The organism is Streptomyces sp. NPDC001373, assembly GCF_042895815.1.
Taxonomy (GTDB): Bacteria; Actinomycetota; Actinomycetes; order Streptomycetales; family Streptomycetaceae; genus Streptomyces.
The window spans coordinates 114,902-228,099 of the sequence record NZ_JBIAWQ010000006.1 but is presented as its reverse complement, the minus strand read 5'-3'; the positions used below and the strand labels follow the sequence as shown (position 1 = coordinate 228,099).

Sequence of the window (113,198 nt, the reverse complement as noted above, 5' to 3'; positions counted from 1 at the left end):
GGCGTGGAGGCGCGAAGGGGTCCGGGTGCGCATACCTCCGGGTGGTGGCGCCGCGGCGGGCTTCGCCTACGGAGTCCCGGTGCACACCTCCAATCGCCTGTACGGGATCGTGCGGCCGTGCCCCGCGCTGCTCCCTCTCGCACCTCAGCTGACCTACCACCAGGTCTTCGCGCTCAATGCACAGGAGGCCGAGGCCTTGGAGGCCAACGGGCTCCGGGCCGACCGGATCACTCGTCTTGATCTCGCCGCGCGCTGAGCGAGGCGACCGCTCCTGTGCGGCATCGGAACTCCGGGACGGCGTCCCCGGCAGCATGGCCCATCGCTGAAGGCGGCTCGGGGAGCGGTTCCCCTGGCCCTTGAGCACTGGGCCGGCCAGATGAAGATCCGTATCGTGGCCATATGGTGGATGAGGGCGAGCCGAGACTCTTCGTGAACCGGTGGGGCGACACATCAGCCCCGGCAGGAGGACGCGCGCCCTCCCGGGAGGAGTGCGTGTGCTTCGACCAGGCCAAGCCGCATCCACGAGCCCGTGTCGGTTTCCATGCCGAATGCCAGGACACCTCGACTGCCGGGTGGCACCGTCTGCTGGAGTTGATCGACGAGGCGGCGGCAGACGGGCGGGAGGAGTTCCGGCCTCTGGTCGACCTCAGTGCCGAGGAGCGCCGGCAGGTCGTCACTCTGCCGCCGAGCATCGCCACACTGACGGCGGTCAGGCACCTCGTGCTCTACGGCAGCAACCTGGTCCGAGTACCGCCTGAGCGGCCGACCAGCTCCGGTTGGCCTTCGGGCTGCTGGACCTCCTGGACGAGTACTGGGTCACGTGTGAGATCCGGTTCGCGAACGGGGTCGACCGGTTGGATCTGCCGGCGACCACCCGGCACCTTGCCGAACTGCGCCACGTACTCGCCGCGGGGCACAAGAACCACTACCGCAGTCCCGGTGTCTGGGACGACGCGGTCCGCTCCTGCTCCTGAGCCGTGGGCCTGGCAGACCGAAGAAGGACGGACGCAGGGCGCGTCCCCGGCCTGTCCGGGGGCGAGGGCGAAAGCCGGAGAACGGCATCGATCGTCTGCCGCGAGGCGGATCGCGGCGGTGCCCAGCCCGACGCGGGATCACCCCATGGTGAACACCCACCCCGCGTGCCGTCTGCGAGCCGCATCCGCAGCTGCGTCTTCTGCCGGTGCCCGGACGGTGGTCTGGCCCGAACCTGCCGCTCAAGAGCGGGCAATGGCGGTAGGGTTGACGAGCAGTTGAACTTTCAGCCGAATCGAGCGGGGGTGCCGAGCTGGTGAGCGGACCATTACCGGCCTCCTCGCAGGGCCCGCCGGGGCCTGACGGGCAGGGCGATGTTCTCGGCGTCTACCTGGAGGCGCTGGCGGCCCGGTGCGGGCGGACGGGTTTCGAAGCGGTCGTCGCCGCGGCCCGTGACACCTGCGCCATGCTCGCCGAGGGCCATCCGGCGGTGCTGGCCGGCCCGGACGGCGAAGCCTTCGGTCCCGCGCTGCAGCGTGAGTACCTGGCCCTCCTCGCCGTCCTGATGACCGGCCGCTGCGACTTGGAGGTCATCGCCGTTCCCACTGCGGGCGGTCGGCCGGGCTGGGCGGTCGTCGAGCCCGGCGTCGCCGCCGACCCGGCCAGCGCGGCCGAGGTCCGCGCGCGCGTGGCGGCGGGCGAGGCGGATCGCGTGTACGCGCTGGGCCTGCTGGAAGCGCTCCACGACGGAGACTGACACCGCCGCCCCGAGCCCGTCGTGACACGCGCCCACTGCCGAAGCCGGGGGCCGTCGTTCCGGCCCGTCCGCCGAGCAGGCCCTCGCGGGTCCCCACCGGTCCTTTCGAGGTCCGGGGCCGACCGGACGAACCGGGTGCGGACCCATGTGTCCCACCCGGCCGGGCCGCGCGAAGGGCCCTGCCCGGGGCGGCAGGCGGGCGGCCGGTGTGTCCCGGCGGGCGACGTTGCGCGGACTACTTGGCCGGGTCGTCGAAGCGTACGGAGCGGACCTCGAGGGTGTCCTTGGTGGGATTGCCGTGGGCCTTCAGCCGCCAGGTGGCGCCCTTGCAGCCCGCGCCGAGGTAGACGGTCACAGGGGTGTCGGTCTCGTTGTGCGGGCCGTAGCCCGGCAGCTCGTCGTCGTCGCCGACGGCGTGGAGGTTGATGCAGCGACCGCTGTGCGGGTTGTGCAGGGTGACGACGCGTTCCTGGCCGTAGCCGTCGACGTACTTGTAGTGGAAGTCGCCCTCGGCCGCCTGGGCCGAGCCGGCCAGCGACAGGACCAGGGTGAGGGCGCCGAGGCAGGCGCCCAGGGTGGTGCGCGGCTTCATGGGGATCCCTTCTGGAGATGATCAAGGAGGGTGCGGGCCCGACCCTAGGAGGGGCGGGCGACGCAGAATCGATCCTCCTGGCCGCGCGCCCCCGCGAGTCCCTCGCCGCCACCCGTTCGGACCCGCTGCATCGGCGGCAGTGTGGTGCGCCAGTGGCCGTCCCGACGGGGTGGAGGGAAGGAGGCCCGCCCGCGCGCTGCACCGCCGGGCCCGTGCAGATCACCCCGGACCGCACGACGCGGGTCAGGGCCTGGGCGGGGCAGTGAGGGCGGCCGAGCTGGAGCGGTCGCGGTCGGCGGCCGCAAGAAGCCGCCGTACGCGGACCGTTGCATAGGCTGGCCGTCTCATCCGACGCACCGTGACGAGGTCATCCCATGCGCAGCAGCACCAGGATCCGCCTGATCGAGCCACAGGACGCCGTCCCCATAGCAGCGCATCGGGCGCGTGACGTCGAGGCCTTTCGGCCCTGGGAACCGGCCCAGCCGGACGACTTCTTCACCCCGGAGGGCCAGGCCGAACGGATCGAACGGCTGCTGGCCGGATACCGGGCCGGCACGGTCTGGCCGGGCGTGGTGCTTGCCGACGGCCGGGTGATCGGGCAGGTCACCGTCGGAGGCGTCCTGTCGCAGCCGCACCTGCGCCGCGGCTCCGTCGGATACTGGATCGCCAGTGTCGCCCAGAACCAGGGCCACGCCGGACGCGCCGTCGGTCTCGTACTGCACGTCATGGCCGACGAACTCGGGTTGCACCGTGCCGAGGCGTCCACCCGCCTGGAGAACCTGCCCTCGCAGCAGGTGCTGCGGCGCAACGGGTTCAGCCCGTACGGCGTCGCGCACTCCTCGATCCTTCTCGACGGGCGCTGGCGCGACGGGCTGCTGTGGGAACGGCTCCTCGGCGGCTGACGCCGGACTCGGCCTCTCCGGGCACGACCCGGTGGGGACGCGGGGCGGCCGAAGAAGCCCGCGTTCGGTCTACCTTGGCAACCCACCCGCCAGCAGGGTGCCGAGGGCCGTGCGCTCGTGGGTGACCGAGCGGCCTGTGCGGGTCGTCGTCGCCATGCCCGCCGATCTGAGCACCGCCGCATGGGACGAGGCGGTCGCGTTGCTGACGCGGAGGGCGCGGGCCAGGGACGTCGTGGTGTGGGGTTCGGCGAGGATGCGCAGGGCTTCGAGCCGGGTGCGGCCCAGGACGCCGGCCAGGGCCTCGGAGGCAACGGCCGCGCCGTCCGCGGCCGGGGGGAGCCCGGGGCCGGCCGGGTAGGTCAGGACTGCGGGGCGGCCCGGGGCGTCCTGGAGCAGCGGGCCCGACGGGTGGTGGAAGGTCGGGAGCAGAACCAGGCCTCGCCCGTCGAGGCGGACGTCTCGGGCCGGCGCCGCGCCGGGCCATTCCCACACGCCCTCGTGGAGCCGGCTGCCCGGGGCCAGGCCGGTCAGCGTGGCGGCGACGCCGTGCTCGGCGACGGCCAGGGCGTAGCGGGTGAACTCCTCGCGGTGCAGATCCTGTACGACGGACCAGACCGGGGCGAGGACCGTCTCGTACGCGGCCTGCTGGGCGCGGCGCAGGGTGCGCCAGGCCGTCTCGTCGCCCGCGTGCAGGCCGCGTATCCAGCCGGGCGCGGGCGCCGCCCCGTAGACCCGTTCGAGCTCGGAGCGGACGAGGCCGGGGCCGGCGGCGCGGATCAGACCGAACCCGTCGGCCAGGGTGTCGCCGAGAACGTCGAGGAAGGACGGCGGGCAGCCACCCGGAACCAGATCGGCCAGGGGGCCGGTGGCAGCCGGAAGGGACCGCAGGACACGGCTGCGCCACGGTGCGAACAGGGGCCCGGTCCGCGGTGCCACGGCCGTCGTCAGAGCGGAGTGCAGCTCCTGGAGCGGAGCCGGGCGGGGTGCGAACCGGATCCGGGCGAAGTCCTCCGCGGTGAAATGGATTCGCAGCACTCTCACAGCTCACAACTCCCCGTCCTGGGCCGGCCTTTCGGTCAGGGCCTGAACCTTCGCACCACGACGATCCCCGCCCCCAGGATGCCCGTATGACGTCTCGACGCACTCTTCTGAAGGGCACCCTGTTCGGGAGCGCCGCCGCCCTGCTGCCCACGGCCGCATCCGCCTCCGGCCGTGGCCCGGTCCTCCGGCTGCCCGCACCCGCCGGCCCGTACCCCGTAGGCCTGCGGACGGTCCACCTGACGGACCCGGCTCGTACCGACCCGTGGGTGGGCGGCGCACGGGAGCTGATGCTGACCGTCCTGTACCCGGCCCGAACGGTCCGCGGCTTCTCCCGGGCCCCGCAGCTCACCCCGGCCGAGGCCGGGGCGTTCGCCGAGTACGCGCCGCACGTCCACCAGGGGCTGCCGGAGCGGGGAGCGGTGGACTGGGGCGCGGTCCTCACCCACGGGTACGCGGGCGCGCCGCCGTTGCCCGGGCGGTGGCCGGTGCTGGTGTACTCACCGGGCGGCGGCGACTCCCGCACGCTCGGCACGAGCCTCGCCGAGGACCTGGCGAGCCACGGCCGGGTGGTCGTCCTCGTCGACCATCCCGGTGACGCCTCTCAGGTGGAGCTGCCGACCGGGATGCGGAGGACCGTGCTGATCGGGCCGCCGGACCCGGCGACCTTCCGCACGATGACGGACACCCGGATCGCGGACCTCCGATGCGTCCTGGACCGGCTCGGCGGCCTCTCGCTCGCCCCGGTCATGGACCCGGACCGGATCGGGCTGTACGGGCACTCCGCGGGCGGCACGGCAGCGGTGTACGCGGCCCGCGGCAACCGCCGGGTCGGAGCGGTGGCGAACCTGGAGGGCTATCTCGACCTGTACCCGATGCCCGCCGGCTTCGACCGACCGCTGCTCCTGCTGCGCACCGACGGATTCGAGGGCGCCGCCCGTATCGAGTCCTCCTGGGCAGGCCTGCCCGGCCGCCGCGCGCTGCTCACCGACGCGAACCACTGGGCGTTCACCGACTACGGCCCGCTCGTCCCGCAGCTCCAGGCGACCGGCCTCGTGACGGCGACGGCCCGGGCCGCCCTCGTCGGCACCGGCGACCCGGCGGTGACACTCGCCGGGGTGCGGCGCCGGGTGGGGGCCTTCTTCGCCCGCCATCTGCCGTAGCGGGGCTGGGGGCGGCCGGACAGACCCGACGGCGAGCATGGCAAGGCGGGCGTTGCCGTCCGGGAAGGGGAGGAAGAAGGCCACGTCCCGGTAGGCCCGGGCCGCCCGGGAGGCCAGGGGGACTCTCGGGCCGGCGCCGTCACCCGGACGGTGCCCGGAGTCCCGCCGGGTGTGTGGCGTGAGCGCGCAGCGTTCCCGGCCGCCCTTGCCGAAGGCATCGCCCTGCCGGAACGCAACCTCGGGCATGTCGAGGCCCGGTCGCGGGCGGAGCAGGACCAGTGGCAGCCGGGGCGTCACACGGGGGCTCGACTGCACGATCAGGGATGACCACCGCGCCAAGGGGGTTCTCCGCGAGTACGTGTATGAGATTCCGGTTCCGGCTGAGTCAGCGGAGGGCGCGGACCCAGCGGAACTGCGCTGCTGAGGTTGACGGCCGAGCCGAGCCCGTCCTGGGGTGGCGTTCAGGCGAGCGATGCTCACGCGGCTATGACGGCGCGAAAAAGATCAACGGACGCAAGCGCCACATGGTCGTGGACACCAAGGGCCTGCCCCTGTTCGTGATGGTCACCCCGGCCGACATGACCGACCGGGACGCCGCCAAGGAAGTCCTGTTCCGGCTCCGCCTCATGCACCCCGAGATCACCATCGTCTGGGCCGACTCCGGCTATGCCGGACAGCTCGTGACCTGGGCGAAGAAGTACCTGAACCTCACCCTCAAGACCGTCAGCCGGCCCAAGGACGCCAAGGGATTCGTCCTGCTGCCCCGGCGCTGGGTGGTCGAGAGGTCCATCGCCTGGGTCATGCACGCCCGTCGGCATGCCCGCGACTACGAACGTCTGATCCAGCATTCCGAATCGCTGATCACGTGGGCCGCGATCACCCTCATGACCAGGCGCATCACCCGCCGAAGCTCCCGCAGAAGCGGACAGCCAGCCTCCCGCGAAGCCCAACGGGACTGATCAGTCCGGGGAAAACCGGCGCTGCAGGCTGTACGAGTATCGTCATTCCAGCCTCACCCACCTTGGCGAGCGAAATGGCTCACTGCTGATGCCGATTGCCGAATCGAGACACAAGAAGCCGGAGAGTATCCTCCGCTACTTCAATCCTGTGGCGCCGTCAGGTCGCCGCGATCACGCTGATGGCCTGGCGCATCACCCGCAAGTTGTCCACACGTTCTGGGTACGCTGCATGATTCCGAACAGCCGTAACGGTCCGCCGGAAGGACCGGCGGACCGTTACGGACGGCGAGTAGTCAGAAAGTCAGACGGTTGGCCAGGGAACGGACCGGTGTGAGAAGCAGGGACTGTGTCCCGGTTCCCAGGATGTTGTCTAGGGTGATGGTGCCGACGCCCTGGTAGTTGTACGTGTTGTGGTTGTTGATATTGCTGATGCTGGTGTACCCGCCCTCATCGCCGCGGCTGTCGGCATAGGCGATGGGTGCACTCATCGTGGTGATGATGGCACCGCCTACGATCAGCGCACGAAGCGATAGCCTCGCTGGATTCCTCATGTACTCGCCTCCAGGGGTGAATCGAATTGAGATTAGATGAACTGTCGCACGGACCGCGATGATCTATGCGAATTTCATTGTGCCGTCGGCCACCGTGGGTCTCACTGCCGTATGCGCTGATCACGGTGGCCGGGTGGTACCCACAGTGCGGGGCGGAGCGCCATCCGGGGGAAGCCGCAGTCAGGCGGCTCTGATCTCGCCGAGCGGCCGGTAGCCGGCCCAGCAGGGCGTGTCCAGGCGCAGGACGCCGGTGCCGCCGCTGCCGCCGTCGCAGTAGCTGGAGGGGACGACCGAGTCGAGGAAGGCCCCGCTGGGGTCGATGTCCGTTCCCTGGTACGGCGCTCCGGGGAAGCTGAAGGCGCCGACGTTGAGGGAGTCGTATCCGCAGCCGGGGTTGGAGGCGAAGCAGGCGGTGTTTTCGCCGATCGGCGGGTTGCCGTAGTGCGTGGTGTTGAACGCCACCGTCCAGATGACCTGTGACGGCAGTGTGGTCCCCACCGGGAAGCTGAAGGTCAGCAGCTGCCCGATGGAGTTGGCGCACAGCCCGGTGTTGGTGTTCAGGAACTTGCCCGCGTCGGTACCCGTGCAGTTGGCCGGATCCGCCGAGGGCCGGTAGGCGATCGTCTGCGTCTGCGTTACCGTCGCCAGGAGAGCGCCCGGCGCGGGGGTGCCCGAGGAGGTGTTCACCGCGTAGATGTTCGCCGTGATCGGGTGGGTGAACGTCGCACCGGGGTTGGTGACGCAGTCACCGGTGTTCCAGTGCCCGCTGACGCTGCAGCCGTAGCTTTGGAACAGCACCCGCAGCTGGGTGAGAGTGCGGCCCACAGGAAGAGGCCCCACTTCGTCCCCGAACTCTCTCGTGCCCGTCGCTTCGTACCCGAGGCTGGGCACCTGGGAGCACTTCAGGATGTCCACCGGCATTGCGGTGTAGACGATGCTGGCGTCCTGGGAGCCGGTGCTGCACGGCTCGGGCGGGGGAGGTTTCGGCCCGCTGGCGGTGATATTTCCGACGCCCTGGAAATTGTACGAATTCCCGTTGTTGATATTCGTGACCACTGTGTGTTTGCCGTGCTTGTGATGCTTTCGGTCGCCTCTGTCATCGGCGTGGGCAAGCGGACTGCCCGCCGCCCCCATGACAGCTACTGCGAAAAGCACTGCACACAGCTTTCGCTTGACTGGCAGCCGCATCGGTCCTCCATAAGCTCGGCCGGGTCCCAAGCTAAGGGGTCGTGCGGCAGAATTTACGGGGGAAACCCACCATGTCATTCCGGTGGCGTAGCGGACGGTAGCCGCGCCAGGCGGTCGGTCTCCACGCCACGGCGAACTCAGAGACAGGAGCCTGCCATCCTGGGCGTCCCTGCAGGAAGGCGGGCCGCTTTCTGCGGCAGCGGCCCGGGAGTCATGACGGCGGTCACGGTCACCACCGCCACCAAGAGCCCGTTAGATTTTGCCTCGGGCCCAATCCTCGCATCACCGCCAGCGGAACCGTCAAGCCGCCGACGAGGATGGCCAAACCGGCCCCCGTTCGAATCCTGAGCTGGGTAAACGCACATCTGAGGATTACAAACAGGCACTCAGCTTGTTCTTTATCTACCAAGATCTTCCCGGTTTGCCGATGGCCTTGAGGGTCTCGGGGCGTTTGACGGTTTTGCCGACGTCGTAGCGGGTGGCGGACCGCCGGTTCTTCGAGCCGAGGGGGCGTCCGGGATCGGTTCCGGTCGGTTGAGGAACACGGGCCGGGCAGAGCAGGTAGGCGCGGATGTTCCTGAACCCCCGGCGGACCCGGGCCGGGGTGAGGCGTTCGGGCCTGGCCGGCTTCTCCCACGGCCGGCGGAGATCGATGGCCAGCGGCCGGGCGAGGCGGAGCTGGGTGTGGGCGACGACCAGGAGCCAGGTCCAGCGGTCCGCAGCCTCGGGAGTACGGACTTTCGGGGTGGTCCAGCCAAGCGTCTGCTTCCCGAAACGGAACGTGTGCTCCAGATCGATTCTCCTGAGGAACACCTGCCACCACAGGTCCACGTCCGCCGGGGCGGCGCCGGTCTTCGAGGACCACAACCACACCGGCGGGGCCTCTCGTTCCTTCGAGAGGCGCTCGACTTTCAACCGGACCAGGGTGCCTTCGACGATGGGGAGTTCCCCATCGTGCTCCAGCCAGGCCGAGCGGTGGGTCAGCCTCGGATGGACCTGGTCCCACGCCTGGGCCTCGGCCTTCCCGTAGTTCACCGTGTCAGTGGCCGTGGTGATCGCCGGTTCGGGCCAGGTCTCGGGCCTGGCGAAACGGAACTCCGGCCCATGCTTGGGCGGCCGACCGTTGACGCCGCGCATTCTCGGTGATTTCGGCAAACGCATCACCCTGTCGCTGCGGATGCGCCCGACCAGCTCGACGGGGAGATCCCGCAGTACCCAGGCCAGACGGGTGACGTCGTAGCCGGCGTCCATGACGATCGTGATGTCCGGGTCTCCCGGCGTCCACTGGCCGGCCGCGATGAGCCGCTCGGCCACGGCCCTTAGCTGGGCAGCGGTGACCGCGGTCGCATCGTCCTCGGGCCCGAGCCGGACCACGTCCAGGATCCCGGTCCACGACGTGGCTCCGGGCTCCAGGACGGCGACGAAGGAGTAGGGCCAGCCCGGGATGAACTGTGACGCGGACTTCGCCCGCCCGTAGACGTGGCAGAACAGCCGGTCCGCCGAGCACGGCGCGTCCGACCGCAGCCACGGCGACACATCGACCGCCAGCACCAGACGACCACCATCGAAACGCGGCAGGGGCATGTCGGCCAGCAAGGCCCGCAACCTGTCGACGTCGATCCGGCCATGGTTGAGGGCTCCGTACAAAGCCCCGTGCCCACGACGGTGCTCAGGCACCAGCGTCAGGTCCACCGGCGAGACCACCGGCCCATCGACGCACAGCAGCGCGTCCGTCAGCTCGAACAACTCGTCACGCCGGGCGGTCAGACACTCATAGAACTCAGCCCGGAAGCGTGACGCTTCCGCGAACGCTTCCCTCCGGACAGCATCAGGCAGCAGACTCACCCTCACGGTCTTCGTCTTGGTCACATGCACCTTGGTCGGAGCACATGATCAGACGAAGGCCACCCCCACGTCCGGCGAATCCCCAGGTGAGCGACCCAGTTCGAGACGTCGTTCGAGACCGGATGTCACATCGACCCAGACATGCCGAAGCGAGTACGACCGACCGGACTCAACAGCGCGTCCCTCTGCTCACCAATCGATCTCTCCGTCCTCGTCTACGGAGGGATGGGCGACGGAGTCGAGCCGGCCGGTCCGATCGTGGTGTTCCATGGCCTCGGCCACCTCGTGGAGCCAGGTTCCAAGGCTCGGCCACCCCAGGAAGTAGGCGTGGTCGGCGTGCGGGGCGCGACCGAGATGGTCAAGCCACAAGCCCGGGCCCGCGTCGATGAAGTGCTCATCGCCATGGCCGCCGGCGAAGGGGATCCACTGCGTTCCCCACCACGGAGTCTCCTGCTCGTCTGGGTCGTCCTCGCCCTCCCAGATCTGCATGCGCCGCTGTCTCACGTCGGCGATTGCATCCGTGGAGTACAGCGGGCCGCACGGCAGGATGCCGAGATAGGACGAATCCCCGTCGTGGCATAGCAGTGATGCGCGCAGGTCGGTTGGAAGACCTACGCCCAAAGCGACTTCGAGCTGGGCGATGGCATGTGGCGACGCCGGAGGAGCAAGCTCTGCGAGTCGAGCGGGCGCATGCCGGGCCAACCATGTGTCGATGCGCTGCCAGGATGTGGCAACGGGCGGAATCACCGGCGTGATGCCGATAAGAGGCGGCTCGATCATGAGCCGAAGCATCTCACCCGAGGCCAGCCCCAGGCTGAGAGGTGCGGGTTAAGGGGCGCTTCTCATGTGCCTGGGCGGGCTGATAGATAAAGAACAAGCTCAGGCAGTGCGGGAGGTGCGGCAGGCGAAGCCGAACAGCAGCCGGCCGCGGGCGAGGGCGGCGTCGAGGTAGGCGTCGACGCGGGGTGCGTCGGCCCACTGGGCGAGCGGGTCGAGCCCGAGGACCAGGGCGGCCCTGCCGTTGTCGTGGACGAGTCGGGTCCACTGCGGGTGGGCGGGCAGTTTCAGGCCCCAGCGGGCGCCGGGGAACCTCAGCAGGACGTGTGAGCCGACGGTCGCCAGGGTTCCGAGGGTCTCGGGGGCTGGGTCCTCGGCCCAGGCGAGACCGCCCAGGGTCTCGGCGAGGTGCCGCATGCGGGCCTCGACTGCGGCGGGGGTGTCGTGGCTGGTGCGGCCGAGGCGGTGGGCCAGCAGGAGGTGGGCGACCTGCTGTCCGTCGGCGGCGATGCCGGGCCAGGTCCAGGCGCCCAGCGAGGCCAGCAGCCCGGTGTCCGGGCCGGTCGCGGGGGCGGTGCGGGTCAGCACGTCCGGGCTCCCTGAACGGCTCGGGCGGTCGTGGCCGACGGGGCGGTGGGGAAGTGAGACCAGACGATCTTCCCGAACGGCCGGCGGGGATCGATCCCCCAGCGGGCGGCGAGGGCGGTGACGATCACCAGGCCCCGGCCGGTCTCGTCCGCCGCCGGGTCCGGGAAGGCGGGCCCGGTCAGGGGCTGGTGCAAGTCGCGGCTGTCGTGGACTTCCAGGCGGATCCCGCCGTCGTCGGGCTCCAGGCGGACGAGGAAGCCGTGCTCGGCGTCGCTGCCGTGGGCGAGCGCGTTGGTGGCGAGTTCCGAGACGACCAGGCGGATGTCGCCGGTTTCGTCCAGGCCCCAGGCCCTCAGAGTCCGGGTGGTGAAGTCACGTGCCGCTTTGACCGACTCGGGCCGGTGGTCGAAGAACCTCTGCGTCGCTTCAGGCATGGGGGCCTCACGTGTCGTGGTCCAAGGCGGGGGCGGGACTGCGGCGGCGGGCTCGTTCGGGCCTGGCCCCGACGGGGCCGGAGGTGTCCGAGCGGGGGCCGCGGACCAGCAGCAGCCGGGCGCCGGAGGTGGTGATCCGGGCTTGGCGGGGGGCGGCTATCGCCTTCGGCCCGAGGTGCGAGAGGGCGGGCAGGACGACGCCGTGGGTGCCGTGCAGTTCCAGGACGTCCAGCAGGCCGGTGAACGTGGCCGACCGCTCGGTGCCCGCCGTCCGTTCGGTGAAGACCCCGTGCAGGGTGAGCTCGTGTCGGCGGCAGTACTCGGCCAGAGCGCCGTGCAGAGCGTCCTGACGGGCCCGGGAGACCCGCACCAGCCTCAGGAAGCCATAGACGACCGGGCCGCTGACGCCGCGATGCTCGGTGAGGGGCTCCATCGTTCGCAACCATCCAAGAAGTCCGGTAACTGGTGTCACTGGTCAGCCTGGCCCCGGCCCCAACCACCCGGGAATGACCGCCTGTTGCACTTCCGTGGCACTTGCGTCCCCCCGCCCCGGCTCGACGTGCTTCGATGACGACGGGAAGGGAGCGACGTGTGGCGACCGTGCACCACTGGACCGGCCTGGAGGCCAAGGCCCTCCGGCTCGCGCTGCGGCTGAGCGTCCGAGCTTTCGCCGAACACCTCGGTGTCGGCGTGCGGACCGTCTCCAAGTGGGAGAAGCTCCAGGTGTTAACCGAGCCCCGCCCGGACACCCAGGCGATCCTCGACACGGCCCTGGCCCGCGCGGACGCCGCCGCCCATCTGCGGTTCGAGACGTTCCTGTCCGAGACCGGCCGGCCCGGGACCGAGACCGCAGGCCGAAGGGTGACGCCCGCAGGGCCGCTGACCTGGGAGTACGAGTCGTGGACCGACGACCTCGACCGGGCCGTGGTCGCCCTGTCCCGGCAGGACTTCACCTTCGCCGAGAGCCTGATCAGCCGGTGGACCAGCCGCTTCACCCCGCTCAGGCTCGATGACCGGGGCCTGTATCTGTTCGCCCGCTCGACCGCCCTCCTCGGCGACCTCCAGCGCGACCAGGGCAGCGTGGTCGGACCGCTGTCCGCCCAGCGTTCCTATGTCACCGCCAAGTCGCTGTTCACCCAGCTCGACATCCCCCGCCGCATCGCCCAGCTCGACCTGTCCCTCGCAGTGGTCGCCGAGATGTCCGGCCGCCTCGACACCGCCGCCCACCAGTACGAGCACCTCGCGGTCGATGACCGGCTCTCCCGCCGCGACCGGGCCCGGTCACGGCTGTGGGTGGGGACCGCGCTGAGCAAGGACGGCCAGCACGACTATGCGACCCGCGTGATGCTGGCCGCGACCCGCGACTTCGAGGACCTCGCCGAGCCGGAAGACTGGTCGGTGGCCCACCAGAAAATCGCCCTGGCCCACCGCGGCTCCGGCGACCTCTCCTCCGCCCTGCACTTCATCACCGTCGCCCGCGGCACCGCCACCACCGACGCCCCCATGCAGAAGGTCCGCCTGGACACCGCCCACGGACACATCCTGCTGAGCGACCCCGCGACCCGCGATGATGGCCTTCACATCCTCGACAAGGCCGCGACCATGGCCGCCCGCTTCGGGCTGTCCCACCAGCTGGCCAGCATCGAGGGCATCAAGGCCATGAGCACGGGGCCGTCCGGCCCCGCCAGCCGGTGACCAGGGAGAGATCAGGCGTGGGCGACAACCAGCAGACCATCACCGAAGGCCAGTGGCGCCAGACCAAGCGGATCTGGGACTACCACCAGATGCAGCACCAGGTCCGGCCCGTCGACGTGGCGATCGGCCTGGGCAGTCACGACCTCGGCGTCGCCGCGGCCGCCGCTGACCTCTATCACCGCGGCCTGTTCCCGACGCTGGTGTTCACCGGCGGCAACAGCCCCACCACGAAGGCCCGCTTCCCCCGCGGCGAGGCCGTCCACTTCCGCGAGCACGCTCTCGAACTCGGCGTCCCCGACTCCGCGATCCTCGTCGAGCCGAACGCCGCGAACACCGGCCAGAACATCACCCTCACCCGCGACCTGCTGGCCGCGGCCGGCATCGCCCCGGAGACGGTGATGCTGGTCTCCAAGCCCTATATGGAGAGGCGATCCTTCACCACCGCCCGCAAGCTGTGGCCCGACGTCGAAATCGTGTGCGCGTCGGAACCGCTCGAACTGGACGACTACTTCAAGTCCATCGGCGACGAGAAGCTCGTGGTGGACATGCTCGTCGGCGACCTCCAGCGGGTCATCGAGTATCCGAAGCAGGGCTTCGCCATCGCCCAGGACGTCCCGGAGGACGTGCATGCCGCATACGAGTCCCTCATCCATGACGGCTTCACCAGCCGCCTCATCTCCTGACCGACTGGGGGGCGGGCTGTGTGCCGTGCATCAGCCCAACCTGTTCCCGAGGCTGACCACCCTGGCCAAGCTCTTCGCGGCGGACACCTGGATCGTCCTCGACGCCGTCCAGTTCACCCGCCGCGACTACCAGCACCGCACCCGCCTCGCGGCCCTGGACGCCCCTGATCGAGTTCGGTGGCTGTCCATCCCCACCCACCTGCCCCAGGGCCGCCAGACCCTCATCCAGGACGCTTTGATCGCCGACCCCACCTCGGCCCGACGCCGGACCGCTGCGATGATCCGCCATGAATACCGGGCCAGCCCCCACTGGGCCACTCTCCAGTCGGCGCTGGAACCTGTCTGGGAGGCGTTCGACACCGGCCGGATCGCCGCCGTCGCCGAGACATCCACCCGCGTCCTGCTGGACCTTCTCGGCTGGAACGGAAGCATCCTGACCGCGAGCGGGCTGCCCGCCCGGCCCGAGCGATCCGAGCGGCTCGCCGACCTCACCACCGCAGCCGGCGCCGACACGTATCTGTGCGGGACCGGCGGGATGACGTATCTCGACCCCGACCCGTTCACCGCCCGCAGCATCACCGTCGCCCCGTTCCTGCCCCCGGCCGACGGGATCTGGGCCTCCGCCCGGCGCGTCACCGCCCTGTGGGCCCTGACCCACCTCGGCCCCGCCGGCCTCGCCGCCCGGCTCCGAGCCCTCACCCGAACCCCGGACTCTCTCGAAGCCGCGGCCTGAGCACGTATCGGAGTACTTCCCCCCCCATGGAGACGCTCCTTCGGTGGGGTGCCGGACGGCGGGGCATGTGTCCTGCGGGCGTCATACGAGGGGTGGGCGTCCGGCGGCGGTCAGGCGCAGGACGGTGCGCCACTTCATCGGCCGGCGCTCCTGCCGACGGCGACCCGCCCACCCTTCGCGGAAGCCGCGCAGGGACTCCTGTGCGCCGCCCCCGCGCACCGCCCGCAGGGCGGTGGCCGTGGTCCAGACGAACAGGTACGCGGGGATGAGCGGGGCCGGAAGATTCCGGTAGGCGACCCAGACGCGGTTGCGGGCGGCGAGCCGGCGGAAGAGGGCGTGCCGGGTGGGCTGGGTGAGGGGGTGGTGCATGCGGATCCCGGCGGCGTACCAGCCCGTGTGCCCCTGGTCCCAAAGGCGTTGGGCGAGGTCGAGGCCCTCGTGGTAGAGGAAGAAGGCGTCCGCCCAGCCCCCGGCTGCGTCGAAGGCGGTGCGGCGGATGAGGACGACGCCCTCGGTCATGGTGGTGATGGTTCCGGGCCGCTCCGGGTGGCCGGAGCGCAGTCGTGGGATCCAGCGGCGTGGGGTGGTGGTGTCGTCGGGCCCGGTCAGGCGGGGCTGGACGTAGGCGGCCCGTGGGTGTTGCTCGGCCTCGGCGACCAGGCGGGCGAGGATGTCCGGTCGGGGGAAGGTGGCGTCGTTGTCGAGGAAGAAGAGGTACTCCGCCGGTCGCCCGTCCTGGGCGAGGGCATGCGCGCCGACGTTGCGGCCGGCGGGGATGCCGAGGTTCTCCGGGAGGGTGAGGGCCCTGGCCGCGGTGGGCACGATGGCCGGGGTGCAGCCGTTGCCGACGACACAGATCCGCAGGTCGACGCCTGTTTGCGCGAGGAGAGTGGCCTGTGCCGCGGCCTCCTCCGCCGGGCGGTCGTTCAAGGTCAGCAGGACGACATCGACGCAGGGCAGGGGCACGGTGTCCTTCTCGGGAGCGGTACCCGTGCGCGCGGCCGGTTTCGGCCGGGCCCGGGCGTTCGTGAGGTCGGGGTGGGCACGGGGTGCCGGTCGGCTGTTCGGCCGCCGGGCGAGACGCGGTGAGAGTACGGGACGGCCGCCGCGGTGGCGGCGGGACCTTCACCCTACGTCTTCGCGATCCGGACGCGGCACGGATCTCCGGAGCCGGCGCGGGGGTGGTGCCCCGGATGTTCCGTAGGTCGGCGAACTCCGTGGGCGGCTCGGGCCCGGGGCGCCGGAGGCGTTCCTGGGAGGCGGCCGCGGCTCGCCCGGGTGCCGGGCGAGCGCTCGGGCGAGGGTGGTCTTGCCCCTCGCCGGCGGGCCGCTGACCACGGCCGGAGTGGGGCGGATGCGCACGGGTGGACTCCGAGGGCGTTGAGGCGGATGGGGCGGCCCCTGTTCTTCAGGGTGCCGCCCCGGGGCCGGACGGCCATGAGGCTTCTTCGACCGCGCCATGGCCCGCGTGCAGGAACTGGGCGGGACGGTCACCGCCTGCGCGGAGGGCTGCGAGGACTCCCTCAAGGTCTACGCCGAGTACAGCAACCCGCCGGCCTGAGTCGAGGCCATCGCGCATGGTCACCGCATGGTCGACCCCACGCAACAGCGCCGGCTGCACTTCACCGCATTTCACCCGGATGGCGTACAAGCTTTCGCGTCGAAGGTGTGACCGGATCAGCCTGGCCTCACTGAGGTCTCCACCGCCGTGTCCCGTGATCACCGACCTTCCGGGAGGCGCCATGGTCGTGACAGCCCTGCTCCTGTCGCTCATGGTCCTGCTGATGCCGTTCGGACTGGACGCCTTCGAGAACTTCCTGTTCCCCCGGCCCTCTGCCTCCGATCCGACGGAGGCCCCCCAAGGACCCCTGCCCGAAGCTCCCGAACACGAAGGGCAAGGTGTCCGGTACGACCTGCCCGGAACCATCTGATGCCTTCGGGGCGTCCGGAGCGGAGAGCCATCCGGAACCGGGTGATCGAACCGGCACGGGTGTAGATCGCCTCCAGCGTCTGGTTCTCCACGATGGTGGATCTTCAGTGACGATCCGACTGGACCTCGGTCAGTCGATGCCTTCGACGATGCGAAAGTCGCGCTCGACAGCGTCGGAGAGGGCGACCAGCGCCTCCTGGTAGGCCGCACTCTCGCGCGCCGCGACGGCCTGTTCGAAGCTGTCGAACTCGATCAGGATGGTGCGCCCGGCGATGCCGGCGTCATGCGCCACGACCCGACCGTCACGGGCGAGGACCCGACCGCCCCCGGCCTTGACGGCCGGACCGGCCAGCTTGTCGTAGGCAGCCAGCTTCTCGGGGTCGAAAATGGTGCGGTAGACGCTGACCCAGTAGCCCTTGGGCATGGAACCTCCAGTGTGGGGATGAGTGCATCTGACGTAGGGGTTGGTCTCGGACGGGCGTCGGCGGGCGCCGCGGTGGTGCAGGCGCTGTCGTCGGGGGAGAGGTGGCCGGGGCCGTGCCCGCGGCGAGGATCAGGCCGGCTCCGGATCGCGGTGCGGTACGCGGAACGGTGCGAGTGGCTCGTGCGGCACACCCGGCGGCATCCATCGGCGGAGCGCCCGGTCGACGTCGGCGGAGTGGGGCGGGGTGAGCGGTTCGGCGCGTGGCATCTCGGCACCTCCTGCTTCGATTTTCGAATCACTATGATGCTTCGAGAACCGAAGCGCAAGGAGTGGGTATGGAAGCCGGAGCGCCACGTCCGGGTGTGCCAGTGCGGGGGTCCGCATCGGGTCGTCCAGTGATGGCCGCACTCGACCTGCTCGGACGGCGGTGGACGATGCGGATCCTGTGGGAGCTGAGTCAGGCTCCGGCCGGCTTCCGTGAATTGCAGCGCCGATGCGAGCGCATGTCCTCCAGCGTGCTCAGCACCCGGATCGAGGAGCTGTCCGGCGCCCGCCTGCTCGCCCTGGACGGCGACGGCTACCGCCTCACCCAGCTCGGCCGGGATCTTGTCGAGGCGCTGAACCCGCTGGATGCCTGGAGTCGGCGTTGGGCCGAGGAAATGGGTCTCCAGTCGGGGCAGCCGGTGCTCCGGGTTGGTCAAGGTGCCCGTCCAGGCGGTGATGCGGACGACGGCCGTCGGTGACGACGGCGAGCGCACCGGTCAGGGCATGGCCGTCGGCCGCTTCTCGACGGCCCGGGTGTCGGTGTCGGTGTGGCAGGGGCCGCGCAGGACCAGGAAGACCAGCCCGTCCGCGTCCAGCCGCTGCGCTGTCTCCCAGCCCGCGCAGGCCAGGGCGATCTCGTCCTCGTCCAGGGCGATGCCACGCCTCTCCTCCGGCGTGTTCTGCGCCAGCGGGGTGATGACGACGAGCGCGCCGCCGTCCCGCAGTCGCTCGCCCAGCCCGTGCACAATCCGACCCCGGTCCCTCAGGAAGGGGTACACCAGCCGCATCACGATCAGGTCGTATCCCTCCGCGTGCAGTGGCGCCGGGTCGTCGTGCTCGATGTCCAGCTGCAGCCAGCGCACCCCTGCGATGTCGGCATGCTCCTCGCGGGCCCGGGCGACCGCACTGCCGGCGAAGTCGCACGCGTCCACGGCGTATCCGAGATCGGCCAGGCAGACGGCCAGCTCGCCGGTACCGCAGCCCACCTCCAGGGCCCGGCCGCCGCCGTCCGGGGCAGGGGCGTGTTCGGTGAGGAGTTCCCGTTCGCGCCCACCGAGCTGCCGGAACCCCTTCCCGTCGGCGTAGTGCTGCTCCCACTGGTCGCGGGCGACGTACGTCAACGTGCTGCTCCTCGTGTTCGGCGGTGCGGTCGTCAGGGGCGTTGTGCGGTGCCCAGCCGGGCCAGGGTGCGCAGGCGGCGCTCCGCCATGGGCCTCCGTCAATGCGTTCCCCCCTCGTGGACGGGGTGATGGCATCGGCCTGTTGGTACGTGGTCAGGTAGTCCGCCCGGGCGGGCACGATCCCCCAGCCCCGGCAGGGGCCCTGACCGTTCGGCCGACGCGTTGTGCGGATCGGTCGAATCCGTGGCCGTGCCGGGGTCCGGCCTGCTCGTGGCCGCCGGGCTATGGGGTGCCGGCCGCCGGGGGCGGGCAGGGCAGGGGGCAGGTGAGGGGACAGGTGAGGGGATGGACGCGTTCGGTGAGTTGCCCGGTGAGGTGGGTGTCGGTGAGCGCGGCGTCGGTGAGCCAGTCGGCCGCGGTCAGCTGGTCGACGTGGTGCTGCAACTCGGTGGAGTCGAACGGCACCCATGCCGCGAGGGCGTTCAGAGCGATGCCCCCGCCATCGGGACCGAGACGTCCCGAGGTGTCGGTCTGGGTGGCCAGGGTCAGGGCGAGCAGGCGGGTACCGGCGGTGGCCTTGGTCTTGCGGAGTCTCTTGTCCGAGATCGCCTTCTGGGCCCAGCCGGAGAGCTTGGGGCGCGTCTTCCTGCCGAACGTGAACGGGGCCGTCCCGTCCTCGCCGGGTGCCAGGGAGGGGACGGTGATCGGAGTGGCGTTCTCCGGACGGGAGGCGAGCAGGTCCCCGGCAGTGCCGGGAAGTCGCAGCCAGCCGCAGCCTGTCAGCTTTTCGACCAGGTCCACCGGGTCGGTCAGGCCCAGCGCGGTGAGGTCCTGGCCGACGAGGTTGCCGGAGCCGGTGTTTGCGGTGCGCAGGGTCAGCATCAGTACCAGCAGTCGTCCTTCCGGGCCGCGCAGCGGGGTGTGGCCGGCCACGTGCGCGAGGACGGACCGCGCGTGTTCCCACTGCTCCGGGACGGTCAGGTGCCGGGCCACGGCCGGGCCGTCGGTGGTGGCGATGCTGCCGGTGCGCTGTTGGTGCTGGAGGCGGGTGGCGACGGCGGCCTGTTCGGCGCGCCGGGCCTCCCATCGCAAGGCCCCTTCGCTGGTGACGTCGGCCCAGGTGGTGAAGGCACGGGCCTTGCGTTCCTGGAGGTCGGCGAGCAGCGCCAGGTCGGGCTGGTCGCGCTGTTGGTAGGCCCGGAAGAGGTCGCCCAGTTCGATGAGTTCGTCGCGCAGGGCGACGGGCCGCAGATCGTGGGGGATGACCCGCCGGGCGATCTTTGCCTGCGGTGGGCGGTGCCGCACGGGTGTCGAGCGCGGCGCGGGGACCGAGTCGGTGACGACCTGCTGCCCGGAGAACTGCGGCGTGCCTGCGCCGGTGGCCTGAGGGGCGGGGCAGTTGGCGGGCCTGGGGGGTTGGGAAGTGACGGTGGTCCTCGCTCCGGGGGTGGCGGCCGCGCACCGGGAACAGCACTCCATCGCCTGCCACCAGCGCCCTTCCCGGTCGGTGATCACGGCCAGGACGACGGCGCCGCCGCACCGCCAGGGTTCGGCACGTGCGCGCCCGGTGTCGGGCAGATGGGTGTGGCAGCCCGCGGCCCGGCATGCGCAGTAGGCCTCGGCTCTTGGGGCGGGGGCGGCGTGCAGGTGGGCCTTGAGGTGGGCGACGGCGGCGGCACGGCCGGCGGCCGCGGAGGGATGGCGCTGCTCGGTGCAGGCGGGGCGGCTGCACGTGATGCGTACCGCCGCGCTACCCCGGCCGGCGGCGTCCAGCCGCACTGTCCAACGGCGCCCCGGCACCCGTTCGTCCAGTTCGCTCACCGCTGCCTGCGTCATCTCGGCCTTCCTCCCGTCCTGTGGACTTCGATGCTCGCCACCGTAGGGGGCGTGGGGGCTCTGGCGGGTGAAGTCGCCCCTGTGGCGCAGCAGTCCGTCAGGATGTCTGCGGGGTCGGGGTGCTTGCTGGGTTCGCGTCGGCCGGGGTGAGCAGCCGGCCGCGGATCACGAGCGCGTCGGAGGCTGTGTGGAGCCGGTCGGCGGCGAGCGCGGCCAGGCGCGGGTGCTACCGACCGACTCGTTCGCCATCGGCCGCCGGTCTCCTCTTCGGTCTCCGGAGGCCGCGCCGCGGAACCTGCGTCGTGGACAGGGACGGCACGGCGCGACCGGAGAGCCCTGCTGGTGCTACGTCCGTGGTGTGACGATCATGGGAACGCGGTCTGCGTGCGCCACGGCGGACGCGACCTCCTTCGGCGTGTGACCGGGCACGGGGGTGAACTTCCAGCGAGCGAGCCAGGTGGCCAGGGCGATGGTCGCCTCCGTGTAGACGAAGGTGTCGCCTATGCACTTGCGGTTCCCGGCCCCGAACGGCAGGTAGGTGTCCCGGCCGATGCCCGCGGCGGCCTGACGTTCCGGCAGCCAGCGGTCCGGGTCGAACCGGTCGGGGTGCTCGTACACGTCGGGGTCGCGGTGGACGGCGTAGAGGCTGAACGCCACCTCGGTGCCCTCCGGCAACTCGACGCCGGCCAGCCTGACAGGAGCGATGGTGCGGCGCATCAACATGGTCACGCCGTGCATGCGGACCACCTCGTCCAGGACCCGGCGGATGGCGGGCAGGCGCGGAACGTCCTCGATCGTCACCGGCCGGTCGCCGACGACCTCCTGAATCTCCGTGACCACCAGCTTCTCGACCTCGGGATGGGTGGCCAGCTTGTGGAAGGCCCACGCGAGGGTCGCGGCCGTGGTCTCCGCCCCGGCGAACAGAATGGTGCTGAGCTCGTCCCTGACCTCGACGTCCGTGAGCCGGGCGCCGCTGTCGGGGTCCTGGGCGGAGAGCAGCAGGGACAGCAGGTCACCGTGGTCGGTGTGTCCGCTCCGGCGGGCTGTCGTGACGACCTCGTCGATCACCCGGCGCAGCGCGGTCGCAGCGGTGTCGAAGTCGCGGTTGGCCCGGATCGGCAGGCGGTCCAGGATCCTGGGCGAAGCGGCGCGGATCAGCAGGTTCTTCAACAGCACGGGCAGGTGTTCCCGCACCGCCTTCACAGCCGGCAGGCCGATGTCCGTGGAGAACAGCGTCGAGGCGAGCGTCTCGATGGCGTACTCGGCCATCGCCTGCTCCATCTCGACCTCGTCGCCCGGCTGCCAGGAGTCCGCCAGGACGAGGGCGTTGCGGCTCATGGTCCGGGAGTACCCGACGATCCGGTCGCGGGCGAACATCGGCGCCATGAGGCGCCGGTGCTTGCGGTGGAGTTCCCCGTCCGAGGTCGATATCCCCTCGCCCGCGAGGGGCTTCAGCCGCTGGAAGAAGCGGCCCTTCTCGAACGACCGTGCATGGGTGGTGGTGATTTCGTGGACGAGCCGAGCGGTCGTCGCCACGTACATCGGCATGGTGCCCACATCCACCCGGACCAGGTCTCCCTGAGGCCTCAACGAGCAGAAGAAGCGGAGTGGATCACGCCACAGGTGCATGGCGTGCCCGAGGAGGGGCAGGCCGCCACGCGCCCGCGGAACTGACTGAAGTGCGTCGACAGTCGACATGACAAGTCCTTCACTGGGGACGGCTGTTGCACGGTTCGTGCCCGGCCGTCAAGGGATCCGGGGGAGGCGCACCGCCCCTCCGATCGCTCGGCATGCTCGATGAGCTGGCCTTACTCTGCCGGATCCCGCCAGGAGCGCCAGAAGGCAGAATCGGGGTTTCCGGTGCGCTGAACGGTTTGAGGTGACCGGCGGACGCCGCCCCACCTGCGGTTTTGTGTCACCGCGGACGGTGATCGCGGGGTTGCGTTGCAATGATCAGGTTCGCTGAGAACGCAAGACGAGGTGGCCTGGATCGAGAAGCGCGGCGACATCCACGGCCGTGCCCGTTCTCCTCGCCGTGCGCCCGGCCGTGCGCCGGTCGTGCGCCGGGTTCGAGGACCCTGCCGAGCCCTCGCGCAAGGAGCCTTCAGCCTCTGCTCACAGGACAGTTGGAAGCGCGCGAGGGAGACGGCCGCGCCGGTCGGCCGTTTCCGGGCCACGGATATGCTGCGATCGCTGTTACCCGTATGCGTCGGCCTGACCAGCCCCATCGATGCATCGCCTTGGTCAGTGCCGGCACCGCCCCGGAGGCTTTTTTGAGCACATCACCGCACCACATAGGACTTCCGCATGCCTCTGTGCCGCCGCCGGAGTGTCCCGCCCACGCGTTCGGCAGTGGACGTACGCGACTGATGGAGTCCGACGTTCCGCCGCAGGAGCTGCACGAGCAGCTACGCGAGGCGCACGGCCCCGTCGTCCCGGTGCTCCTGCCCGGGGACTTGGAGGCGTGGCTGGTGGTGGGGTACCAGGAGATCCAGTACGTGCTCCGGAACACCAACCAGTTCTCATGCGACTCACGGCACTGGAACGCCGTCAGGGAAGGGCGGCTCGGGCCCACCAACCCCCTGCGCCCGGTCACCGAGTACCAGCCGCTGATCGCCTTCACGGACGGCCAGGAACACGCCCGGCTCCGGAGTGCCGTCACCGACGGCCTCGAACGCTTCAACCGGCAGGGCATCCGCCGCTACGTCACGCGCTACACCCACCAGCTGGTCGGAAACTTCGCCGCCACCGGCAGGGCCGATCTCGTGGCCGACTTCGCCGAGCCACTGCCCGCCCTGGTCCTCGGCAAGCAGTTCGGTGTTCCGTCCAAGCAGGCCATTCCACTGGGATGGGCCGTACGCGACATGGTGCGGGGCACCGACAGCGCGCTGGAGAGCAACCGGTTCATCACACAGATCATGCGCGAACTGGTGCGTGAGAAGCGGGCGAAGCCCGGGAGCGACTTCGCCAGCTGGCTCCTCGCCCACCCGTCCGGCCTCAGCGACGTGGAGGCCGAGGAGCACCTGCGTCACGCCATGGTGGCCGCGGTGGAGAACACGGTGAACCTCACCGCCAACGTGTTGCGCGTGGTCCTGACGGACAGGCGCTTCCGTGGCAACCTCGCCGGCGGGCAGATGACGCTGCCCGACGCCCTGGACCACGTCATGTGGGAAGCACCCCCGCTGACCCTGATCCCGAACCGCTGGGCCACCGAACCCGTGTTCCTCGGGGGTCAGCACATCCAGTCCGGAGACATGGTCATGGTCGCCCTGGCCGCGGGAAACCGGGATCCGCAGGTCCGGCCCGACCTGTCCGTCCCCATGCACGGCAACCGTGCCCACCTGGCATTCGGCGCCGGCCCGCACCAGTGTCCGGGTCAGGACATCGGGCGCACCATCGCCGACACCGGCATCGACACCCTTCTGGCCAGCCTGCCGGACATCGAGCTCGCCGTGCCGGAGGCGGAGCTGCCCATCGAGTTGTCCTTCATCTCCAGCCCCCTCGGAGCCCTGCCCACCACGTTCCGGCCCCGCCCCTCCGCACAGGCCCAGGCGAACGGCCTGCGTTCCTCTGTGCCCGCCCCTCGGGCGCCCGAGCACACGGCCTCGTCCGCACCGCGCCGCCGCACGTGGTGGGCGAACCTGTGGGGCCGGCAGAGCTGACTCCCGTCGCGCCACGGGGGGTCGGACCGCCGACGGTCCGACCCCTGTAGCCACGAGTCGCTCACGGGGGCTGCCCAGGCAGGCACGGGGAGGCCGATGACGATCTACGCGGACCGCGCCCCGACCGCCGGCTGACGGATCACCAGGTGGGCGAGGACGGCCTGCGGTCCATGGATCGGGATCGAGGGGATGCCCTCGGGCCGGGCGGCCAGCGACACGTCGAAGCGCTCGAACAACCGCTCCAGCGCGATGGTGGCCTCCTCCCGCGCCAGTGCCGAGCCGAGGCAGTGGTGCACCCCGTGCCCGAAGGCCAGGTGGGTTCCAGCGGTCGGGCGGGAGGGGTCGAACTCGTCGGGACGTTCGTGCTGCCCGGGGTCCCGCCCCACGGCGTAGGTCGCCACGAGAACCGGGTCCCCCTTCTCGATCGTCACCCCGCCGATCTCGAGCCGCCGGGTGGCGTACCGCATCAGCGCATGGCGCACGGGCGGATCGTGCCGCAGGGTCTCCTCCACCACCGCGTCCCAGCCCACCTCTCCGGTCCGCACCGCCTCCACCACGGCAGGGCGCTCCGCCAGGCGGTGGATGGCGCTGGCCAGAAGGTTGATCGTCGTCTCGTGTCCGGCAACCATGAGGAGGAAGAGCGTCTGGACGAGCTCGTCCTCAGTGAGGCGGTCTCCCTCCTCGCTGGCCTCGATGAGCTGCGTGGTCAGGTCCGGTCCGGGATTCTCCCGCTTGTCGGCGATCAACCGGGCGAGGACCCGGTCGATCTCGGCCTTGGCGGTCGGGATGTCGTCAGGGTGCTCGGGAGGCGTGACCATCTGCTCGAACGCCGACCGCAGCCCGGCCACGATGTCCGTGGGCACACCCAGGACGGTGCAGATGACGCGAATCGGCAGCGGTGCCGCGAACGCCGCACGCAGATCGATCGCCGTCCCGGGGCCGGCAGACAGCAGATCCGCGAGCAGCTCGTCGGCGATCCGCTGGATCTCAGGCCTGAGCTCGGCGACGGACAACCGCTTGAAGGCCGCGCTGACCAGGCCGCGGTGACGCCGGTGCGCCTCACCGTCCTCGTGAAGGAATCCGCCGCCGGCGACCACGGGCAGCAGAGGCCAGCTCATCGGTATGGACCCCTCGGCGAACGCCGGCCAGTTCAGCGGGTCCTTGGTCAAGTCCTCGTGACGCCGGAACACCTCACGAGCCGCCGCATGCTCGACTGCCGCCCATGCGGCCACCGCGGGCTCGCCCGGCAGCTGCACGGGGACGACGGGGCAACCGCGAGTGCGCAGCTTCCGTGCCTCCTCGGCAGGGTCGGCGTGCGGGTCCAGACTGAGGACGGGCTGAGACAGGTCCAACGGAAACCCTCCAACGGGTAACGGTTCGGATGACGGGCCGCTCTGCTCCGAACGGCAGTGACAGTCTGCCAACTGATCGCCACCTCACCGAGCCTTGAACAGGTGCTGAAGGGAACAAAGTTCAGGACGCGCTCCGGCTTGGCAGGTATGGAAGCGGGCGAGGGTGAATCACCTGGCCACGCCGCTCGAACGTGGCCGTCCGGGTCCGGCCACCCGTCTCCGGCGGTCGGACCGGGCGGCCGCTCGCTACCGTCGTCGTGGCGCCGGTGGCCGGGAAGGCCGACCATGGAGTCATGACCTCCGCACGCCGCACGCCGCACGCCGATGGCCGACCGGACCCGTTGGACGGGACTGCCGCGCTCGGGGCAGAGTCCCCTCCCGCCCGCGGGTACCTGCTGGACAACGCGCGCGCCGAGGCGGGCGAGCGGTTCGTCTGGCTGGCCGAGCTGTTCGACGGTGTGACGCGCGGGCACTTCGACCGACTGGGGATCGGGGCCGGCTCGCGGTGCTGGGAAGTGGGCGCCGGTGGGCCCGGTATCCCGGAGGCGCTCGCGGCGGCCGTCGGTCCGACCGGGCACGTGCTGGCCACGGACATCGATCCGTCGTGGCTCAGGGCAGGCGACGGGTACGAGGTGCGCCGGCACGACGTCGCCGCTGATCCGCCCCCGGAGCCGGGGACGTTCGATCTGGTGCACGCCCGGCTCGTGCTGGTCCATGTACCCGACCGGGCCCGCGCGTTGGCCACGATGGCGGCGGCGCTGCGGCCCGGCGGCTGGCTGCTGATCGAGGACGCCGACACCGCCCTGCAGCCGCTGGCCTGCCTGGACGACAGCGGCCCCGCCCAGCGACGGGCCAACCGGCTGCGCGACGCGGTCCGGGAGTTGCTGGCGCGCCGCGGCGCGGACCTGCGCTACGGCCGGACCCTGCCGAGGGCCTTGCGTGAGGCCGGCCTGGTGGATGTGGCTGCGGCGGGCTCCTTCCCGGTCGGCGGGCCGGCCTGCGACCGGCTGGAGGCGGCGACCATCCGGCACGTACGCGGCGAGCTGCTCGCAGCCGGCCTGGCCGACGACGCCGAGATCGATGCACACCTGGCCGCCGTCCACGCGGGCGAACTCGATCTGACGCTCGCGCCGCTGATCTCGGCCTGGGGACGCCGGCCAGCCGATGTGTGATCGGATCGAGCCGCCGATGCCGGCCGGTCCGGTCCGGTCCGTGCAGGGCGGCGGAAAAGCGCCGGACGGCCGGCCGGCGGAGGGCGCGGCCCCCACGTGGGAGTCGCCGACGGCGAGCCGCCGGACACGGTCCGTGTCCGCGTCGTGGCCGACGACGCGGTGCCCGGCCTCTGCGGCGCATACCGCCGGGGGAGCCTTGAGCGGCCCTGACCAGCGACAACGACCTGCGTGGCAGCTCCTCCTCGATTGCGGTGCTTGAATGGACCGTCGTTACTGGTCTGACAAGGAGAAGTGCTGTGCCCCTGGTGTCTGTCGTGATGCCCGTCTACAACTCGGCAGCGACCCTCGGTGCGGCCGTCCGGTCGGTGCTCACCCAGACCCACAGTGATCTGGAGCTGCTGGTCACCGACGACCAGTCCTCCGACGGCTCCATGGACCTGCTCCGCGAGTTCGCCGAGCGGGACGAACGCGTCCGGCCGGAGCGGGCCCCCGAACAGGGCGGTGCAGGCCGGGCGCGCAACCTCGCGATCGAGCGGGCCCGCGGGGACTACATCGCCTTCCTCGACAGCGACGACATGTGGCTTCCGGAGAAGACCGAGAAGCAGCTCGCCTTCGCCGCGGAGGCCACCGCGCCGCTGACGTTCACCTCGTACTTCAAGATGGACGCCGACCACGCCGGCGAGAGCACCGAATGGGTCCCGAACGGCCGGGTGGTCCGTGCGCGGGAGCACGTGGACTACCGCGCGATGCTGGTCCGCGACCACATCGGAGCCCTCACCGCCATGTACGACCGCAAGGCCCTGGGCACGAGGCTGATGCCGGAGATGCGCAAGCGCCAGGACTACGCCCTGTGGCTGTCGATCATGCGGGACGGCGCCGATGCCAGGGGCCTGGCCGAACCGCTCGCTGTGTACAGGGCCCACCAGGCGGGATCGTTGTCCTCCAACAAGATCTCGCTCGTCCGGTACAACTGGGCGCTGTACCGCGAGCACGAGCATCTCTCGGTCCCGCGGGCGACGCGGGCGCTGACCGGCGCCGTGTGGCAGTCGCTGCGCAACTCGCGCATCTAGTCCCGTACTCCGCGGGTGGTCTGGTGCCGCGTCAGGCGGCGCCTGCCCAGTCCTCGGCCGGCGTCCTCACGGACCTCCATCGCTTTGTGGATGTGCCCGGGGCGGGCGCGGCAGTACGTGTCCTTCGGCGCGGTCGGAGTGGCCCGCAGGGGACGCGCGCCGAGCCGGCGTTCACGGGGTCCGTACGAAGGCGCCTGCGCGGGCCGCCGCGACCGCGGCCCCGGCCGCCCGTCGGGCCGCGGCCTCGTCCAGCGGGGCGCCGGTGGTCAGCAGTCGGTAGTACAGCGGGGCGGAGACGGCCCGTACCACCTCGGCGGCGTCGGTGTCCTCGGGCAGCTCCCCCCGTGCGACGGCCTCCTGGACGCAGGGCGCCCATTCGGCGACCCGGGCCTCGTAGAAGCGGTGCAGGGCCTCGGCCGTCCGGGCGTCGCCCGTGGCGGCCGCGAGGACGGCCTTGAACAGGGGGCCCTGGCGCGGGTCGGTCAGGGTGCGCAGGACGAGGCGGGCGTTGCCCAGCAGGTCCTCCTCCAGCGAGCCGGTGTCGGTGCGGGGGAGCGACTGCTCGGCCATGTCCGTCAGCAGGTCGGCGACCAGGCCGGCCACGGTGCCCCAGCGCCGGTACACGGTGGTCTTGCCGGCCTCGGCCCGCCGCGCGACCTCGGCGAGGTCCAGGCCGTGGAAGCCCTGCTCGGCCAGCATGTCCCCGGCCGCCTCCAGTACGGCGGCCCGCACCCGGGCCGTCCGGCCCCCGGGGCGCACGGTCCCCGGCTCGGCGGCCCCGCCCCCCGCGGCCCCTGCGGCCCCTGCGTTCTCGACGTCGCGCGAGTCGTCGGCAGGCGTCGGGGCATCACTCGGCAGCGTCATAACGGGTCCCTGGTTCCATTAATCGCGATCGGCTGTTACGTTGGGGCCATCTTAATGGGTCCGCGATCCCATTACCGATCGGGAGGAGTCCGTCATGGAATACAGGCAGCTCGGTGCATCCGGCCTCAAGGTCCCCGCCCTCGGCTTCGGCGCCGGAACCTTCGGCGGCCAGGGCCCCGTCTTCGGTGCCTGGGGCACCACCGACGCCCAGGAAGCCCGCCGGCTCGTCGACATCTGCCTCGAGGCCGGCATCACCCTCTTCGACACCGCCGACGTCTACTCGGCGGGCGCCTCGGAGGAGGTCCTCGGCCGGGCCGTCAAGGGACGACGCGACCAGGTGCTCATCTCCACCAAGGCGGGGCTGCCCACCGGCGACGGCCCCGGCGACCACGGCACCTCCCGCTCCCGCCTCGTCACAGCGGTCGAGGACGCCCTGCGGCGGCTCGGCACCGACCGCATCGACCTGTTCCAGCTCCACGGCTTCGACGCCGCCACCCCGGTGGAGGAGGTCCTCTCCACCCTCGACCAGCTCGTCCGCTCCGGCAAGGTCCGCTACACCGGCGTCTCCAACTTCGCCGGCTGGCAGCTCATGAAGTCCCTCTCGGCCGCCGACCGGCACGGCTTCCCCCGCTACGCGGCCCACCAGGTCTACTACTCCCTCATCGGCCGCGACTACGAGTGGGAGCTGATGCCCCTCGGCCACGACCAGGGCGTCGGCGCCATGGTGTGGAGCCCCCTGGGCTGGGGCCGCCTCACCGGCAGACTCCGCCGCGGCCGCCCGCTGCCCGCCGGAAGCCGCCTGCACGCCACCGCCGACTACGGCCCGCCCGTGGACGACGCCCACCTCTACGACGTGATCGACGCCCTCGACGAGATCGCACAGGAAACGGGCCGGAGCATCCCCCAGGTGGCCATCAACTGGCTGCTGCGCCGCCCGACCGTCTCCACGGTCCTCATCGGTGCCCGCGACGAGCGGCAACTGCGGCAGAACATCGGCGCCGCCGGCTGGGAGCTGACCGCCGAACAGACCGCCCGCCTCGACACCGTCAGCCACCGCCCCGCGCCGTACCCGTACTTCCCGTACGAGCGCCAGGAGGGCTTCGCCCGCCTCAACCCCCCGATGACCGCCCGCGACTGACGCACGGGACGGCCGCCTTCGGCCGTCGCAGGGTCCTGCCCGCCACCCGGCCGCCGACCTGATCGGTGCCTTCGCGCCGGCCACTGCTGCCCGCTCGACGGGTCGACTGGGATCTCGTGGACGGTCTTGCGTGCGACAGTCGGCACGTGTCACTCGTCTGGAGTCCTCGGGCTGTGCAGACACCACGTTCGGCATGACGCTGGAAGCCAAGCGCATGGGGCGGCCGGAGCGACGACCCGGTGCGCCGGGTCCGCCCGTCGAGCCGAGGAGCGGCCGGGCTCCGGCGCAGCGCGCCTCGCAGGTGCCGACTGCCTGCCGCACGTCCTCGCCCCGGGGCAGGCCCGTGACCGGGGTGCCTCCATGCTGCCCTTCCTCCAGGAGCGTGACCATGGCCCGGAACCGCCGTCTCATCCTCAGCTCGCCGTCCGAAGTCTGGGACCTGCTGTCCGATGGCCACCGCTACGGGGAGTGGGTGACGGGAACCCGGCAGGTCCTGGCCGTGGACCCGCATTGGCCGGACGTCGGCGCACGGCTGAAGGTCCGCGTCGGCGCCCTCCGCCTCACCCTTGACGACACCTGCGTCGTCCGCATCTCCGAACCCCTGCACCGCCTGCAACTGGAAGCGAAGGCAGGACCCTTCGGCGCGGCTCGCATCGCCATGCAGCTGCTCCCGTGGGGCGAGCACACCCTTTTCACCCTCGACTGGCACCCCCTCCGCGGCCCCGGTACACGGATGCACGGCCTCCCCGTGGACTACGTCGTCGCAGTCCGCAACGGCATGATGCTCACGAAGCTGGCTCGGATCGCGGTGCGCGAGCACGCTGCGCGCGGCCCGGGCGGCCCGACGTCAGGAATGGCCAGAACGTCTTCGCCCCGAACGTGACGGCGCCGGGAACAGCCGGTCGGCTCGGTGAGTGGTCCGGCGCCGACGACGTCACCGTCGAAGCTCGTCCTCGCCTCCGGTGCTCTGACCGGGAAGGTACGCCGGGCGGGGCTCCGCCTCGGTAGTCTGCACGGCATGATCGACTCATGTGCGAGTTCCGACGATGCCGCAGTCGCGATAGCCGGGGCGCGGGCCGGCGCGGACGTGGTCCGCACCATGTACGGCCGGCGACTCGACCGCATCGACAAGGGTGCCGGGGACTTTGCCACCGCCGCCGATGTGGAGGCCGAGCAGGCGATCCTCGGCATCATCCGTGCCGCGCGGCCCGATGACGCGGTGCTCGGCGAGGAAGGCGGCCGGCAGGGCGCCGCCGACGCTGTGCGCCAGTGGTTGGTGGATCCCCTGTGCGGCACGCTGAACTACGCCGTCGGCAACATGCTGGTGGCCGTCAACGTGGCGCTGCGCGACGGAGCGGCGGCCGTGGCCGATCCGTTCAGCGGCGAGGTCTTCTTCACCGACGGGGAATCCGCCTGGGTGCGGCATGACGGGGCCGACGACGCGGTGCTGGCGCCCACGCCCGCCACCCGGTTGGTGGACGTCAACCTGGATCCGCCGTTCCCGGGTGCGCCGGAATTCCGGGCCGTGGACCTGCTGGCCCACCCTGATTTCATCGATCGTTTCCGGCCGCGCGTCGTGTCGTCGACGCTGGCGCTGGCCTGGGTGGCTGCCGGCAAGCGCGCCGCGTACGTCACCGATGGCGGCGACCTCTCCGGGAGCGTGCACTTCGCGGCCGGCATCGCTCTGTGCCGGGCCGCCGGCTGCACCGTCACCGGTATCGACGGTGCCCCGTTGGGCGAGGCAGGCCGTGGGCTCGTGGTCGCCGCCGACGATGAGACCCACGGGCTGCTGATGTCGATGATCCGCAGCTGAAGCCAGTGCGCTGACCGCAGGGGTTCCGCCGGGTACATGCCCGGAGTCGGACACCACATGTGGAACGGCCTCGACGACAACAACGACCGGGCCGTCGCCGTCGTCACCGCGTTCCTGCAGGACCAGCCCGCACCCCTGCCGGACTACCCGACCCGCGCCGAGATCCCCGCAGCGGTGCGGTGGCGTACCTGTGCCACCCACCGGCAGCCCTGGCGTGTCGTCAGTCCGGCCGAACGTGGGAGTCGCCCAAGAGGACGCGGCCGGCACCGGACCGCGATGTGATCGAGCTCGGGGCATGGGTGCCACTGCCGGAGCGGCGCTCGATCGGGTCGCGGGGAGTGGCTGAATTCGTGGGCCGGCGCGCACCGCTCTGGCTCAGGAAGATTCTCTGCGGCGGACACCGGCGTGGGACCGAGCCAGCCGAGCGCCGTGGAACAACTACCGCGGCCGCATCGGGGAGCCTGGTGAGGCTCTGACAGCGTGTCCTGGTCCCGGCGCGAGGCGACCGCGGGAGACGCCGAGGAGGCGGCCCGCATCGTCCGGCGGCCGGGATCTCCTCGTGCGGCCGGCCCCGCGCGCCGCTGCGATCCGGCCGCCACCACGGCCTGCTTCGCCGGGGCCGGCTTCACGGAACCTTCTGGGGGCTGCCGGACTGAGCCCCGATCAGGGCCTGCGCACCTCGTACAGGAAGCAGCCGTACTCCACTGCCCGTACGTGTACGAGGGCGACGTCGGGTGAGGCGAAGGCGGTGCGCAGGGCCTGGTCCACGGCCGCCTGTGACTGGGTGGGATCGTCCGGCAGTCGTACGATCGCACCACCGGTGATGTGGCCTTCGCTGCTGTAGCGACGGAATGCGCGCAGTGCTCCGGTCTCGGCGAACGGATGTCCGGAGACCTGATCCGGCCCCTCGCACCGGTCGGTGTGGATGAAGACGGGGCCGGTTTCGTCGTAGGCTCCCGGGTCGCCGCCCACCTCCGCCGCCCACCTGCGCAGCGGAGCGTACGACACCAGCGAGATCCGCTCCCCGGCGCGGCCACGCCGCAGACAGCAGCGCAGAGGTGCCCCTGTCGCGTCGTGCGCGTAAGGGCCGGGAACGACGCCGGCGTCGTCGCGGTCGCGGAGCTCCCGGAGCACGTGGGGAGTGATGGCCGACGGGCGGTGGGTCAGTATGGTCATGCGCTCAGACTGCTGGGCGCAGTCCGCAGATGCTGGCCGAAATCCGACCACACGCTCGATCGGCGGTGACGGGACGGCGACGGCGCACCGCCCTGTCAGAACCAGTGCAGGCAGTGCGGGGAGCGCTCGGTCCGGAACAGGGTGTCGGCGAGGGCGGCCGCGCCCGGGTGGTGGGCCCTGATGTGCCCGGCGCGTACGAGGGTGCTCGGGGCGGTGCCGCCGAGGTAGACCGAGGCCAGGTCGCTCACGTCCAGGGACAGGTCGGGCTCCCGGTCCGTCGGGACACAGTCGGCCTTGCCGTTCCGGACGGTCAGCAGGTGCCGGCCGTGCTCGCCGAGGAACCGGTCCTCCACGTCGAGGACGATCTCGCCGTCCGCGAACCAGCCGCGCGCGGTCAGCGCCCCCGGGACGTCCAGCAGTCGTACCCAGAGCCAGTCGCCGGCTCCCGTCACCTCGCCGCCCCGGAAGTCCTCGAACTGCCAGCGCAGCGGGTGGTCGGTCGGGACGTGCTTGAAGGAGACCTGGTTGACGAGGTCGTGCTCGAGCAGGAACCGGGCCAGGGCCGTGTGGACGGCGTCGTCGGCGGTGATGATCTCGTCGACCTTCATCGTCCTCGACGCTCCGGGCTCGATCGTGTAGCTCGCGTACCCGTCCGGGACGCCGTCGGCGTCCCGGTGGAGGGCGACGTACCGCGGCGCGGGCGAGATCGGGGGCTGTCCCGCGCGCAGGGACCACCAGCGGTGCGGGCGGGACAGCGCGCCGGGCTGTGAGCGGCGGTACCGGTCGTAGACCTCCTCCAGGACCTCGCCGCAGGCGCTGCTCCGCACCACCTCGATCGAACCGCCCGCCGTGCCCGTGACCTGTTCGTCGTTCCCGCCGCGGGCCCGGGGAACGGCGAGGGCCGCCCGGTGGCGCGGCACCGTCAGCCCCGCCGTGTACGTCGCCGGTCCGTAGCCGAACCTGCGGTAGATCAGGGCCTCCGAGGCCAGCAGCACGGAGAGGAACTCCCCGCGGGCGCGCAGCTCGGCGAGCTGATGCCGCATCAGGGCACTGAGGGCGCCCCGGCGCCGATGGGAGGGCAGGACGCCGACGGCGGTCACCCCGGAGACGGGGACGAGGGTCTCACCGGGCAGGGTGAGCTCGAAGGAGTACGCACCGGCGGTGCCGACGGGCTTCCCGTCCGCCGTCACCGCGAACAGGCACCGGTCCATTTCGAGCGCCGACCACCACTGCCCGCCACCGTCGACCGGGGGTTCCGGGTAGAACCCGAACGCGGCGAGCATCGTGTCGACGAAGACGTCGAAGTCCTGGTCGGTCGTATGACGGATCTCCATGTGCGCCGCTGCCCTTCCCCCGGATACCGGCAACGCCGCTCGCGCTGCCCCGCCACAGTGCAACGCCCACCCGCAGCCGGGTCAACCGAATTACGCGCCAGACCGGCATGCACGCGGTTCGTCCGGGTGCACGTGCCTACCGCCGCCGCTCTCAGCCCGTACCGGCGACCAGTGCCTCGCCCAGCGGGGTGCGCCGGTAGAGCACCGACCGACCGGACCGGGCGCGGACGAGCAGCCCTGCGCCCCGCAGGATGGCGAGGTGGTCTCCCACCGCGCCGGGCGCCGTGGCGAGGCTCCGGGCGAGGTGGCTGGCCCAGTGGCTACCGCCCGCGTTCGCGGTGGGTGCGGAAGGCCTGATCGTCGCCTACGCGGGAGGGCGCCACTGCCGTTGCGGACCATGTACGAGATCTTGAGACCACGAACAAAGCTCATGGAAGGTTCATGCCGCATGATCGATGAATACGCGAAGGACAACCTGCGCAGGAGACTGCGGCGGGACCGCGAGTCGCTGCTCTGGAAACTCGACGGCTTGTCCGAGTACGACGCCCGCCGGCCTCTGACGGCGACCGGGACCAACCTCCTCGGCCTGGTCAAGCACGTGGCCACCGTCGAGGCCAGGTACTTCGGCGAGGTCTTCGACCGCCCCTCCCCGGAACCGCTGCCCCGGTGGCAGGACTCCGACGGCAGCGATCAGTGGGCGAGTGAGGACGAGACCCCCGATCAGATCGTCGCGTACTACCGGCGCACGTGGGAACACTCGGACGCGACGATCAACGCGCTTCCCCTCGACGCCCCCGGCCACGTGCCGTGGTGGCCGGAGCCCTGTCCCAACACCAACCTGTTCGCCGTCATGGCCCATGTCCTCGGCGAGACCGTCCGGCATACCGGGCACGCCGACATCCTGCGTGAAGGCCTCGACGGCCGGACGGGGTTGCGCGCCGAACACGAGAAGCCGATCGACGAGGAAGCCCGTGCGGCCCACCGGGCGAAGATCGAGCAGGCCGCCAGGTCGGCCGCTGGCATCAAGGCCTGGAGGTTGCCCCACGTGACGTGATGTCCGCGCGGCATGGCCCCCGTCGCCGCCGTCGCCCGTTGCCCGTCCGCAAGGTGGTGGGACCGCTCGGGGTGCTGGTCAGAGCCGTGTCACCAGCTGCGAACGGCGGTCATGTCGCGAGGGCGTCACCTATGGGTGAGTCCGAGGCTGTTCTGCTGCGGTGGGTGCTTCGGCGGCGGGAACGGTCATGGCCGCGAGCCGCTCGCGGGCGCGGTCGTCGCCCAGGGCAGCCGCGGCGGCGAGCCAGCGCCGCATGCCCTCGGTGCCGCCCTGCGCGGCAAACGCCTCGCCGAGTCTGCGCAGGGCGCCGGCCTCCACTGGGATGTCTGTGGACAGGCACGCGTCATACCAGCGCTGGGCCTTGTCCGGTCGCCCCTGGCCCACCAGCCGGGCTGCGTAGCGGGGCATCGCCGCGGAAACGCCGGCATGTGCCCCGACCGCTGCACGCTGGGCGGGGGTCAGGTGTGCGTCTTGCCACCGCCGCGCGTGTGCCAGCGAGCGGAGAGCCTCCTCGTCCAGGTCGGCCGCGTTGCGGTGGTGCGCGTCGCAGAACCATGTGTCAGCGACGTCCGCTTCGGTGAAGGCTGCTCCGTGCAGCTGGGCGCGTTCGAAGTGCGCGCCTTGCAGGGACGCCTGCTGGAACTGGGCCAGTCGCAGGTCCGCGCCTTTGAACGTGGCCGACACCAGCCTTGCCTGGTGGAAGATCGTCCGTCGGCAGTACGCGGCGTTGAAGCGCGCTTCGTGCAGGTTCGCGCCGGTCAGGCGCGCATCATCCAGAACTGCCCCCCAGCCACGGACGCTGCCAGGTGCGACGACGCGCGCCAGGTTGGCGCGCGTCAGGTTCGCGAAGGCCAGGTCGACGTTCACCCCGGTCAAGTCGACGCCGCTGATGTCGAGTCGCTTCAGCCACGGGGCGCGGGCCAGATCCAGCGTTCGCAGCGGGCGCCGTTGCCGCAGGCACTCGCGCAGCACGAGCGCCAGGTCGTGGACGAGGACGTCACTGACTGCGGGGTCGGACTCGGCTTTCAGGTTGGCGATGACGACGGCGAGTAGGTCCATCTGCAGGTCGGGGCTGTCCGGGCCGAGGTAGGCGGTGAGCGCGGCGGCGGTGTTCAACCGAACCCCGGAGTCCTTCGACCCGAGGTTGACCACCGTACGGGCGAGCTCTTCGTCGTGGCGCTTGCGCCGCTCGGACTGCCGGTCGCGGCGCTGCGACCTCAGTGTGAAGAACACCCCGACCACGGCGACAGCGGCGGTGATGAAGGGCGCCCATTGCAGGAGCTGCGCCGTGGCTGACTGGTCGCGAGCCGTCTTCGCCTGGGTGGCGCGGATATCGGCAGCAAGCTTGGCGCGCTCCAGGTCGTCTCGACCCAATGAGGGCACGGGGCCGACCTGAGGAGACCGGTCCGCCGAGGCCGTGCAGCCGGCCAGCAGCGCGGCGAGGAAGGCAGCCGCCGACAGCACGCCGGCACACCGCCGTACACGGCCCCGGCCCCGTCGTCGACGACTCACCACGCACACCTCCTGAACATTTACATAGTGCGACTTGAAGGTTACTCTATGTTATGGCGGGTCAGGGTGATACGCCTGCTTTCGGTGACCGCGTCCGCTTCGGTGGCCGGCGTTGCGGCGGATTCCCCCTGGCCCGCCCTGCCGCCAACCGCGTATTCGGCCTTCCCCCACCGGCGAGCGGGGTGATCCGGGGTTTGGTTCCCTCCCCCCTGAGCCGGCGGCACTCCTGCGCAGCGTCAGTGGCGCGAGGTGTCCGGCGTGCGGCGCCGTGCCGCACGGGCTCCGGTTCCGCTGGAGAAGGTCGGGTCGGTGACGGTCAGGTCGCAGCTGGCCGCCCACAGGCGTGCTGCTGTCGTGGTGTCGGTCAAATGGTCCCAGAGGGGCTCGGGCCTGGGCGCCCCGCGCAGCCCGAATGCTCGGGGGCCGAGCATCTGGCCGCCGCGCACGCCCGGGTCGAGCACGGCCCGGACAGCGGGCCAGGCGGCGCTGTCCTTGCCCTGGACGACGAGGCGGAGCGGTAGCCGGCTCAGCCGTGTGCCGGTGGTGCGGACGTGGAACGGCGGGCGCGAGGGGGTGAGGGAGTCGAGTGCGCCGCCGGGGTGGACCAGCACGCTCAGCGTCCTGCTGCCGACGGCCCGCAGTCGGCGGTCGAGTTCGAGCGCGAAGAGCATCTGGGCGAGCTTGGACCGCGCGTAGGTGCGTTTGGGCTGGTAGTCGCGCGTGCATTGGAGATCATCCAGGTCCAGGCGTTCGGACTTGGCGGCGAAGCTGCCGGTGGTGACGACGCGGCTTCCCGGGGCCGCCGCGAGCAGGGGCGCCAGGTGGTGGGTCAGCGCGAAGTGCCCCAGGTGGTTGGTCGCGAACATCAGCTCGTGGCCGTCGCGGGTTTCGCGGCGCGGTGGATGGTCGAGCGCCACGCCGGCGTTGTGGACGACCGCGTCGAGGCGGTCGACTCCGAGCGCGTCCACGGACGCCCCGAGCGAAGCGGGATCGGCCAGATCCAGGGGCACGTGTTTCACGTCTGCGCCGGGGACGCGCGAGACGATGGAGGCGATCGCCGCTTCGGCCTTCGCCCCGTTGCGGCTGCCGAGGACGACGGCGGCCCCGGTGCCGGCGAGCTGCTCGGCGACGAAGTACCCGATGCCCGCGTTGCCGCCGGTGACCAGGAAGGTCCTTCCTCGGGCGTGAGGCAGCCGGTGGCCGTCCCACCGCGGGGTCTGGGCTACGGGGGGTGCGGACGGCATGGAGGGCTCCCGGAGGCTCGGAGTGGTCTGGAAGGACGGGCGGGCCCGCACCTTCACGGCCGGCCATGCCCGGTTCCCACGCTCCCGCAGGCCGCCCACAGCGCACCGACAGACCACCGTCCCCGCTGACAGCCGACCGACAGCGCCCGTGCCCTCCGCGAAGACCTCCGAGGCGGCCGGCCGGCAGCAGACCGCCTCCTGAGCCGTACCGTCCCGAGCGGCCCGTGGCCACCACAGGACCGCTGTCTCGCGGCGGGCCTCCTCGCCGTCGCCCTCGCCAGGGTCGCCGGGGTCCGCCGGCCCTGGCCGCAGGCCTGCCGCGGCGCCGTCCTGGCGCTGCGCCGCCATCCGGGCCGGGAGGGGCGGGAGACGGCGTACGGGACGGTCCTGGGCGGCAACTGACCAGCGGCGTCGGGCGGTTCGCGATTGTCACGATCCCGCTACAGAGATCAATTGAATGTGTTCAAAACCCTGGGCGGCGGGCCTACTCTGACCGCTCCGCAACAGGGGAGGGACCCGATGTCCGAGAACGCCGCCGACCACGCCCAGCAGGCGGACCGGGGAGGATCCGCCCAGGCTCCGCCTCCGCCGCCCGCCCCCGGCCTGCCGGGACACGACCCGACGGCCTGGATGCTGTACCAGCACCACCTGCGCCAGCTGCACCAGCAGCAGCTACGGGAGGAGGCCGCCGCGAGGGCGGCGAACTCCATGTGGCGGCGGATCCGCCCGGCCGACGCCGCCCCGATCCGCACCCTCACCCTGGCCGCCGCGCTCGCCGCGGGCCTCGCCACCGCCGTCCTCCTCGGGGACGGGGTGGGCCCCGGGCTGCTCCTCGCCGCGCTGCCCGCCATGGTGGCCGCGTACGCCTCGGCCCGCGCCGCCGGCCGCAAGGCCCGCCCCTGGAGCCTGGTGTGGGCGGCCGGCTGCGCGGCGCTGCTCGCGGTGCCGGCACTGCGCGACTCCGCCTGGCCGTCCACGCTGGCGGTGCTGGCCGCCGTGCCCCTGGCCGCCCTGGCCCTGCACGGCACCCGTAGCTGGCCCGGCGTCGTGCTCGGCCCGCTCGGCTTCCTCGACAGCGCCGTCAACGGGGTCGGCTGGGCCTGGGCGGGCGTCCGGGCGCGCGGCGGCGGAATGGGCCGGGAGCGGTGGCTGCCCGTGGCCAAGGCGGTTGTGGTCGGGGCGGTCCTGCTGGTCCTGTTCGGGGCGCTGTTCGCCTCCGCCGACGCGGCCTTCGCCGACCTGCTGGGCGGCCTGACCCCCGACGTCTCCGTGGGGGACGGGCCGCTGCGGATCCTGCTCTTCCTGGCCGGCACCGTCCTCGCCCTCGCCGCCGCCCGCACCGCCGCGGCCCCGCACCGCTGGGACCGGATGAAGTCCCGCCCGGGCACCCCGCGTTCCCGCGTGGAGTGGAGCCTGCCCCTGATCCTGCTCAACCTGCTCTTCGCCGGCTTCAACGCCGTACAGCTGGCTGTGCTGTTCGGCGGCTACGACAAGGTGCTGGAGAGCACCGGGCTCAGCCATGCCCAGTACGCGCGCCAGGGGTTCTGGCAGCTGCTGTGGGCCACCGTCCTCGTCCTCGCCGTCATCGCGCTCGCCCTGCGCTGGGCACCCCGGGGCACGGCCGCCGACCGCCGCCTGGTCCGGGCGGTGCTGGGCACGCTGTGCCTGCTGACCCTGGTGGTGGTCGCCTCCGCTGTCCGCCGGATGGACCTGTACGTCGCCGCGTACGGACTGACCAGGCTGCGGCTGTCCGTGGTCACGACGGAACTGTGGCTGGGCCTGGTGATCGTGCTGCTGATGGCGGCCGGGGTGGCGGGCCGCCGCTGGCTGGCCCGCGCGGTGGTCGCGAGCGCGGCGGCGACCGTACTGGCCTTCGGCCTGGTCTCGCCCGACGGGATCATCGCGGAGGCGGGCGTCACCCGCTACCAGCGGGACGGCGAGATCGACCTGGTCTACCTGCGCGGGCTCTCGGCGGACGCGGTCCCCGCCCTGGACCGGCTGCCCGAACCCCAGCGCTCCTGCGCCCTGTCGTCCGTCCGCGACGACCTCCGCCGGGCCGGCGAGGCCCCCTGGTACGCCACGAGCCTGGGCGAGTACCGCGCCCGGAGGATCCTGCGCGAACGCCCGCTCGCGGCCGACCGGAGCGAATGCGTCCGCCGCGACGTGCACACCGTCCGCCGCCCATAGAGGCCGGAGGCGGAAACTCCGGTCGAGGGCCGACGGGGGAGTGCCCCTCCCGAAGCCGGTTGGCCCGCGCGCGAACGCACCGGACGGCGCGGCGGCTGTACCGGGGCGTTCGGCGATCCGGCGTTCCCGTCAGCTGACAGCCGGTGTTGCGGCGCTTGCCGGCAGCGGGAGCCGCCGGGCACCGGGCCGGGTTCCAGCCCGGAGTCCGGGCCAGTGCGGCGGCGCGGCCGCGCGGTAGCGGTGGCGGCAGCCGTGCCCCTGGCTGTCGGCGGCGCCGCCTGGACCGCCGTCACGTTCCCGCACCCCTTCGGCGCCGGCGACGGCGCAGGGACGTCCCAGGAGGAGGACCGGTGCGAGGTCGACTGGCGGACACCCGACGGATACGCCGCCGTCCTCGCATGCGAACCCGGCGCCGGCGGTGCCGCGCGCGTCCTCGGCGCCCGATTCGCCCAGGACCTGGCTCCCGGACCGGGCGGCGGAGCACAGAGCAGCCGTCCGAGCAGCCCCGCGCCTGCGGGGGCCGTACGGCAAGGCGTACGCCGACCAGCGCTTGACCCTCACGCGACGTGATGCCGCATAGTCGTCGGCGTGGAAGAACACGAGCACCTGACCGTTGGACGTGTGGCCGAGTTGGCCGCTGTGAGTGTCCGTACCCTGCACCACTATGACGAGATCGGCCTCGTCCGCTCGTCCGCGCGGACGAGCGCGGGGTACCGGGCGTACTCGCCGGGTGACGTGGAGCGCCTGCGGGAGGTACTCGCTTTCCGGCGGCTGGGTTTCGGGCTGCGTGAGATCGCGGATCTGGTGGACGATCCCGCCACCGACGCGACTGCCCGACTGCACCGGCTGCGCGGCCTGCTGGTGGAACAGCGGGACCGCACTGCCGTCATGGTGACGGCCATCGACAAGGAACTGGAGGAGAGGGCCATGGGGGTCAGGACGACGCCGGAGGACCAGTTGAAGGTGTTCGGCGCGCAACTGTACGAAGCGATCGGATCCGCCTACCCCGCGACCCGGCGCACCGAGCCGCGGATCGCGGCGAGGATCTGGGAGGCACTCGGGGACGCACGGACGGTACTGAACGTCGGGGCCGGCACTGGCTCCTACGAGCCGCCGGACCGTGAGGTCACGGCGGTGGAGCCGTCGGCCGTGATGCGGGCGCAGCGCCCGGTGGGCGCGGCTCCGTGCGTGGCCGCCAGTGCGGAGCGCCTGCCGTTCGCCGACCAGTCCTTCGACGCCGCGATGGCGGTCAGCACCGTTCACCACTGGCCGGACCCGATCGCAGGGCTGCGCGAGATGCGGCGGGTGGCCCGGCGCGTGGTGGTGTTCACTTACGACGCCAGCACCACCGGCTGGCTTCAACGGTTCTGGCTCACCCGCGACTACCTGCCCGAATTCGCAGGCCTGCTCGCCGACTGGCCGTCGCTCGCCGACATGACCCGTGCGATCGGGGGCCGCGCGGAGCCGGTGCTCGTACCGTGGGACTGCGCCGACGGCTTCTTCGAGGCCCACTGGCGCCGACCCGAGGAGTACCTGGACGAACAGGTGCGCCGCGCGGTGTCGGTGTGGACCAGGGTCGGCCCGCAGGCCGAGCAGCGGGCGGTGGACACGCTCCGCGCCGACCTCGCCTCGGGCCGCTGGACCGAGCGCAACCGCGACCTCGTGGCGCTCGACGCGGCCGAGCTCGGCCTCCGCCTGCTCGTCGCCTGAGCCGGCGTTTCGCGAGGCTTCGTACCGGGTGTGGGCTGACGGCTGGTCTTCGGGGACCCTGCGCGCGGCGCCGCCGGCCGCGCCGCGCGGTGGCCGGCCCCGCCTCCGTGTTGCGGGTGTGTGCAACCATCTTGGGGCGGTTCGCGTGTTTCCTTCCGTAGCGATCATCAACGGTGAGGAGACGATGTGAAGCGCGCGACAAGCCATCCGTCCCGGCGTACGGTCCTGGCCCTCGGTACCGGCGGCCTGGCCGCCCTCGGTCTCGGCGCCGCCGGCCGGGCGTCCGCGGACAGCCGGCCGGGCGTCGGCCCGGGCACTCTGCGGCGGCTGCGGGACATGGAACAGGAGCACGGCGCCCGCATCGGCGTCTACGCACGCAATCTGGTCACCGGCCGCACGGTGGTCAACCGGGCGGAGGAGCTCTTTCCGGTCTGCTCGGTGTTCAAGCCGCTGGCCGCGGCGGCCGTCCTGCGGGACCTCGACCGCGACGGGGAGTTCCTGGCCCGCCGGATCCACTACACCGAGGCCGAGGTCGAGGCGGCCGAGTGGGCCCCGGTCACCAAGGACCACGTGGCCGACGGGATGACGGTCGAGGCCCTGTGCGCGGCCGCAGTGAGCCAGAGCGACAACCTCGCGGGCAACCTGCTCCTGCGCGAGCTGGGCGGGCCGACCGCGATCACCCGCTTCGCCCGGTCCCTCGGCGACCGCGTCACCCGGCTCGACCGCTGGGAACCGACCCTGAACTCCGCCGAACCCTGGCGTACCGAGGACACCACCAGCCCGCGTGCCATCGGCCAGACCTACGTCCGGCTGCTGCTCGGCGACGCGCTGCCGCGCATGGACAGGGACCGGCTCACCGACTGGCTGCTCGCCAACACCACCAACACCCAGCGGTTCAAGGAGGGCCTGCCCGGCTGGAAGCTGGCCGACAAGACCGGCGGCGGCACCGCCTACGGCGTCGCCAACGACGTGGGTGTGGTCTGGAGCCCGGCCGGTGTGCCGGTGGTGATGGCGGTCCTGACGACCAGGCCGGAGGCACCGCAGGGGCCGAACGACAGCAAGCTCGTCGCCGACACGGCTCGCCTGCTGGGCGAGGCCGTCCTGGGCTGAGCCGCTGCGGCCGCGGGACGGCGGGACGGCGGGCCGCGGGTCGGGGGGCGAGGGACGGGGGCGAGGGCGGCTGGTGCGGGTGCCCATGCCTCACCCGGTCCCCCTCCACGGCTCCGCCCGGCAGACCCTCACCGAGGGCGGCACCCGCGCGGGACGTCGTGTCGGCGCCCGAACTTCTCGATGGCCGCCGGGGTCACGGGGGTGAAGAAGTTGACGAGGTTGCCGTCGGGGTCGCGGAGCAGAAGCGACCGGTTGCCCCAGGGCATCGTGGTGGGCTCCGTCACGAAGTCGGTGACGAAGCCGGTCAGGTCCCGGTGCACGCGGTCCACGTCGTCGACGAGGAACTCGGTGATCACACTGCGGTTGTCCGCCGGGCGGGCGGAGCCCGGGGCGAACAGCGGGACGGTGCGGGTGCCTGCGATCGCGAGGGTGGCGCCCGCGGTCCTGAGCTCCGCGAAGTCCTCGGTGGCCCACACCGCCCGGGCCCCCGTGGCCCGTTCGTAGAACTCGACGAGGCGTGCCACGTCGCCGGTGATGATGCGGAGCGAGACGAAGTGCATGGGGGTCTCCTTGGTCGTACGGGAGGGGTGTGCGTCGCAGACTAGGAGGAATAGCGGACAGAAACGGTCCGCTATGGGCACTAGGCTGCGCACATGTCCCGACCGACCGCCCGCGTCCTGACCCTCCTGGAGCTGCTGCAGTCGGGCGGCACCCGGACGGTGGCCGAACTCGCCGACCGGCTCGGCGTCGAGGGCCGCACCGTGCGCCGGTACGTGGACCAGCTGGTGGCCGACCTCGACGTGCCCGTGGAATCGGTGCGCGGCCGCCACGGCGGATACCGGCTCGCCCCCGGCTACCGTCTGCCCCCGCTCATGCTCAGCGACGACGAGGCGCTGGCCGTGCTGCTGGGGCTGCTCGCCGGCCGCCGGACAGGGCTGACGACGACGGAGCGCACGGCGAGCGAGACGGCGTCGGCGAAGATCCGGCGCGTTCTGCCCCGGCACGTCGCCCGCCGGCTCGACGCCCTCCTCGAAGCCCTCGCCTTCACCGATCGGCCCGGCGACTTCGACACCCCCGACTCCGGGGTCCTGCTCACCCTCGCCGACGCGGTGCGCCACCGCCGACCGGTCTCGATCCGCTACACCGACGGCGACGGGCGGCGCAGCGAACGCACCCTGCACGCGTACGGGGTCGTCGCCCACGCGGGACGCTGGTACGTCACGGGCGAGGACGCCCGGATCGGCGAGGACCGGACCTTCCGGCTCGACCGCATCACGGACGCACGGACCCTGCCGGGCTCCTTCGAAGCGCCCGAGGCCACCGATCCGGCACAGCGCCTGCTGGAAGGGTTCGCCACGGCCGGCCACCGGCACGAGGTGACCCTGCGGATCCACGGGACGGTCGGGCAGATCCGCGCCCACCTCCCCGCCGCCGTCGCGCTCCTGCACGAGCCCGAGCCCGAGCCCGAGCACGAGCCCAAGCACGAGCCCGTCGCGGACGAGGACCGGACGGCCGGGCGCTGGCTGCGCGTCGAGCTGCGGGCGGAACGGCTCGACTGGCTGCCCCCGGTACTCGCCGCCCTCGACCGGCCCTTCGCCATCGAACGCCCCGAGGAACTACGCGCCCTCGTCACCGCGTTCGCCGACCGCCTCACGTCCTACGCCCGCGAAACCCGAGAGGACGCCTCCTGAGCCGGTACCGTTCCCGGACGGGGCCGGGACCGCCCGTCCGGCGCCGGGCGGCCCGTTCCTCGCGGTACTCGTAGGCCGGGCGCAGCCCGTGGGCGTCAATGCCGGCTGGTCGGCCGGACGCGGAGCAGTTCGGTCCGCAGGACGGGTGTGCCGTCCACCGGTGCCGGGTTCTCCGCGGTCGGCTCGATTCCTCCGGCGGCGGTCTTGTCGAGTGTTGCCAGGCCGTCGGGGCCGACCGTGCCGAACACCGTGTAGTTCGGGCGCAGTGCGGAGTCGCCGTAGACGACGAAGAACTGCGAGCCGTTGGTGTTCGGCCCGGCGTTGGCCATCGCCAGCAGGCCGCGCCCGTACAGGCGGCGCGTGCCGGTCGGGTCGGTCGGTGCGGGTGGCAGGTCCACCGGCAGCTCGTCCTTGTACTTGTACCCGGGCCCGCCCTCACCGGTACCGGTCGGGTCGCCGCACTGCAGGACCTTCAGCGTCGGATACGCCGTCAGACGGTGGCACACCGTGCGGTCGTAGAACCCGTGCCGTGCCAGGTGCGCGAAACTCTGGACCGTGCACGGCGCCTTGGCCCGGTCCAAGTGCAGCGGGAGCGGGCCCTGGCTGGTCGGAACAGCCATGTCGACCGTGCCACGACGGGGAGTGTGCCGCGGGTCCGGCGGCAACGGAACAGAGCGGGCCGGCGGCTCGTCCGGGGTCTGCGTGTACTGGCAGGGGCCGTGCGTGGTGCGCGGCGGAGCGCCGTCGGAAGCGGTGGCGACACTCCCCCCGGACACGACCAACGCCACGGCCGCGAATGTGCTGATCAGTGCTCGGTTCATCTCGCACGCCCTCCTGATGATCGCCAGGTTCTGGAGCGGTCGCAGTCTAGGGCGTGGTGTGTCCGGCGGGAATGGTCGACGGTGGGGCTCCGCCGATCAGTGAGGGAGTCGGGACGGGCCGTCCCGAACCGACGACTCGGGTCACGAGGAGCGGAACGGCTGGTCAGCGACCGCCGCCCGGTCGGTGGACGCTGAGTTCGCCGTAGGCCCGCAGGGCGTCGGCCGGGTCGCCCGGTCCGCTCCGCCCGTCCCACCCGTTGCGCAGCACGGCGTCGAGGAAGGCGAGGGTGGCCGCGGCGACGACCCGGGGGCTGCGGGTGCGGCCCAGGGAGCCGACGAGCGCGGGCACGGGCGGCAGGTACAGGGGGCCGTCCGTGAACGCGAGGTGCGCGGCGCCGGGGACGGTGAGCCGGTAGCTTGTCGCGGTGTTGGTGGCGAGCGCCTCGGTGAGGCGGGGCAGGTAGCGCGGATCGCTCCCGGCGGTCACCTCCTGGGTGAGCGCGAGCGCCGGCCGGTCGAGGGCGGGCGAGGCGGGGCCGTGAGGGAAGCCGTCCAGATCGACGACGGCGGCGAACCGGTGGTCCTGCCGGGCCGCCTGGAGCGCGGCGGCACCGCCCATGGAGTGGCCGGCCACCGCGACCCGGCCGGCGTCCAGGCGTCCGGTCAGCGGGTCGGCGGTCCTGTCCGTTCCCCGGCCGCCCTGCGCGACCTGGCCGCTCCGGCCGTCCTGCCCGGTCAGCCGGGTGAGGACGAAGCCGAGGTCGGCGGCCCGGATCGCCGTCCAGCCGGCCGCCGCCTTCGCGTCCTCGTCCCTGTCGCCGGAGGAGTGGGTGGCGGTGGTGACCGTCCGACCGTCGGAGAGGACGACGGCGGCCGAGTCGTACGGGTGGTCGAGGGCCGCGACCACGTAGCCGTGACTGGCCAGTTCCTCGGCCAAGGCGGTGTTCTGGGTGCGCACCCCGCTCGACCCGGGTGAGAACAGCACGACGGGGAACCGCCCGCCCGCATCGGCCACCGGGGCGTCGAAAACCGCACGGCTGCGGGCCCGCGGCAGACCGTCGACCAGGAAGCCCGGCAGCCCGACCCCGCGGGCGAGCGCCTCGGAGACGGTGCGCGCCTCCTGCGCCGTGCGTCCGAGGTACCGGGCCCGCCGCACACCGTCGGGGCTCTTCTGCGCGGGGTACCAGAGCTGGACGACGACCGTGCGCCGGTCGTCCGGATCGGCGGTGAAGGTTTCGGGGCGCTGCGGATCGGTCCACTGCACCACGCGGGTGCCGACCGCGAAGCCGCCCGTCGGTTCGGGGAACACCGGCACCGGGAAGGCCCAGGCGGCCACCGGACCGGCGGCGATCAGCCCCAGGCAGGCCGCCGATCCCGGCAGTGCCAGCCACCAGCGGGCCCGCCACGCCGGCCGGCCGGCCCGGCGTCGCAGCAGCGGGGAACAGGCGAACGGCAGCGCACAGCCGACGCCCGCCAGTACCGGCAGCAGCTGCCAGCGGACGCCCGTCAGGCCCAGTACGAGCGCGGACAGCACGAGCAGCGCCCCCGCCACGACCGTGACGCGTGAGCGGGCGGCCGGGGGAAGCCAGCGCGCCGTCACCAGCGCGACGGCACTCGACAGGACAAGGATTTCGATGAGGGACATGGACGGTCCCGCGATGATCTCGGTCACCCGGCCATCGTCGGCGCCGGGCGCGCGCCGCCACATCGGTCCCGGGTCGCCGTCGCGTGGACGCCTGGGGCGACCCGGGTCGCAGTCCGCGGCGGCCGCCGGTGCCACCGGAGCGGCAACCGGCTACGCCACAGCGGTGTCCGCGTTGCGACCGGGGGAGGGGGCCCGGCTCCTCCTGCGGTCGCATCCCGGCCCGGCGTCGTCAGACGGTGGGCGCATGCGCCGCGCGGGGCACGCGGTCTACCGTGGCAGGGCCGCGGTACCCGCCGGCCGACGCGCGGCGTGCGATCCCCGTGCCCGGCCCGGATCCGGCCGTCCGCGGCGGCGGCCCCGACCGGCGCCGTCACGGCGCCGAATCGACAGGGACGTGGGATGACCGAGGCGGCGACGGAAGCCGGCAGGGCCCACCAGGTGCGCCGGCCGGGACCGGGACGGGCGCGGTGGGCGAGGGTGACCGCAGGCGCGCGCCGGGGCATCCGGCTACCGCCTCCGGTGTGGGACTCGCTGCTGCCGGTGCTTCTCCTCGTCCACGTCCTGACCACCCACGCGCCGCCGGAACTGCCGGTGGCCGTGGCTCTCACCGCCGCCCTCGTACTGCCCCTGCCGTGGCGGCGCCGCGCCCCGCGCGCGGTGTTCGCCGCCGTCACGGCCGCGGCCTTCGTCCAGTGGCTGGCCGGCGTCCAACTCCCGGCGGACGTCGCCCTGCTGATGGCTCTCTACACGTTCGCCGCGAGCTCGGGCCGACGCGGCACGCTCCTGGCCGGCGCCGTCGTGCAGGCCGGCGTCCTGCTGGCCTGCCTGCGCTGGGCGCCGGAGGGTGCGTTCCTGACCCCCTTCGTCGCGGTGACCGCGACGGTCGTCGCCGCTGCCGTCCTCGGTGTGAACGTACGCACCACGCGCGCCTACCTCGCCGCGGTGGAGGAGCGGGCCGAACGCCTGGAGCGGGAACAGGCTCAGCAGGCGCGCCTGGCCGCCGCCGAGGAGCGGGCGCGGATCACCCTGGAGATGCACGACATCGTCACCCACAACCTGTCCGTCATGGTCGCGCTGACCGACGCCGCGGTCTACGCGCAGCACCGGTCGCCCGAGCGGGCCACCGCCGCGATGCTCCAGATCTCCGAGACGGGCCGGCAGGCCCTGACCGACATGCGGCGCTCCTTGGGCATCCTGCGGACCGACGAACCCGACGCGGAGCGCCACCCGCTGCCCGGCATCGCCCAACTGGATTCCCTTGCCGACCAGATGTGCGCCGCCGGCCTGCCGACCCGGCTGGAGGTCCGCGGAAGCCACGAGCACGTCCCCGCCACCACCCAACTCACCGTCTACCGCCTGGTGCAGGAAGCCTTGACCAACACCCTGAAGCACACACCCCCCGGCACGACCGCGCAGGTCCGGGTCCACTGTTCGACCGGGGCCGTCACCGTGGACGCCACCGACAGCGGCCTCTGTCCGCAGCTGCCCGCCGCCGCGCCCCCCGGCCACGGCCTCCCCGGCATGCGCGAGCGCGCGGCCGCCTACGGCGGGGAGCTGCGGGCCGGACCGCTCCCGGGAGGCGGCTGGGGGGTCCGCACCCGCCTCCTCCTCGACAGCGGCGGGGCGGCACCCGCATGACGATCCGCATCCTGGTCGCCGACGACGAAGCACTGCTCCGGATGGCCTTCGCCACCGTCCTGGAGTCCCAGCCCGACATGGCACCGGTCGGCGAGGCCGCGGACGGCGACCAGGCCGTACGCCTCGCGCGCGAGCTGCGCCCCGACGTCGTCCTCATGGACGTGCGGATGCCCGGGACCGACGGGATCGAGGCGACCCGGCAGGTCCTCGGGGCCTCGCCGGGGAGCAGGGTGCTGATCCTCACCACCTTCGACCTGGACGAGTACGCCTTCGCCGGACTCCACGCCGGGGCGTCGGGCTTCCTGCTGAAGAACTCCAGGCCCGAGGAGCTCCTCACCGCGATCCGCAACGTAGCGGCCGGGGACGCGGTGGTTTCCCCGCGGATCACCCGGCTGCTGCTGGAGAACCTCCGCCCGCACCTCCCCGACGGCAGCGGCGGCGCCCGCGCGGTCCGGTCCGAGCACGTCGAGCGGCTGGCCCGGCTCAGCGCGCGGGAACGCGAGGTGCTGGTCCAGGTGGGTCGCGGTCTGTCCAACACCGAGATCGCGGCCACCCTGTACCTCGCGGAGGCGACGGTGAAGTCCCATCTGGGGCGGGTCCTGCAGAAGCTCGGACTCCGCGACCGGATCCAGGCCGTGGTGTTCGCCTACGAGAGCCGCCTGGTCGACCCGGTCTGACCCCGCCGCGAGGCCGCGGTGCACGGCTGATGCCGGAGGAGTGGGAGTGGTCGGACCGGCAGCTCCTGGGCGTCCTTCCCGAGGCAGGCACCCGCACCGCGCATCATGTGCCGTCGTCGTCTGCCCCCGGGCATCTCCGGCGGCGGCCGTCGTCGAAGCCCACGTCGACGTGTTGTTCGGGTCGGCGCTCCTCCTGGCGGGCGATGGCGCTGAGCACCCTCTCGTCGCCCTCGGTCAATGGAGGCTGCAGCAGGCTGCGCGGGAACAGCCGGCGGGCGCGGACCACGTTCGTCTCCGCGGCGTACACGGTGATCTGCGCGGCCAGGAACAGCCAGGACAGCAGGCCGATCACGGTCGCGAAGAAGCCGTAGACCTGCGAGGCGTGACGCAGCTGATGAGCGACCAGGACGGCGCCGAACGCCTGGAGGACGGTGAACAGCGGCCCGGCCACGACCGAGCCGGGCAGCAGGGCGCGCCACTGGATCTGCGGTGGCGTGAGGATCCGGAAGCACGCCAGGCACAGGCCGGTGTTCACGACGGCGGACAGGACCAGTCCCCCGACACGAGCCGGAGCACCGGACAGCGTGGTCGCGACCAGGCTCGCCGCCGCGGTGGCCAGCACCAGACCGCTGCCCAGGACCGCGAACAGGAGCAGGCTGCGGCCCAGGCGCGGCCAGTAGCCGGGGCGCTTGACGCCGGGGACGTTCCAGACCTCGGCCATCGCGTGCTGGAGCACTTGCGCGATGCCGAGCGCGCCGTACAGCAGCCCGAGCGTGCCGATGACCAGGGCCAGCCCGCTGCCCTGGACGGAGTGGATGTTCTGGCGCAGCTGGTCGCCGATGATCGGGAAGTCGGCGAGCGCGGAGTCGACCACGGCCCGCTGCGCCCCGGGATGGCCGTGCAGGACGAAACCGAGAACGGTGGACAGCAGGAGCAGCAGGGGGATCAGCGCAATGAAGCCGTAGTAGGTGATCAGAGCCGCCAGCAGCGACCCACGGTCGTCGCCGTACTTCTTGACCACTCCCACGGCGACGGCGGGCCCTGTGTGGCGCTGCTGGGTGCGGTCCAGCGCCCGCAGCGCGCGTTCGACCGGGTTCATGTGCCCTCCTCCCGGTGGAGACCTCGGATCCGTGCCTGCCGGACGGGCTGCCCATGAGGGTGCCCGCTTTCGCGTCCGCGAACCCGGGCCGACAGTCATTGGTTACCGCGATTGCCTGCGAGCACGCCTGCACCATGCCCAGGGCCAAGACAGCGCGCGGTGCCCGTCAGCCCCGGTCGCGGGTGAGTGTCTCCTTGACCTTGGCGAGTGCGAAGCCGCGGCCCTGGTCGGCTGTGGGCTTGGGGGGTACGGCGATCTCGCGGGGGTTGGTGAGCACGTCGAGGAGGACGGGACCGGGGGTGTCGAGCGCCTGGCGTACGGCATCGTCGAGCGCGGCCGGGTCGGTGACGCGGATGCCGGTCAGGCCGAGGGCGGTGGCGACGGCGGCGAAGTCGGGGTTGTCGAGCTCCGTGCCGAACCCGGGCAGTCCCGCCTGCTCCTGTTCGAGCGTGACCATCCCCAGCTGCCGGTTGTCGAAGACGACGAGTTTGACCGGCAGCCGGTAGGACCTGATCGTCATCAGGTCGCCGAGCAGCATGCTCAGGCCGCCGTCTCCGCAGAAGGCCACCACCTGGCGGTCGGGGGCCCACAGCTGGGCGCCCAGCGCCTGCGGCATCGCGTTCGCCATCGACCCCAGGTTGTAGGAGCCCAGCAGCCGCCGCGTCCCGCGCATGGTGACGAACCGGGAGAGCCAGACGGTGGCCATGCCGGTGTCCGAGGTGAAGACCGCGTCGTCGGCGGAGTGCCGGTCCACGGACAGGGCCAGGGCCTCGGGACGGATGCCGTGGTCCCGGTTGTCCACCAGGGCGCGCAGCCTGCCGGTCCAGCGGCGGTCGTGACCGGGGTCGGCGAGCTTGTGCTGGTCCTCGGTCCAGGACGCGAAGCGGGAGCGCGCGTCGTCGAGGTGGGAGCCGTCGGACGACGCCTCCAGCCGGGGGAGCAGGGCGCGCAGGGTGGCGCCGACGTCTCCGGCCAGGGAGGCGTCCACCGGGACCCGGCGGCCAAGGTGTTCGGCCCGGCTGTCGATCTGGACGACCTTGCAGCCGGAGGGGTACCAGTCGCGGTACGGGAAGTCCGTGCCCAGCATGACCAGGGTGTCGCAGGCGTCGAGGGCACGGGACGCGGCGGGGTTGCCGATCAGCCCGGTCTGACCCACCTGGTAAGGGTTGTCGTGCTCGAAGCCCTCCTTGGCCTTCAGGGTGAGCACCATGGGGGCGTCGAGGAGCTCCGCCAGCCGCAGCACCTCCGCTCGGGCCTCCCGAGCCCCGCGGCCCACCAGCAGGGTGGTCTTCGAGCCGGCGTTGACGAGCCGCGCGGCCTCGGCGAGCGCGGGATCGTCGGGCCGGGTCACCGGCCGGTCCGGGGCCGGGCGCACCGGGCGGTCGTCGTCGATCTCCCGGTCCCCGAGGTCGCCGGGGATGGTCAGGACCGCCACGCCGCCCCGGCCGACGGCCGCGCGGACCGCGGCCTCCAGCATGCGTGGCATCTGCTGCGGCGAGGTCACCGTCGCCCGGTGGACGGCGACGTCTCGGAACAGCTGCTCGTTGTCGACCTCCTGGAAGTAGTCGGTGCCCATCTCCGCGAGGGGAACCTGCCCGCAGATGGCGAGGACGGGGGCGTGGCTCTTGGCCGCGTCGTAGAGGCCGTTGAGGAGGTGGACGGAGCCGGGGCCGACGGTGCCCGTGCAGACGCCGAGCCGCCCGGAGAGCTGGGCCTGCGCGCCGGCCGCGAAGGCGGCCGCCTCCTCGTGGCGGCAGCCGACCCACTCCACCCCGTCGGTGGTGCGGACGGCGTCCGTGAGCGGGTTGAGGGCGTCGCCGACGACGCCGAAGACGTGGCGGACGCCGAGCTCCGCGAGGGTGTCGACGATCGCGCGGGCAACAGTGCGTGTCATGGGGCAGTCCTTCGGGTCGTGGGGTCGTGGGGTCGTGGGGTCGTGGGGCCGTGGAGTCGTGGGGCCGGGGGCGTCGAGCGAGGGCGCCGGCGGTCAGCCGGCGAACCGGTCGGGGTCGGCGGCGGCCCAGTCCTCGGCCCAGGAGGCGGGCGCCCGGTCGAGGAGCTGCCCGGGGGAGAGCCATGCGTGGAGTTCGGCGCTCGAGCGGACGGTGTGCGGGTCGACGCGGTGCAGCAGCAGACCCGGGTGCAGCTGCCGTGGGTGGTCCACGCCCATCGCCGCCATGATCTGCAGGGCGCTCTCGACGGTGGCCCGCTGGTAGCGGTGCACACGGTCCGCCTTGTCCGCGACGTCCAGGGCGGCCGCCCGGCGGGGGTCCTGCGTGGCGACCCCGACGGGACAGGTGTTGGTGTGGCACCTCTGGGCCTGGATGCAGCCCAGGGCGAACATCATGGGCCGGGCGGCGTTGGCGTAGTCGGCGCCCTGCGCGAGGCGTTTGACCAGGTCGCTCCCGGTGGCGACCTTGCCGCTGGCGCCGATCCCGATGTGGTCGCGCAGGCCCGTGCCGACGAGGGCGTTGTGGACGGTGACCAGGCCGTCGGTGAGCGGCAGTCCGACGTGGTCGGCGAACTCCAGGGGCGCGGCGCCTGTCCCGCCCTCGGCGCCGTCGACGACCACGAAGTCCGGGGCCGTGCCCTCGTCCAGCATGGCCTTGCACACGGCGAGGAACTCGCGGCGCGAGCCCACGCAGAGCTTGAAGCCGACCGGCTTGCCCCCCGAGAGTTCGCGCATCCGCGCGAGGAAGCGCACGAGCCCGCGGGGTGTGGAGAAGACGGTGTGGAACGGCGGCGAGACGACGGTGACCCCCTCGGGCACCCCGCGGACCGCCGCGATCTCGGCGTTGACCTTCGCCCCGGGCAGCACCCCGCCGATTCCGGGCTTGGCACCCTGACTCAGCTTCAGCGAGAGGCACTTCACCTGGTCGTGGGCGGCCTTCTCGGCGAACTGCCGCTCGTCGAAGCGGCCGTCCGCGGTGCGGCAGCCGAAATAGCCGGTCCCGATCTCCCAGACCAGGTCGCCGCCCGGCTCCAGGTGGTACTCGGACAGGCCGCCTTCCCCGGTGTCGTGGGCGAAACCGCCCCGCCGGGCGCCGGCGTTGAGTGCCGTGACGGCCCGGGCCGACAGCGAGCCGAAGCTCATCGCCGAGATGTTGAGCAGCGCCATCTCGTAGGGGCGGGTGCAGTGGGGGCCGCCGATCCGGACCCGCGGGGCTTCTTCGGGAACCGGCCGCGGGGCCATGGACGGGACGAGGTACTCGCCGCCCGGCAGATAGAGGTCGCGTTCCGTACCGAACGGCTCCTCGGCGTCGGTGCCCTTGGCACGCTCGTAGACGAGGGTGCGGGTGTCGCGGTCGAAGGGGCGGCCGTCGAAGTTCCGCTCGATGAAGTACTGCTGGACTTCGGGGCGCAGTGCCTCCAGCGCGAACCGGAAGTGGCCGAGGACCGGGTAGTTGCGCAGGACGGAATGCCTTCGCTGGCACGCGTCCCGGACCGCCACGGCCACCAGGAGGGCCATGGGGGCGGCCAGGACCCACCACCAGGCGGAGAGCGCCACGGCCGCGCCGGCAGCGCCGGCCGCCAGGGCGCCGGGCAGCGCGAACGTCATCACCTTGAGCTTCGTCATCACGACGCGCGCATGCCCTGACGGCGTCCGTGCATGCGGCGGGCTGCGGCTTTGCGACGGGCGCCTCCATCGCCCGGGAGCCGGGGATGCCCACCGGTGCGGCCGTGGCGACGACGGGCCGTGCGCCCTTGAGGGCCTGGCCGCTCAGGCGGTGTCCAGGCCGTCGACGAGGCGGTTGAGGAATCGGCTGAAGGTGGCGTCGGGGGTCAGTGGGCGCCCGGGGGCGGAGAGGGCTTCGGCGAGTTCGGGATGGTGGCCGTCCGAGGCCACGGCGGCGAGGTAGCGGGCTTCGGCGGCGGCCTGGTCCGGGGACTGCGCGGCCGCTGCCTGAGCCGTCTCGTGGGCGACGTGTCCGGCGACGAAGGCGGTGAGCTGGGCGAAGATCTCCATTTTCGCGGCGCCGTCGAGCCCGGTGGGCCGCAGTGCGGTGAGCGCGTGTTCCAGGAAGGCCAGGGTGTTGGGTCCCGGGCTGCGGGGTGTGGCCAGGGCGGCCGGGAGCCAGGGGTGGCGCAGCATGTGGGCGCGCTGGAGGTGGCCGATGGTCTTCAGGTCGGCGCGCCAGTCGGCGGTGAGCGCGCCGTGCGCGGGCAGTTCGCCGCTCACGTGGTCGACCATCAGGTGCAGCAGCGTGTCCTTGTCGGGGGCGTAACTGTACAGCGACATGACCCCGGCCCCGACCTCGGCGGCGACCCGCCTCATGGTGACGGCTTCGAGCCCTTCCGCGTCCGCCAGGGCCACGGCCGCCGCGGTGATCGCCTCCCGGCTGTAGGCGGGCCTGCGGCCCCTGCGCGGCCCCTCTGCGCCCAGCCAGAGCTGTCGCGGGTCCATCCCCGACGTGCCGGTCCGCTCTTCGCGGGGCATGGCCCACGCTCCCTCCGTGATCACGCTGGTCGGCCGGTGCCAGTCAAGCATGAGCTATTGTCGTACGTCGTACGAGAATTGTGGAGGGAAGCCATGACGTCACCCGCAGACCGTCCGACACCCACACCGACGCCCAGGGCCCCGTGGTCGCCCCCCGTCGGCAGGCCCCCGCTCTCCTCGCGGATGATGAGGGCGACCTGGCGCCGCCTCCCCCGGAAGCTGCACGAAGTCGGCTGGGAACCCGGACTGGTGGTACCGGCTGCCGACGGCAGCCCCCTGATCGCCGACCACTACTTCCCGCGCGCTGCGGGCGACTTCCCCACCCTCCTGATCCGTTCCCCCTACGGCAGGGGCCTGCCCTGGTCGCCCATGTACGGCATCCTCTTCGCCGAACAGGGCTTCCACGTCGTGCTCCAGAGCTGCCGCGGCACCGGCGGCTCCGGGGGAGCCTTCGACCTCTGGCGCAACGAGAGCGCCGACGCCCGCGCCACGGTCTCCTGGCTGCGGGAGCAGCCCTGGTTCGACGCGACCCTCGGCACAATCGGCCCCAGCTACCTCGGCTATGTCCAATGGGCCCTCGCCCTGGACCCGCCGCCCGAGCTCAAGGCCATGGTGGTCCAGGTAGGACTGCACGACCCCCACGCACTGTTCCACGACGACGGCGCGCTACGCCTGGAGAACGCCCTCGCCGTCGGCCTGGGCATGACGTATCAGCACCGCGGCACGGTGCCGTTCGTGAAGGCCGCACTGCGCCTCCGGCGCCGCCTGCGCCACGTCACCCGCGCGCAGCCGCTCCGAGGGGCCCACACGGCCGCCCTGGGGGCCGAGGCGCCCTGGCTGGACGAAGTGATGTCGCACCCGGACGCCGACGACCCGTACTGGCACGGCGCGTCCCTGGCCCATGTGGCGCAGCGTCTCACGGTCCCCACGAGCCTGATCACCGGCTGGCACGACGTACTGGCCGACCAGACCTTCGCGCAGTACGACCGGCTCCGCGAAGCAGGCTGCGACACCGCCCTCCTCGTCGGCCCCTGGACCCACACCACCGCCCTCCAGCAGGGATGGCCCGAAGTCTTCGCCGAAAGCCTCGCCTGGCTGCGCGCCCACCTGTGCGCCGACCCCTCCGGCCTGCGCCCCACCCGGGTACGAGCGCACGTCGGCGGCCGGAACACCTGGCGCGACCTGGACGACTGGCCCCCGGCCGCCGCCGACACGCCCTGGTACCCCGCCCCCGGCGGACACCTCACACGGCAGCCCTCCACCGGCCCCGCACCCCTGGCGACCTTCCGCTACGACCCGGCCGACCCCACCCCCTCCCTCGGAGGCCGACTCCTCTCCCGCACGGCCGGCCCGCGCGACAACGCCCCCCTGGAGACCCGCGAGGACGTCCTGACGTTCACCAGCGCACCCCTGACCGAGCCCGTGGACGTCCTGGGGCCGGTCTCCGCGCGGCTGACCGTCTCCACCGACACCGGGCACACCGACGTCTTCAGCCGCCTGTGCGACGTTGACGAACAGGGCCGATCCACCAACGTCTGCGACGGGCTGAGCCCGGCCCGGACAGCCGAGGGCCTGCCTTCGCACGTCACCGTGCCGATGGGCTCCACCGCCCACCACTTCCCCGCAGGGCACCGCATACGCTGGCAGATCAGCGCCGGGGCCCACCCGCGCTACGCCCGCAATCCCGGCACCGGCCAGTCCCCGGTGGACGCCACGGACTTCACCCCCGTCCAGATCACGGTCCATGCGGACTCGAGGCTGGTGCTCCCGGCGCACGAGCACGGTGAGCCGAACCGGGCGCCGTCGCCGTGCGCGGACCTGACCTGACCTGCGCCGCCTTCGACGTCCCCGCCTCACCGAGGCCCGGGAGCGTCGTCCTGGGCCTCGGGGTCGACAGAACTGCGTTTGTAGTGACATGGGTAGGGATAGGGGTCTCCCCCGTCCGCGTGGACGGTACCGTCCATCCGCAGTTCGCCGTGCTCCACGTAGAAGTGCAGTATCTGGATGTCGTTGTGGCCTCTAAAACTGAGTACCAGATAGGGCGGAAGGCCGGGATCTTCATTGACGCCATGCCATTTCCCGTCGGATGAACGGCGTGTCACCTGGGAATTCGGCCCGGGGCCGTCCCACTGGACGGGAAAGTCCTTGCTGACAAAGGTGTAATCGTCGCGTAGCCGGACCACCGGCGATCCGCATCGCGGCTCCCCGTCCCACCGGCCCACCAGTTCGGCATGGGTCACGGCCTCTGGAGTGACGACCGGCTTGCCCGCTCCGCAAGAAGAGAGGCCGAGTCCCGTCACGGTGACAGCCGCAAGGCCTGCACCGATGCGAAATATGTGGAAATTCACGCTGTCAGCTTCCGGCCGTCGTCTGAATGGCGCCCAGTATGCCGGACGGTGATCCCTCGAAACGCGACTCGCCCCGCTCGATCAGCCGGCAGGCCAGGGCGAGCCGTTCTCCGGTGAGCCACATCAGGGGTGTCGTTCCCGGCTGGGCCCGGAAGCGGCGGTGCAGCGTCGCCGGGCTGACCGCCGCCCTCGCCGCCAGGTCGGACACCGTGAGCGGTGCGTCCTCGACACCTGAGCGGACAGGACGGCCAATGACCCCGTCGGCGGTTCCGGCGCGGCATTCGCCCTCGCGGGCGGAGCCGTCGTGCTCCGTCGGCGCCGGCGCGCGAGCACCCACTGAGCCCGACCCGGCCCTGGGGAGGTGCCCCGGTGAGGGGGCGGGGGAGGCCCGCCCCCTCGCGGTCACAGCGTGCGGGTCAGGCGGTCGGTGAGCAGCCGGGAGAAGCGGGCCGGGTCGGGCAGGTCGCCCCCTTCGGCGAGCAGTGCGCTGCCGTAGATCAGCTCGGCGATCTCCGCCAGTGCCGGGTCGTCGGCGCCTGCGGCGTGAGCCGTGCGCAGGGCGGTGACCAGCGGGTGCGCCGGGTTGAGTTCCAGGATCCTCCTGACGGTGGGCATCTGCTGGCCCATCGCCCGGTACATCTTCTCCAGGGTGGGTGTCACGTCGTGGGCGTCGCCGACGATGCAGGCCGCCGAGGTGGTCAGGCGTGACGACAGGCGGACCTGCTTGACCTGCTCGGAGAGGGTGGTGGTCAGCCAGGGCAGCAGGGCGGCGAAGTCCTGCTCGCGCCGGGCCTTGTCGGCGTCGGTCTCCTTCTCGCCGTCGGCGGATTCGTCGAGGTCGACCTGGCCCTTGGCGATGGACTGCAGACGGTGGCCGTCGAAGGCGGGGACCTGGTCGACCCACACCTCGTCGACGGGGTCGGTGAGGATCAGGACCTCGTAGCCCTTGGCGGCGAAGGCCTCCATGTGCGGGGAGTTCTCCACCATGGCGCGGCTCTCGCCGGTCAGGTAGTAGATGGTGTCCTGGCCGTCCTTCATGCGCTCGACGTACTCGCGCAGGGTGGTGGGCCTGTCGGGGTCGTGGGTGGAGGCCACCGACACCAGCTGGAGCAGGGCCTCGGTGTTGTCCGTGTCCTCGACCAGGCCTTCCTTCAGCGCACGGCCGAACTGGGCCCACACCTTCGCGTAGCGCTCGGCGTCCTTCAGCTGCATGTCCTTGAGGGCGCCCAGGACCTTCTTGACCAGGCGCCGGCGCACGCCGCGGATCTGGCGGTCGTGCTGGAGGATCTCGCGGGAGACGTTCAGCGACAGGTCGTGGGCGTCGACGACGCCCTTGACGAAACGCAGGTAGTTGGGCATGAGCGCTTCGCAGTCGTCCATGATGAACACCCGCTTGACGTACAGCTGCACGCCGGGCTTGGTCTCGCGGGAGAACAGGTCGAAGGGCGCCTGCGACGGGATGAAGAGCAGCGCCTCGTACTCGAAGGTGCCTTCGGCGCGCATGTGGATCGTCTCGGCCGGAGGCAGCCAGTCGTGGCTGATCTGCTGGTAGAACTCGTTGTACTCGTCCTCGGTCACCTCGGTGCGCGGCCGGGCCCACAGCGCCTTCATCGAGTTGAGCGTGTCGACGGCGCGGGCGTTCCCGCCCTCGGTGTCGGCGTGCTCGGCGGCCATCCGGATCGGCCAGCGGATGAAGTCCGAGTACTGCTTGACGATCTGCCGGATCTTCGACTCGGACAGGTAGTCGGCGAGCCCGTCCTCGCTGTCGGCGGGCTTGAGGTGCAGGGTGACCGAGGTGCCCACGGGCAGGCCGTCGACGGCCTGGATCGCGTAGGTGCCCTCGCCGTCGGACTCCCACTGGGTGCCGGAGTCGGTACCGGCCCGTCGGGTGCGCAGGGTGACCTTGTCGGCGACCATGAACGCCGAGTAGAAGCCGACGCCGAACTGCCCGATCAGGCTCTCGGCGGCTGCGGCGTCCTTGGAATCCTTGATCTTCTCCAGCAGGCCGGCGGTGCCGGACTTGGCGATCGTGCCGATCAGATCCACCAGGTCGTCCCGGGTCATGCCGATCCCGTTGTCACGGACGGTCAGGGTGCGGGCGTTCTTGTCGACCTCCAGCGAGATGTGCAGGTCGGTGGGGTCGCACTCGGTGAGGCTGGAGTCGGTCAGCGATTCCAGCCGCAGCTTGTCCAGGGCGTCGGAGGCGTTCGAGATCAGCTCGCGCAGGAAGATGTCCTTGTTCGAGTAGATCGAGTGAATCACCAGCCGGAGCAACTGGCGGGTTTCGGCCTGGAATTCCAGCGTCTCGACGCTGCTGCTCATGGGGTCTCTTTCTCTGGGAACGTCATGAACGGATGTGGACTGGGGCCGGGACGGACCGTGGCCCGTCGGCGGCGTGGGATGCGACCGTCAGCCACCGGCCGGGGGACGGGCGCCGGCGGGCAGATCGTCCTCCCGCGGGAAGAGGACGTCCGCGCCGGACATCTGAAGCAGCCGTTGGAGCTGGGGAGCCGGGTTGGCGAGGTGGAGCTCCGCGTTGGTCCTGGCTGCTTCCCGCCGTGCGGCGAGGAGTGCGTTGAGCCCCGAGGAATCGCAGAAGGTGACCCGGCTGCAGTCGGCGACGATGCGGTCGGCCCGGGAGGTGCGCAGGAGACCGAGTGCTTCGTCGAGGGCACGGCTGAGGCCCGGTGCGGTGGCGATGTCGATCTCGCCGGTGGGCCGGACGGCGGCGACGGGGCCGATGATCTCGACGACGGGCTGTGTGCCGTTCGCCTGGTCGCCTCTCTCGGTCACGGCGGTACCTCCATGGTGTGCGGCCCGTGCGGCTGTGCGGCCTGTGCGGGTGGTCGGTTCGGGGCGGCTCAGGAGTTGCGCTGGTCTTTGCTGTCCTGGCGGAGCCGGTCGGTGTGGCGGGTCATGGCGTCGATGCGGTCCGTGATGCCGGCGTCCTGGGGCCGCAGATGGTCCCGGGACGCGGCCAGGGGTCCGACGAGTCGGGCGGCGTCGTTGTCGGCGAGGGCCAGGTTCAGCTCGCCGATCGCGTCTTCCGCGCTGGCCGGGAGGCCGGCGAGGGAGGTGACCTGGCCGGCGAGGCGCCGGAGGTCGGCCGCGTTGTCGCGGGCCCAGGCGGTGACGGTGCGGTCGGCGGCACGCGAGTCCCGGGTGGCCTGGACCCGCTGTTCACCCGTGCTTCCCGCGGCGCCGGGGCGCAGCCGCAGGTACCGGCGTTCGGCGGCCTGCCGGCTGGCGACGCCGAGAGGGCCCGCGAGGTCGGCCCAGCTGGCACCCCGGCCGCGCGCCGTTTCGATCAGGACGCTCTCCCAGCCGGCGAGCTGCTCGCGGACCTCGCGGAGCATCAGCAGGGCGGCCAGGGCCGGGTGCGGACCGCGGTCGCCTGCGGGCGGTGCCGTGGCCGTCGAGGTGTCCGGTGAGGACCGCTGCGCGTCCTTCACGGCCCGGGTGATGGCCTCCAGCGCCGCCGCGGCGGCATGGAAGGACACCGGTGTGGTCGGCGGTTCTGCTTCGGTCATGGCACCTCCGTCTGGCCTTGTCATCCCCTGGATGACGTCTTGCTTGTCATCGTTTCGATGACATGTTACAACGGGAGCACGTTGAAGCGCATGGGCAGTTCCTGCCTGATCCAACTGGAGGTGTTTCGCGATGCTGATGCGCACCGACCCGTTCCGCGAGATCGACCGGATCGTCCAGCAGCTCTCGGGTACGTCCGGCACCTGGTCGAAGCCCTCGGTCATGCCGATGGACGCCTACCGCGAGGGCGACACATACGTGATCGCCTTCGACCTGCCCGGTGTGAGCACAGAGGCGATCGACATCGACGTCGAGCGGAACATGCTGACCGTGAAGGCGGAACGGCGTCCGGCCTCCAAGGGCGACACCGTGCAGATGGAACTCTCCGAGCGGCCCCTGGGCGTCTTCTCCCGCCAGATCATGCTGGCCGACACCCTGGACACCGAGCGCATCGAGGCCGACTACGAGGCGGGGGTCCTGACCCTGCGGATCCCCATCGCCGAGCGCGCCAAGCCCCGCAAGATCAGCATCGGCGGCGAAGCGGGCCGCAAGCAGATCTCCGGCTGAGCCCCCGTACCAGGGGCCGCGGAGGGCGGGAACCTCCGACCCCCCTCCGGCACCCGCCCTCCGCCCCCTTGATCTTGTACACCCCTTCGTTCTCCGGAGGTGCTGTCGATGTCGATGCGCAGGGAGTCGTTCCTGGCCCATGTCCGGGAACGCGGTGAGTACGAAACCGTCGAGGAAGCCGACCGTGTGTCCCGCGTGGTCCTGGCCCTGCTGGGCGCGCACCTGGTCGGCACCGTACGGGCCGAGCTGGCGGCCCGGCTGCCCGAGACCTACGCCCTGATCCTCCTCAATCCGCTGCAGGCAGCCGAGCCGCTCTCCCCGGAGCGGTTCGTCCGCGCGACGGCGGCCTGGATCGAGGGGGCCACCGAGGAGACGGCCCTGTGGGACATCGGGGCGGTCCTGTCCACAGCGGCCGCCGCCGCGGGCGATGACCTCACCCGCGAGGTCCTGCTCCAGCTCCCGCCCGGCTACGACATCCTCTTCGGCCACTCCCAGCCCGCCTGACCACACCGGCCGCAGACCGGATCCTTCGCACAGAAAGGCAGCCACAGCCGTGTACGACCAGCCTCCAGCGAACCCGTCCCGCACCCTCATGACGTTCGACCAGATGCTGGAAAGCGTGCGCTACGAGGGCGCCTACCCCACCCGCGAACGCGCCGCGGAAGCCGTCCACCACGTCCTGGCCGCCCTCGGCCGCCGGCTCACCGGAGCCGAGCGCGCCGACCTCGCCCGCTGCCTGCCCGTCGAGGCCGCCCTCACCCTGACCGCCCAGATCCCCGACGCCCACCCCCTCACCGGCTGGGGCTTCGTCAAGGACCTGGCCGCCCGCACCGGCGCCAGCCCCGCGACCACCCGCTGGGACACCGGCGCCGTCCTCGCCGTCGTCACACGCCTGGCGGGACCCGACCTCCTCAACCGGATCCTGCGCCGGCTCCCGGACGGCTACGCCCTCCTCTTCGGCCAGGCCGAACTGCGCCAACGCCAGCCCGCCGCCTGACCTGGCGCCGGGCGGGCCGCATCGCCTCCTGGGCCGTTCGCCTGGGTATGGTCACCACGAGGCGAGGCTGTCCATCGGAGCAGGCTGCTCGTCCGGCGCGTGGTTCATGTGCCGGTCGCGGTCGCGGTCGCCGGTCGCCTACGGCCGGGCGAGCGTCGCGAAGCCGGCGCAGAGCAGGCGGACGCTCCGGGTGAACTTCTCGTCCTGGTCCGGGCGTCGTGTCAGCGGGTCCATGACCAGGGGGAACCGCTCGCACAGGTCGGCGTAGAGCTCCGCGGTGACGGGTGGCGGCGCGGCGGGCTGGTTCTGTTCCTGGAGTACGAAGCCGGTGGCGTGGCTGAGCAGGGTGTCGGCGGCGATGTGGCAGTGGTCGGCGGGCAGGCCGGCGTCGAGGAGGGTGCGCAGCAGGCGTTCCATCAGGGAGAGGGCTCCGGTGCTGAGCATGCCGGGGCTCTCGGCGAGGAGCTGGGCGCCGCCCGGGTGCTGCGCGATGCCCCGGCGCAGGCTGGTGGCCTGGGCTTCGATGCGGTCCTGCCAGGTGGCGGCGGGCGGGAGGGCGGCGAGGGCTTCGGTGCCGGCGTCGTAGGCGCGGCGGCAGACCCGGTCGGCCATCAGGGCGAGCAGCTCCTCCTTGCCGCGGACGTGGTAGTAGAGGCTGCCCGCATGGGTGTCCAGGCGCTCGGCGACCTGGCGCATGGACAGGTTCTGGTAGCCGACCTCGGCGAACACGGCCATGCCGGCGTCGACGATGCGCTCCTTGGTGAGCTTCATGCGTTCCACCGTACATCGCTTTCGAACACTGTTGGAATTCTCTGTTAGCTTTGCCCCATCAGGTTTCGAACGGTGTTGGAAACGGCGTCGCCAGGGGGAGGAGTCAGGTCATGGAGGCGATCGTCTTCAACGTGACCACGGCCGCGCTGATGGTCATGATGTTCAACTGCGGGCTGGGTGTGGTCGGCCGCGACACCCTGCGCGGGCGGCCGCTCCCGTGGGCGGCGATCGGCCTGACCGCCGCGGCCGTCGGCGGAGTCGTGCTCCAGCTGGTGTGGCCCGGTGCCATGGACGCGCTGGACGGCGACCCCGCCAAGTCCGGCTGGTGGCGCGAGTTCACCTCGGTGTTCATGCAGAACGGCGGCCTCTTCGGGGGCCTGTGGAACCTCGTGACCCTGGCCGCTGTCGCCGCGCTCGCCCAGTGGTACTGGGGCGGGCCCCTGACCCTCGGCTTCTTCCTCGCCGGCATCGTGCTCCCCGGCCGGATCGACACCCTGCTCGGCTTCGGTGACGGCCCCAGCACCGACCCGCGCAATTTCGCGGGCAGCTCCGGCGCCACCTACTTCCTCGGCGCCACCCTCGCCCTGGCCCTCCTCACCCGCACCCGCCTCCCCAAGGAGACCGCCCTCGCGCTCGCCGTCCCCGCCCTCGGCCTCGCGGTGTGGCTCGCGCAGGACAACGGCCACGGGCTGGTGTCCGTGTACGGATTCGCCCTCGCGGCCGCGGTCCGGGCGCTCCGCAGCCGCCTCCCCCGCCGCGCACCGGACCGGACGACGGCCTGAGCGGCACTCCGGCAGCGGCTTCGTTCCGGGCCGCCCGGGAGTTCCCGCGCGGCGGGCGCGGACGGTGCCGTGGGTCAGCGGTGCGCGGCCGTCCGCCGCCCGCCCGTGGACGACGAGCTGACAAATAGTCAGTGTGGAGTAGTTTCCCGCAAGTCCGCTATGTGCCTGAGACATGGTGCGCTGTCATATGCGTGCCAGATTGCCCCGCTCATCTCGTTGTACCCATACAGGGGAAGGCAGGAAAATGGGCAGGATCAGGAACGGGACCACGACGCTGGCCACCGCGCTGGCCGTCTTGGGATCGCTCGCGGCCGCGGGAGGCACAGCTCACGCGGAAGCGGGCCAGGACACCATCAGCATGCTGAAGCAGGAGAAGACCCAGTGGTGCTGGGTCGCCTCCGGACTGACCATCGCCAAGTTCCAGGGCTTCGGCTCCACACAGACGGACTTCTGCAACCGGGCCCAGCCTTACTACGGCTGCAACAACCAGCCCGCCACGCTCGACGACATGGCCAGGGGCTGGAGCAGCCTCGGCCTGACCCGCACCGGCTCCGGCCTGAGCAGCGCAGCCACGTTCAACCAGGTGTACACCGACGTCAAGGCGGCCCGGCCGATCGGTGCCCGCATCGGGTGGACGTCCGGGGGAGGCCACATGAACGTGGTCTACGGCTTCGACACGTCGAACAACACGATCGCCGTGGCCGACCCGTGGCCGGACACCACCACGTACACGTGGTGGAACTACAACGACTACGTGAGCAACAGCTCGTCGAAGTGGACCCACTCCCGCATCGGCATCTCCCGCTAAGGCAGGCGACATGCGTGACACCAGCGGCATCGAAACGTCCAGCAAGCGGGCGGCCTCCCGCTCCTCCCGTCTGTCCCTCGTCATCGCGGTGAGCGCATCCGCGCTGCTGTCCGTCGTCGGGCCGACGCACGCGAGCCCCGCCAAGGACCCTCTCCCCGCCGACATCCCCGACTACCAAGCCGCCCTCAGCGCGGTGAAGTCGACCGACGTCCGCAACGCCGTCTGCCGCTTCCTGCGCACTCCGGTTCCCGCCGGCGGCTCCGCCGCAACGGTGCAGTCGATCCCCGAGACGGCCGAGCCCTGCCAGGGTCTCCCGGTCTTCACGATCAGAGATCCGGTGGCCCTGAACGAGATCACCCCCGGGTTCGTCGCCGGCACCGCCAAGCCACTGCCCGACGAGGCGGTCAAGCTGACCCAGCTGGTCTCCTCCCTCAGCACCACCGTCAACGGCCGCAACGCCACCGTCATGCTCGCCCCCTCCCAGGGCGGGGGCTGGCACCTGGCGGCCGTGCGCGACGGCGACGGCGATGCCACCTACGCCAGCAGAGCCACCCTGGGGACACTGGTCTTCACCGAGCCGCAGATCCGCGGCTGGTACCAGCTCAAGCTCACCACCGTCGAGCCCCTCAACGACCAGGCCCGGCAAGGACTCGGCGGCCGGGCAGCGGTGTCGCTCAGCGACTACCAGAAGCTGGTCAAGGCCCGCTACGCCGACAAGCTGCCCGGCTCGCAGTACGACACCGCCGGCTACTCCAGCGGCTACGGCCTCCAGCGCACGGAGGACGACGCCCCGCCCTCCGCCCTGCTCCTTGCCGGCGGTTCCGGCGCGGCCCTGGCCCTCGCGGGCGCAGCCGTCGTGCTCCGTCGGCGTCGGCGCACAAGCACCCCTTGAGCCGCTCGCCACCGGCGCCCGCGGCGAGGACCGTAGGTGCCACCGGCGCACGAGCCTCAGGCACGGGAACGCCGGCGGACGGCTGCAACACCCGCGCCGAGGTGCAGGGGCCAAGGCGCGTCCCCCGGCGGCGTCATCGTTCACGGGCGCCGCCGGAGAGGACGAAGCCGCTGTAGCCGTCTCGGGCCGACGCCTCGCACGCGGCCCGGTAGCGGTCCAGCCCGCCGGTGTAGGCCAGGAACACCCGCGGCTTTCCAGGGACGTCGGATCCCATGTACCAGGATTGCGCCGCCGGGTAGAGCGTGCGGTCCGCGAGCTCCGCGACGTGGGCGCGCCAAGCCTCCTCCGCCTCCGGTGCGGCATCGATCTGCGTGAGGCCGTTCCGGATCAGATGGGCGATGCAGTCGGTGATCCACTCCACCTGCTGCTCCAGGGACACCGCGATGTTGCTGAGGACGGACGGGCTGAGCGGGCCGAGCACGGTGAAGAGGTTGGGGAAGCCGGCCGACATGAGCCCGAGGTGGTTGCGTGGGCCGTCCGCCCACTTCTCCCTCAGGCTCACGTCGGCCCTGCCCACGATGTCGATGGCGAGCTGGGATCCGGTCAGCGCGTCGAAGCCGGTGGCGAAGACGATCGTGTCGAAGGCGTGTTCCTCCTCCGTGGTCCGGATTCCCCGGGGTGTGATCGTCTCGATCGGGGTCGCGCGGAGGTCCACCAGCGTCACGTGCGGCAGGTTGTAGGCCGCGTAGTAGCCGGTGTCCAGGCAGGGACGCTTCGTCGCGAACGGGTACGTGCGGGGGGAGAGCGCCTCGGCCGTCTCCGGGTCGTTGACGGTCGACCGGATCTTGGACCGGACGAACTCGGCCACCGTCGCGTTGGCCCTCTCGTCGGTCAGGATGTCGGTGTACGTGCGGAGCAGCCCGCTGAGCAGTCCCGACTCCCATGCCGCCTCGTAGGCGGCCGTCCGCTCCGCCTCGTCGGCCGCGAGCGCGGAACCGGTCGGCGGTTCGAACACGGTACCGCCCCGGGAGAGCCGCTGGGCCTGGCGGAACTGCGGGTACCGGGACTTGAGCTCGGCGGTCTCGGCGCCGAGCAGCGGGCGGTTGTGGGCGGGCAGCGCGTAGGCCGGGGTGCGCTGGAAGACGGTGAGCGCGGCCGCCCGCTCGGCGATCACGGGGACGGCCTGGACCCCGGAGCACCCGGTCCCGATGACGGCGACCCGCTTGCCGGCGAAGGAGACCTTCTCGCGCGGCCAGCGGGCGGTGTGCAGGACCTCGCCCGTGAAGCGGTCCTGCCCGGGAATCCGGGGGTCTTTGGGCGCCGACATGCAGCCCGAGGCCAGGACGAGGAATCGGGTGGTGACGGTGCGTCCGCTGTCCGTGGAGACACGCCAGGTGTGGGCGGTGCCGTCGTATGCGGCGCTGGTGACACGGGTGTGCAGGGTGACGTCCTCGCGCAGGCCGAAGCGGTCGGCGACGTGCTGGATGTAGCGCAGGATCTCCGGCTGGGACGCGTACCGCTCGCTCCACTCCCACTCCTGGTCCAGTTCGGGGGAGAAGGAGTACGAGTACGACATGCTTTCGACGTCGCAGCGTGCGCCGGGATAGCGGTTCCAGTACCAGGTCCCGCCGATGTCCTCGCCGGCCTCGAAGACCGCTACGCGTAAGCCGAGTTCACGCAGCCGGTACAGCTGGTAGAGACCCGAGAGCCCGGCGCCGACGACGACGGCGTCGACCCGGTCGGCGCCGGGGGCGGTGGTTCCCATCGGTTGCTCCATGTCTCCGCACGCGGCACGCGGCCCGCCCCGTCGGGGGCGGTGTCGGCAGGGGCGGGTGCGGTGGTGGGTGCGGTCGCCGCGCGGGGAGCCGGCGGGTGCACGGGGCGCGGCGGCACGGGAGCGACATCCTGGTCCATGTCCGGTGTCACGGGAAGTGGGGGTGGCTCGTCGGCCACCCCCGTCCCGGGGCGCCCGCATCCGAACGCATTGCCGTTGGAAATCCGCCAACTACCGCGACGACGTACGGTTATTGGCCGCTATTGGACCGTGACGACCTCCCGCGGGAGAGGTAATCTTCAGGCAAAGACGTGGTCGCTGGGTGGTCAAACGAATCACCGAGTGTCGCCCGTACCGTCCCGTCCCGCGTCGGCTTGCGACGTGGGCGGAGACACGCGAACACCGGCGTCATGCCCTTGGCGCACGCCGATCCACCCATCGACTGATGACCTGAACACACCGCGCCCGCATACCGTCGTGAGCGCAGGAGAAAGGCCACCATGAAGTCCCTGGTCGACAACGCACGTTCCTTCACGGCCCACGTGGCGGAACGGGCCCAGGAGTTCCACGCCCTCGAGGCCGGGCAGAGCCCCGAAGTCCTCTTCATCGCCTGTTCCGACTCCCGAGTGGTCCCGTCCCTGATCACCGGCGCCCGCCCGGGTGAGCTGTTCGAGCTGCGGACGGCGGGCAACATCGTGCCCCCGTACAGCGGCAGCCGCCCCTCCGCCGAAACGGCCACCATCGAGTACGCGGTGCGGGTGCTGGGGGTCCGCGACGTCATCGTGTGCGGGCATTCGCACTGCGGGGCGGTCAACGCCCTGGTGAGCGGCGGAGACCTCTCCGGCCTGCCCGCCGTCCGGGGCTGGCTGGAGCACGCGGCCGGCAGGCCCGAGACGACCGCACCCCTCTCCCCGGACCTCGCAGAGGCCGTCCAGCGCCACGCGGTCGCCCAGCTGGGGCGGCTGTACGAGCATCCCTGTGTGGCGGAACGGGTGGAGGCCGGGACCTTGGCGGTGCACGCCTGGTACTACGAGGTCCACACCGGGGCCGTGCAGGTGTACCAGCCGGCCGCCACCTCCTTCCGGCCGCTGTGACCCTCATCCGCCCTCCCCACGGGCCGCCTTTCCGCCTTCCCCTTCCGCTTCCGCCGTGCGAGGAAGTCCACTGATGTTCTCCACCCTCAAGAAGCCCGCCCATCTGCGACGAGACCTCCTGGCCTCGCTCGTCGTCTTCCTGGTCGCCCTGCCCCTGTGCGTCGGAGTCGCCGTGGCCTCCGGGGTGCCCGCCGAACTCGGACTGGTCACCGGGATCGTCGGGGGTCTCGTCGTCGGCTGCCTGCCCGGCAGCAGCCTCCAGGTCAGCGGCCCGGCCGCGGGCCTGACCGTACTGGTCTTCGAAGCCGTACAGGAGTTCGGCCTCGGCGCCCTGGGAGCCGTCGTCCTCCTCGCCGGACTGGCCCAACTCGTGATGGGGGCACTCCGGTTCGGCCGGTTCTTCCGTGCGATCACGGTGGCGGTCGTCCAGGGCATGCTCGCGGGGATCGGACTCGTCCTGATCTTCGGACAGCTCTACACCATGGCCGGCGTCGAGCAGCCCCGCTCCGGACTCGGCAAGATCGCGGGGATTCCGCGGCTGGCCACCGAGATCGCCTCCACCGGCGCCGTCCTGACCTCCTTCGCCGTCGGTGCGGCCACCATCGCCGTCCTCGTCGTGTGGAAGAGGCTCCCGGCCAAGGTCCAGGCGGTGCCCGCCCCGCTGGCCGCGGTCGCCCTCGCCACCGCGGTCACCGCCGCGGCGGGCCGGCCGGTCCCCCGCGTCGACGTGCAGGGGCTCCTCGCCGCCATCCAGCCGCCGGGGCTGTCGGACTTCGCCTCGCTGGGCAGCCTGGCCGCCGTCGGCACGGTCATCGCCTTCGCCCTGATCGCCTCGGCCGAAAGCCTGTTCAGCGCCGCCGCCGTCGACCGCATGCACGACGGCCCGCGGACCGACTTCGACAAGGAGCTGATGGCGCAGGGTGCGGGCAACGCCATCTGCGGCGTGCTCGGCGCCCTGCCCCTGACCGCCGTCATCGTGCGCAGCGCGGCCAACGTCCAGGCCGGAGCCAGGACCAGGCTCTCCCGCGTCCTGCACGGGCTGTGGCTCGTGCTCTTCGCCGCCCTCCTGCCGGCCGCGATCGGTGTCATCCCCCTGGCCGCCCTCGCCGGCGTCCTCGTCCACGCGGGCTGCAAGCTCATCCCCGTCAAGGACCTGCTCCCCCTGTGGCACTCCCACCGCGGGGAGGCCCTCGTCCTGGCCGCCACCGCGACCGCCATCGTCGGCACGAACATGTTCGAGGGCGTCCTGCTCGGCATCGCCCTGGCCGTGGCCAAGAGCGCCTGGGAGACCTCGCACGTCCACCTCGACGTGCACGAGACGACGGACGGCCGGTTCCACGTCACCCTCAGCGGTTCCGCCACCTTCCTCCGGCTGCCCCGGATGCTCGAGACCCTCGAAGCCCTGCCCTGCGGCCACCCCGTGGAGCTCGACCTCTCCGGGCTTCGCCACCTGGACCACGCCTGCCGCACCACCCTGGAGGGCTGGGCGCAGCAGCGCGGGGCCACCATCGGGGTCCCGGCGAAACCCTGAGCGCCGCTCCGGCCCTCCGGGCTCGCTGCGGCCGGCCGTGACGGTTTCGGCCCTTCTCCTGCGATTACGCGCCATCTCTTGGTTTTCCATTGACCCTCCCTTGGGATTCTCTTTACTTTGGAGGGCGGTGGAAAACACCGATGCCGTGCCGTTCCCCTCACTGGAGGTATCGCCGTGGAGAAGCTCATCCGCACCATGACGCAGGACGACGTCTGGCGCCGCTGGGTCGAGGCCAACTCGACGCAGGCCGCGAAGGACGGCTGCATCAGCGCCTCGCCCAAGGAGGGCTGCATCAGCCTCGCCGGCAAGAGCGGCTGCATCTCCTGACGCACCCGCTCCGGCCCGACCGCCCGGGGTGCGGAGCCTTCGGGGGCGCGGCGGGGACGGGACCACGTTCCCCGTCCGCCCGCCCCGCAGGCCCCGCCCCGGGCGGACCCATCCCCCTGCCCCGCTACGGAAAGTGGCCATGGACGGCACAACCACCCCGACCGGCATCCCCCAGTCGGACGGCCTGCGGGCCGCCGACGTCCTCGACTGCATCCGGGACATCCCCGTCTACCGCCCCGCGCTCGACCGGGACGCGTTCCCCATCCTGGAGAAGCCCGAGATAGCGCGGGGCTTTCCGGACAACTGGATGACCCCGCGCCTGGCCGCCGCGCTGGCCGCCGGCGAAGCCGAGTACGTCTGGTCGACCGGCACCCACCACGCCCGGATGCAGCTCATCCGGCCCCCGTACTTCCTGCTGCGCTCCTACTACCGGCTGTGGAGCGAACACCCGGACCTGGCGAAGACCTGGGCGGGCGGCTGCCGGCGGGTCTCGCTGACGACCGTGCTCGCCACCGAGCACGTGGCGCGCGTCAACGCCCGCCGCAACGGCACCGAACCGGCCGCCGCCCCGACGCTGGAGGACCGCAGGCTCGACGAGCGCACGCTGTACCTCAACCTGCGCCTGGATCCCGGGCAGTGGGGCCGGGCCGACATCGAGCGCATGCTGGCCGAGATCCGCGAGGTCTCCGCCGCGCACCCCGACGGCGCCTACCACCTGGACTGCTCCGGCTACCACCTCGCCCACCTGGTCCGCCGGGCCGAGGAGTTCGGCCTGTGGGGCTCCGAGGCGTTCCCGCAGCCCGCCAGCATCGTCACCGCGTACGAGTACACCCCGGCCAACGTCCGCCGCTACCTCACCCAGCGGTTCGGCGTACCGGTCATCGACCTCTTCGGCAGCACCGAGCTGGGGTACCTCTACTACAGCGACCGGGACGGCCGCTACCACCCGTACCTGGACCGCATGGGCATCGAGCTCGTCCCCGTGGCCCCCGGCAGCGACATCCACAGCCTGATCGTCACCAGCATCCGCAACCCGTACATGCCTCTGGTGCGCTACCGCTCGGGCGACTGCGTGCGCACCTCGGACGGCAGCGCCGACCCGGCGAAGGTCGTCGCGTTCTGCGGTCGTGAGAAGGAGCTGCTGGAGACCCCGCACGGGCCCGTCGCCCAGGCCGACCTCGACGACCGTGTGGCCGACGCGGCGCCGGAGGTCTTCCTCTACCGCCTGGAGACGCACGGCGGCACCGGCCCGGCGGCGCGACTGCGCTACACCACCTTCGACGGGCGCCCGCCCGCCGAAGGCCGGGACGCCGCGCTCGCCGCCGCGGTCACCGCCCTCACCGGGCGGCCCTCCACCACCGAGCACACCGCCCACCTGCCGATCGGCGCGTCAGGCAAGTACGCCTGGCTCGCCGTCGCAGACGACCGGGAACCCCCGGCCGCGGCCCCCCGAGGAGGAGGCGCATGAGTCCCCGTACGACGCCCGACGCGCTGCGCGCCCTGCTCGGCGAGCCGCTCCACGAGGAAGCGGTCCGCCACGCGCAGCGCCGCACCGGCGTACCGCGCCCGTACGCCGAACGCCAGGTGCTGGAATGCATGCGCTACCTCTACCTGGTCTCCGCGCACCCGGACCGCCTGGGTGGGCTCTTCCTCCCGGTCGAGCAGGACATCGACGAGATCTGGCACTTCCTCATCCTGCAGACCCGCGAGTACCGGGCGCTGTGCGAGGAACGCCTTCCGGGGGGCTTCTTCGTCCACCACCGCAGCATCGGGTACGAGGACTACCAGGCCGAACCCGGCCGGGAGCGGGCCGTCGAGGAGGCGCTGCGCTGGATTCCGTTGTACTGCGAGGAATTCGGCCCGGTGGACGAGGGGATCCTGCCGCACTGGACGATCGTCCGCTTCCTGCACGAGGCCCTGCACCTGTCCCTCGCGGAGATCTCGGACCTCGAACCGTTCCTGGAGCCGGCCGCGACCCGTGCGGGAGGCAACTGACACACGAAGAGGCGCACTGGGCGGGGACCGCACCCGCCGAAGTGCCGGACGACCGCGCTCTCGGTGCTCGGCTCCCCCGCCGCCAGGCCTTCCCCGTGCGTCCGCCGCCGCCCGGCGGTTACTGAGCCCGGGCGGCGCAGCCCGGTGGCATGGCGGAGTCGGTTGCCGTCATGCCATCTTGAATGCCTGATCTGGGCGAGCTGTCACGGGGGGGCTTGGATGGATTCGACAGGGGTGCCGGCGAGCGGACGCCGCGTGCGGGACATCGTCTGCGACGTGGTGGCGCAAGTGGCGCCGAACGAGGTCCTGATGGTGGACGGGCTGCTGGCGCTCGATGACGCCTCGGCGGTGCGGCGCCTGTCGGGCCGGGGCCCGCGGGATCCGCTGGGGTTCGGCGTGACCGAGGTGGCCGCGTTGGTCACAGCGGTGGTGTGGCTGGTGCTCGACCAGGTGGCCGCGGCCCTCGTCGGCGCGGCCGTCGAGAGGGCCGGCCGACGCTCGGGCGGTTGGTTGCGGCGGCTCTTTCGCCGGCCCCTGCCGCCGGCCGTTCTGCCGCCGCTGGACCCGGCCCAACTGGCCGCAGTCCACAGGCGTGTTGTCGAGGCAGCCACCCGGCGGGGGCTCACCGCCGAACGCGCAGCAGAGCTCGCCGATGCCGTGGTCGCCGCGTCGGTACTGGCGGAACCGGCCTCCGGGCCTCCGCAAGACGAGGAGGAGGCGGACGAACCGGCCGGTGGCGACCCGCAGTGAACACCGTTTCCGCCCGGCCGCGCATCGACGAGCGGGCCCTGGGTGCGGGTACGACCATCCGCTTCGTCATGCTGGTCCTGCTCATGCTGGCAGCCGGCGGGGCGATGATCCTTCCGGTCGTGCGGACCCTGCACGCCGCCGACGGCGTCGACTGCCTGCTCGCCGCCGGGCTCGATCCGAACCGGGCCGGAGACGCAGCCGCGATGACCCGCGTGGCTGCCCAGTGGATTCCGTTCTGGGCGTGCATGGACCAGTCCGCGCCTCTGCCGCCCTGGTGGCAGATCGCCGTCCTGCCGGTGCTTCTCATGGTCGCGGCCGCGCTGCTCTTCCTCCTGCTGCCGGCCTGGAAGATCCGCCGGCGGCGCCTCGTCGCGCTGCACACGCTCGACACGGACGGTTCCGTCCTGCGACTGGTAGAGGAGGCGGCCGGAGCCGCAGGGCTGGCCAGGGTGCCGCGCGTCGTCGTCGACCGGGCCGCTCCCACGACGGGCGCGGTGGTCTTCGGCCGCAATCGCCGGCCGATCATCAGTCTGCACGGCGGCCTGCTCGCCTGCCGCGGCACCGACCCCGGGCACGTACGGACCGTCCTGCTGCACGAACTCGCCCACATCGCCAACCGGGACGTCACCGTCACCTACGGCACCGTCGCGCTGTGGCGGGCTTTCTGCACGCTGGTCCTGCTGCCCTACCTCCTCTGGTCGACCTTTCAGTTCAGCACCCTCGCCCCTCCCACCTGGCTGGCCACTGCTCCGTACCAGATCCGGACGCTCCTGCTCCCCCTCCTCCTGGTCGCCCTCGTCCACCTTGCACGGGCCGACGTGCTGCGCGCCCGGGAGATCCACGCCGACCTCGCGGCGGCCCGCTGGGGCGCGGACCTGCACCGTTCCATCACCGCAGCCCCCTCCCTCCGGAAACTGCGCCCCGTCGCCGACTCCCTGAGGGAGCAGTGGAGCACGCACCCGCAGGCACAGGTACGCCGGTCTGCGCTGGACGATCCCTCCCCGCTCTTCGGGCTCCGGCCGCTGCCCATCCTTCTGACCGGTGTGAGCGCGGTGCTGATCCACAGCCATCTCCTGACCTACCTCGGCACGTACCGGCGGATGAGCTCCTGGATATCCCAGGGGGCGGCGTTCGTTCCGGCCCTCCTGGTGTGCGGCGTGATCGGAACCGCGCTCTGGCGGTCGGTGGCCTACGCGGTGGTGACGGGCCGCCCGGCGCCCTCCGGGGTGCGCACCGGCCTCTGGCTGGGCGCCGGCCTCGGTACGGGCGCGCTGTTCATCGGGCTCGGCGCCGGTGCGTCGCAGTGGTGGATCGGTGGCCTGGCGGGCCTACTGCTGATCGTGGCCGCCGGCACCGCCTTCGCCGTCTGGGTCACCCGGTGCGCCCGCCTGTGGGCCGGTACCTGGCGCGGCAGTTCCCTACGCCCCGCCCTCGTGCTGTGCCTGGCCGCCGGCTTCGTCGTCGCATCGGTCTGGTTCACCTGGCAGACGACCCAGGGAATCTACGGCTTGTTCTGGCAGACGGCAGGCACCACCGGTTTGCGCCAGACGGTCCTGCGGATGTTCCCCGGCGCCACCGACACGGGGCATCCCGCGGTCGCAGCCACCGCCGTGGTGGTCCCCCTGCTCCTGACCTCGTTGAACTCCCCCCTGTTCACCGCCGCCGCCGCGGCGACCTGGCTCCTTCCGGCCCTGGCCCTGGCGCTGGGGCCGACCGTCGGCCGCCCTCGCTGGCTGGCCCGCGCCCGGCTCGACGGCGATCCCTCCACCGCCCGGTGGGAGACGCCGCCACCGCTACGCCTGGCACTGGTGCCGGGGCTGGTCGGCGGAACGGGATGCTGGCTCGCGGTCGTCGGCGTCCTGGCGTACCTGCACACCGGACAGGCCGGGCCGACGCCGGGCAACGGGATCGAGGGACTGCGGTACCTGGCCTTCACGTTCGTGGCCCTCACCGGAACACTGGCCGTCACCGCGATGTGGGCCAGCCGCGGCCGCCATCTTCTCGTCACGTTGATCGCGACCCAAACGGCAGCGACACTCGGCCTCGCGGGCACGGTGGTCCTGATGTCCGTCGACGGCTGCGCGTCACGACTGAGCGTGTGGAACACCGACTGCGGCTGGCGCCCGGCATGGCGAGCGCTTCCGGACGGAAACCTGGGTGCCTTCGTCAACATCACCCTCCTGCTCGCCGCCCTGGTCACCCTCCTGGCCACCCCCCTGCCGGCCGTGGTGTCGGCCGTCCTGCGACGGCAGGCGCAGCCCGGACGCGCAGAACGCCGACGCCCGTCCCGGAGCCGGCCCATCGTCCGGTGGTCCGCACTGGGCCTGCCCACGGCCCTGGTGCTCACGCTCGCCGTCGCGGAGCCGCTCACCATGGCCAAGTACCAGACCTCCCTTCCGGACTACGCCGCAGGGCAGCGGACCATCCAGCAGCTGCTCGGCGACGCACCGCCCCCCACATCGCCGCAGACGAGGGCCCGCCAGGTCCGCGCCTGGTACCGGCACGGCGGGAAATACCTGCTGGGAAGCGCCCTTGCGGCCACCGACCAGCTGAGGACGGTGGAGGTCGGGTTCGACGCGGAGCAGGCGGAGTACGCCCCGGAGCTCGCCCGGATCCGCTCGCTGTGCGTACAGCTCGGGACGCTCGCCGCGTGGGAAGACGGGTACTACTTCCGCGTCCCGGACGCCGAAACCCAGGCCGACTGGCACGAGTTCGGCCGGTTCGCCCGCGACGGCAGCCGCAAGTGCCTGTCAGCCGTGGACCGGCAACCCTTCGACGCCAACGCCTTCATCGGCCTCGCGTCCGCCAGGTTCGATCTGGACGTGGCCGGTTCCTACGCCACCAGCGCAACGAACAGCATCACCGACATCCTGACGAAGGCGGGCTACCAGGCCTCCTGACGCTCTTGTCGGCCGACGGGAACCCGTCAGGCAGACCCGCGAACCGGTGCGCGAAGCGACTCGCCCGGTGTCCGACGATCACCACCGGATCACTGGCCGACATCGACACGAGGGTGCTCGTCCGCCTCTTCCGGAGGAGTGGAGGGCCACAGCGGGGTCCGGTAGGTTCCTGGGCATCAGCTTCATTGATCTTCAGATCGGGTGGGGACGTGCGGATACGAAGTGCGGCGGCGACGGCGGTTCTTGTGACGGGGACTTCGTTGCTTGGGGCGCCGGGGGCGATCGCGGTGGACGACACGGTCCCCCTCACCGCGACCTTCAACGACCCTGCTGGGACCACGGCCCGGCAGGATGCGATTCGTAACCAGCTGATCTCCCTGATCAACCGGACGCAGGCGGGTGCGGAGATCAACGGCTCGGTCTACCTCATCACCGATGGCGGCGTCAGCAGCGCGCTGGTCGCGGCGAAGCAGCGCGGGGTGAAGGTCAGGCTCATCGTGGACGGGGACGCGGTCCCGGACGTGGACGCGAACGGGAAGGCCACCGGGTCGGAGTACTCGATGCTCGCTGCGGCGACCGGTCTCGGCACCGATCCCAGCGCGGATTCGTGGGTGCTGGCCTGCCCGGTGAGCCGGGGCTGCATCGGCAACCGCAGCCTCGGCGGAGCCAGCGACACCGGCGCGATCAACCACAACAAGTTCTTCCTGTTCTCCAAGGTCGGCAGCACCGACAACGTGGTGTTCCAGACCTCGGCGAACCTGACGACGAGCCAGCGGCGGAACCTGTTCAACAACTCCGTGACGATTCCCGACGCCGGCTCCGGCCTCTACGCCGGTTACCGCGCCTACTGGCAGGACCTGCAGACCAACGGCTCCACCGGGACCGGCCTGGCCACCTACTACAAGACCCAGGACGCCGGACCCTACAAGACCTACTTCTTCCCCCGCCAGGAGAAGGCCGGCACCACGTACGACAACGACGCCGGCACCGACACCATCGTGTCCCTGCTGAACAACGTCGATTGCGCGGGCGGCGCCACTCAGATCCGGATCGGCATGTACGCCTTCACCCGCGTCCAGGTCGCCGACAAGCTCGTGGCCCTGAAGAACGCCGGCTGCCGGGTCGAACTCCTCCACAACGGCGAGGACGGCAACCTCGGCACCACCGTCCAGGCCTCGATCGGCGGACACCTCACCTACGCTGCCCGTTGCGCGGGCACGGCCGTGGACAGTACCGGTACCCCCCGCACCATCGGCATCCACTCCAAGTACATGCTGATCGAAGGCACCTACCTGGGCGGAGCCAACCGCAAGCTGGTCTTCACCGGAAGCCACAACTACACACTCCCGAACCTCCGGGCCAATGACGAGACCCTCCTGAAGATCGACAATCCGGCCGTCTACGACGCCTTCAAGACGAACTTCGAAACCATCAAGGCCGGCCCGCACTGCACCGCCTGGTGAACAACGCCGCGGCGAAACACGAGGACGGGGGCATGACCGGCCGTATCCCCGACTGGCCGCAGGAGCCCGGGCATTCAGGCTGCGAACGACAGTCATGGCAGCGATCACGACCCGTACCCGACTGTCTCAGCCGACACTCCGCCGCGCCTTTTCCGGCCGCGGGGCCGGTCGTCCACCGGCGTTCGAGGGGGTGATGCCTCTTTGCGGGCGCAGGAGCAGCGCGACGAGGAGCGCTGCGGCGGCCAGGGTGGCGCTGCCGCAGCGCAGCGCGAAGGAAGAAACGCCCCATGAGTGAGCGCACCTACCGGGTCATCGTCCGCGGCGTGTTCGCCGACCTCGACGACACCCAGCGCACCCGGCTCCTCGCCGCCGCTGACGAACACGACATCCTCAGGGCCGCTTTCACCGAAGACGGCACCCTCGTCTACGACCGGGAGCTGCGCGCCTTCTCCTTCCGCTGCGTGGTCCGGCAGGCCGCCCACCTGGAGGACGAGGCTGCCGGCGGTGCGGCCTGCGACCGGGCCGCCGCGGCTCTCGCCGCACGCGGTATCGGCCACGGCGCACTGCGGACCAAGGTCACCAGCGTGGACGACATGAAGATCCGTCGGCCCCGCCGCGGCTGACAGCCGGGGCAGGCCGCGTCCCCGGCCGTGCCGGCCCCGGCTGAACCGGCGCCGGTACGGCAAGGGCTGACGTCCAGGGTTCCCCGAGCGGCGGTGGAGGCCCGCCCCGGGCCACGGCCGGGCCGCCGCTCGGACCACCCTGTCGTCCCGCGCGTAGAACGCGACCCGGGTCCGGCGACTGCTACCGGGGAATCGACCGTCAGCTACCCGCCCCTCCACAGCGGGCGATTCCATACGCGTGACGAAAAGCGCGAGGAGCCACCACAACACTCGCCGGCAAGGCTTTCAGGAAGCGGAAGGCGTCTGGGCGAATGGCCAAACGGGGGGAAGAGCGGGCCCATGTCGGCGGCCCGAGGCACGCGCCCCTGATGGTGAGGGCGTCGATGCGGTCGGCGAGGTCGCCGGTCCGGGGCCGCAGCCTTCGGTCGGCGGCGCGGTGGTGGGCGTTCCGCTGGGGGAGCCCTGTGCCTTCCTCACGGACCGGTTGATGGCGTCCAGCGCCGCCGCGGCGGCGAGAAAGGAGACCGGCGCGGCCGGCGGGTCGGCTTCAGCCATGGCACTCTCCGTCACCCTGTCATCCTCCAGATGACGCCCTGCTTGTCGTCGTTTAGATGACATGCTACAACGGAGGCACGTTGAAGCGCATTGGCAGTTTCTGCCTGAACCAACTGGAGGTGTTTCGCGATGTTGATGCGCACCGACCCGTTCCGCGAGATGGACCGGATCGTCCAGCAGCTGTCGGGTACGTCGGGGACCTGGTCGAAGCCGTCGGTCATGCCGATGGACGCCTACCGCGAGGGTGACGCGTACGTGATCGCCTTCGACCTGCCCGGTGTGGACACCGAGGCGATCGACATCGACGTCGAGCGGAACATGCTGACCGTGAAGGCGGAGCGCCGCCCGGCCGCCAAATCCGACTCCGTGAAGATGGAACTCTCCGAGCGGCCCCTGGGCGTCTTCTCCCGCCAGATCATGCTGGCCGACACCCTGGACACCGAGCGCATCGAGGCCGATTACGACGCGGGTGTCCTGACCCTGCGCATCCCGATCGCCGAGCGCGCCAAGCCCCGCAAGGTCAGCGTCGGCGCCGGGTCCGGCCGCAAGCAGATCTCCGGCTGAACCATCCCTCCCCAGCCGGTCGCGGAGGGCGGGAAAGCCGATTTCCTCCCCCGGCGCCAGCCCTCCGCCGTGGCGAGCCGCCGTTCGGCCACGGCGGCCGCGACGCGGACGCTCCCTTGGGCGTCGCCGTTCGAGGGCGATTACCTCATCCTCGAACACCCGGAAATCTATACCGGCCGAAGTAGACATTCGGTTGCGGACTGGTTATGGTTTCTCTCGTAGCCCAAAGAGGTCGAAGGGCCCGGCAGAGACGAACTGCCGGGCAGCAGAACCGCAGTTCCCGTAGTTGCAGTGCCGCAGGACGGTGCGGTGACGGAGTTTCGAAGCCAGGTTGGTTGCAGGACGGCGACGGGACTGGTGACCGGACCGGGTGGCCCGCAGTGTTCAGGGGCCGCCGAGCAGTACCGCAGTGGCAGTACCCGCAGTAAGTGCAGTTGGCAGTAACAGCAGTTCAGTTCCTTCGGGGCCCGGGAGCCACATGCTCCCGGGCCCCTCCACGCGTTCCACGGAGCGGTGCAGTGACAGCAGGCGGCTCGTCCGGCCGTCTCGATGACGACGACCACCCCGCCTGCACGACGGGCCGGGCCGCCGCCGTACTCGGCACCACCCAGGGCTTCCTCCGCGCGACCGGCGAAGCCCGCTTCATCACCCCGCTGCCCTCCGCCGGCGGACACGGCCGCTACTCCCGCTGCCAGGAGCGCTGTTGTCCTGCCACGCGGCGTTCCCCATCGGCCGATGAGAAAACAGGCAGCTGTCGGGTGCTTGCACAGGCGCTGGGCGGGTACCCGGTGCCTCGGAGGTTGATATCGATGGTTCCCCTGCTTCTCGTGCTTCTCCTCGCGCTGGTCCTTTTCGGCGCCGGCTTCGCGCTGAAGGTCCTGTGGTGGGTCGCGCTCGCTGTTCTGGTGATCTGGCTGCTCGGCTTCGTCGCACGCCCGAAGGGCAGCGGTGGACGCTGGTACCGCTGGTAGCCCCGCGACCCTGTCCAAGGCGAAACGGTAAGGAGCGAACGATGGACAAGAAGGCGCACCGCACACCCACGCCACCTTCCGAAGCCCCTGGTGAGAGCGGGGACCGTGAGGCCCGCAAGCAGGCTGAGGAAGCGCTCGAGACGAAGGCCGGTGACGCACCGGGCACAGGCACAGCAACCCCGCGGCGTGCAGCGGGACAGCACCGGCCCGGCAGACGAAAGGGCTCTGGACCGGCCGGCTGAGCTCACGAAAGGCAGACACGCCATGTCCTACTTCCATGCCGCCGGGACGGCGGGTGCCGGCCTCCTGGCCATCGGCGCCGTGGTGGCCCTGGTCCTGATAGGAGCTGTCGGGTGGGGTATCAGACGTCGCTCGGGTCGGCCCGGTCCTGCTGCCGCGTCCCGGTCGGCCCCCCGGGGCGGCCGACACCAAGCCGACGAGCACCGTGAGCCGGATGCGGCGGCGTTTCCCGAGGACGGGGGAAGGCTGTCTCCGCACGAGATGAAGGGCTACGGCAACCTTGGCTCCAGCCCCTCCGAGCACAGACGGGACGAGGAGTGATCAGGCGACGCGCCGTACGGGAAGCGGACCGAGGGCCGGCCCGCACCCCTGATCACTCCGTGAGGGCGAACGCGCTGGCGTCGAGGTCCTCGAGGAGGTGGGCGGGGTCGCGGTAGACGGCTGTGGCTCCGGCGTCCTCGAGGTCGGCGCGGGGGAGGCCGCCGCACAGGAGCCCCAGGCAGGTGACGCCGGCCCTGGTGGCGGCCTTCATGTCCCAGACGCTGTCGCCGACGAAGACGGAATGCCGGGCTGCGGCACCACACAGGTCGAGTGCGTGCTGGATCGGGTCCGGGGCGGGCTTGCCCTCTTCCACGTCGTCGGCGCTGGCGGTTGCCGTGATGGCGTCGTCTGCGCCGATGGCGGCGGTCAGGGCTTCGAGCTCGTTGCCTCCGGCGGAGGTGACCAGCACCACGCGCCACCCCTGCCGGTGCAGGGTGCGCAGGAGCTCTTCGGCGCCGGGCAGGCGGGGCAGGCGCTGGAAGTAGGTGGCGTAGAGGGTGTCGTGCGCGGCGCTGAGCGCGTCGTCCTGGCCACGGTCGCGGTCCTCGCCCAGGAGGTGGGCGATCAGGTCGCCGCCCGGCAGGCCGATGGCCCGGTGGACGGCATGCATCGGCACCGTATGGCCGGCCTGCCGCAGTGCTTCCCACCAGCAGGTGACGTGCAGGTGATTGGTGTCGACGAGAGTGCCGTCGACATCGAACAGTGCTGCCCGTTCCACCACCGGACCTCCCAGAACGCCCTCATCGCAGCGCATCCCGCCACGGACCCAGCCTGCCCGTTGTGTGCCTTCCGCGCTCGTTTCTCTACCGCCGAGCGAGGCACATGCCCCAGAACGCCGCCATCAGGCACCGGGCGTGGCCTGCGGGCAGGCCGTGCCCGCAGGAGCGGGCCCGTGCGGAAGTCGGCCGGTCCGCGTCCGGGGGTGACGCCGTGGACGGGGTGGGCGATCACGGTGTCGGCCCACGCCCGCTTCGCCGCGGTGCGGGCCGACCCCGGAGCCGGCCTGGTGCACACGGCTCAGCCGCACCACGGGGTACGACCGCGCCGCGCAGACGGTACCGGCCGGTAGTGGGAATGCTGAAGGAATGAGAGACCACGCGCCTGCGCCCCGTCACGACACCCACGGACCGGCGACGATCGGGGTGGAAGAGGAGTTCTTCCTCGTCGACCCGGACACGCGCCTGGTCGTGCCGGCCGGACCCGCCGTCGCCGCTCGTGCCGCAGGCGACGTGGGGGATCGGGTGACGGAGGAGTTCGCCCTCTGCCAGGTCGAAGGACGCACCCGGCCCTGCCTGTCCGCGCACGAGCTGCGCCAGGAGCTCGAGCAGGTGCGTGCGGCACTCGTAGCGGCGGCCCGCGCCGAGGGAGTCCGCCTGTGCGCGTCGGGCACCGCCGTGCTCCAGGACGACGGGCCGGTTCAGGTGGCCGGTCATCCACGCTACCGGGCGGGGCGTCTGCAGTACCGCAGCATGATGGACGACTTCGCCGTCAGTGCCCTGCACGTGCATGTCCACCTCCCCGAACGTGAGCTCGCGGTGCGGACGGTCAACCACCTGCGCCCCTGGCTGCCCCTGCTGATCGCGGCGACCGCCAACTCGCCCTACCACCGGGGGGCCGACACCGGCTACGCCGCCTGGCGCACGGTCATCCGTCACCGCTTCCCCTGCCTGGGGCCACCGCCGTACGCGGCCTCGTGGCAGGAGCACGAGCGCCTTGCCGTCGTGATCGCCGGTACCGAGGCGATGCTGGACGCGCAGACGCCGTTCTGGGATCTGCGCCCCAGTCCGCGGCTGCCCACGCTGGAGGTGCGGGCGATGGACGTCCTGCACGATCTCGACGACACGGTCGCCGTCGCCGTCCTCCTGCGCGCCCTCGTGCGCGTCGCCGCCACCCGGGTACAGGGAGGGGACCCGGGGCCGCGCTGGGAGGGGGAGGTGCTGCGCGCCGCGTGCTGGCGGGCCGCCCGCGACGGATGGAGCGGCGACGTCTTCCATCCGGCGACCGGTCGGCCCCGTCCGGCCGCGGACGTCGCAGGCGAGCTGGTGACCCTTCTGCGACCCGCGCTGGAGGAGGCCGGGGACCTCCGCGAGGTCACCGGCCTGTTCGACCGGCTGGCCGAGCACGGTGACGGGGCGTCCCGGCAGCGGGCCTGGGCGGCCGCGGGCGCGGGGCCGGCGACAGTGGTGGACCGGCTCGTGACGGTCACGGCACGCGGGACGGGCGGGGGCGGGGTCAGCGGGCGGCCAGCGTGGTGACCAGGACGTCCCGGTGGCCCGGCCTGCCGTTGTCCTCGGGCCGGACGGGTGAGACGGCGTGCCAGGTGGCGCGGTCGTCACTGAGCAGGAGCGTGCCGGGCTCGCTCAGGGTGGTGGCCGCCAGCTCCTCGCCTTCGGCGTCGTAGACGGTGCTGCGGCCGCCGGTGACGTTCCGGCGGCCTACCAGGAGCGAGGACACCAGGGTGACGCCGTCCTTGTGGCGGCCTTCGGGGGTGGGCTGCCCCAGGCTGTCCAGCCGGGCGACGACGCGGAAGGGGTGCACTCGTACGATCCACTCGTCGGCGTCGTCCAGTCCTGCGGCGACCTCGCCCAGCAGCCGGATCAGGGCGTCCAGCACCGGCTCGGCCCGGAACCCGCCCGTGAGCGGTTCGAAGCGGCGCTCGACGTCCACGTAGAGCGGGTTGCTGTCGTCGGGCTGTACGAAGACCTCGTGCGGCAGGGGCGTGATGCCGCCGGAGTGCCGGGGCAGCAGGAACTGTCCGTACCGGCGCAGCCGACTCGTCCCCTGCTCAGCCGCATAGGGGTCCGCGGCGAGGTCCTCCCAGTGTCCGTCGAGCCGCGCCCACTCGGTGGGGGCCACGCCCAGGCACCGGGAGAGCACGGCCGGGGGCATCAGGTACCAGCCACGGGACGCGACCGTCCGGCGCGCCTCGACGACCGCGCGCACCGCGTCGTCGTCTCCGGACGTACCGTCCCCGGCCCGCGGTCCCTCCTGGGCCCCGCCCGCTGCCCGCCGCCCGAAAGCCTTCGCCTCGTCCATGTGCCCATGCTCGGGTCCGACCGGCGGTCCGGCATCCGCAGCGCCATGGCCGGCGGCAGCGTCCTGGCCGGCCCGCGGACCGCGACACCGGGCCGCCGTCAGGCCGACGGCAGGGCCGAATGCCACGTCGCGGGGGCGGTGGGCGCCGCTTCGCACGCGCTTGACGGCGGCCATGGCGGCCGGGACCGGCGGGCGGGCAGCTTGCAGCCGCCGACGGCGGACGCGCAGTAGCGGGGGCTGACGGCGGCTGTGGCAGCCGTAGCGGGTACCGCCGCCCGGGGACGGCGGTCTCGGCGGAGGACTGCCTTTCGGGTTTTCGGGCCCGTTTCCCGGTCACGGGAAGTTCACCGACGACCGATCCGACGGGGGAGTGGTCAAGCCCGAGCGCCGCAACACTGCGGACGTGCTCCACCGGCAGCGCGACGGGTCGGCGACGGTAGAGGTGCGCGCCCGCTACGTACGCGAAGGACGAGGCCGTGACCGGGAAGCGTTCTGCGCGGGCGCAGGACGGTGCAGGAGCCGGGTTCCGTCCTGGTTCGCGAGGCGAGGACGCGGCTGCGCGGTGCAGAGGGCGGACGCGAGCCGTCCCCGGCGCCCGAAGGACGCCGGGGACGGCTCGGTGCGGGACCGTACTCAGGCGGCGGGGGCCTTCTGGGCGTTGAGCACGGCGACCAGGGCGGTGCTCAGGTCGGTCACGACCATGGTGGCCTTGGCCTTGGCGTCGGCCGTGGGGGCGCCCTTCTCCGCGACCCTCAGCAGGCCGTCGACCGAGCCTTTGAGCTTGTCGATCGCGGCGGAAGCCTGCTCGACACGGGCGGACTTGGGAGCGACGGCTGGAAGCACGGTGGGCGGCGTGGCGGGCTGGGCGGCGGGGGGCTTCGCGGCCGGGTCGGCGGGCGTGGCGGGCTCTGCGGCCGGGGGCTTCGCGGCCGGAGGCTGGGCCACCGGAGGCTGGGCGGCGGGAGGCTTGGCCACCGGGTCGGCCGGCTTCGCGGGCTCCGCGACGGGAGGCTTGGCCACCGGGTCGGCCGGCTTCGCGGGCTCCGCGACGGGAGGCTTGGCCACGGGGTCGGCCGGCTTCGCGGGCTTCGCGACGGGAGGCTTGGCCACGGGGTCGGCCGGCTTCGCGGGCTCCGCGACGGGAGGCTTGGCCACGGGGTCGGCCGGCTTCGCGACCGGGGGCTCGGCGGCCGGGTCGGCCGGCGGGTTCGCGGGCTTCGCCGGGGTGTTGACGACAGGCTTCGCCGGAGCCTGCGCGGCGGGGACGGACTTCTTCAGGTCCGCGAACGCAGGCTCGATCTTCGCCTTGACTGCGGCCAGTTCGTCCGCCGACACCTTCCCGTCCGGCGACTTCAGCACCGCCGAGAGCAGATCCGTGACGGGCTCCAGCATCCCTGCGGCAGCGCCGAGCGACTGAACTTGTGCGAGCAGCGCGTCACTGCCGGGGACGGCCTGTCCCGTGACGCTGACGGGCGGCTGCTCGGGACCGCGGGCGACTGCCGCGATACCCGGTGACGCGGTGAGCAGGGTCACGCAGAGGGCGGCGGGAACGGAATAGCGGGTCATGCGGTGCAACGGCTCGCTCCTGTTCGGTGATGACGGTGTGCTGCGGCCGGAGTCGGCCCGGGGCGGGTGGATGCCCCTCACCACTCACCGCCATCCCGTCACGCGCCGCAATCGGAGCCTCCCTCCCGCCCCTGGCGACACGCCGGTCAACCGCCCGGTATACCGCCTTGACCAGCGATTATGACTTCACCCCAGCGCACTGGCCCGCCTCGGCTACCGTGACATGGAGTGACCGGTGATTCCGGGCATACGGTTCCGTGTCCGGGCCCACTCACCCGGCTCCGGTCGCAGGCCGACGCGACGGGCGCGATCATCCGACAGGACAGCGCGGGAGCTCGGCAGTTCGAACCGTGCTGGACGAGGTCCGCGTGCCCCGCAGGGGGCCGGCCCCCCAGACGCCCGTCCCGACCGCCTAGGTCCGTCCTTGATGCCGCAGACGAGGCCTCGCCGGTACGCAACGACATCCGGGACGTCGAGCACGCCCTGTGCGTGGCCACCGGCACAGCGGACGTCCACGCCGCGTTGATGGCCGTCCGGCACCACCTGCCCGGCACGGGCCCTCTCGACGACTCCGTACTCGACTCCCGCTGATCCTGCTGCCGCGGGATCCGTCTGCCCGGGTGCCGTCACTTCACGGCCGCCCTCCGGATGGGACACTCCTGCACCCGGCTCTTCGAACGGCCCGAGCACGCCCGGCGGGGAGGAACACCTGATGTCACGCCACTCTCCGCCGCAGCACACAGAGGACGGACGCTACGTCGTCGTCAACGGCAGGCGCTGGCGGGCCACCGACCCGGAGCTGCCCCCCGATGTGGCCGGGCGCCTGCGCGCCCACCTGATGGAGGCCCGGCGCGCCGTCGGTGCCGCCCTGCGGACCCACGACGAGCAAGCCGAGAGCGCGGCCAGGAAGCGCGTCCAGACCGCCAAGGTCGCCCTCGGTGAACGCGGCGCCCCGTGGTGGGACCAGACCAGTGCCCAACGGCGGACACGGTGGCTGAACGGACTGGCGGCCTTGGACGCTGATACAGGGCAACTCCATGACCCCAAGGCGCCGTGACGCGCAGCCAGGCCCGGGTCTTCGTAGCCGACGGCACCTCCGGAACATGCGACAACGGCGAAGTACCCATCGAAGGCGCCGACGGGCCGGGTGACCTGACGGCTGGGCCACCCCGTGCGCCAGGCCCGCCGAAGCCGGGCACGGGAGGGTCCCGCTGACCGCGCTGTGAGCGGGGAACGTGCGCAACTGCCTGAACCCACCTCGGCCGGCAGCGTCCGCTGCCGGGGCACGGCACCCCGGCCCCGCAGCCGACGGCCTTCCGCCGACGTACAGGCGGCGTACAGGTGAACGCGCACCGCCACGTCCGGATGAGTGCGCACCGTGGTCACTGCCCTGAGAGGCTGTGGCCGGAAGTATTCCGTCGTCGTGCCGGGACCGCCGGAAGGCGACCGGCAGCGGTCCGCTTCCGCCGATCCGTATCGGCGGCCGGAGCGGCAGCCGGTTTCGCGCTCCGTACCTCCGGTTCCGTGACGCGTGGGTCGGGGAGACGGGCCGGGAGCGGTGGCCGGATCACGGTCGGTCATCGAGCGGTCGGCGCCGGCCGACGTACGGGAGGTGTCGCTGTGCCGACTGCCGAGCCGCGATCCGTCATGTCGTTACTGCCGGTCATCTTGGGGCTCTCCCTCGCCTTCACGATCACGGCCGTCGACCCGCTGGTCCTCAGCCTGAACATGCCGCAGATCAGCCGGGCGCTCCACGTGCCGCCCGACGTCGTCGGGTTCCTGGGAGGCGCGGCGACACTGGTCGTGGCCGCCGCCGTGCTCGCGGTGGGCAGCCTCGGGGACGCCTTCGGGCTCAAGCGGCTGCTGATGGTGGGGCTGGTCGGTGACATCGTCGTCAACCTGCTCTCCGCGCTCTCCCCCGGCTACAGGTTCCTGCTGGTGATGCGCCTCCTGGACGGCCTGGCGCTGGCCGCGATGCTCGGAGTGTCGCTGGCCCTGCTCAAGACGTCGGTGCCGGAGGAGAGGCGGCCGGCGGCCATCGGCATCTTCATGGCCATCGAAATGGTGCTGTGCGGGGTGACGCCCTTGGCCGGGGGCTGGGTGGTGGAGGCCGTCGGCTGGCGGTGGCTGTTCCTGCTGGCCCCCCTGCTGTCGCTGATCGCGCTCGTGCTGACGGCCCGGTACGTCGTCGAACCCCCCGTCCTGGAGCGTCGGCGAGTCGACGCGGTCGGCGTCAGCCTGGTCGGCGTCACCCTGCTGACCCTCGTCCACGGCATCGCGGAGGCGGAGAACGGGATCTCCCAGATCCAGGCCTGGCTGCCGTTGCTGATCAGCGTGGTCGCCGGCGTGCTGTTCGTGCTCCGCGAGCGCCGGACACCGGAACCGGTCCTGGACCTGTCCCTCTTCCGCAGCGGCCCTTTCACCGTGGCCGCGCTGGCCAGCCTGACGCTGAACTTCCTTGTCGCCGGGTTCAGTTTCGTCCTGGGGCAGTTCGGCAGCGTGATCCTGGCGCTGCCCCCGCGTACGATCGGTCTGCTGTACCTGCCCGGCACGCTGGCGATCGCGGGAGCGGTCATCCTCGCCGGGCGGCTGATCGGGAAGTACACCCCCCGGCCGGTCCTCATCACCGGTCTGCTGGTGCTGGTCGCGAGCGGGCTGCTGATGGGGGTCACCGCCACGCCCACGATGGCGCTGTGGCTGCTCGTACTGGCCACGTGGCTCGCCAACCTCGGATCGCTGGTGACCTCCGCGGCGGTGGCCGAGACCATCCTCTCGCACGCACCGCCCGGGAAGTCCGGCGCCGTGGCCTCCGTCCAGCCGGCGTTCGGCATGACGGGATACGCGCTCGGCCCCGCCGTCTACCTCCTGCTGCTCAATCTGTTCTTCCAACGGCAGTGGCTCGATGACGCCGACGCGCGCGGCATGTCGGTGACCGAGGCCGATCAGGCCGTGGACGCGACACGAAGCGCGATGGCGCACAGTCCGGGCACCGCCGGATACGACCCGAACCTGCTCCGGCAGTCCGGACTGGACCTCGGACTGGACTTCACCAACGGCCTGAGGCTCACCATGCTGGTCGTGAGCCTCCTGCCCCTCGCCCTGGCCGTGGCGGCGTACGTGCTCATGCCCCGTCGGCCCCGGACCACACCGCAGAACGGACCGGAGTAACGGATCGGACGGCTGCTTTCCAGCAGGCCTCCGAACGGGGGACTGACAGGCGTCCGGCCGGTCCTGCTGGGGCTGCGGGGGCGGATGCAGGGGGTAAGAATGGAAAAAGGGGATGAAGGGGGGACGTTACGAGCGGAGGTGCCCATGGCTGACAACGAGACTCTCGTCCGCGATCTCTTCCGGGCGTGGAACGACCGGGACTACGACGCCATCGCCGGGGCAGTCGCTCCGGACTGCACTTTGATCGACAAGGGCAGCGGGAGAAAGCTGGAGGGCCCGGAGGGGTTCACCTGGCTCGCCAAGACCCTGTTCAACGCGATGCCCGACGGCACGTTCGCCCTCGACCGCGTCACGTCCCAGGGGGACACGGTGGTCGTCGAGTACACGGGCAGCGGGACGCAGACCGGGGACCTGGCCCTGCATGTGGGCACCGTGCCCGCCACTGGACGTCACGTCACGCTCCACGCGTGCGACATCTACGAGGTCAAGGACGGCAAGATCCAGGAGGGCCGGGCCTATCTGGACACCGGCGCGATCATGAGCCAGCTCGGCCTGACCGAGCAGTTGCGGGCCTGACCGGGCAGTTGCGGGCCTGACCGCGAGGGCGCGGCTCGAGCGCGCAGACGGCCGAGCAGTCAGGCAGAAGCAGAACTCGGCCCGGAAGCACGGCAGGTCCGCCAATGCCCCTTGCCGGGCACCATGATGCAGCAGACTCATCCTCACGGCCTTCGCGCTGGACGTGTGTGTTCCTTGGTCGGAGCACATGTTCAGACGAAGGCCGCTTCCGCGTACGGCGGATACCGGACGGGTGATCAAGTACGAGGTGTCGTTCGGCGGCACACGTCAGAGATCTCGTCCTCCGTGCACACCAGGGCCGGCCTCGTCGGGAGCCGTGAAGTCCGCACGGGGCCCGACGCGTGGGTGGCGATGCCGCTCCTCCGGGGTGCGCTGGGACACCGCACCGGACGACGAACTCCCGATCCCGCCCGCCGCGGCGCTGCGTCCGCACCTGGCCGAGGCGCTCAGGCCCGCCCCGGCCGCCCGCACCCCGGCCGCCCGCACCCCGGCCGCCCGCACCCAGGCCGCCGCACCCCGGCTGCCTCATGACGGTTCAGCGCGGACGGCCGGTGTCGTGGGGCTGTCCTTCGGCGAATACGCCGTGCTGCAGGATTCCCTGGATGAACTCGGGCGCCTGCCGTGCTCCCATGTGGCCCTCCAGGGTCAGCTCCCAGGCCGTCTCGGCAATGCTGCAGAACGTGGACGCGAGCCAGGGAGCTGGCATGTCCGTCCGCATGAGGCCGGCTTTCTGGGCGCGCTCGACGAAGGAGACCGTTCGGCGGAAGACGACCGATGCGCGATCGCTGGCCTGGTCGGCACCGAACACTTCCGGCTCCACGTAGACCAGGTTCCACAACTGGGCGAAGGGGCGGTAGTCGCCGATCAGCTCATCGAGTGTGCGGGAGGTCGGGGCCGCCTCCTCCTCCGTTCGGGAAAGGACCCGTTCGCAGTCGTCGAGGATCTTGTCGGCCACGGCCTGGAGGAGGTCCTGGCGGGTGGGGAAGAGCCTCACCAGGGTGGCGCGGCTGATCCCTGCTCGCGTGGCGACGGTCTGCATGGACGCTGCGCGATCTTTCGACAGGAGCGGAATGGCCGATTCCAGGACCTCTGCCGCATCGGTACGCATATCCGACTGAAACCTCCATGCCTCTGTTGACACACCGCTGTTTCAAATTATGCTCTGCAGTGTCATCGTCATTGTACTGAACGGAGGGGGTGTCACCCATGCCTCCATCCCGCATCGCCGGAGGTCAAGCGCCGCCGCCCCCGCCTGAATCGGTCCATCGCCCGGCCTCCCGCTGCCGCGGCATGTCCATGCGGGGCCGTGTGCGCGAGCGGACGCACGAACCCCCCCGCTCGGAGGAACAGGCATCCCGCGTCGGGGCGCGCCGGCCCCTCGCGCCGCCCGCGTGACCGCAACCAGACCATGGCTCCGCCTCCTGATCCGCCATGCCCTCATCCAGAACGCAGATCGGCACAAACATGACTATTCACCGTCGACGGTTCCTCATGAGCGTCGGTCTCGGCCTGCCCGCCGCGGGCCTGCTCGCCGCCTGCCAGGCAGACGACCTGGAAGCCGCCAACGCGTCCTCCTCCACGCAGCGTCCAGGAGTCATCGTCATCGGCGCAGGCGTCAGCGGCCTGGCCGCAGCCCGCCACCTCGTCGACGAGGGAGAGAACGTCCTCGTGCTGGAGGCCAGAGACCGCATCGGCGGCCGCATCTGGACCAGCGGCAACTGGAACGGCGCGCCGGTCGACCTCGGCGCCTCCTGGATCCACGGCATCGACAAGAACCCCATCACCGACCTCGCCGCGAAAGCCAAGGCCAAGACAGTGGTGACCGACCTGGAGAGCACCACCGAATACCTCCCCGACGGCCATGAAGCCGAAGGCGCCCAGGCCCAGGCCCTGACCCGCTGGCGCGAGCAGACCGCCGACGCCCTCACCCGTTACCAGGACGGACAGGACCGCGACGCAGCCATGCGCGGCGTCGTCGAACGCGCCCTGCGCTTCCCCACGCTGCCCGACGGCGACAAAGCCATGGTCAACAACGCGCTCAACGACTACGAGCACGAGTACTCCGGCAGCGTCTCGCAGATGTCCACCCTGTACTTCGACAGCGACGCCGCCCTCAAGGGCCACGACGTCCTCTTCCCCAAGGGATACGGACAGATCACCGACTACCTGGCCCGCGGCCTCACCATCCGGCTCGGCCACCGGGTCGAGAACATCGACTGGAACTCCCGCGGTGTCACCGTCCATACGGACAAGGGCGTTTTCCAGGCCGACCAGGTCGTCGTCACCCTGCCCCTGGGCGTCCTGCAGAGCGGCACCGTCACCTTCGGCCCCGGCCTCCCCGCGGCCAAGCGCACCGCCATCGACAGCCTCGGCATGGGCGTCCTCAACAAGTGCTACCTGAAGTTCCCCACGAAGTTCTGGCCCGACACCGACTGGCTGAACTACGTACCGCCCCTCGACAAGTACGGCCAGTGGGCCCAGTGGATCAACATCACCCGCGCCAACGGAGAACCGGTACTCCTCGGATTCAACGCCGCGGACTTCGGCCGCACCATCGAAGGCTGGGACGACTCGAAGATCATCGCGAGCGCCATGCAGACCCTGAAGACCGTCTTCGGCCAGGACATCCCCGAACCGGTCAGCCATCAGATCACGCGCTGGGCCTCCGACCCCTACGCCCGCGGCTCCTACTCCTACTACAAGGTCGGATCCACCCCCGCGATGCGCGACCAGCTCGCCTCCCGCATCGGCGACCGCGTCCATTTCGCAGGCGAGGCGACCAGCCGCAACTCCTCGGCCACAGTCCACGGCGCCTACCTCTCGGGCATCAGGGCCGCCAAGGAGGCCCTCAGCTGACACGCGCCAGGCCGCCGTCCCCGCCGCGAACCCCGGCGGGGACAGAGCCAGGACCGCGCACCATCCGTTCGGCAACAAGGCGCGAGGCCGTCGGCCTCTCCGTGCACCAGCCGTTCCACCACGCCCGCCCGGGCCCCGCCCCTGCCCGATCCGGCCCGCGTCCCTCCAAGGCGACGCCCCCGCACCGCACAGCCTGCTTTCACGCACGGAGCCACCATGAACACCCAGCTGCCCACCGCCCAGTCCCAGGCCCTCCAGCCCCTGACCCAAGGCGACCCCCGCCAGATCGGCAGCTACCGGCTCTCTGCCCGTCTCGGCGCCGGCGGCATGGGTTTCGTCTACCTGGCGCACACCCCGGGCGGACGCCCGGTCGCGCTCAAAGTGATCCGTCCCGAACTGGCCACCGATCCCGAATTCCGCCACCGCTTCGCCCAGGAGGTCGCCAGCGCCCGACGGATCCACGGCCTCTACACCGCACAGGTCATCGACGCCGGCCCCGCCGACCCCACTCCCTGGCTCGCCACCACCTTCGTATCCGGCCCCTCCCTCCAGCACGTCATCCACCATTACGGGCTCCTGCCCGAACGAACCGCGCTGCTCCTCCTGGTCGGCATCGCCGAAGCGCTCCAAGCCATCCACGCCGCCGGAGTGGTCCATCGCGACCTCAAGCCGGCCAACGTCCTCATCGCGCCCGACGGCCCCAAAGTCATCGACTTCGGCATAGCCCGAGCAGCCGACGCCGTCGCACTCACCGGTACCGGACTGCGCATCGGATCACCCGGCTTCATGGCACCCGAGCAGATCCTGGGCCGACCCGCCACACCCGCAACCGACGTGTTCGCCCTCGGCGCCCTCATCACCCACACGGCCACCGGCAGGGCCCCCTTCGGCGACGGACCCGAACACGCCGCCCTCTACCGGGCCGTCCACGAGCAGCCCAACCTCACCGGCCTCTCCAGCACCCTGCACGACCTGGTCAGCCGGTGCCTGGCCAAGGACCCCGCCGAACGCCCCAGCACCGAGTGGGTCATCGAAACAGCACGCAACCACGCTGCCGCCGACGGCGCACCCCTGAGCTTCACCGACGGATGGCTTCCAGCACACATCAGTGCCGACATCAGCCGCCACACCGCATCCACACATCCCCCCGCGACTGAACCGGACCCGGCGGCAGGCCTTGCCGGCGCCCCCACCCCACTTCCCGCACCACCCCAGCCGTCCGCCCCCAGCAGGCGAAGACGCCCCGCCCGCCAGGCCACCACCCGTCGCACCGCCTTCCTCGCGGCACTTGCCCTTCTCGGAGGCGTCCTTCTCCTCTACGCCCTCCCCGACAACGCCGAGAGCACCGAAGAGGGGCCCGATGCCGCCCTCCCCACCACCCTGCAGCCCTCCGCGGCAAGTGCCACCGCCGCACCCCCCACCGGCAGCCCTCACCCGAAGCCGGACGACTACACCGTCCAGTACACCGACCGCGAACTGACCTCACCCGACTCCGACTACGAAATCGACCTCAGCGGCGGACGGGTCACCCGCGAAACCCCCGACTGGTACCTGGGACGCGAAGCCGGCGAGTTCTACGTTCCCAACGACAGCATCACCTACATCCCGCCCACTGGAACCCTCACCCTCGCCGACTGCCTCACCGGCCTCGACACCCAGCCCGCCTCGGCCCTCCCCTTCACCACACTCCGGACCAACAGCACCTTCTGCATCCGCGCCTACGGAAACCGCGACATCGCCGTCGTCCGAATCCTCAACAACGCCTCCAACGACGGACCCATCAAAGTCGCGATCACCCACTACCGCCGCACCGCATAGGTGGGGGTGAGTCCTGGCGGTGGTCCACCCGACCTCTAACCGGATGACTCATCCGCTTGTGTGCTACCGTCCGAACAAACGGATGAACTATCCGAATGTCTGGGTGGAGGGGCACATGACGAAGACAGCCGTGGTCACGGCGGGGACGGCCGGCATCGGACTGGAGACGGCCCTGGGACTGGCCGACGCCGGGTTCTCGGTCACCGTGGTCGGACGCAACGCCGACCGCGGTGCCCGGGCGGTCGACCGCATCAACGCAACGAACCCCACGCATCCCGGACGGTTCCTGCCCGCCGACCTCGGCTCGCTCGACCAGGTGCGCGCGCTCGCCGACCGGATCGCCGCTGAGCACGCCGCCTCCGGCGACCCGCTGACCGTGCTGGTCAACAACGTCGGGGCGATGTTCCCGCAGCGACAGACCCTGGACGGCATCGAGGCGTCGTTCGTCGTCAACCACCTCTCGCCGTACCTGCTGACGGAACTGCTGCTGCCCACGCTGACAGGCGAGGCGCCGAGCAGGATCGTGAACGTGACCTCGGGCGCGGTCGGGCTCGCGAAGAGGGCCTTCGACGCCGTCGAGCCGCCCGGCGGCTACTACGGCTTCCACTGGTACGGCCGCGCCAAGCTCGCCAACCTCGCCTACACGCTCGACCTGGCGAACCGGCTGAAGGGCACGGCCGCCTCCGTCTTCGCCGCCGACCCGGGAGGCGCCGCGACCGACATGACCAAGGGCACCATGACCGACCCGAAGGTGGTCTCTCCGGCCCTTCGGCTGCTGTGGCCGCTGGTGCGCCGCACGTTCGAACGCTCCACCTCGGGTCCGGCGTCCGCGGCTGCCCGGTCCTCGATCGTCGCCGCCACCGACGAAGCCCTCGCGGGCCGGACCGGTATCGTCATCGGGGCCCAGGCGCACCCGGTGACGCCGCTGCGCGCAGCGACCGACCTCCGCATCGCCCGGGACGTGCGTCGGCTCAGTGAACGGTACGCACCTCTCACCCTCACCTGACCCGCCAGACGGTGCGGGTGCTGTCGGCGGCCCCATCCGGATGGAGAATCCGGTTAGCATGTCCCCATGACGATGCCCCTGCGCAAGGACGCGGCCCGCAACCGGGACCGGATCGTCGCGGTCGCCCGCGCTCTGGTCGACCAGGGCACATCCCTGCAGCTGAACGACGTCGCCGGCCGCGCCGGACTCGGAGTCGGTACCGTCTACCGGCACTTCGCCACCCCCGAGGCGCTACTGGAGACCGTCGCCCTCCCCTGCCTGGAAGCCCTGGCCGACCACGGCCGGCAGGCTCTGACCGGCACCGACCCCTGGCGCGCCTTGGACGGCTTCCTGTTCCGCACCGTCGAAGCGCAGGTCACCGACGCGTCCCTCGCCCCGGTCGCCGCGGCGGCTACCGACGCCCTGCCGCGCACCACGGAACTCAAAGAGACGCTTCGGTCGGTCGGCACCGCACTCCTCGGCAGGGCTCGCGATGCCGGAGCGGTCCGACGCGACCTGGCCGACACCGACCTCGTCCCGCTCATGTGCGGCATCGCCTACGCCGTCAACGTCCACGGCGGCACACCCGCCGACCGGATCGACACCGCACACCGCTACCTGGCCACACTCCTCGAAGGCCTGCACGCCACGCCACTGCACGCGTGAGAGCACCGCCCGCGCGGTGGACCAGGGCGTTTTCCGCCACCCGCTCAGCTGTCCGACTCATGCACACCCGCTCTGACGGCCGTCACGAACCGGTGTGGCCGGGCCGCCACGCATTTCGGGCCCGGGCCGGGCGCGCCGGGCGCGGCGTCACCGTTCCCCCAGGTGGCAGCCGGGCGCGATCTCGCCGCCCTTCACGCCGTCCTCCCGCTCCTCTCCCCGTACGGTGAGGATGCTGTCGTCCCTCTTTTCGAACGACTTCACCTCGACCGTCCTGAGGATGGCGCGGTCGACGTTCCGGGGCCAGCAGGTCCGCCCGTTGACCTGCGCTCCCGCGTACTTGTCCGCCGTCGTGCCGTTGACCGCCGCGTGGGTCAGGTTCGCACTCTGGAGCAGGGCGCCCCTCAGATCGGTCGTGTTGAAGCTGGCTGCCTCCAGATCGGCTCCGACCAGGTTGGCCTCTTGCAGGTTCGCTCCGTCGAACACGGCACCTTTGAGGATGGCGTCCCGGAACTGGACACCGTGGAGGTCGACATCGGTGAAGTCGGCGTCCCGCAGCTCCTTCCCGCTGAAGTTGATGCCGCGGATGTCGCGGTCACCGGGGGTGAAGCCGGGAATGCTGGCGGCGGACTCGACGTCCGCCCTCCAGGTCGCGTACTTCGTGCTCGCGTCGAAGGACATCTGCAGGTTCAACGTGGCGAGGCCCACCGAAAGCCCGGTGATGAGGCCTCCGCCGAGTGCCGACAGGACCCCGATCCTGGATCCCTGCTCCCTCTGGTGGATCGCGAGTCTCCACGCGTCGACCGCGAAGAGGCAGCCGAGCACGAGGAGCGTGGCGACGAGGAGCCACTGCCATGGGCCGGAGGCAGTCACGTCGACCTCCTATTGTCCGCAGCGTATGGAAGAGGCCCGTCCCGACCGTGGTCATCCCTGATTCCGGCATACTTCCGGCGGCCGTTGATCGCAACTGGGACGGGCCGTCGCCACCGGGGTGCGGCGGACGCCGATCCGCTTGCCACGGAGCCATGTCCACAGGTGGGGACGTCGTAGGCCTGGTCGGCGTGCAGACGCTGCTCCCGCCGGACTACCAGCGCGTCCTCGCCGCCGTACAGCAGGCCGCCGGACCTGACCGGGCGTTTCGGAACGACTCCGCAGCGCGGCTGGCTCGCGAGGCCCTCTGGTGCTGCGGATCACGCAGCGGCAGAGTGTGCCTGACCGGTCGTCAACGACTCGTCATACTACGGAGGCGATGAAGCATGAGCATGCTGTCGGCTGATCCGCGGACCCTGGCCCGCGAGGCGTACACCTACCTCTACCCGATGGTCATGATGGACGTCACCCGCCGGCAGGCCACCTCGCCCCTCGCGGCGGAAAAGGCGGGCTACGGCCCGCCGAACGAGTTCCACCACCTGCGCGAGTTCCCTTCCGCGGAGTTCCGTGCCGTGGTGCGGCCGAACTTCGACACGCTGTACTCCAACGCGTGGCTGGACCTGACCGGCGGCCCGGTGGAACTGCATGTGAGCGACACCGCCGACCGCTATTTCATGCTCCCGTTGATGGACATGTGGACCGACGTGTTCGCCACCGTCGGCGCGCGCACCACCGGGACCGGCGACCAGGACTACCTCATCGTCGGACCCGACCACGACGCCACTCCCCGGGACGGTGTGACGGTGCTGCGGGCACCGACGCCCTACGTGTGGATAATCGGCCGGACGCAGACCAATGGCCCGGCCGACTACGAGGCCGTCTGGGAGGTCCAGGACGGCTACACCCTGACCGCAGTTCCTCCCCGCGGGTACGACGACCTCGACAGCGACATCGATGTCACGGCCGACGCGCTCGCCCTGGTGAACGCGCTCAGCGCGGTCGACTTCTTCAGCTGGGCCGCCGAGGCGCTGGCGGTCAACCCGCCACACGCTGCGGACTTCTCCGTCCTGGCCCGGATAGCGAACCTCGGTATCGTGCCGGGCCAGAAGTTCGATCCCAGCCGGTTCACCGAGGCCGACCTCGCCGAGATCGACGCCGGCGTGCAGGAGGCACTCGCGGAGATCCTCGGCTCGATGGCGGGCTTCGGCGTGGCGGCCAACGGCTGGCGGACCTCCCTCGACACCATGGGCGTCTACGGCAACAGCTACTTCAAGCGCGCCGGGGTCGCCGCGGGCGGCCTCGGCGCCAATCCTCCCGAGGACGCCGTCTACCCGGTCCTGGTCGCCGATGCCGATGGCGACCCCGTCAACGGCGACAACGACCACCTGCTCAGGTTCGAGGCCGCAGCCATGCCCCCGGCCGGCGCCTTCTGGTCGGTGACCATGTACGACGCCGAGGGCTTCCAGGTCGCGAACGAGATCAACCGCTTCGCCCTGGGCGACCGCGACGACCTGGTCCACGACCAGCAGGACGGCTCGCTCACCCTCTACATCTCGCAGCACAACCCGGGCCCGGACCGGGAGGCCAACTGGCTGCCCGCCCCGTCCGGTCCGCTGGGGATCACCATGCGCCTCTACGCACCCGAGCCCGAGGTGCTCGACGGCACCTGGAACCCGCCGGTGGTCACCAAGGCATGACAGCTCGTTCCACGAGGAGTGGTCCACCAGGTCTTCTACCCGGTGATCTGCTCCGGCAGGCTCCCCGAGTGCGCCCTGATCCTGTTCCGGACGACTTGCCATCCGGGTTGGCCGCGCTCGGGGGTGCCGGGCCCCGCCGGCCTTGATCGACCGGTGCGTGCCCTTGGGTCCGGATCAGGCGGCGGTGCGGCTCCGCTCAGTCCGTCGCGCCCTGCGAGCGTCCAAGGATGGCATGAACGATCTGGGCACGGTCCGGTCCGTTGCCGTTCACGATCAAGCTCGGGTCCGGTCGTGTCCGGAAGGGACGACAAGCCTGCCCATCCGACCCCTTCCGGGGCTGGTTGCCCCTGAGTCCCCGGTGGGCGCCGTACGGTGTTGCTCCTCGGCCGCCCGCAGATATCAGCGGTTTGTGGGCGGCGCCACGATGTCGGACCGGAAGCCGAAGACCGTGCGGTGCTGGTGGTCGGTGGCGCACCGGTCCGATGCGAGGGGTTGAGCGTTGCGTAACGGCGCCGACGGGCAACCGGGGCTCGTGGTCCTGCGGGGCCACATGTAAGGAGGAACACGCTTGTCACGCCAGGTACTTACGGTCAGCCCGGAGGGACCCGACGGCTTTCGGACGATCGGTGAGGCGTTGGCCAAGGCGCGCAGTGGCGCGGTGGTCAGTGTGGCTCCAGGGACGTACGCGGAGAGCCTGACGATCACCACCCCGGTCACCATCGTGGCGGCACAGGCTCGTGGGAGTGTGCAGATAGCCCCACGCCGTGGAAGTGCGCTGGTACTCAAGGCCGAAGCGGTCATGCTCACCGACCTGGTGTTGCGCGGACGCGACGAGGAACTGCCGGTCATCGACGCGCCGCGCGGCCAGATGGCCATGCAGGGCTGCGAGATAGCCGGCTCCGCCTGGACGGCTCTGCTCGCCCGGGCCGGCGGCTCGCTGGCCCTTCGGGACTGCCGGGTCAGCAATCCGGGCGGCGCCGGAGTGGTGGTGACGTCGCCCGTGGAGAGTTCCCTGGAGTCCTGCAGCATCGAACACCTCGGCACCTCCGGTGTGGTCGCCGGCGAACGGGGCCGGATCACCCTGCGCGGCTGCGTCGTCCGAGACGCCCGTGGCAACGGTGTACTTGCCAACGGAGAGGCCCGGGGATCGGTCGAGGAGTGTGACATCTCCTCGACCGACAAGCCCGCCATCGCTCTGGAGGGCCACAGTTCGATCCGGGTGCTGCGTACCGTGGTGCACGACACCAGCACGGGAGTCCAGCTGGCCAGCCGGGCCGCTACGGAACTTGAGGATGTGCGCGTCACCGGTACGACCGGCGTCGGCATCGTGGTCAGCGGCGGCAGCGACCCGGTGGTCCGGCGTTGCCGTACGGCACGTACCAAGAGCCATGGCCTCCTGGTCACCGACCGCTCCCGGGGGACGTACGAGGACTGCTGGCTGGACGCAGCCGAGGCCCCCGCACTCCGGGTGAACGGACACGCCTCTCCGGTCCTGGTCGGCCTGACCGTCCGCGACTGCGTGACGACCGCGGTCCTGCTGGAGGAGGGTTCGGCCGCCGAACTGGACCGGCTCGATGTCACCGACGCCCTGGGCACCGGCATCTCCATCCACACCGGAGCCGACCCGCTCGTCAGGCGTGCCCGCATCAACGCGCCGCGCGGCCACGGTGTGGAGGTGGCGAAGGACGGCCGGGGCCGGCTGGAGGACTGCACCGTGGAGCGGGCCGGCGGCTGTGGCGTCAGGGCCGAGGACGACGGCAACGTCTACATCGGGGGCGGAGCCGTTCTCTCGCCCGGTGCGAGCGGCCTGTCGATCGGCGACGACGGCATCATGACGGTGCGGGACCTGGAGATCACCGGGGCTGCCGAGTCGGGCGTGACCGTCGAGGGAGGCGGGGACATGACCGCCACTCGGCTCCGGGTGGCCGGCAGCGGGCGCCACGGTGTCCTGGTCTCGGACGGCGGACGCGGCTCGTTCAACTCCTGCGAGATCGGTGGCAGCGCGGACGACGGCCTGCGGGTCGACTCCACCGACCCGGTGTCCGTGGTCAACTGCACCGTGCGGGACTGCGGTGGCGGGGGCCTCGTCCAGTCCCGGCCCGGTGACCGGCTGGCCGTCGACGGACTGACGAGCACCGGCAACGGCAAGCGGGACGCCTGGGGCGCCTCCGGTCCCGACGGCGCCGGCGCCGCCGGGCAGGGTGGCGCCGAGGGCGAGGACGCCCGGCTCGCCAGAGCGGACGGGCCCCTCGCCGCGCTCGACGCACTCATCGGCCTGGACAACGTCAAGCAGCAGGTGCGTACGCTGGTCAACCTCACCCGGATGGCCCAGCGCCGCGCCCGACTGGGCATGTCCGCCCCGCCGATGGGCAGGCACCTGGTGTTCGCGGGCCCGCCCGGCACCGGCAAGACCACCGTCTCCCGGCTGTACGGGGCGATTCTGGCCGAACTCGGCGCTCTGCGCTCGGGACACCTCGTCGAGGTCTCGCGAGCCGATCTGGTGGCTCAGGTCATCGGTGGCACGGCCATCAAGGCCACCGAGGCATTCAACCGGGCCCTCGGGGGCGTGCTGTTCATCGACGAGGCGTACACGCTGCTTTCCGACGGACGCGGCTCCGGCGCCGACTTCGGCAGAGAGGCCGTCGACACCCTCCTCAAGCTCATGGAGGACCACCGCGATGACGTGGTCGTCGTCGCAGCGGGCTACTCCGCCGAGATGGAGGCGTTCCTGGCGTCCAACCCCGGCCTGGCATCACGGTTCTCCCGGACGGTGGAGTTCGAGAACTACGCGGTGCCCGAACTGGTGGCGATCGTCGAGAGCATGTGCGCCGGTCACCAGTACGAACTCGGTGGCACCGCCCGCAAGGCTCTCGCCGTGCACTTCGAGCGGATGCCCAAGGACGCGACCTTCGGCAACGGCCGCGCGGCCCGCCAGGTGTTCGAACAGATGGTCGACCGCCAGGCGTCCCGGCTGTCCGCGCTCACCGACATGACCGACCAGGACCTCCGGCTCCTGCTTCCCGAGGACATCGGGGAGGAGGCAGCCCGCGGGGTCACCGGCGAGGCCGCCGGCAGCCCTGACGGCGACCCGCTGGCGCGGCTGGGAGACCTGGTGGGCCTGGCGGCCGTCAAACGCGACGTCACGGACCTCGTCAACCTCTTGTCCGTCACCCGCCAGCGGGAGGCCGCGGGGCTGCCCGCACCGCGCATCAGCAACCACCTGGTCTTCACCGGTCCGCCGGGCACCGGAAAGACCACGGTGGCACGGCTCTACGGCGAGCTGCTGGTCTCGCTGGGCGTGCTGCCGAAGGGCCAGCTCGTGGAGGTGGCCCGCGCCGACCTCGTCGGCCGGTACGTCGGTCACACGGCGCAGCTCACCCGGGAGGTCTTCGAACGGGCTGTGGGCGGGGTGCTGTTCATCGACGAGGCGTACACACTCACCCCCACCGGTACGGGTTCCGGATCGGACTTCGGGCAGGAGGCGGTGGACACACTGCTGAAGCTCATGGAGGACCACCGGGATGAGGTCGTGGTCATCGTCGCGGGCTACACGCAGGAGATGGAGCGCTTCCTGACCTCCAACCCGGGCCTTTCCTCCCGCTTCTCCCGCCGGGTGCAGTTCGACGACTACTCCTCGGACGAACTGGTCACCATCGTGCGCCAGCACGCGGTGACCTCCGGATACGAGTGCGGTCCGGGCACCGGCCAGGTGCTGCGCACGTACTTCGAGTCGCTTCCGCGCGACCGGGCATTCGGCAACGCGCGACTCGCCCGCCAGGTACTGGAAGGCATGATGACGCGCCAGGCGGGGCGGCTGAGCTCGATGGCCGCCCCTGGACTGGAGGACCTGCGTCTGCTGCTTCCCCAGGACGCGCTGTTCGGGGAAGCGGTGTCCCGGTGACCGAGGCCGGGAACGGCCTCCGTTCCCGCCCCGACCCCGGAGCGGGATCCGCGGGGGTTGTTCCACGCCCCTTTCGTTCCGAGGATGAACACCATGCGCCGCCCCAGGCTCCACCACGCGTTGCCGGCCCTTGCCACCGTGCTCTGCGCGCCCATGGCGGTGATCGGGGCGGCACCCCAGGCCGGCGCCGTGCCGGGGGACCCCGTACGACTGCCCGTGATGCCGTCCCGGCTGGCGTCCGGAGCTTCCTGCACCGGTGACTCGGACACGGTGGCCGAGGCCGTGCCCTGGGAGCAGCAGAACCTGCAGCTGACCCGGAGCCGGCGGTTCGCTACCGGTGCCGGGGTGACGGTCGCCGTCGTGGACACCGGGGTGTCGCTCAAAGCCCCCGCTCTGGCGGGCCGGGTCACCGCCCTGGGCGGGGCGGGCAATGACTGCGTGGGCCACGGCACTTTTGTGGCGGGGCTGATCGCCGCCGCCCCCATGGAAGGCACCGGCTTCTCCGGAGCGGCGCGGCAGGTACAGATCGTCGCCGTGCGGGGCACGGACGAGCGGGGTGTGGCGAGCGACGCCACGGTCGCGGCCGGCATCAACGCGGCGGTGGACGCCGGGGCCAAGGTCATCGCGGTCTCCCCGGCCCTGGCACAGACGTCCTCCAGCCTTCGCGACGCCGTCTCCTACGCGGCCCGCCGCGACGCGCTGATCGTGGCCGCCGCGGTGCCCGACGCCCCCGGGGACGGTACGTCCTCCGCCCCGCCGCCGGGGGACTACTGGCCGGCGGCCGAAGCCGGCGTCCTGTCCGTCGTCGACGTCGACGTGCAGGGGAAGCGCCCGCAGGGCGCGTACACGGCCCGGCACGCGGACCTTGCGGCGCCGGGCGACGGCGTGATGAGTGTCGGTCCCAGTGGCCGGGGCCATTTCATCGGCTCCGGAGCGTCCTTTGCCGCCGGTTACGCCGCCGCGGCAGCCGCCATGGTGCGGTCCGCCCACCCCGGCCTGTCAGCCGCTGAGACGGCACGCAGACTGATCACCACCGGGTACCCGGCGGGCGTGCCCCGCCTCGACCCGTACGGTGCGCTGACCGCGGTTCCGGGCGCGTCCCCCGAAGGTGCGGCGCAGGCCGGCGATTCCCGGCCGGTGCGTCTGGAGACGGACGAGGCGGGCGCCCGCGCGACGCGACGCGCCCTGCTGTCGGCGGGTGTGGGCGCCGGACTGCTCCTGGTGGTCACCTGGGCCGCCGTGGCTGTCCCGAGGGGCCGTGCCCGCGGGTGGCGTCCGGCCGGGAACGAGGCGTCGCCGCCCGACTGAGGCACGGCGTGACGGCCGCCGGACGCGCGACCCCTTCATCCCGGCGCCCGATCCCAGCCCGATGCCAGCCCGATTCGAGCCCGCTCGGCGCCCGATCCGGGCCGCTCGTCGTTCCTGCCGAGGGCCCGCGCCGGACGAGACCGGCGGTACGGCGCGGGACGACACCAGCGGTACGGCTCGGGACGACACCAGCGGTACGGCGCGGGACGCCGGCGAGGCGGGGCGACATCCGTCCGGGAGGAACGGAGACGGCGCGGACCCACCGCGGCAGGACAAGAGCGCCGGGACACGACGACGGCCGTTCACGGCAGGCGTCGTGTCCCGCTGGGCGTGGAAGGTTACTGCCCGTCGGGCTGCTCCCCGTCCGGCTCGTCCAGCACGGCGGTCTGCATGAGCAGGGCCTTGCGGCGGGCGATGTACTGCGCCCGCCCGGGCGGCAGGTTGCGCGGCTTGGTATTGCCGAAGACGAAGCCCTCCGAGGGCGGGCACGACATCAGGACACCCGGGGTGTTGGCCTCGTCGAGGCGCCTGAGCAGCTGATCGTTCAGGCCCCGGCCCGCACCGGTCGCGGCCCGCATCACCACCATGTGCAGCCCCACCTCGTGCCCCAGAGGGAGATGGTCCAGGAATTCGTCGAAGGGGTGGGCCACGCCGAGACCGCCGGCGACCATGTCGTAGTCGTCGACGAGGACGAACAGCCTCGGTCCCTGCCACCAGTCCGCGAGGCGCATCCGGGACGGAGTGATCTCCGGCCCCGGCACCCGGGTCTTGATGGCCCGGGCAGCCCCGTTCACCTGCGTCCGCAGGGCGTCGAGCGATACCGCGTGCCCGATCCGGTACGCCTCCGGTATCGCCTCGACCAGCGTGCGACGGTAGTCCACCACCAGGATGCGTGCCTCACTGGGACTGTAACGGGAGGTGATCGCCTGGGCGACGAGCCGCAGCAGGTTCGTCTTGCCGCTCTCCGTGTCGCCGACGCCGATCAGGTGAGGCGTCCGGCTGAAGTCGTGCCACACCGGCGAGAGGGTCTCCTCGTCGAGACCCAGCGGAACCCGCAGCCCGTCAGCCAGTTCCGGTTCCGGCAGCTCCGAGACGGGCAGCCGGTGCGGCAACGTCCGTACGGGCGGCGCGGAGGGGCCGGACCAGCACCCGGCGACCCTTTCCACCAGATCGGCCACGCCCTCCGTGAGGTCATCGGCGCTCTCCCGGCCGTCGATGCGGGGCAGCGCCGCGAGGAAGTGCAGTTTGCCGTCCACCGTCAAGCCGCGGCCCGGACTGCGCGGCACCGTCTTCGCCTTGCGGATGTCGACAACCGAGTCCATGGCATCGCCCAGCCGCAACTCCAGCCGGGTGCCCACCTGGTCACGCACCTGGCTGGACAGCTCCATCCAGCGTGCCGTGGTGACCACCAGGTGGACACCGAAGTTCAGGCCTCGGGCGGCGAGCTGATTGACGACGGGAACCAGCATGTCGAAGTCCTGGCGGAAAGTCCCCCATCCGTCCACGACCAGGAAGACGTCACCGTGGGGCTCGTCCTGGAACTCGCCGGCCGCGCGACGCCTGCGGTAGGTCGCCATCGAGTCGATGTTGTGGCTCAGGAAGAACTGCTCACGCTGGTTGAGGAGGGTGTTCACCTCGGCCACCGTACGGTTGACCCGCTCGGCGTCGAGCCGGTTCGCCACGCCGCCGACGTGAGGCAGCCCGGCCAGCGAGGCCAGCGTTCCGCCTCCCAGGTCCATGCAGTAGAACTGCACCTCGCGAGGGGTGTGGGTGAGCGCGAGAGCGGCGATCAGGGTCCGCAGCACCGTCGACTTCCCGCTCTGCGAGCCACCCGCGACCGCGACGTGCCCACCGCTGCCCGAAAGGTTCACCACGAGCGGCTCGCGGCGCTGTTCGAACGGCTTGTCCACCACACCGACCGGCACCTCCAGCCGGCCGGCCCCCGGCCGGCCGGCGCAGACCAGTCCGCGCTCGGGTTCCTCGGCCAGTCCGGGCAGCAGCCCGTCGAGGCTGGACGGCAGGTCGAGCGGCGGCAGCCACACCCGCAGGGCCGGCGGCCCGGCGTCACGCAGGCGCTCCACGGCCAGCGACAGCAAGGTGTCCGCGTTCTCCTCCTCCGCTTCCGTCTCCGGCTCCGGTTCCGCCTGCTGGGCCGGTGCCCGGGGCACCACGAAGTCCGCAGTCCACGGCACCACCTGGCTGGCGGCCCGCGCCTGGACCACCGCGCCCCGTCGGGACCGGTACACGCCCGACACATACGCGGCCCGGAACCGGGTGAGTTCCTCCACGCCGCTCTTCAGGAAGCCGGCCCCCGGCTGCGACGGCAGCTGGTAGGCGTCCGGGACTCCCAGCACCCCGCGGCTCTCCATCGCCGAGAAGGTGCGCAGACCGATGCGGTACGACAGATGGCTCTCCAGCTGGTGCATGCGCCCCTCGTCCAGGCGCTGCGAGGCGAGCAGCAGATGCACGCCCAGGGACCGGCCCAGTCGGCCGATCATCACGAACAATTCCATGAAGTCACGGTGGGCGGACAGCAGTTCGCTGAACTCGTCGACGACGACAAACAGGCTCGGCAGCGGCGCCAGCGGTGTTCCCCCGGCACGCGCCTTCTCGTACTCCAGGGCAGAGGAGTAGTTGCCGGCCGATCGCAGCAGCTCCTGGCGGCGCATCAGCTCACCGTGGAGGGCGTCCTGCATGCGCTCCACCAGGGCAGCCTCGTCCGCCAGGTTGGTGATCACCGCCGAGGTGTGCGGCAGGCCGTCCAGGCCCAGGAACGTGGCCCCGCCCTTGAAGTCCACCAGGACGAAGTTCAGTGTCTCCGAGGAGTTGGTCAGCGCGAGAGCCACCACGAGGGTGCGCAGCAACTCGCTCTTGCCCGAGCCCGTTGCGCCGATCAGCATGCCGTGCGGCCCCATGCCGCCCTGCGCCGCCTCCTTGATGTCCACTTCGACCGGCGCACCGTCGGCGCCCATCGCGACCGGCACCCGCAGCCGGGCCGCCCCAGTGTGACGCCGCCACAACGCGTCCGGCTCGTGACGGTGCAGGTCGGAGATCCCCAGCAGAGTCGTCAGCTCCATGTCCGTGCTCAACGGCTCGGCGGTGTCGGCGGTCAGACTCATCCGGTACGGCGACAGCATCCGGGCCAGTGCCCCGGCTCCGGCCAGGCCGACCGAGTCGGGGCGGCCCAGCAGAGTCGACTGCTCCTTGCGGCTGCGGTCGGTGCGCACCAACCGCACCCCGTCCGGCCGCACGTCCAGCCGCAGCGTGGTACGCCCCGGACGCCAGCGCAGGGCCCCCGACAGGTCGATCACGACCACGTTGCGAAAGCCCGCGCCGTCGAGCCGGTGGCCGACGGGCACCTGGCCCCCGTCCACCACGATCACGGTGAACGGCTCCTCACGGCCGGGCACGGCCTCGGGATCAAACCCCGGCCGCTCGGTGAACTCCGCACCCAGCAGGTCCTGAAGGCCGCCGAGGTCGGAGGCCACCATGCGGAGCGGTCCCGCGCCGTCGTGCTCGTGCGGGTGCAGGTTATGCGGCAGCCACTTGACCCAGTCCCACTCCGCCCGGCTCTCGTCGCTCACGCACAGTGCGATCCACAGGTCCTCCGGGGCGTGGAACGTGGCCAGCTGGCACAGCACGGCCCGCGCCAGCGCACGGACCGCCGCCTCGTCGCCCCGCAGCAGCACCCGGGCCCAGGACCGCAGGTACAGCGCGATCGGCTGATCGGGAACCGTGCTGTATGCCCGCATGAACCGGCGCAGCGCGTGTGCGCACATGGGGTCGAGGTCCTCCACGGGCTTGGCCGACACCGGGGACAGCTGCATCGCCAGCTGCTGATCCCCGACGGCCACCCGCACCTCGGCGAAGTCGTCATCCTTGGCGCGCCGCTCCCACAGCCGTGTCGTCCGCACCATCGAACGCAGCGTGCGGGGCGCGGGATGGCGCCACGCGAGTGCCAACTGCTGCTCCACGACCGCCCGGTGCACCTTGCGCCGGGTTTGGGACAGGTAGCGCAGATAGTCGCGGCGCTCGCCGCGCAGGCGCTGCTTCCGCTCACCGCTCTTGCGTATCACCTGGCCGACCATCATGACCACCGACCCCAGGACCATTACGCCCATCGCCACGTACGTCAGTGCACCTCCGCCCCCTCCGGGCCGGATGTAGGCCAACATCATGGAGCCGGACATCATCCCCATCGGGAGATAGGTCCACACCGCCGAACTGTCCGGAACGGTTTCCGGCAGGGTTGGCGGCTCCTGGAGGGACAATTCACCCTCGGGCATTTCTGGCCCCCGCCGGCGGGCAGGGCGGCGGAAGAGTACGGCACTCAAGAAATGGGCTCCCTAACCGTGGCACGCGACCATAGTCGGGCCAAGAGCGATAATCCCCGCGCGCGGTCACGAACACTTCGGGGTGTCAGTAGTCTGCATGCGTTCAACTCCCAATACCAAGCTCGCGGATGAAATTCCCGGGAAAGCGTGGTCTCTGCGATGACTGACAGTTCGGGGACGGCCCTGTGCCGTCTCACCGTCCGTACCCCCGCCAGGACGGTGGACCTGGCGGTTCCCGCCGACGTGCCCGTCGCCGATCTCCTGCCGACCCTGCTGCGTTACTCCGGCGAGGAACTGGAGGAGAACGGCCTGGACCATGGCGGCTGGGTGCTGCAACGGCTGGGTGAGCGGCCGCTGGACGAGGAAGGCACCCTGGAGTCCCTCGACCTCAAGGACGGCGAGGTCCTCTACCTGCGTCCCCCTGCCGACGCGATACCCGAGGTGCGGCTCGACGACCTGGTCGACGGCATCGCCGAGGTCACGCGTGAGCGGCTGCACGGCTGGAGTCCGCAGGCCGGCCGGCGGATGTTCCGCGGCGCCGTGGCGGTCTGCGTGCTGACCGCCCTGGCGGTTCTGGCCTGGCCGGGCGGCCCCGTGCTTCCCCGCGTCGTGATGGCAGCCGTGGCCGGTCTGCTGCTGCTGGCCGGAGCGGCCACGGCCAGCCGGGCGGTGGGGGACGCGGCAGCCGGCGCGACACTCGGCTTCCTGGCGGTGCCCTGCCTGGCGCTGGCGGGCTGGCTGCTGCCCGGCGGCGCCATCTCCGGCCCCGACGCCCACCATGTGCTCGGGGCCCGGCTCTTGGCGGCGGGCGCGACGGCCGCCGGAGGGGCTGCGCTGGCGGTCGCCGCGGCGGCTGTGTACACCCCGCTCTTCGCCGCCGCCGGGACCGTCGCCATCACCTCGGCCGCCGCCGGAGCGCTGATGAGTGTCCTCGATGTGCGGGAGGACGGAGCCGGCGCCGCGGCAGCCGCGGCGGCCGTCGTCCTCGGCGGCTTCGTACCGGCCCTGTCCTTCAAGCTCGCCGGCATGCGGATGCCCCCCTTGCCCACGAGCCCCCAACAGCTGCAGGAGGGCATCGACCCCTACAGCGGCAGCGACGTCGCCACCCGGACCGAACTCGCCGGCAGCTGGATGACGGCCCTGTACGGGGCGACCGGCGCCGTCTGCGCCGCCTGCCTCGCCGGCCTCGTCCGATCGCCCGGCCTCGCCCAGGCACTGACCGCCGGCACCCTGTCGCTGCTGTTGCTGCTGCACGGGCGCGGGATGGTCAACGTGTGGCAGCGTCTGACCCTGGTGCTTCCGGGCCTGTGGGGGGCCGTGCTGCTCGCTTTGGGAATCGCGGCCCGGCTGTCCCCGGCCGACCGTCCGGCGCTCGTCATGACACTGCTGGCACTGGCCGCCGCGCTGGCGGTCGCATCCTGGACGGTGCCCGGCCGGCGGATGGTGCCGTACTGGGGCCGCGCGGCCGAACTGCTGCACTCCACTCTGGCGATCGCCCTGCTGCCGCTGACGCTGTGGGTGCTCGGCGTCTTCGGCGCCCTCCGGTCGATCAACGGCTGACCGGCCCAGAGAACCGGAAGGAAACACGATCCCATGCAGTCCAAACGCGACCAGGTCCAGGCCCATACCTTCGCCATGGGCAGGCTCACGTCCGGCATGCTGCTCGCCGACCCCGATGCCCCGGAGAGCCCGCTGGCCCGCACCAACCGCGGCACGGTCATCGGCCTCGTCCTCGCCGTGATCATCGCGGCGGGCGCCGCGGTGTACGGGCTGGTCTCGCCCGGCGGCAACACCTCGTGGCGGACCTCGGGCACCCTGATCGTCAACAGGGACACGGGCGGCCGGTACCTGTATCTCGACGGCCGCCTCAGGCCGGTACGCAACTACGCCTCCGCCCTGCTCATCGGGGGGCGGAAGCTGAAGACCACCGACGTGCGCACCGCCTCACTGCGCGGGACGCCCGTCGGAACCCCCGTCGGCATACCCGGCGCCCCGGACTCCGTGCCGGTGGCCAAGGAACTGGACGGTGGAGCCTGGCAGGTCTGCTCCGCCCTCGGCCGCCCGGCGGGAACCGCTGCCACCGGGGAGACGGCGGTGACCACCCTCGTAGCCGGAGCCCCCGTGGACGGCCGGGCCTTGGCCACCGGCCAGGGGGTCGTCGTGGCCGGTCCGGACAAGATTTCGTACCTGGTCTGGCAGGGCAGCCGACTCCGCCTGGACACAGCCTCCGGAGCGGCCGTCTCCCTCGGCTACGGCTCCGTGACCCCGCGCCCGGTGTCCGCCGCGTTCCTGAACTCGCTCGCCCCCGGTACGGATCTCGCGCCGCCCGCCGTGCCGGGCCGGGGCACTGCCGGGCCGTCGCTGGGCGACGTGCGCAGCACGGTGGGCCGGGTGTACGTGGTGCGGGTTCCCGGGTCAGCCCCGAAGTACTACCTGCTCCAGAAGGAAGGCCTGGAGCCTCTCACGGCCACCGGGGCGGCCCTCGTCCTCGGCGACCCGGCCACCCGTGAGAGCGCCTACGCCGGCCACTCGCCCGAGGCCGAGACGCTGGGCGCCGACGTCCTCGGGAAGCACCTGTCACCTGGGGAGGGGACCAAGCCCGCCGCCTCCGAGGCTCTTCCGGACTCCCCGCCCCGGGCGGTCGGCGTGCCGGAGGGCATGGCGCTCTGCGCCCACGTGGGCTCCGTGGACGGACTGGTCCGCATCAGTACCGTGCTGACGCCCAGCGGATCACTGACCCCGGTGGCCCAGGCGACACCCGGGGAGTCGGCGGAGGCGTGCCTGCCGGTGGACGCCGTCGTGGTCCGGCCGGGCCGGGGTGCGCTGGTGCGGGCACTGGGCGCGGGCGGCACGGCGGTGGGCGACACGACCTACTTCGTGGCCGAGGACGGCGTGAAGTACCGGGTGCCCTCCGGCGCAGCGCTGAAGGCACTGGGGTACGCAGACTCGGACGTGGTGAAGCTGCCCTCGCCGCTGCTGTCCATGCTGCGCTCGGGACCGGACCTGGACCCGGGCGCGGCCGCGGCCGGCGGTATCCCGGCGACCACGCCCCCCGTCTGCGGGAAGACCGCGGGGGAGAGCGGCCCTTCGCCGGCCACCGGGAAGGCTTCGGGGGAAACGGGCAAGCCGCCTTCCCCCGAAGCCGGGTGAGGAGCGGGGGACCGGCGGAGAGCGATGTACGAAGAGGCACCTTTCCAGGGACCTTTTGCTCGGATGTTCCTCAGTCGGGTACCGCCGAGGAAATTGAGCCATAAGCTCGTGTCGGCCCTTCCCCGCAGCGCGGGCCGGAAAGGTCACCGGTAACACCACAGGGAAGCGCTGACGTCTTATGGCGATCCATGCCTCTAAGCTTGAGAATGAGATGCTTTTCGTCTTGATCGGCGAGAAGTTGATTCAGGCTAATGAGGATTTGGCTCGTGGGAGTCATGGGTCGTACCGGCGGACGGCCGCGGAGCTGCGGGAGTTGTCGGAGCTGGTGGAGGAGGCGGTCGGGCGGGCCGGGAAGGCGCTGCCGCCGCGGGTGGCGGACAATTACGTGCGGGCGATGGGTCCGTTCACGGGTGAGGACGGCCATCTGAGGCAGTTCGCGCGGCAGCTGGACGATATCGCTGATGGCCGGGTCAAGACCTCCTACCAGATCATGGAGGCGAAGTGGCAGATCCTGGCCGAGGTGTTCCGGCTGATGCTCGAGATACACATCGCGTTCGCGTTGTCGGTCTTCAGCGCGGGTGCGGGTGCGGGCCGGATCGCGGTGGCCCGGGCCCGTAGCCGGGTGGTGGTGCTGACGGTCATGCACCAGCTGTTCACGCGCATGCACGTGATGCCCATGTTGAGTGAGGCGTTCGAGGAGGCCTTCCAGTCGTTCGCGGTCCGGCTGGGCATGATCGCTTTCACGTCGGGTGAGTTCAGTCCCAAGACGTTCGACTGGAAGTCGATCGCGCAGGACGCGGCGACGGGTGCGTTCATGGGGGCGTTCTTCCCCGTCATCGCGAAGGCCAGCCAGGGCACCCTCTCCGCGCTCAAGAGCGGTCTGGGGTTCAGCAAGGCGGCCAAGGACGTTGCCGGGGACGTCACCTCGAAGGTCGGGGCCGCGGTGGACAAGGCCGGTGTGAACCATGTTCCCGGTGCCAAGGGCGGTGCGCGGGACATCGCGGGGGCGGGGCGCGGTTACCAGCGGCCGGGGTTCGTCAGTGGTTTCCTGGCCGAGGGCGGTTCGGAGTCGCTGGCGGAGGTACTCAGCGGGGGGCTGTTCTACGGGAACTGGAACACTACTGCTGCGACGTTCTTCGGCGCGGGGATCAGCGGCCAGGTCGCGCAGAAGCTCCACAGCGGCGCCGTGGCCTCGGGCACGTTCATCAACACGACCTTCACCACCCAGCCTCCACCCGTCGCGGACAGTGTGACGGACACCGGGACACCCGCGGCCGTGCCCGCGGACACCGCCGCGGACACCACGCACGAACAGGGCGGCCACGGCGCGCCTGGTGCGGCCGTGCACGGTGTCCAGAAGGCCGGGGGCGGCGGGAACGCGACCGGGTCGCCGTCGCTTGCGCGGGCCGCCACGGTGAGCAGTTCGGACACGGCGCGTTCCGGCCAGGGCGCCGTAGCGGAGACCGGGCCGGAAGCCCCGGCTCACCAGGACACCGCCGCGGGTGCTGTTCCGGATGCTGTTGCGGCCCCCGGGGCGGGCCCGGCCGACACGTCCAGGGCCGCTGCAGCCCGGGGCACCACCACCGCTGCCGTGGTTCCGGGTGCCGGTGACGTGTCGTCCGGTGCGGGTGCGGTGACCGGGGCCGAGGAGCCCGCCGCTGCGGCATCTGTTCCGCACTCCACGGTGAGTGCAGCAGGCAGTGTTCCGGAGACCCGCACGGGACAGGGACAGGCCGGTTCCACCGCCGGGGCCGGTCAGGACACCGTCCCCGACACGTCCACACGCGCGGTCGGTGGCGAAGACGCCGACACGGTCCAGGCCCCGACCGCCGGCGCCCCGACCACCGCCCCCGCCACGGCCGGCCAGCCCGCGCAGCCCGCCCCGGCTGTCATGCCGCAATCCGGCGTGGTCGCGCAGCCTGCCCCGGCTGCCGCACCGCAACCCGGTGCGGCAGCTTCGGGACAGGCTGCCACGGGACCGGCCGGCTTCCCCGCTCCGTCGCGGCCCGAGCGGACTACTACCGTGGATGTTCCGGCGGCCCGGCACGAGGAGCGTGCGCAGCCGGACCGGGTGGCCGCTGCGAGGACGCCCGCGGAGCCGGTCCGGACAGCGCCCGCGACCATGGCGGTCCCTGCCCAGCCCACCGACGCGGACCCCGCCCTCGCTGACACGGCGGCGGACCGGACCGTGGATGTCCCTGCCGATACGGCGGGACAGGGTGTGGCCGTTTCCGCCGAGGCGGCGGACCAGGGCATGTCGCTCGCCGCCGGCAGGCGGGATGATGCCGTGGCGGTCCCCGGCCCGGCCGTCGGCCTGGCCCCGGATCCCGACCGGAGCGTGAACCGGCAGGCGGCTTCCCCGGACCGGGTCTCCACCGTGTCCCCAGCCGCGCCGGCTGTCGTGCCACGTTCCGGTACGGTCACGCCGCAGGCCGCTGCCACCACCGGCCCGGCCGCCATGTCGGGCATCGCTACCACATCTCGGGCCGTTCGGACTACCTCTGACGAGGCGGCGCTCGATTCTCAGGAGCGCGCGGTAACGGCGGAGGTGACCGGGGCTCAGCGGCCTGCGGGGCTGATCCAGACGGTGGACACGGCCGCGGCGGTAAC

98 protein-coding genes and 6 pseudogenes (2 of these 104 running past the window's edge) are annotated in these 113,198 nt (G+C 71.8%); 62 read left to right on the top strand and 42 right to left on the bottom strand.

From position 1 onward, the window contains the following. From ACFY15_RS16490 to ACFY15_RS16480, 3 genes are all read left to right on the top strand, one after another. Positions 1-256: the end of a competence protein CoiA family protein gene (locus ACFY15_RS16490; protein ID WP_390825674.1), read on the top strand. The gene continues 1,193 nt to the left of window position 1, outside the view; the window shows 256 of its 1,449 coding nt (coding positions 1,194-1,449); its start codon lies beyond the left edge, outside the window; the stop codon is at positions 254-256. Positions 257-776: 520 nt separating this feature from the next. After that, entirely contained in the window at positions 777-974 is a 198-nt protein-coding gene (locus ACFY15_RS16485) for a hypothetical protein (protein WP_390689480.1), read from the top strand. A gap of 314 nt (positions 975-1,288) precedes the next feature. Beyond that, the gene (locus ACFY15_RS16480) at positions 1,289-1,729 is read left to right on the top strand and encodes a hypothetical protein (RefSeq protein WP_390825673.1); all 441 of its coding nucleotides are present in this window, start codon (positions 1,289-1,291) and stop codon (positions 1,727-1,729) included. Between the two features lie 235 nt (positions 1,730-1,964). Here the strand turns inward: ACFY15_RS16480 and ACFY15_RS16475 are convergent, their stop codons facing one another. Next, positions 1,965-2,321: a hypothetical protein gene (locus ACFY15_RS16475; protein ID WP_390689478.1), complete on the bottom strand. Its 357-nt coding sequence runs from the start codon at positions 2,319-2,321 to the stop codon at positions 1,965-1,967. Between the two features lie 374 nt (positions 2,322-2,695). Here ACFY15_RS16475 and ACFY15_RS16470 point away from each other — a divergent pair, with 374 nt between their 5' ends. Further along, on the top strand, positions 2,696-3,223 hold the full coding sequence (locus ACFY15_RS16470; RefSeq protein ID WP_390689477.1) for a GNAT family N-acetyltransferase: 528 nt from the start codon (positions 2,696-2,698) through the stop codon (positions 3,221-3,223). Between the two features lie 69 nt (positions 3,224-3,292). Here the strand turns inward: ACFY15_RS16470 and ACFY15_RS16465 are convergent, their stop codons facing one another. After that, positions 3,293-4,258 carry an ArsR/SmtB family transcription factor gene (locus ACFY15_RS16465; RefSeq protein WP_390689602.1) on the bottom strand — a complete coding sequence of 322 codons (966 nt, stop codon included), beginning with the start codon at positions 4,256-4,258 and terminating at the stop codon, positions 3,293-3,295. Positions 4,259-4,350: 92 nt separating this feature from the next. Here ACFY15_RS16465 and ACFY15_RS16460 point away from each other — a divergent pair, with 92 nt between their 5' ends. Together ACFY15_RS16460 and ACFY15_RS16455 are read left to right on the top strand one after the other, a co-directional pair. Continuing rightward, complete coding sequence (locus ACFY15_RS16460) at positions 4,351-5,424, top strand: alpha/beta hydrolase family protein (RefSeq protein WP_390825672.1); 1,074 nt, start codon at positions 4,351-4,353, stop codon at positions 5,422-5,424. Between the two features lie 476 nt (positions 5,425-5,900). Then, a pseudogene (locus ACFY15_RS16455) lies at positions 5,901-6,329 on the top strand (transposase); the annotation flags it as partial. 347 nt (positions 6,330-6,676) lie between these two features. Here the strand turns inward: ACFY15_RS16455 and ACFY15_RS16450 are convergent. The 7 genes from ACFY15_RS16450 to ACFY15_RS16420 all read right to left on the bottom strand — a co-directional run bounded on the left by ACFY15_RS16450 (position 6,677) and on the right by ACFY15_RS16420 (position 12,199). Beyond that, positions 6,677-6,871, bottom strand: coding sequence for a hypothetical protein (locus tag ACFY15_RS16450; protein ID WP_390825671.1), 195 nt, complete (start codon positions 6,869-6,871; stop codon positions 6,677-6,679). Between the two features lie 243 nt (positions 6,872-7,114). Continuing rightward, positions 7,115-7,759, bottom strand: a complete 645-nt coding sequence (locus ACFY15_RS16445) for a hypothetical protein (protein WP_390825670.1) — start codon at positions 7,757-7,759, stop codon at positions 7,115-7,117. 765 nt (positions 7,760-8,524) lie between these two features. After that, positions 8,525-9,967, bottom strand: coding sequence for an NF041680 family putative transposase (locus ACFY15_RS16440; RefSeq protein WP_390825738.1), 1,443 nt, complete (start codon positions 9,965-9,967; stop codon positions 8,525-8,527). 189 nt (positions 9,968-10,156) lie between these two features. Next, positions 10,157-10,747: an SMI1/KNR4 family protein gene (locus ACFY15_RS16435; protein WP_390825669.1), complete on the bottom strand. Its 591-nt coding sequence runs from the start codon at positions 10,745-10,747 to the stop codon at positions 10,157-10,159. 99 nt (positions 10,748-10,846) lie between these two features. Next, positions 10,847-11,332, bottom strand: coding sequence for a hypothetical protein (locus ACFY15_RS16430; RefSeq protein ID WP_390825668.1), 486 nt, complete (start codon positions 11,330-11,332; stop codon positions 10,847-10,849). Further along, positions 11,326-11,766 carry an ATP-binding protein gene (locus tag ACFY15_RS16425; RefSeq protein WP_390825667.1) on the bottom strand — a complete coding sequence of 147 codons (441 nt, stop codon included), beginning with the start codon at positions 11,764-11,766 and terminating at the stop codon, positions 11,326-11,328. Before ACFY15_RS16425 ends, ACFY15_RS16430 begins: the two co-directional genes overlap by 7 nt. 7 nt (positions 11,767-11,773) lie before the next feature. Then, positions 11,774-12,199 (bottom strand): hypothetical protein, encoded by a 426-nt coding sequence (locus tag ACFY15_RS16420; RefSeq protein ID WP_390825666.1) that lies wholly within the window; start codon positions 12,197-12,199, stop codon positions 11,774-11,776. 158 nt (positions 12,200-12,357) lie between these two features. Here ACFY15_RS16420 and ACFY15_RS16415 point away from each other — a divergent pair, with 158 nt between their 5' ends. The 3 genes from ACFY15_RS16415 to ACFY15_RS16405 are packed head-to-tail and all read left to right on the top strand — an operon-like array spanning position 12,358 to position 14,877. Then, complete coding sequence (locus ACFY15_RS16415) at positions 12,358-13,461, top strand: helix-turn-helix domain-containing protein (RefSeq protein ID WP_390825665.1); 1,104 nt, start codon at positions 12,358-12,360, stop codon at positions 13,459-13,461. A 17-nt stretch (positions 13,462-13,478) separates the two neighbouring features. Further along, a complete protein-coding gene (locus tag ACFY15_RS16410; protein WP_390825664.1) occupies positions 13,479-14,144 on the top strand; it encodes a YdcF family protein in 666 nt (221 codons plus the stop codon). Positions 14,145-14,160: 16 nt separating this feature from the next. After that, on the top strand, positions 14,161-14,877 hold the full coding sequence (locus ACFY15_RS16405; RefSeq protein WP_390825737.1) for a WbqC family protein: 717 nt from the start codon (positions 14,161-14,163) through the stop codon (positions 14,875-14,877). An 81-nt stretch (positions 14,878-14,958) separates the two neighbouring features. On the opposite strand, the gene ACFY15_RS16400 is transcribed toward ACFY15_RS16405, so the two are convergent. After that, complete coding sequence (locus ACFY15_RS16400; protein WP_390825663.1) at positions 14,959-15,843, bottom strand: glycosyltransferase family 2 protein; 885 nt, start codon at positions 15,841-15,843, stop codon at positions 14,959-14,961. Positions 15,844-16,619: 776 nt separating this feature from the next. On the opposite strand from ACFY15_RS16400, the gene ACFY15_RS16395 reads away from it, so the two are divergent. Continuing rightward, entirely contained in the window at positions 16,620-16,808 is a 189-nt protein-coding gene (locus tag ACFY15_RS16395; protein WP_390689474.1) for a hypothetical protein, read from the top strand. 129 nt (positions 16,809-16,937) lie between these two features. Here the strand turns inward: ACFY15_RS16395 and ACFY15_RS16390 are convergent, their stop codons facing one another. Together ACFY15_RS16390 and ACFY15_RS16385 are read right to left on the bottom strand one after the other, a co-directional pair. Continuing rightward, the gene (locus tag ACFY15_RS16390; RefSeq protein ID WP_390689473.1) at positions 16,938-17,231 is read right to left on the bottom strand and encodes a DUF1330 domain-containing protein; all 294 of its coding nucleotides are present in this window, start codon (positions 17,229-17,231) and stop codon (positions 16,938-16,940) included. Between the two features lie 132 nt (positions 17,232-17,363). Further along, positions 17,364-17,498 (bottom strand): annotated as a pseudogene (locus ACFY15_RS16385) (carboxymuconolactone decarboxylase family protein); the annotation flags it as partial. Positions 17,499-17,566: 68 nt separating this feature from the next. Here ACFY15_RS16385 and ACFY15_RS16380 point away from each other — a divergent pair. Beyond that, a complete protein-coding gene (locus ACFY15_RS16380; protein WP_390689472.1) occupies positions 17,567-17,974 on the top strand; it encodes a winged helix-turn-helix transcriptional regulator in 408 nt (135 codons plus the stop codon). An 18-nt stretch (positions 17,975-17,992) separates the two neighbouring features. Here the strand turns inward: ACFY15_RS16380 and ACFY15_RS16375 are convergent, their stop codons facing one another. From ACFY15_RS16375 to ACFY15_RS16365, 3 genes are all read right to left on the bottom strand, one after another. Then, complete coding sequence (locus tag ACFY15_RS16375; RefSeq protein WP_390689471.1) at positions 17,993-18,616, bottom strand: class I SAM-dependent methyltransferase; 624 nt, start codon at positions 18,614-18,616, stop codon at positions 17,993-17,995. Positions 18,617-18,898: 282 nt separating this feature from the next. Continuing rightward, complete coding sequence (locus tag ACFY15_RS16370) at positions 18,899-20,452, bottom strand: hypothetical protein (RefSeq protein WP_390825662.1); 1,554 nt, start codon at positions 20,450-20,452, stop codon at positions 18,899-18,901. Between the two features lie 345 nt (positions 20,453-20,797). Further along, positions 20,798-22,150, bottom strand: coding sequence for a cytochrome P450 (locus tag ACFY15_RS16365; RefSeq protein WP_390689469.1), 1,353 nt, complete (start codon positions 22,148-22,150; stop codon positions 20,798-20,800). Positions 22,151-22,821: 671 nt separating this feature from the next. Here ACFY15_RS16365 and ACFY15_RS16360 point away from each other — a divergent pair. Beyond that, positions 22,822-24,114: a cytochrome P450 gene (locus ACFY15_RS16360; protein WP_390689468.1), complete on the top strand. Its 1,293-nt coding sequence runs from the start codon at positions 22,822-22,824 to the stop codon at positions 24,112-24,114. A gap of 104 nt (positions 24,115-24,218) precedes the next feature. On the opposite strand, the gene ACFY15_RS16355 is transcribed toward ACFY15_RS16360, so the two are convergent. Beyond that, on the bottom strand, positions 24,219-25,466 hold the full coding sequence (locus ACFY15_RS16355) for a cytochrome P450 (RefSeq protein ID WP_390689467.1): 1,248 nt from the start codon (positions 25,464-25,466) through the stop codon (positions 24,219-24,221). A gap of 293 nt (positions 25,467-25,759) precedes the next feature. On the opposite strand from ACFY15_RS16355, the gene ACFY15_RS16350 reads away from it, so the two are divergent. Both ACFY15_RS16350 and ACFY15_RS16345 read left to right on the top strand, forming a co-directional pair. Further along, a complete protein-coding gene (locus ACFY15_RS16350) occupies positions 25,760-26,638 on the top strand; it encodes a methyltransferase domain-containing protein (RefSeq protein ID WP_390689466.1) in 879 nt (292 codons plus the stop codon). 296 nt (positions 26,639-26,934) lie between these two features. After that, positions 26,935-27,708, top strand: coding sequence for a glycosyltransferase family 2 protein (locus tag ACFY15_RS16345; RefSeq protein WP_390825661.1), 774 nt, complete (start codon positions 26,935-26,937; stop codon positions 27,706-27,708). Positions 27,709-27,879: 171 nt separating this feature from the next. Here the strand turns inward: ACFY15_RS16345 and ACFY15_RS16340 are convergent, their stop codons facing one another. Then, positions 27,880-28,572 (bottom strand): TetR/AcrR family transcriptional regulator, encoded by a 693-nt coding sequence (locus ACFY15_RS16340; protein WP_390825660.1) that lies wholly within the window; start codon positions 28,570-28,572, stop codon positions 27,880-27,882. Positions 28,573-28,666: 94 nt separating this feature from the next. On the opposite strand from ACFY15_RS16340, the gene ACFY15_RS16335 reads away from it, so the two are divergent. The 4 genes from ACFY15_RS16335 to ACFY15_RS16320 all read left to right on the top strand — a co-directional run bounded on the left by ACFY15_RS16335 (position 28,667) and on the right by ACFY15_RS16320 (position 31,805). Further along, positions 28,667-29,710, top strand: coding sequence for an aldo/keto reductase (locus ACFY15_RS16335; protein ID WP_390688334.1), 1,044 nt, complete (start codon positions 28,667-28,669; stop codon positions 29,708-29,710). Between the two features lie 388 nt (positions 29,711-30,098). After that, positions 30,099-30,593 carry an SRPBCC family protein gene (locus ACFY15_RS16330; protein ID WP_390688333.1) on the top strand — a complete coding sequence of 165 codons (495 nt, stop codon included), beginning with the start codon at positions 30,099-30,101 and terminating at the stop codon, positions 30,591-30,593. A gap of 135 nt (positions 30,594-30,728) precedes the next feature. Next, positions 30,729-31,523 carry an inositol monophosphatase family protein gene (locus ACFY15_RS16325; RefSeq protein ID WP_390688332.1) on the top strand — a complete coding sequence of 265 codons (795 nt, stop codon included), beginning with the start codon at positions 30,729-30,731 and terminating at the stop codon, positions 31,521-31,523. Between the two features lie 36 nt (positions 31,524-31,559). Beyond that, the gene (locus tag ACFY15_RS16320; RefSeq protein ID WP_390688331.1) at positions 31,560-31,805 is read left to right on the top strand and encodes a hypothetical protein; all 246 of its coding nucleotides are present in this window, start codon (positions 31,560-31,562) and stop codon (positions 31,803-31,805) included. A gap of 381 nt (positions 31,806-32,186) precedes the next feature. Here the strand turns inward: ACFY15_RS16320 and ACFY15_RS16315 are convergent, their stop codons facing one another. The 3 genes and pseudogenes from ACFY15_RS16315 to ACFY15_RS16305 form a co-directional block, all read right to left on the bottom strand. Continuing rightward, a complete protein-coding gene (locus ACFY15_RS16315; RefSeq protein WP_390688330.1) occupies positions 32,187-32,699 on the bottom strand; it encodes a DUF1203 domain-containing protein in 513 nt (170 codons plus the stop codon). A gap of 95 nt (positions 32,700-32,794) precedes the next feature. Next, complete coding sequence (locus ACFY15_RS16310) at positions 32,795-34,033, bottom strand: GNAT family N-acetyltransferase (protein WP_390688329.1); 1,239 nt, start codon at positions 34,031-34,033, stop codon at positions 32,795-32,797. Between the two features lie 151 nt (positions 34,034-34,184). Beyond that, positions 34,185-34,343 (bottom strand): annotated as a pseudogene (locus ACFY15_RS16305) (ArsR family transcriptional regulator); the annotation flags it as partial. A 138-nt stretch (positions 34,344-34,481) separates the two neighbouring features. On the opposite strand from ACFY15_RS16305, the gene ACFY15_RS16300 reads away from it, so the two are divergent. Further along, positions 34,482-35,087, top strand: a complete 606-nt coding sequence (locus tag ACFY15_RS16300) for a DinB family protein (protein ID WP_390688328.1) — start codon at positions 34,482-34,484, stop codon at positions 35,085-35,087. Between the two features lie 129 nt (positions 35,088-35,216). Here ACFY15_RS16300 and ACFY15_RS16295 read toward each other — a convergent pair whose 3' ends face one another. Together ACFY15_RS16295 and ACFY15_RS16290 are read right to left on the bottom strand one after the other, a co-directional pair. After that, positions 35,217-36,551: a pentapeptide repeat-containing protein gene (locus ACFY15_RS16295; protein WP_390688327.1), complete on the bottom strand. Its 1,335-nt coding sequence runs from the start codon at positions 36,549-36,551 to the stop codon at positions 35,217-35,219. A gap of 284 nt (positions 36,552-36,835) precedes the next feature. Further along, positions 36,836-37,843 carry an SDR family NAD(P)-dependent oxidoreductase gene (locus tag ACFY15_RS16290; protein WP_390688326.1) on the bottom strand — a complete coding sequence of 336 codons (1,008 nt, stop codon included), beginning with the start codon at positions 37,841-37,843 and terminating at the stop codon, positions 36,836-36,838. Between the two features lie 519 nt (positions 37,844-38,362). On the opposite strand from ACFY15_RS16290, the gene ACFY15_RS16285 reads away from it, so the two are divergent. From ACFY15_RS16285 to bla, 3 genes are all read left to right on the top strand, one after another. Then, a complete protein-coding gene (locus ACFY15_RS16285; RefSeq protein WP_390688325.1) occupies positions 38,363-40,030 on the top strand; it encodes a DUF4173 domain-containing protein in 1,668 nt (555 codons plus the stop codon). Positions 40,031-40,651: 621 nt separating this feature from the next. Then, on the top strand, positions 40,652-41,740 hold the full coding sequence (locus tag ACFY15_RS16280) for a methyltransferase domain-containing protein (RefSeq protein WP_390825659.1): 1,089 nt from the start codon (positions 40,652-40,654) through the stop codon (positions 41,738-41,740). Between the two features lie 186 nt (positions 41,741-41,926). Beyond that, the gene (gene bla / locus ACFY15_RS16275) at positions 41,927-42,850 is read left to right on the top strand and encodes a class A beta-lactamase (RefSeq protein WP_390688324.1); all 924 of its coding nucleotides are present in this window, start codon (positions 41,927-41,929) and stop codon (positions 42,848-42,850) included. Positions 42,851-42,978: 128 nt separating this feature from the next. On the opposite strand, the gene ACFY15_RS16270 is transcribed toward bla, so the two are convergent. Then, complete coding sequence (locus ACFY15_RS16270; protein WP_390688323.1) at positions 42,979-43,410, bottom strand: VOC family protein; 432 nt, start codon at positions 43,408-43,410, stop codon at positions 42,979-42,981. 93 nt (positions 43,411-43,503) lie between these two features. Here ACFY15_RS16270 and ACFY15_RS16265 point away from each other — a divergent pair, with 93 nt between their 5' ends. Next, a complete protein-coding gene (locus ACFY15_RS16265; RefSeq protein ID WP_390688322.1) occupies positions 43,504-44,541 on the top strand; it encodes a helix-turn-helix transcriptional regulator in 1,038 nt (345 codons plus the stop codon). A 95-nt stretch (positions 44,542-44,636) separates the two neighbouring features. Here ACFY15_RS16265 and ACFY15_RS16260 read toward each other — a convergent pair whose 3' ends face one another. Next, positions 44,637-45,161, bottom strand: coding sequence for a peptidylprolyl isomerase (locus tag ACFY15_RS16260; protein ID WP_390688321.1), 525 nt, complete (start codon positions 45,159-45,161; stop codon positions 44,637-44,639). A gap of 364 nt (positions 45,162-45,525) precedes the next feature. Beyond that, positions 45,526-47,070, bottom strand: a complete 1,545-nt coding sequence (locus ACFY15_RS16255; RefSeq protein ID WP_390688320.1) for an alpha/beta hydrolase family protein — start codon at positions 47,068-47,070, stop codon at positions 45,526-45,528. A 414-nt stretch (positions 47,071-47,484) separates the two neighbouring features. On the opposite strand from ACFY15_RS16255, the gene ACFY15_RS16250 reads away from it, so the two are divergent. Both ACFY15_RS16250 and ACFY15_RS16245 read left to right on the top strand, forming a co-directional pair. Then, positions 47,485-48,645: a sensor histidine kinase gene (locus tag ACFY15_RS16250; RefSeq protein WP_390688319.1), complete on the top strand. Its 1,161-nt coding sequence runs from the start codon at positions 47,485-47,487 to the stop codon at positions 48,643-48,645. Continuing rightward, positions 48,642-49,322 (top strand): response regulator, encoded by a 681-nt coding sequence (locus ACFY15_RS16245; RefSeq protein ID WP_390688318.1) that lies wholly within the window; start codon positions 48,642-48,644, stop codon positions 49,320-49,322. The genes ACFY15_RS16250 and ACFY15_RS16245 overlap by 4 nt, the downstream gene beginning before the upstream one ends. A 103-nt stretch (positions 49,323-49,425) precedes the next feature. Here ACFY15_RS16245 and ACFY15_RS16240 read toward each other — a convergent pair whose 3' ends face one another. The 4 genes from ACFY15_RS16240 to ACFY15_RS16225 all read right to left on the bottom strand — a co-directional run bounded on the left by ACFY15_RS16240 (position 49,426) and on the right by ACFY15_RS16225 (position 54,859). Beyond that, a complete protein-coding gene (locus tag ACFY15_RS16240) occupies positions 49,426-50,421 on the bottom strand; it encodes a YihY/virulence factor BrkB family protein (RefSeq protein WP_390688317.1) in 996 nt (331 codons plus the stop codon). 166 nt (positions 50,422-50,587) lie between these two features. Continuing rightward, positions 50,588-52,315: a thiamine pyrophosphate-dependent enzyme gene (locus ACFY15_RS16235; RefSeq protein ID WP_390688316.1), complete on the bottom strand. Its 1,728-nt coding sequence runs from the start codon at positions 52,313-52,315 to the stop codon at positions 50,588-50,590. 93 nt (positions 52,316-52,408) lie between these two features. Next, positions 52,409-53,980 (bottom strand): FMN-binding glutamate synthase family protein, encoded by a 1,572-nt coding sequence (locus ACFY15_RS16230; RefSeq protein WP_390825736.1) that lies wholly within the window; start codon positions 53,978-53,980, stop codon positions 52,409-52,411. Positions 53,981-54,142: 162 nt separating this feature from the next. Continuing rightward, complete coding sequence (locus tag ACFY15_RS16225; RefSeq protein WP_390688315.1) at positions 54,143-54,859, bottom strand: TetR/AcrR family transcriptional regulator; 717 nt, start codon at positions 54,857-54,859, stop codon at positions 54,143-54,145. A gap of 93 nt (positions 54,860-54,952) precedes the next feature. Here ACFY15_RS16225 and ACFY15_RS16220 point away from each other — a divergent pair, with 93 nt between their 5' ends. Beyond that, on the top strand, positions 54,953-56,686 hold the full coding sequence (locus ACFY15_RS16220; protein ID WP_390825658.1) for a CocE/NonD family hydrolase: 1,734 nt from the start codon (positions 54,953-54,955) through the stop codon (positions 56,684-56,686). A 26-nt stretch (positions 56,687-56,712) separates the two neighbouring features. Here the strand turns inward: ACFY15_RS16220 and ACFY15_RS16215 are convergent, their stop codons facing one another. Continuing rightward, positions 56,713-57,207: a hypothetical protein gene (locus ACFY15_RS16215; RefSeq protein ID WP_390688313.1), complete on the bottom strand. Its 495-nt coding sequence runs from the start codon at positions 57,205-57,207 to the stop codon at positions 56,713-56,715. A 55-nt stretch (positions 57,208-57,262) separates the two neighbouring features. Continuing rightward, positions 57,263-57,433 (bottom strand): annotated as a pseudogene (locus ACFY15_RS16210) (helix-turn-helix domain-containing protein); the annotation flags it as partial. A 39-nt stretch (positions 57,434-57,472) separates the two neighbouring features. Between ACFY15_RS16210 and ACFY15_RS16205 the strand changes: the two are divergent. Then, positions 57,473-57,547: pseudogene (locus ACFY15_RS16205) on the top strand (PEP-CTERM sorting domain-containing protein); the annotation flags it as partial. 62 nt (positions 57,548-57,609) lie between these two features. On the opposite strand, the gene htpG reads toward ACFY15_RS16205, so the two are convergent. The 3 genes from htpG to ACFY15_RS16190 all read right to left on the bottom strand — a co-directional run bounded on the left by htpG (position 57,610) and on the right by ACFY15_RS16190 (position 60,737). Next, positions 57,610-59,529 carry a molecular chaperone HtpG gene (gene htpG / locus ACFY15_RS16200; protein ID WP_390688312.1) on the bottom strand — a complete coding sequence of 640 codons (1,920 nt, stop codon included), beginning with the start codon at positions 59,527-59,529 and terminating at the stop codon, positions 57,610-57,612. An 87-nt stretch (positions 59,530-59,616) separates the two neighbouring features. Next, on the bottom strand, positions 59,617-60,000 hold the full coding sequence (locus tag ACFY15_RS16195; RefSeq protein ID WP_390688311.1) for an STAS domain-containing protein: 384 nt from the start codon (positions 59,998-60,000) through the stop codon (positions 59,617-59,619). 68 nt (positions 60,001-60,068) lie between these two features. Beyond that, positions 60,069-60,737: an HSP18 transcriptional regulator gene (locus tag ACFY15_RS16190; protein WP_390688310.1), complete on the bottom strand. Its 669-nt coding sequence runs from the start codon at positions 60,735-60,737 to the stop codon at positions 60,069-60,071. 130 nt (positions 60,738-60,867) lie between these two features. Here ACFY15_RS16190 and ACFY15_RS16185 point away from each other — a divergent pair, with 130 nt between their 5' ends. The 3 genes from ACFY15_RS16185 (at position 60,868) to ACFY15_RS16175 (ending at position 62,299) form a co-directional block, all read left to right on the top strand. Beyond that, complete coding sequence (locus tag ACFY15_RS16185; RefSeq protein WP_390688309.1) at positions 60,868-61,302, top strand: Hsp20/alpha crystallin family protein; 435 nt, start codon at positions 60,868-60,870, stop codon at positions 61,300-61,302. Positions 61,303-61,410: 108 nt separating this feature from the next. Continuing rightward, positions 61,411-61,806: a DUF2267 domain-containing protein gene (locus ACFY15_RS16180; protein ID WP_390688308.1), complete on the top strand. Its 396-nt coding sequence runs from the start codon at positions 61,411-61,413 to the stop codon at positions 61,804-61,806. A gap of 88 nt (positions 61,807-61,894) precedes the next feature. Then, complete coding sequence (locus tag ACFY15_RS16175; RefSeq protein WP_390688307.1) at positions 61,895-62,299, top strand: DUF2267 domain-containing protein; 405 nt, start codon at positions 61,895-61,897, stop codon at positions 62,297-62,299. 138 nt (positions 62,300-62,437) lie between these two features. On the opposite strand, the gene ACFY15_RS16170 is transcribed toward ACFY15_RS16175, so the two are convergent. After that, complete coding sequence (locus ACFY15_RS16170) at positions 62,438-63,070, bottom strand: TetR/AcrR family transcriptional regulator (RefSeq protein WP_390688306.1); 633 nt, start codon at positions 63,068-63,070, stop codon at positions 62,438-62,440. Between the two features lie 110 nt (positions 63,071-63,180). Here ACFY15_RS16170 and ACFY15_RS16165 point away from each other — a divergent pair, with 110 nt between their 5' ends. The 3 genes from ACFY15_RS16165 (at position 63,181) to ACFY15_RS16155 (ending at position 65,552) form a co-directional block, all read left to right on the top strand. After that, positions 63,181-63,852, top strand: a complete 672-nt coding sequence (locus ACFY15_RS16165) for a hypothetical protein (protein ID WP_390688305.1) — start codon at positions 63,181-63,183, stop codon at positions 63,850-63,852. 244 nt (positions 63,853-64,096) lie between these two features. Continuing rightward, positions 64,097-64,660: a papain-like cysteine protease family protein gene (locus ACFY15_RS16160; RefSeq protein WP_390688304.1), complete on the top strand. Its 564-nt coding sequence runs from the start codon at positions 64,097-64,099 to the stop codon at positions 64,658-64,660. Positions 64,661-64,670: 10 nt separating this feature from the next. After that, entirely contained in the window at positions 64,671-65,552 is an 882-nt protein-coding gene (locus ACFY15_RS16155; RefSeq protein ID WP_390688303.1) for a hypothetical protein, read from the top strand. Positions 65,553-65,685: 133 nt separating this feature from the next. On the opposite strand, the gene ACFY15_RS16150 is transcribed toward ACFY15_RS16155, so the two are convergent. Then, positions 65,686-67,317 carry a flavin-containing monooxygenase gene (locus ACFY15_RS16150; RefSeq protein ID WP_390688302.1) on the bottom strand — a complete coding sequence of 544 codons (1,632 nt, stop codon included), beginning with the start codon at positions 67,315-67,317 and terminating at the stop codon, positions 65,686-65,688. Between the two features lie 509 nt (positions 67,318-67,826). Between ACFY15_RS16150 and ACFY15_RS16145 the strand changes: the two genes are divergently transcribed. The 13 genes and pseudogenes from ACFY15_RS16145 to ACFY15_RS16085 all read left to right on the top strand — a co-directional run bounded on the left by ACFY15_RS16145 (position 67,827) and on the right by ACFY15_RS16085 (position 80,660). Continuing rightward, positions 67,827-68,420 (top strand): carbonic anhydrase, encoded by a 594-nt coding sequence (locus ACFY15_RS16145; RefSeq protein ID WP_390688301.1) that lies wholly within the window; start codon positions 67,827-67,829, stop codon positions 68,418-68,420. A gap of 73 nt (positions 68,421-68,493) precedes the next feature. Continuing rightward, entirely contained in the window at positions 68,494-69,951 is a 1,458-nt protein-coding gene (locus ACFY15_RS16140) for a SulP family inorganic anion transporter (protein ID WP_390825657.1), read from the top strand. Positions 69,952-70,125: 174 nt separating this feature from the next. Next, positions 70,126-70,278, top strand: a complete 153-nt coding sequence (locus ACFY15_RS16135; protein WP_390825656.1) for a hypothetical protein — start codon at positions 70,126-70,128, stop codon at positions 70,276-70,278. A 139-nt stretch (positions 70,279-70,417) separates the two neighbouring features. Then, complete coding sequence (locus tag ACFY15_RS16130; RefSeq protein WP_390825655.1) at positions 70,418-71,746, top strand: hypothetical protein; 1,329 nt, start codon at positions 70,418-70,420, stop codon at positions 71,744-71,746. Further along, positions 71,743-72,273 (top strand): hypothetical protein, encoded by a 531-nt coding sequence (locus ACFY15_RS16125; RefSeq protein ID WP_390825654.1) that lies wholly within the window; start codon positions 71,743-71,745, stop codon positions 72,271-72,273. Before ACFY15_RS16130 ends, ACFY15_RS16125 begins: the two co-directional genes overlap by 4 nt. 219 nt (positions 72,274-72,492) lie before the next feature. Then, positions 72,493-73,023, top strand: coding sequence for a hypothetical protein (locus ACFY15_RS16120; protein ID WP_390825653.1), 531 nt, complete (start codon positions 72,493-72,495; stop codon positions 73,021-73,023). Further along, entirely contained in the window at positions 73,020-75,923 is a 2,904-nt protein-coding gene (locus ACFY15_RS16115; RefSeq protein ID WP_390825652.1) for a M48 family metalloprotease, read from the top strand. Before ACFY15_RS16120 ends, ACFY15_RS16115 begins: the two co-directional genes overlap by 4 nt. Before the next feature lie 287 nt (positions 75,924-76,210). Then, a complete protein-coding gene (locus ACFY15_RS16110) occupies positions 76,211-77,386 on the top strand; it encodes a phosphatidylserine/phosphatidylglycerophosphate/cardiolipin synthase family protein (RefSeq protein WP_390688294.1) in 1,176 nt (391 codons plus the stop codon). A 287-nt stretch (positions 77,387-77,673) separates the two neighbouring features. Then, positions 77,674-78,009, top strand: a complete 336-nt coding sequence (locus tag ACFY15_RS16105; protein WP_390825651.1) for a DUF6204 family protein — start codon at positions 77,674-77,676, stop codon at positions 78,007-78,009. Positions 78,010-78,693: 684 nt separating this feature from the next. Beyond that, positions 78,694-79,128, top strand: a complete 435-nt coding sequence (locus ACFY15_RS16100) for an Hsp20/alpha crystallin family protein (RefSeq protein WP_390825650.1) — start codon at positions 78,694-78,696, stop codon at positions 79,126-79,128. Positions 79,129-79,646: 518 nt separating this feature from the next. Beyond that, positions 79,647-79,892 (top strand): annotated as a pseudogene (locus ACFY15_RS16095) (MerR family transcriptional regulator); the annotation flags it as partial. A gap of 45 nt (positions 79,893-79,937) precedes the next feature. Further along, positions 79,938-80,099, top strand: a complete 162-nt coding sequence (locus ACFY15_RS16090) for a hydrophobic protein (RefSeq protein WP_390688291.1) — start codon at positions 79,938-79,940, stop codon at positions 80,097-80,099. A 264-nt stretch (positions 80,100-80,363) separates the two neighbouring features. Next, on the top strand, positions 80,364-80,660 hold the full coding sequence (locus ACFY15_RS16085) for a DUF6479 family protein (protein WP_390825735.1): 297 nt from the start codon (positions 80,364-80,366) through the stop codon (positions 80,658-80,660). A 52-nt stretch (positions 80,661-80,712) separates the two neighbouring features. Here the strand turns inward: ACFY15_RS16085 and ACFY15_RS16080 are convergent, their stop codons facing one another. After that, entirely contained in the window at positions 80,713-81,378 is a 666-nt protein-coding gene (locus ACFY15_RS16080; protein ID WP_390688290.1) for an HAD family hydrolase, read from the bottom strand. A gap of 367 nt (positions 81,379-81,745) precedes the next feature. On the opposite strand from ACFY15_RS16080, the gene ACFY15_RS16075 reads away from it, so the two are divergent. Continuing rightward, positions 81,746-82,915, top strand: a complete 1,170-nt coding sequence (locus tag ACFY15_RS16075; protein ID WP_390825649.1) for a glutamate--cysteine ligase — start codon at positions 81,746-81,748, stop codon at positions 82,913-82,915. Here the strand turns inward: ACFY15_RS16075 and ACFY15_RS16070 are convergent. After that, the gene (locus ACFY15_RS16070; protein WP_390825648.1) at positions 82,893-83,696 is read right to left on the bottom strand and encodes a 2OG-Fe dioxygenase family protein; all 804 of its coding nucleotides are present in this window, start codon (positions 83,694-83,696) and stop codon (positions 82,893-82,895) included. The two genes, ACFY15_RS16075 and ACFY15_RS16070, sit on opposite strands and share 23 nt — an antisense overlap. A 6-nt stretch (positions 83,697-83,702) precedes the next feature. Here ACFY15_RS16070 and ACFY15_RS16065 point away from each other — a divergent pair, with 6 nt between their 5' ends. After that, positions 83,703-83,927, top strand: a complete 225-nt coding sequence (locus tag ACFY15_RS16065; protein WP_390825647.1) for a hypothetical protein — start codon at positions 83,703-83,705, stop codon at positions 83,925-83,927. Between the two features lie 402 nt (positions 83,928-84,329). On the opposite strand, the gene ACFY15_RS16060 is transcribed toward ACFY15_RS16065, so the two are convergent. Next, the gene (locus ACFY15_RS16060) at positions 84,330-85,262 is read right to left on the bottom strand and encodes a hypothetical protein (protein ID WP_390825646.1); all 933 of its coding nucleotides are present in this window, start codon (positions 85,260-85,262) and stop codon (positions 84,330-84,332) included. Between the two features lie 228 nt (positions 85,263-85,490). On the opposite strand from ACFY15_RS16060, the gene ACFY15_RS16055 reads away from it, so the two are divergent. The 4 genes from ACFY15_RS16055 to ACFY15_RS16040 all read left to right on the top strand — a co-directional run bounded on the left by ACFY15_RS16055 (position 85,491) and on the right by ACFY15_RS16040 (position 89,006). After that, complete coding sequence (locus ACFY15_RS16055) at positions 85,491-85,853, top strand: DUF5133 domain-containing protein (protein WP_390825645.1); 363 nt, start codon at positions 85,491-85,493, stop codon at positions 85,851-85,853. A gap of 121 nt (positions 85,854-85,974) precedes the next feature. Continuing rightward, positions 85,975-86,319 carry a hypothetical protein gene (locus tag ACFY15_RS16050; RefSeq protein WP_390688285.1) on the top strand — a complete coding sequence of 115 codons (345 nt, stop codon included), beginning with the start codon at positions 85,975-85,977 and terminating at the stop codon, positions 86,317-86,319. A 590-nt stretch (positions 86,320-86,909) separates the two neighbouring features. Next, complete coding sequence (locus tag ACFY15_RS16045; RefSeq protein WP_390688284.1) at positions 86,910-88,430, top strand: MFS transporter; 1,521 nt, start codon at positions 86,910-86,912, stop codon at positions 88,428-88,430. Positions 88,431-88,574: 144 nt separating this feature from the next. Beyond that, positions 88,575-89,006 carry an ester cyclase gene (locus ACFY15_RS16040; RefSeq protein ID WP_390688283.1) on the top strand — a complete coding sequence of 144 codons (432 nt, stop codon included), beginning with the start codon at positions 88,575-88,577 and terminating at the stop codon, positions 89,004-89,006. A gap of 535 nt (positions 89,007-89,541) precedes the next feature. On the opposite strand, the gene ACFY15_RS16035 is transcribed toward ACFY15_RS16040, so the two are convergent. Then, positions 89,542-90,114: a TetR/AcrR family transcriptional regulator gene (locus ACFY15_RS16035; RefSeq protein ID WP_390825644.1), complete on the bottom strand. Its 573-nt coding sequence runs from the start codon at positions 90,112-90,114 to the stop codon at positions 89,542-89,544. A 383-nt stretch (positions 90,115-90,497) separates the two neighbouring features. Between ACFY15_RS16035 and ACFY15_RS16030 the strand changes: the two genes are divergently transcribed. The 4 genes from ACFY15_RS16030 to ACFY15_RS16015 all read left to right on the top strand — a co-directional run bounded on the left by ACFY15_RS16030 (position 90,498) and on the right by ACFY15_RS16015 (position 95,331). Next, positions 90,498-91,862: a flavin monoamine oxidase family protein gene (locus tag ACFY15_RS16030; RefSeq protein ID WP_390825643.1), complete on the top strand. Its 1,365-nt coding sequence runs from the start codon at positions 90,498-90,500 to the stop codon at positions 91,860-91,862. 216 nt (positions 91,863-92,078) lie between these two features. Next, positions 92,079-93,680 carry a serine/threonine-protein kinase gene (locus tag ACFY15_RS16025; RefSeq protein WP_390825642.1) on the top strand — a complete coding sequence of 534 codons (1,602 nt, stop codon included), beginning with the start codon at positions 92,079-92,081 and terminating at the stop codon, positions 93,678-93,680. A gap of 115 nt (positions 93,681-93,795) precedes the next feature. Continuing rightward, positions 93,796-94,686 carry an SDR family NAD(P)-dependent oxidoreductase gene (locus tag ACFY15_RS16020; protein ID WP_390825641.1) on the top strand — a complete coding sequence of 297 codons (891 nt, stop codon included), beginning with the start codon at positions 93,796-93,798 and terminating at the stop codon, positions 94,684-94,686. Between the two features lie 66 nt (positions 94,687-94,752). Then, positions 94,753-95,331: a TetR/AcrR family transcriptional regulator gene (locus tag ACFY15_RS16015; RefSeq protein WP_390825640.1), complete on the top strand. Its 579-nt coding sequence runs from the start codon at positions 94,753-94,755 to the stop codon at positions 95,329-95,331. A gap of 147 nt (positions 95,332-95,478) precedes the next feature. Here ACFY15_RS16015 and ACFY15_RS16010 read toward each other — a convergent pair whose 3' ends face one another. Beyond that, on the bottom strand, positions 95,479-96,201 hold the full coding sequence (locus tag ACFY15_RS16010; protein WP_390825639.1) for a pentapeptide repeat-containing protein: 723 nt from the start codon (positions 96,199-96,201) through the stop codon (positions 95,479-95,481). 383 nt (positions 96,202-96,584) lie between these two features. Here ACFY15_RS16010 and ACFY15_RS16005 point away from each other — a divergent pair, with 383 nt between their 5' ends. From ACFY15_RS16005 to ACFY15_RS15995, 3 genes are all read left to right on the top strand, one after another. Next, the gene (locus ACFY15_RS16005; RefSeq protein ID WP_390825638.1) at positions 96,585-97,895 is read left to right on the top strand and encodes a DUF1254 domain-containing protein; all 1,311 of its coding nucleotides are present in this window, start codon (positions 96,585-96,587) and stop codon (positions 97,893-97,895) included. A 568-nt stretch (positions 97,896-98,463) separates the two neighbouring features. Further along, positions 98,464-101,796: a right-handed parallel beta-helix repeat-containing protein gene (locus ACFY15_RS16000; protein ID WP_390825637.1), complete on the top strand. Its 3,333-nt coding sequence runs from the start codon at positions 98,464-98,466 to the stop codon at positions 101,794-101,796. Positions 101,797-101,889: 93 nt separating this feature from the next. Continuing rightward, the gene (locus ACFY15_RS15995) at positions 101,890-103,104 is read left to right on the top strand and encodes a S8 family serine peptidase (RefSeq protein ID WP_390825636.1); all 1,215 of its coding nucleotides are present in this window, start codon (positions 101,890-101,892) and stop codon (positions 103,102-103,104) included. Between the two features lie 338 nt (positions 103,105-103,442). Here ACFY15_RS15995 and eccCa read toward each other — a convergent pair whose 3' ends face one another. Further along, positions 103,443-107,390, bottom strand: a complete 3,948-nt coding sequence (eccCa, locus tag ACFY15_RS15990; protein WP_390825635.1) for a type VII secretion protein EccCa — start codon at positions 107,388-107,390, stop codon at positions 103,443-103,445. A 207-nt stretch (positions 107,391-107,597) separates the two neighbouring features. On the opposite strand from eccCa, the gene eccD reads away from it, so the two are divergent. The 3 genes from eccD to ACFY15_RS15975 form a co-directional block, all read left to right on the top strand. Continuing rightward, positions 107,598-108,998, top strand: a complete 1,401-nt coding sequence (gene eccD / locus ACFY15_RS15985; protein WP_390825634.1) for a type VII secretion integral membrane protein EccD — start codon at positions 107,598-107,600, stop codon at positions 108,996-108,998. A gap of 33 nt (positions 108,999-109,031) precedes the next feature. Then, complete coding sequence (gene eccB, locus ACFY15_RS15980; RefSeq protein WP_390825632.1) at positions 109,032-110,588, top strand: type VII secretion protein EccB; 1,557 nt, start codon at positions 109,032-109,034, stop codon at positions 110,586-110,588. A gap of 178 nt (positions 110,589-110,766) precedes the next feature. Continuing rightward, positions 110,767-113,198 carry the 5' end (the start) of a hypothetical protein gene (locus tag ACFY15_RS15975; RefSeq protein WP_390825631.1) on the top strand. 12,343 nt of this gene lie beyond the right edge of the window, so the window shows 2,432 of its 14,775 coding nt (coding positions 1-2,432); its start codon is at positions 110,767-110,769; its stop codon lies beyond the right edge, outside the window.

Bases quoted from the DNA above. Each gene is read 5' to 3' on its own strand.
- ACFY15_RS16475 (WP_390689478.1), bottom strand. From the start codon at position 2,321: ATGAAGCCGCGCACCACCCTGGGCGCCTGCCTCGGCGCCCTCACCCTG.
- ACFY15_RS16470 (WP_390689477.1), top strand. From the start codon at position 2,696: ATGCGCAGCAGCACCAGGATCCGCCTGATCGAGCCACAGGACGCCGTC.
- ACFY15_RS16460 (WP_390825672.1), top strand. From the start codon at position 4,351: ATGACGTCTCGACGCACTCTTCTGAAGGGCACCCTGTTCGGGAGCGCC.
- ACFY15_RS16450 (WP_390825671.1), bottom strand. From the start codon at position 6,871: ATGAGTGCACCCATCGCCTATGCCGACAGCCGCGGCGATGAGGGCGGG.
- ACFY15_RS16435 (WP_390825669.1), bottom strand. From the start codon at position 10,747: ATGATCGAGCCGCCTCTTATCGGCATCACGCCGGTGATTCCGCCCGTT.
- ACFY15_RS16425 (WP_390825667.1), bottom strand. From the start codon at position 11,766: ATGCCTGAAGCGACGCAGAGGTTCTTCGACCACCGGCCCGAGTCGGTC.
- ACFY15_RS16420 (WP_390825666.1), bottom strand. From the start codon at position 12,199: ATGGAGCCCCTCACCGAGCATCGCGGCGTCAGCGGCCCGGTCGTCTAT.
- ACFY15_RS16395 (WP_390689474.1), top strand. From the start codon at position 16,620: ATGGTCGTGACAGCCCTGCTCCTGTCGCTCATGGTCCTGCTGATGCCG.
- ACFY15_RS16390 (WP_390689473.1), bottom strand. From the start codon at position 17,231: ATGCCCAAGGGCTACTGGGTCAGCGTCTACCGCACCATTTTCGACCCC.
- ACFY15_RS16380 (WP_390689472.1), top strand. From the start codon at position 17,567: ATGGAAGCCGGAGCGCCACGTCCGGGTGTGCCAGTGCGGGGGTCCGCA.
- ACFY15_RS16370 (WP_390825662.1), bottom strand. From the start codon at position 20,452: ATGACGCAGGCAGCGGTGAGCGAACTGGACGAACGGGTGCCGGGGCGC.
- ACFY15_RS16365 (WP_390689469.1), bottom strand. From the start codon at position 22,150: ATGTCGACTGTCGACGCACTTCAGTCAGTTCCGCGGGCGCGTGGCGGC.
- ACFY15_RS16360 (WP_390689468.1), top strand. From the start codon at position 22,822: ATGGAGTCCGACGTTCCGCCGCAGGAGCTGCACGAGCAGCTACGCGAG.
- ACFY15_RS16350 (WP_390689466.1), top strand. From the start codon at position 25,760: ATGACCTCCGCACGCCGCACGCCGCACGCCGATGGCCGACCGGACCCG.
- ACFY15_RS16340 (WP_390825660.1), bottom strand. From the start codon at position 28,572: ATGACGCTGCCGAGTGATGCCCCGACGCCTGCCGACGACTCGCGCGAC.
- ACFY15_RS16335 (WP_390688334.1), top strand. From the start codon at position 28,667: ATGGAATACAGGCAGCTCGGTGCATCCGGCCTCAAGGTCCCCGCCCTC.
- ACFY15_RS16330 (WP_390688333.1), top strand. From the start codon at position 30,099: ATGGCCCGGAACCGCCGTCTCATCCTCAGCTCGCCGTCCGAAGTCTGG.
- ACFY15_RS16325 (WP_390688332.1), top strand. From the start codon at position 30,729: ATGATCGACTCATGTGCGAGTTCCGACGATGCCGCAGTCGCGATAGCC.
- ACFY15_RS16320 (WP_390688331.1), top strand. From the start codon at position 31,560: ATGCCCGGAGTCGGACACCACATGTGGAACGGCCTCGACGACAACAAC.
- ACFY15_RS16315 (WP_390688330.1), bottom strand. From the start codon at position 32,699: ATGACCATACTGACCCACCGCCCGTCGGCCATCACTCCCCACGTGCTC.
- ACFY15_RS16310 (WP_390688329.1), bottom strand. From the start codon at position 34,033: ATGGAGATCCGTCATACGACCGACCAGGACTTCGACGTCTTCGTCGAC.
- ACFY15_RS16300 (WP_390688328.1), top strand. From the start codon at position 34,482: ATGATCGATGAATACGCGAAGGACAACCTGCGCAGGAGACTGCGGCGG.
- ACFY15_RS16290 (WP_390688326.1), bottom strand. From the start codon at position 37,843: ATGCCGTCCGCACCCCCCGTAGCCCAGACCCCGCGGTGGGACGGCCAC.
- ACFY15_RS16285 (WP_390688325.1), top strand. From the start codon at position 38,363: ATGTCCGAGAACGCCGCCGACCACGCCCAGCAGGCGGACCGGGGAGGA.
- ACFY15_RS16270 (WP_390688323.1), bottom strand. From the start codon at position 43,410: ATGCACTTCGTCTCGCTCCGCATCATCACCGGCGACGTGGCACGCCTC.
- ACFY15_RS16265 (WP_390688322.1), top strand. From the start codon at position 43,504: ATGTCCCGACCGACCGCCCGCGTCCTGACCCTCCTGGAGCTGCTGCAG.
- ACFY15_RS16260 (WP_390688321.1), bottom strand. From the start codon at position 45,161: ATGGCTGTTCCGACCAGCCAGGGCCCGCTCCCGCTGCACTTGGACCGG.
- ACFY15_RS16255 (WP_390688320.1), bottom strand. From the start codon at position 47,070: ATGTGGCGGCGCGCGCCCGGCGCCGACGATGGCCGGGTGACCGAGATC.
- ACFY15_RS16245 (WP_390688318.1), top strand. From the start codon at position 48,642: ATGACGATCCGCATCCTGGTCGCCGACGACGAAGCACTGCTCCGGATG.
- ACFY15_RS16240 (WP_390688317.1), bottom strand. From the start codon at position 50,421: ATGAACCCGGTCGAACGCGCGCTGCGGGCGCTGGACCGCACCCAGCAG.
- ACFY15_RS16235 (WP_390688316.1), bottom strand. From the start codon at position 52,315: ATGACACGCACTGTTGCCCGCGCGATCGTCGACACCCTCGCGGAGCTC.
- ACFY15_RS16230 (WP_390825736.1), bottom strand. From the start codon at position 53,980: ATGACGTTCGCGCTGCCCGGCGCCCTGGCGGCCGGCGCTGCCGGCGCG.
- ACFY15_RS16225 (WP_390688315.1), bottom strand. From the start codon at position 54,859: ATGCCCCGCGAAGAGCGGACCGGCACGTCGGGGATGGACCCGCGACAG.
- ACFY15_RS16220 (WP_390825658.1), top strand. From the start codon at position 54,953: ATGACGTCACCCGCAGACCGTCCGACACCCACACCGACGCCCAGGGCC.
- htpG (WP_390688312.1), bottom strand. From the start codon at position 59,529: ATGAGCAGCAGCGTCGAGACGCTGGAATTCCAGGCCGAAACCCGCCAG.
- ACFY15_RS16190 (WP_390688310.1), bottom strand. From the start codon at position 60,737: ATGACCGAAGCAGAACCGCCGACCACACCGGTGTCCTTCCATGCCGCC.
- ACFY15_RS16185 (WP_390688309.1), top strand. From the start codon at position 60,868: ATGCTGATGCGCACCGACCCGTTCCGCGAGATCGACCGGATCGTCCAG.
- ACFY15_RS16180 (WP_390688308.1), top strand. From the start codon at position 61,411: ATGTCGATGCGCAGGGAGTCGTTCCTGGCCCATGTCCGGGAACGCGGT.
- ACFY15_RS16175 (WP_390688307.1), top strand. From the start codon at position 61,895: ATGACGTTCGACCAGATGCTGGAAAGCGTGCGCTACGAGGGCGCCTAC.
- ACFY15_RS16170 (WP_390688306.1), bottom strand. From the start codon at position 63,070: ATGAAGCTCACCAAGGAGCGCATCGTCGACGCCGGCATGGCCGTGTTC.
- ACFY15_RS16165 (WP_390688305.1), top strand. From the start codon at position 63,181: ATGGAGGCGATCGTCTTCAACGTGACCACGGCCGCGCTGATGGTCATG.
- ACFY15_RS16160 (WP_390688304.1), top strand. From the start codon at position 64,097: ATGGGCAGGATCAGGAACGGGACCACGACGCTGGCCACCGCGCTGGCC.
- ACFY15_RS16155 (WP_390688303.1), top strand. From the start codon at position 64,671: ATGCGTGACACCAGCGGCATCGAAACGTCCAGCAAGCGGGCGGCCTCC.
- ACFY15_RS16150 (WP_390688302.1), bottom strand. From the start codon at position 67,317: ATGGGAACCACCGCCCCCGGCGCCGACCGGGTCGACGCCGTCGTCGTC.
- ACFY15_RS16145 (WP_390688301.1), top strand. From the start codon at position 67,827: ATGAAGTCCCTGGTCGACAACGCACGTTCCTTCACGGCCCACGTGGCG.
- ACFY15_RS16140 (WP_390825657.1), top strand. From the start codon at position 68,494: ATGTTCTCCACCCTCAAGAAGCCCGCCCATCTGCGACGAGACCTCCTG.
- ACFY15_RS16130 (WP_390825655.1), top strand. From the start codon at position 70,418: ATGGACGGCACAACCACCCCGACCGGCATCCCCCAGTCGGACGGCCTG.
- ACFY15_RS16125 (WP_390825654.1), top strand. From the start codon at position 71,743: ATGAGTCCCCGTACGACGCCCGACGCGCTGCGCGCCCTGCTCGGCGAG.
- ACFY15_RS16120 (WP_390825653.1), top strand. From the start codon at position 72,493: ATGGATTCGACAGGGGTGCCGGCGAGCGGACGCCGCGTGCGGGACATC.
- ACFY15_RS16105 (WP_390825651.1), top strand. From the start codon at position 77,674: ATGAGTGAGCGCACCTACCGGGTCATCGTCCGCGGCGTGTTCGCCGAC.
- ACFY15_RS16100 (WP_390825650.1), top strand. From the start codon at position 78,694: ATGTTGATGCGCACCGACCCGTTCCGCGAGATGGACCGGATCGTCCAG.
- ACFY15_RS16090 (WP_390688291.1), top strand. From the start codon at position 79,938: ATGGTTCCCCTGCTTCTCGTGCTTCTCCTCGCGCTGGTCCTTTTCGGC.
- ACFY15_RS16085 (WP_390825735.1), top strand. From the start codon at position 80,364: ATGTCCTACTTCCATGCCGCCGGGACGGCGGGTGCCGGCCTCCTGGCC.
- ACFY15_RS16075 (WP_390825649.1), top strand. From the start codon at position 81,746: ATGAGAGACCACGCGCCTGCGCCCCGTCACGACACCCACGGACCGGCG.
- ACFY15_RS16070 (WP_390825648.1), bottom strand. From the start codon at position 83,696: ATGGACGAGGCGAAGGCTTTCGGGCGGCGGGCAGCGGGCGGGGCCCAG.
- ACFY15_RS16065 (WP_390825647.1), top strand. From the start codon at position 83,703: ATGCTCGGGTCCGACCGGCGGTCCGGCATCCGCAGCGCCATGGCCGGC.
- ACFY15_RS16060 (WP_390825646.1), bottom strand. From the start codon at position 85,262: ATGACCCGCTATTCCGTTCCCGCCGCCCTCTGCGTGACCCTGCTCACC.
- ACFY15_RS16050 (WP_390688285.1), top strand. From the start codon at position 85,975: ATGTCACGCCACTCTCCGCCGCAGCACACAGAGGACGGACGCTACGTC.
- ACFY15_RS16045 (WP_390688284.1), top strand. From the start codon at position 86,910: ATGTCGTTACTGCCGGTCATCTTGGGGCTCTCCCTCGCCTTCACGATC.
- ACFY15_RS16040 (WP_390688283.1), top strand. From the start codon at position 88,575: ATGGCTGACAACGAGACTCTCGTCCGCGATCTCTTCCGGGCGTGGAAC.
- ACFY15_RS16035 (WP_390825644.1), bottom strand. From the start codon at position 90,114: ATGCGTACCGATGCGGCAGAGGTCCTGGAATCGGCCATTCCGCTCCTG.
- ACFY15_RS16030 (WP_390825643.1), top strand. From the start codon at position 90,498: ATGAGCGTCGGTCTCGGCCTGCCCGCCGCGGGCCTGCTCGCCGCCTGC.
- ACFY15_RS16025 (WP_390825642.1), top strand. From the start codon at position 92,079: ATGAACACCCAGCTGCCCACCGCCCAGTCCCAGGCCCTCCAGCCCCTG.
- ACFY15_RS16020 (WP_390825641.1), top strand. From the start codon at position 93,796: ATGACGAAGACAGCCGTGGTCACGGCGGGGACGGCCGGCATCGGACTG.
- ACFY15_RS16015 (WP_390825640.1), top strand. From the start codon at position 94,753: ATGACGATGCCCCTGCGCAAGGACGCGGCCCGCAACCGGGACCGGATC.
- ACFY15_RS16005 (WP_390825638.1), top strand. From the start codon at position 96,585: ATGAGCATGCTGTCGGCTGATCCGCGGACCCTGGCCCGCGAGGCGTAC.
- ACFY15_RS15995 (WP_390825636.1), top strand. From the start codon at position 101,890: ATGCGCCGCCCCAGGCTCCACCACGCGTTGCCGGCCCTTGCCACCGTG.
- eccCa (WP_390825635.1), bottom strand. From the start codon at position 107,390: ATGCCCGAGGGTGAATTGTCCCTCCAGGAGCCGCCAACCCTGCCGGAA.
- eccD (WP_390825634.1), top strand. From the start codon at position 107,598: ATGACTGACAGTTCGGGGACGGCCCTGTGCCGTCTCACCGTCCGTACC.
- eccB (WP_390825632.1), top strand. From the start codon at position 109,032: ATGCAGTCCAAACGCGACCAGGTCCAGGCCCATACCTTCGCCATGGGC.